At 68.1% G+C, this 111136-nt stretch carries 117 protein-coding genes (2 of these 117 running past the window's edge); 62 read left to right on the forward strand and 55 right to left on the reverse strand.

Annotated features, from left to right (window positions below):
- Positions 1–118, forward strand: partial view of a methyltransferase gene (locus tag AB0E63_RS06640; protein WP_360362425.1) — the final stretch only. The gene continues 887 nt to the left of window position 1, outside the view; only the last 118 of its 1005 coding nucleotides appear in the window; its start codon lies off the left edge, out of view; the stop codon is at positions 116–118.
- A 76-nt stretch (positions 119–194) separates the two neighbouring features.
- Positions 195–320, forward strand: coding sequence for a hypothetical protein (locus AB0E63_RS06645; protein WP_360362428.1), 126 nt, complete (start codon positions 195–197; stop codon positions 318–320).
- Positions 321–391: 71 nt separating this feature from the next.
- Here AB0E63_RS06645 and AB0E63_RS06650 read toward each other — a convergent pair whose 3' ends face one another.
- Positions 392–547: a hypothetical protein gene (locus tag AB0E63_RS06650; RefSeq protein ID WP_360362431.1), complete on the reverse strand. Its 156-nt coding sequence runs from the start codon at positions 545–547 to the stop codon at positions 392–394.
- A 47-nt stretch (positions 548–594) separates the two neighbouring features.
- Between AB0E63_RS06650 and AB0E63_RS06655 the strand changes: the two genes are divergently transcribed.
- A complete protein-coding gene (locus AB0E63_RS06655) occupies positions 595–765 on the forward strand; it encodes a hypothetical protein (protein WP_360362434.1) in 171 nt (56 codons plus the stop codon).
- A 97-nt stretch (positions 766–862) separates the two neighbouring features.
- Here the strand turns inward: AB0E63_RS06655 and AB0E63_RS06660 are convergent, their stop codons facing one another.
- Both AB0E63_RS06660 and AB0E63_RS06665 read right to left on the reverse strand, forming a co-directional pair.
- Positions 863–2296 carry a SpaA isopeptide-forming pilin-related protein gene (locus AB0E63_RS06660; protein ID WP_360362437.1) on the reverse strand — a complete coding sequence of 478 codons (1434 nt, stop codon included), beginning with the start codon at positions 2294–2296 and terminating at the stop codon, positions 863–865.
- Positions 2297–3092: 796 nt separating this feature from the next.
- Complete coding sequence (locus tag AB0E63_RS06665) at positions 3093–3548, reverse strand: hypothetical protein (RefSeq protein WP_360362440.1); 456 nt, start codon at positions 3546–3548, stop codon at positions 3093–3095.
- A 692-nt stretch (positions 3549–4240) separates the two neighbouring features.
- Between AB0E63_RS06665 and AB0E63_RS06670 the strand changes: the two genes are divergently transcribed.
- Both AB0E63_RS06670 and AB0E63_RS06675 read left to right on the forward strand, forming a co-directional pair.
- Positions 4241–4465, forward strand: a complete 225-nt coding sequence (locus AB0E63_RS06670) for a hypothetical protein (RefSeq protein ID WP_360362443.1) — start codon at positions 4241–4243, stop codon at positions 4463–4465.
- 29 nt (positions 4466–4494) lie between these two features.
- Positions 4495–4920: a low molecular weight phosphatase family protein gene (locus AB0E63_RS06675; protein WP_360362446.1), complete on the forward strand. Its 426-nt coding sequence runs from the start codon at positions 4495–4497 to the stop codon at positions 4918–4920.
- A gap of 418 nt (positions 4921–5338) precedes the next feature.
- On the opposite strand, the gene AB0E63_RS06680 is transcribed toward AB0E63_RS06675, so the two are convergent.
- Entirely contained in the window at positions 5339–6580 is a 1242-nt protein-coding gene (locus AB0E63_RS06680; RefSeq protein ID WP_360362449.1) for an amidohydrolase family protein, read from the reverse strand.
- 975 nt (positions 6581–7555) lie between these two features.
- Positions 7556–8257 carry a class I SAM-dependent methyltransferase gene (locus tag AB0E63_RS06685; RefSeq protein ID WP_360362452.1) on the reverse strand — a complete coding sequence of 234 codons (702 nt, stop codon included), beginning with the start codon at positions 8255–8257 and terminating at the stop codon, positions 7556–7558.
- A 327-nt stretch (positions 8258–8584) separates the two neighbouring features.
- On the opposite strand from AB0E63_RS06685, the gene AB0E63_RS06690 reads away from it, so the two are divergent.
- Both AB0E63_RS06690 and AB0E63_RS06695 read left to right on the forward strand, forming a co-directional pair.
- Positions 8585–8848 (forward strand): DUF4331 family protein, encoded by a 264-nt coding sequence (locus AB0E63_RS06690; RefSeq protein WP_360362455.1) that lies wholly within the window; start codon positions 8585–8587, stop codon positions 8846–8848.
- Between the two features lie 323 nt (positions 8849–9171).
- A complete protein-coding gene (locus tag AB0E63_RS06695; protein ID WP_360362458.1) occupies positions 9172–9900 on the forward strand; it encodes a hypothetical protein in 729 nt (242 codons plus the stop codon).
- A 2-nt stretch (positions 9901–9902) separates the two neighbouring features.
- Here AB0E63_RS06695 and AB0E63_RS06700 read toward each other — a convergent pair whose 3' ends face one another.
- Complete coding sequence (locus AB0E63_RS06700; RefSeq protein ID WP_360362460.1) at positions 9903–11141, reverse strand: bifunctional GNAT family N-acetyltransferase/class I SAM-dependent methyltransferase; 1239 nt, start codon at positions 11139–11141, stop codon at positions 9903–9905.
- Between the two features lie 46 nt (positions 11142–11187).
- Complete coding sequence (locus AB0E63_RS06705; protein ID WP_360362463.1) at positions 11188–11688, reverse strand: DinB family protein; 501 nt, start codon at positions 11686–11688, stop codon at positions 11188–11190.
- A gap of 72 nt (positions 11689–11760) precedes the next feature.
- On the opposite strand from AB0E63_RS06705, the gene AB0E63_RS06710 reads away from it, so the two are divergent.
- The 3 genes from AB0E63_RS06710 (at position 11761) to AB0E63_RS06720 (ending at position 15175) form a co-directional block, all read left to right on the forward strand.
- Complete coding sequence (locus AB0E63_RS06710; RefSeq protein WP_360362466.1) at positions 11761–12510, forward strand: DUF4118 domain-containing protein; 750 nt, start codon at positions 11761–11763, stop codon at positions 12508–12510.
- A gap of 277 nt (positions 12511–12787) precedes the next feature.
- Positions 12788–13609 carry a Bax inhibitor-1/YccA family protein gene (locus tag AB0E63_RS06715; RefSeq protein WP_360362469.1) on the forward strand — a complete coding sequence of 274 codons (822 nt, stop codon included), beginning with the start codon at positions 12788–12790 and terminating at the stop codon, positions 13607–13609.
- A 321-nt stretch (positions 13610–13930) separates the two neighbouring features.
- Positions 13931–15175 (forward strand): VOC family protein, encoded by a 1245-nt coding sequence (locus AB0E63_RS06720; RefSeq protein WP_360362472.1) that lies wholly within the window; start codon positions 13931–13933, stop codon positions 15173–15175.
- Between the two features lie 57 nt (positions 15176–15232).
- Here the strand turns inward: AB0E63_RS06720 and AB0E63_RS06725 are convergent, their stop codons facing one another.
- Positions 15233–15463: a DUF4287 domain-containing protein gene (locus AB0E63_RS06725; RefSeq protein WP_360362475.1), complete on the reverse strand. Its 231-nt coding sequence runs from the start codon at positions 15461–15463 to the stop codon at positions 15233–15235.
- A gap of 166 nt (positions 15464–15629) precedes the next feature.
- Positions 15630–16658, reverse strand: a complete 1029-nt coding sequence (locus AB0E63_RS06730) for an SGNH/GDSL hydrolase family protein (protein ID WP_360362478.1) — start codon at positions 16656–16658, stop codon at positions 15630–15632.
- 92 nt (positions 16659–16750) lie between these two features.
- On the opposite strand from AB0E63_RS06730, the gene AB0E63_RS06735 reads away from it, so the two are divergent.
- Positions 16751–18124 carry a cystathionine beta-synthase gene (locus AB0E63_RS06735; protein ID WP_360362481.1) on the forward strand — a complete coding sequence of 458 codons (1374 nt, stop codon included), beginning with the start codon at positions 16751–16753 and terminating at the stop codon, positions 18122–18124.
- 248 nt (positions 18125–18372) lie between these two features.
- Here AB0E63_RS06735 and AB0E63_RS06740 read toward each other — a convergent pair whose 3' ends face one another.
- Together AB0E63_RS06740 and AB0E63_RS06745 are read right to left on the reverse strand one after the other, a co-directional pair.
- Positions 18373–19824: an NAD(P)/FAD-dependent oxidoreductase gene (locus tag AB0E63_RS06740; protein WP_360362484.1), complete on the reverse strand. Its 1452-nt coding sequence runs from the start codon at positions 19822–19824 to the stop codon at positions 18373–18375.
- A gap of 35 nt (positions 19825–19859) precedes the next feature.
- The gene (locus AB0E63_RS06745; RefSeq protein WP_360362487.1) at positions 19860–21092 is read right to left on the reverse strand and encodes a lactate racemase domain-containing protein; all 1233 of its coding nucleotides are present in this window, start codon (positions 21090–21092) and stop codon (positions 19860–19862) included.
- Positions 21093–21344: 252 nt separating this feature from the next.
- Here AB0E63_RS06745 and AB0E63_RS06750 point away from each other — a divergent pair, with 252 nt between their 5' ends.
- Positions 21345–22724, forward strand: coding sequence for an FAD-binding oxidoreductase (locus AB0E63_RS06750; RefSeq protein WP_360362490.1), 1380 nt, complete (start codon positions 21345–21347; stop codon positions 22722–22724).
- Here AB0E63_RS06750 and AB0E63_RS06755 read toward each other — a convergent pair.
- Complete coding sequence (locus AB0E63_RS06755; protein WP_360362493.1) at positions 22690–23454, reverse strand: hypothetical protein; 765 nt, start codon at positions 23452–23454, stop codon at positions 22690–22692. The two genes, AB0E63_RS06750 and AB0E63_RS06755, sit on opposite strands and share 35 nt — an antisense overlap.
- Before the next feature lie 18 nt (positions 23455–23472).
- Here AB0E63_RS06755 and AB0E63_RS06760 point away from each other — a divergent pair, with 18 nt between their 5' ends.
- On the forward strand, positions 23473–23961 hold the full coding sequence (locus AB0E63_RS06760) for an NUDIX domain-containing protein (RefSeq protein ID WP_360362496.1): 489 nt from the start codon (positions 23473–23475) through the stop codon (positions 23959–23961).
- Here AB0E63_RS06760 and AB0E63_RS06765 read toward each other — a convergent pair.
- Positions 23949–24668, reverse strand: coding sequence for a class I SAM-dependent methyltransferase (locus AB0E63_RS06765; RefSeq protein WP_360362499.1), 720 nt, complete (start codon positions 24666–24668; stop codon positions 23949–23951). The genes AB0E63_RS06760 and AB0E63_RS06765 overlap by 13 nt on opposite strands.
- 58 nt (positions 24669–24726) lie before the next feature.
- On the reverse strand, positions 24727–25608 hold the full coding sequence (locus tag AB0E63_RS06770; RefSeq protein WP_360362502.1) for an NAD(P)H-binding protein: 882 nt from the start codon (positions 25606–25608) through the stop codon (positions 24727–24729).
- A gap of 220 nt (positions 25609–25828) precedes the next feature.
- Between AB0E63_RS06770 and AB0E63_RS06775 the strand changes: the two genes are divergently transcribed.
- Both AB0E63_RS06775 and AB0E63_RS06780 read left to right on the forward strand, forming a co-directional pair.
- Positions 25829–26581 carry an AAC(3) family N-acetyltransferase gene (locus AB0E63_RS06775; RefSeq protein WP_360362505.1) on the forward strand — a complete coding sequence of 251 codons (753 nt, stop codon included), beginning with the start codon at positions 25829–25831 and terminating at the stop codon, positions 26579–26581.
- 130 nt (positions 26582–26711) lie between these two features.
- Positions 26712–28187 (forward strand): M28 family peptidase, encoded by a 1476-nt coding sequence (locus AB0E63_RS06780; protein ID WP_360362508.1) that lies wholly within the window; start codon positions 26712–26714, stop codon positions 28185–28187.
- A gap of 35 nt (positions 28188–28222) precedes the next feature.
- On the opposite strand, the gene AB0E63_RS06785 is transcribed toward AB0E63_RS06780, so the two are convergent.
- The 3 genes from AB0E63_RS06785 to AB0E63_RS06795 form a co-directional block, all read right to left on the reverse strand.
- Positions 28223–29248 carry an NADPH:quinone reductase gene (locus tag AB0E63_RS06785; protein ID WP_360362511.1) on the reverse strand — a complete coding sequence of 342 codons (1026 nt, stop codon included), beginning with the start codon at positions 29246–29248 and terminating at the stop codon, positions 28223–28225.
- Between the two features lie 69 nt (positions 29249–29317).
- Entirely contained in the window at positions 29318–30133 is an 816-nt protein-coding gene (locus AB0E63_RS06790) for an alpha/beta hydrolase (RefSeq protein WP_360362514.1), read from the reverse strand.
- Positions 30134–30204: 71 nt separating this feature from the next.
- Positions 30205–31029, reverse strand: a complete 825-nt coding sequence (locus tag AB0E63_RS06795) for an alpha/beta hydrolase (protein ID WP_360362517.1) — start codon at positions 31027–31029, stop codon at positions 30205–30207.
- 262 nt (positions 31030–31291) lie between these two features.
- On the opposite strand from AB0E63_RS06795, the gene AB0E63_RS06800 reads away from it, so the two are divergent.
- The 3 genes from AB0E63_RS06800 to AB0E63_RS06810 all read left to right on the forward strand — a co-directional run bounded on the left by AB0E63_RS06800 (position 31292) and on the right by AB0E63_RS06810 (position 33274).
- A complete protein-coding gene (locus AB0E63_RS06800; RefSeq protein ID WP_360362520.1) occupies positions 31292–32113 on the forward strand; it encodes a class I SAM-dependent methyltransferase in 822 nt (273 codons plus the stop codon).
- A 43-nt stretch (positions 32114–32156) separates the two neighbouring features.
- Positions 32157–32693, forward strand: a complete 537-nt coding sequence (locus AB0E63_RS06805; RefSeq protein ID WP_360362523.1) for a DinB family protein — start codon at positions 32157–32159, stop codon at positions 32691–32693.
- Between the two features lie 74 nt (positions 32694–32767).
- Positions 32768–33274 (forward strand): GNAT family N-acetyltransferase, encoded by a 507-nt coding sequence (locus tag AB0E63_RS06810; protein ID WP_360362526.1) that lies wholly within the window; start codon positions 32768–32770, stop codon positions 33272–33274.
- 15 nt (positions 33275–33289) lie between these two features.
- On the opposite strand, the gene AB0E63_RS06815 is transcribed toward AB0E63_RS06810, so the two are convergent.
- The 6 genes from AB0E63_RS06815 to AB0E63_RS06840 all read right to left on the reverse strand — a co-directional run bounded on the left by AB0E63_RS06815 (position 33290) and on the right by AB0E63_RS06840 (position 36539).
- Positions 33290–33556, reverse strand: coding sequence for a hypothetical protein (locus AB0E63_RS06815; protein ID WP_360362529.1), 267 nt, complete (start codon positions 33554–33556; stop codon positions 33290–33292).
- Positions 33537–33737, reverse strand: a complete 201-nt coding sequence (locus AB0E63_RS06820; RefSeq protein ID WP_360362532.1) for a hypothetical protein — start codon at positions 33735–33737, stop codon at positions 33537–33539. Before AB0E63_RS06820 ends, AB0E63_RS06815 begins: the two co-directional genes overlap by 20 nt.
- Entirely contained in the window at positions 33734–33913 is a 180-nt protein-coding gene (locus AB0E63_RS06825; protein WP_360362535.1) for a hypothetical protein, read from the reverse strand. Before AB0E63_RS06825 ends, AB0E63_RS06820 begins: the two co-directional genes overlap by 4 nt.
- Before the next feature lie 18 nt (positions 33914–33931).
- Positions 33932–34858, reverse strand: coding sequence for a hypothetical protein (locus tag AB0E63_RS06830; protein WP_360362538.1), 927 nt, complete (start codon positions 34856–34858; stop codon positions 33932–33934).
- Positions 34859–35196: 338 nt separating this feature from the next.
- Positions 35197–36111, reverse strand: a complete 915-nt coding sequence (locus AB0E63_RS06835; RefSeq protein WP_360362540.1) for an alpha/beta fold hydrolase — start codon at positions 36109–36111, stop codon at positions 35197–35199.
- Between the two features lie 143 nt (positions 36112–36254).
- Positions 36255–36539, reverse strand: coding sequence for a DUF6653 family protein (locus tag AB0E63_RS06840; protein WP_360362543.1), 285 nt, complete (start codon positions 36537–36539; stop codon positions 36255–36257).
- Positions 36540–36704: 165 nt separating this feature from the next.
- Here AB0E63_RS06840 and AB0E63_RS06845 point away from each other — a divergent pair, with 165 nt between their 5' ends.
- The 3 genes from AB0E63_RS06845 to bfr all read left to right on the forward strand — a co-directional run bounded on the left by AB0E63_RS06845 (position 36705) and on the right by bfr (position 40344).
- A complete protein-coding gene (locus AB0E63_RS06845) occupies positions 36705–39587 on the forward strand; it encodes a BTAD domain-containing putative transcriptional regulator (protein WP_360362546.1) in 2883 nt (960 codons plus the stop codon).
- Positions 39588–39659: 72 nt separating this feature from the next.
- The gene (locus tag AB0E63_RS06850) at positions 39660–39869 is read left to right on the forward strand and encodes a (2Fe-2S)-binding protein (RefSeq protein WP_360362548.1); all 210 of its coding nucleotides are present in this window, start codon (positions 39660–39662) and stop codon (positions 39867–39869) included.
- Positions 39856–40344, forward strand: coding sequence for a bacterioferritin (bfr, locus tag AB0E63_RS06855; RefSeq protein ID WP_360362551.1), 489 nt, complete (start codon positions 39856–39858; stop codon positions 40342–40344). The genes AB0E63_RS06850 and bfr overlap by 14 nt, the downstream gene beginning before the upstream one ends.
- On the opposite strand, the gene AB0E63_RS06860 is transcribed toward bfr, so the two are convergent.
- Positions 40341–41351, reverse strand: a complete 1011-nt coding sequence (locus AB0E63_RS06860) for an aminoglycoside phosphotransferase family protein (RefSeq protein ID WP_360362553.1) — start codon at positions 41349–41351, stop codon at positions 40341–40343. The genes bfr and AB0E63_RS06860 overlap by 4 nt on opposite strands.
- Before the next feature lie 148 nt (positions 41352–41499).
- On the opposite strand from AB0E63_RS06860, the gene AB0E63_RS06865 reads away from it, so the two are divergent.
- Positions 41500–41700 (forward strand): hypothetical protein, encoded by a 201-nt coding sequence (locus AB0E63_RS06865; RefSeq protein WP_360362556.1) that lies wholly within the window; start codon positions 41500–41502, stop codon positions 41698–41700.
- A gap of 4 nt (positions 41701–41704) precedes the next feature.
- On the opposite strand, the gene AB0E63_RS06870 is transcribed toward AB0E63_RS06865, so the two are convergent.
- Positions 41705–43072 (reverse strand): FAD-binding oxidoreductase, encoded by a 1368-nt coding sequence (locus AB0E63_RS06870; RefSeq protein WP_360362559.1) that lies wholly within the window; start codon positions 43070–43072, stop codon positions 41705–41707.
- A gap of 139 nt (positions 43073–43211) precedes the next feature.
- Here AB0E63_RS06870 and AB0E63_RS06875 point away from each other — a divergent pair, with 139 nt between their 5' ends.
- Complete coding sequence (locus AB0E63_RS06875) at positions 43212–43910, forward strand: helix-turn-helix domain-containing protein (protein ID WP_360362562.1); 699 nt, start codon at positions 43212–43214, stop codon at positions 43908–43910.
- 72 nt (positions 43911–43982) lie between these two features.
- Here the strand turns inward: AB0E63_RS06875 and AB0E63_RS06880 are convergent, their stop codons facing one another.
- Entirely contained in the window at positions 43983–44537 is a 555-nt protein-coding gene (locus AB0E63_RS06880) for a hypothetical protein (RefSeq protein WP_360362565.1), read from the reverse strand.
- Between the two features lie 352 nt (positions 44538–44889).
- On the opposite strand from AB0E63_RS06880, the gene AB0E63_RS06885 reads away from it, so the two are divergent.
- Entirely contained in the window at positions 44890–46743 is a 1854-nt protein-coding gene (locus AB0E63_RS06885) for a sialidase family protein (RefSeq protein WP_360362567.1), read from the forward strand.
- Between the two features lie 619 nt (positions 46744–47362).
- Here the strand turns inward: AB0E63_RS06885 and AB0E63_RS06890 are convergent.
- A complete protein-coding gene (locus tag AB0E63_RS06890) occupies positions 47363–49660 on the reverse strand; it encodes a CDP-alcohol phosphatidyltransferase family protein (RefSeq protein ID WP_360362570.1) in 2298 nt (765 codons plus the stop codon).
- A gap of 131 nt (positions 49661–49791) precedes the next feature.
- Here AB0E63_RS06890 and AB0E63_RS06895 point away from each other — a divergent pair, with 131 nt between their 5' ends.
- Both AB0E63_RS06895 and AB0E63_RS06900 read left to right on the forward strand, forming a co-directional pair.
- Positions 49792–50061, forward strand: coding sequence for a hypothetical protein (locus AB0E63_RS06895; protein WP_360362573.1), 270 nt, complete (start codon positions 49792–49794; stop codon positions 50059–50061).
- Complete coding sequence (locus AB0E63_RS06900) at positions 50058–51056, forward strand: lysylphosphatidylglycerol synthase transmembrane domain-containing protein (RefSeq protein ID WP_360362576.1); 999 nt, start codon at positions 50058–50060, stop codon at positions 51054–51056. Before AB0E63_RS06895 ends, AB0E63_RS06900 begins: the two co-directional genes overlap by 4 nt.
- Before the next feature lie 5 nt (positions 51057–51061).
- Here the strand turns inward: AB0E63_RS06900 and msrA are convergent, their stop codons facing one another.
- Positions 51062–51706, reverse strand: coding sequence for a peptide-methionine (S)-S-oxide reductase MsrA (gene msrA / locus AB0E63_RS06905; protein WP_360362579.1), 645 nt, complete (start codon positions 51704–51706; stop codon positions 51062–51064).
- 83 nt (positions 51707–51789) lie between these two features.
- Positions 51790–53232 carry a PLP-dependent aminotransferase family protein gene (locus AB0E63_RS06910; protein WP_360362581.1) on the reverse strand — a complete coding sequence of 481 codons (1443 nt, stop codon included), beginning with the start codon at positions 53230–53232 and terminating at the stop codon, positions 51790–51792.
- 104 nt (positions 53233–53336) lie between these two features.
- On the opposite strand from AB0E63_RS06910, the gene AB0E63_RS06915 reads away from it, so the two are divergent.
- Entirely contained in the window at positions 53337–53975 is a 639-nt protein-coding gene (locus AB0E63_RS06915; RefSeq protein ID WP_360362584.1) for a hypothetical protein, read from the forward strand.
- Here the strand turns inward: AB0E63_RS06915 and AB0E63_RS06920 are convergent.
- A complete protein-coding gene (locus AB0E63_RS06920; protein ID WP_360362587.1) occupies positions 53954–56113 on the reverse strand; it encodes an MMPL family transporter in 2160 nt (719 codons plus the stop codon). The genes AB0E63_RS06915 and AB0E63_RS06920 overlap by 22 nt on opposite strands.
- Positions 56114–56211: 98 nt before the next feature.
- Between AB0E63_RS06920 and AB0E63_RS06925 the strand changes: the two genes are divergently transcribed.
- Together AB0E63_RS06925 and AB0E63_RS06930 are read left to right on the forward strand one after the other, a co-directional pair.
- A complete protein-coding gene (locus AB0E63_RS06925; protein ID WP_360362590.1) occupies positions 56212–56802 on the forward strand; it encodes a helix-turn-helix domain-containing protein in 591 nt (196 codons plus the stop codon).
- Complete coding sequence (locus AB0E63_RS06930) at positions 56799–57095, forward strand: DUF1905 domain-containing protein (RefSeq protein WP_360362592.1); 297 nt, start codon at positions 56799–56801, stop codon at positions 57093–57095. Before AB0E63_RS06925 ends, AB0E63_RS06930 begins: the two co-directional genes overlap by 4 nt.
- A gap of 66 nt (positions 57096–57161) precedes the next feature.
- Here the strand turns inward: AB0E63_RS06930 and AB0E63_RS06935 are convergent, their stop codons facing one another.
- The 4 genes from AB0E63_RS06935 to AB0E63_RS06950 all read right to left on the reverse strand — a co-directional run bounded on the left by AB0E63_RS06935 (position 57162) and on the right by AB0E63_RS06950 (position 60994).
- Positions 57162–58295, reverse strand: a complete 1134-nt coding sequence (locus tag AB0E63_RS06935; protein ID WP_360362595.1) for a hypothetical protein — start codon at positions 58293–58295, stop codon at positions 57162–57164.
- A gap of 10 nt (positions 58296–58305) precedes the next feature.
- Positions 58306–58887 (reverse strand): hypothetical protein, encoded by a 582-nt coding sequence (locus AB0E63_RS06940; protein WP_360362598.1) that lies wholly within the window; start codon positions 58885–58887, stop codon positions 58306–58308.
- Positions 58888–58997: 110 nt separating this feature from the next.
- A complete protein-coding gene (locus AB0E63_RS06945; protein ID WP_360362601.1) occupies positions 58998–60404 on the reverse strand; it encodes a hypothetical protein in 1407 nt (468 codons plus the stop codon).
- 8 nt (positions 60405–60412) lie between these two features.
- On the reverse strand, positions 60413–60994 hold the full coding sequence (locus AB0E63_RS06950) for a hypothetical protein (RefSeq protein WP_360362604.1): 582 nt from the start codon (positions 60992–60994) through the stop codon (positions 60413–60415).
- Positions 60995–61172: 178 nt separating this feature from the next.
- Here AB0E63_RS06950 and AB0E63_RS06955 point away from each other — a divergent pair, with 178 nt between their 5' ends.
- From AB0E63_RS06955 to AB0E63_RS06965, 3 genes are read left to right on the forward strand one after another with little or no spacing between them, the layout of a single operon-like run.
- Positions 61173–62327 (forward strand): cystathionine gamma-synthase, encoded by a 1155-nt coding sequence (locus AB0E63_RS06955; RefSeq protein WP_360362606.1) that lies wholly within the window; start codon positions 61173–61175, stop codon positions 62325–62327.
- A gap of 3 nt (positions 62328–62330) precedes the next feature.
- Positions 62331–63701 carry a glutamate mutase L gene (locus tag AB0E63_RS06960; RefSeq protein ID WP_360362609.1) on the forward strand — a complete coding sequence of 457 codons (1371 nt, stop codon included), beginning with the start codon at positions 62331–62333 and terminating at the stop codon, positions 63699–63701.
- Between the two features lie 30 nt (positions 63702–63731).
- Entirely contained in the window at positions 63732–64973 is a 1242-nt protein-coding gene (locus tag AB0E63_RS06965; RefSeq protein ID WP_360362612.1) for an AI-2E family transporter, read from the forward strand.
- Here AB0E63_RS06965 and AB0E63_RS06970 read toward each other — a convergent pair.
- The 7 genes from AB0E63_RS06970 to AB0E63_RS07000 all read right to left on the reverse strand — a co-directional run bounded on the left by AB0E63_RS06970 (position 64970) and on the right by AB0E63_RS07000 (position 70014).
- A complete protein-coding gene (locus tag AB0E63_RS06970) occupies positions 64970–65755 on the reverse strand; it encodes a nucleotidyl transferase AbiEii/AbiGii toxin family protein (protein WP_360362615.1) in 786 nt (261 codons plus the stop codon). The two genes, AB0E63_RS06965 and AB0E63_RS06970, sit on opposite strands and share 4 nt — an antisense overlap.
- Positions 65755–66111, reverse strand: coding sequence for a hypothetical protein (locus AB0E63_RS06975; RefSeq protein WP_360362618.1), 357 nt, complete (start codon positions 66109–66111; stop codon positions 65755–65757). Before AB0E63_RS06975 ends, AB0E63_RS06970 begins: the two co-directional genes overlap by 1 nt.
- Positions 66108–66785 carry a nucleotidyl transferase AbiEii/AbiGii toxin family protein gene (locus AB0E63_RS06980; RefSeq protein WP_360362621.1) on the reverse strand — a complete coding sequence of 226 codons (678 nt, stop codon included), beginning with the start codon at positions 66783–66785 and terminating at the stop codon, positions 66108–66110. The genes AB0E63_RS06975 and AB0E63_RS06980 overlap by 4 nt, the downstream gene beginning before the upstream one ends.
- 30 nt (positions 66786–66815) lie before the next feature.
- Positions 66816–67118 carry a hypothetical protein gene (locus tag AB0E63_RS06985; RefSeq protein ID WP_360362624.1) on the reverse strand — a complete coding sequence of 101 codons (303 nt, stop codon included), beginning with the start codon at positions 67116–67118 and terminating at the stop codon, positions 66816–66818.
- Positions 67115–67708, reverse strand: coding sequence for a hypothetical protein (locus AB0E63_RS06990; RefSeq protein WP_360362627.1), 594 nt, complete (start codon positions 67706–67708; stop codon positions 67115–67117). Before AB0E63_RS06990 ends, AB0E63_RS06985 begins: the two co-directional genes overlap by 4 nt.
- 93 nt (positions 67709–67801) lie before the next feature.
- A complete protein-coding gene (locus tag AB0E63_RS06995; protein WP_360362630.1) occupies positions 67802–69412 on the reverse strand; it encodes an MDR family MFS transporter in 1611 nt (536 codons plus the stop codon).
- Complete coding sequence (locus AB0E63_RS07000) at positions 69409–70014, reverse strand: MarR family transcriptional regulator (protein WP_360362633.1); 606 nt, start codon at positions 70012–70014, stop codon at positions 69409–69411. Before AB0E63_RS07000 ends, AB0E63_RS06995 begins: the two co-directional genes overlap by 4 nt.
- Positions 70015–70169: 155 nt before the next feature.
- On the opposite strand from AB0E63_RS07000, the gene AB0E63_RS07005 reads away from it, so the two are divergent.
- From AB0E63_RS07005 to AB0E63_RS07025, 5 genes are all read left to right on the forward strand, one after another.
- Positions 70170–70898 carry an SDR family oxidoreductase gene (locus AB0E63_RS07005; protein WP_360362635.1) on the forward strand — a complete coding sequence of 243 codons (729 nt, stop codon included), beginning with the start codon at positions 70170–70172 and terminating at the stop codon, positions 70896–70898.
- Between the two features lie 90 nt (positions 70899–70988).
- Entirely contained in the window at positions 70989–71936 is a 948-nt protein-coding gene (locus tag AB0E63_RS07010) for an ATP-binding cassette domain-containing protein (RefSeq protein ID WP_360362638.1), read from the forward strand.
- Entirely contained in the window at positions 71936–72718 is a 783-nt protein-coding gene (locus tag AB0E63_RS07015; protein ID WP_360362641.1) for an ABC transporter permease, read from the forward strand. Before AB0E63_RS07010 ends, AB0E63_RS07015 begins: the two co-directional genes overlap by 1 nt.
- A 121-nt stretch (positions 72719–72839) precedes the next feature.
- Positions 72840–73643 (forward strand): ABC transporter permease, encoded by an 804-nt coding sequence (locus AB0E63_RS07020; protein WP_360362643.1) that lies wholly within the window; start codon positions 72840–72842, stop codon positions 73641–73643.
- 65 nt (positions 73644–73708) lie between these two features.
- Positions 73709–74479 (forward strand): hypothetical protein, encoded by a 771-nt coding sequence (locus AB0E63_RS07025; RefSeq protein ID WP_360362645.1) that lies wholly within the window; start codon positions 73709–73711, stop codon positions 74477–74479.
- Between the two features lies 1 nt (position 74480).
- Here the strand turns inward: AB0E63_RS07025 and AB0E63_RS07030 are convergent, their stop codons facing one another.
- Entirely contained in the window at positions 74481–75716 is a 1236-nt protein-coding gene (locus AB0E63_RS07030; protein ID WP_360362648.1) for an aminoglycoside phosphotransferase family protein, read from the reverse strand.
- 48 nt (positions 75717–75764) lie between these two features.
- Here AB0E63_RS07030 and ilvA point away from each other — a divergent pair, with 48 nt between their 5' ends.
- The gene (gene ilvA, locus AB0E63_RS07035) at positions 75765–76973 is read left to right on the forward strand and encodes a threonine ammonia-lyase (RefSeq protein ID WP_360362651.1); all 1209 of its coding nucleotides are present in this window, start codon (positions 75765–75767) and stop codon (positions 76971–76973) included.
- Here ilvA and AB0E63_RS07040 read toward each other — a convergent pair whose 3' ends face one another.
- Entirely contained in the window at positions 76974–77417 is a 444-nt protein-coding gene (locus AB0E63_RS07040; RefSeq protein WP_360362654.1) for a MarR family transcriptional regulator, read from the reverse strand.
- 88 nt (positions 77418–77505) lie between these two features.
- On the opposite strand from AB0E63_RS07040, the gene AB0E63_RS07045 reads away from it, so the two are divergent.
- Both AB0E63_RS07045 and AB0E63_RS07050 read left to right on the forward strand, forming a co-directional pair.
- Positions 77506–79005: an MFS transporter gene (locus AB0E63_RS07045; RefSeq protein WP_360362657.1), complete on the forward strand. Its 1500-nt coding sequence runs from the start codon at positions 77506–77508 to the stop codon at positions 79003–79005.
- 152 nt (positions 79006–79157) lie between these two features.
- Positions 79158–80231, forward strand: coding sequence for a hypothetical protein (locus AB0E63_RS07050; RefSeq protein WP_360362660.1), 1074 nt, complete (start codon positions 79158–79160; stop codon positions 80229–80231).
- On the opposite strand, the gene AB0E63_RS07055 is transcribed toward AB0E63_RS07050, so the two are convergent.
- Complete coding sequence (locus tag AB0E63_RS07055; protein WP_360362663.1) at positions 80213–81451, reverse strand: MFS transporter; 1239 nt, start codon at positions 81449–81451, stop codon at positions 80213–80215. The two genes, AB0E63_RS07050 and AB0E63_RS07055, sit on opposite strands and share 19 nt — an antisense overlap.
- 149 nt (positions 81452–81600) lie before the next feature.
- Between AB0E63_RS07055 and AB0E63_RS07060 the strand changes: the two genes are divergently transcribed.
- From AB0E63_RS07060 to AB0E63_RS07075, 4 genes are read left to right on the forward strand one after another with little or no spacing between them, the layout of a single operon-like run.
- Entirely contained in the window at positions 81601–82578 is a 978-nt protein-coding gene (locus AB0E63_RS07060; protein WP_360362666.1) for an ATP-binding cassette domain-containing protein, read from the forward strand.
- Positions 82575–83411 carry an ABC transporter permease gene (locus AB0E63_RS07065; protein WP_360362669.1) on the forward strand — a complete coding sequence of 279 codons (837 nt, stop codon included), beginning with the start codon at positions 82575–82577 and terminating at the stop codon, positions 83409–83411. Before AB0E63_RS07060 ends, AB0E63_RS07065 begins: the two co-directional genes overlap by 4 nt.
- A 33-nt stretch (positions 83412–83444) precedes the next feature.
- A complete protein-coding gene (locus AB0E63_RS07070) occupies positions 83445–84041 on the forward strand; it encodes a TetR/AcrR family transcriptional regulator (RefSeq protein WP_360362671.1) in 597 nt (198 codons plus the stop codon).
- A gap of 17 nt (positions 84042–84058) precedes the next feature.
- Positions 84059–84493 carry a VOC family protein gene (locus tag AB0E63_RS07075; RefSeq protein WP_360362674.1) on the forward strand — a complete coding sequence of 145 codons (435 nt, stop codon included), beginning with the start codon at positions 84059–84061 and terminating at the stop codon, positions 84491–84493.
- A gap of 57 nt (positions 84494–84550) precedes the next feature.
- Here the strand turns inward: AB0E63_RS07075 and greA are convergent, their stop codons facing one another.
- Both greA and AB0E63_RS07085 read right to left on the reverse strand, forming a co-directional pair.
- Positions 84551–85063 (reverse strand): transcription elongation factor GreA, encoded by a 513-nt coding sequence (greA, locus tag AB0E63_RS07080; protein WP_360362677.1) that lies wholly within the window; start codon positions 85061–85063, stop codon positions 84551–84553.
- Between the two features lie 302 nt (positions 85064–85365).
- On the reverse strand, positions 85366–85794 hold the full coding sequence (locus AB0E63_RS07085; protein ID WP_360362680.1) for a DUF4307 domain-containing protein: 429 nt from the start codon (positions 85792–85794) through the stop codon (positions 85366–85368).
- Between the two features lie 57 nt (positions 85795–85851).
- Between AB0E63_RS07085 and mca the strand changes: the two genes are divergently transcribed.
- The 3 genes from mca (at position 85852) to AB0E63_RS07100 (ending at position 88204) form a co-directional block, all read left to right on the forward strand.
- Positions 85852–86715 (forward strand): mycothiol conjugate amidase Mca, encoded by an 864-nt coding sequence (gene mca, locus AB0E63_RS07090; RefSeq protein ID WP_360362682.1) that lies wholly within the window; start codon positions 85852–85854, stop codon positions 86713–86715.
- A gap of 31 nt (positions 86716–86746) precedes the next feature.
- Positions 86747–87037, forward strand: coding sequence for a hypothetical protein (locus AB0E63_RS07095; RefSeq protein WP_360362684.1), 291 nt, complete (start codon positions 86747–86749; stop codon positions 87035–87037).
- A gap of 141 nt (positions 87038–87178) precedes the next feature.
- Positions 87179–88204, forward strand: a complete 1026-nt coding sequence (locus tag AB0E63_RS07100) for a CopD family protein (RefSeq protein ID WP_360362687.1) — start codon at positions 87179–87181, stop codon at positions 88202–88204.
- Here the strand turns inward: AB0E63_RS07100 and AB0E63_RS07105 are convergent.
- Positions 88190–88726, reverse strand: a complete 537-nt coding sequence (locus AB0E63_RS07105) for a nitroreductase family protein (protein WP_360362690.1) — start codon at positions 88724–88726, stop codon at positions 88190–88192. The two genes, AB0E63_RS07100 and AB0E63_RS07105, sit on opposite strands and share 15 nt — an antisense overlap.
- Before the next feature lie 63 nt (positions 88727–88789).
- Here AB0E63_RS07105 and AB0E63_RS07110 point away from each other — a divergent pair, with 63 nt between their 5' ends.
- The 3 genes from AB0E63_RS07110 to AB0E63_RS07120 all read left to right on the forward strand — a co-directional run bounded on the left by AB0E63_RS07110 (position 88790) and on the right by AB0E63_RS07120 (position 94589).
- Positions 88790–90769 carry a thioredoxin domain-containing protein gene (locus tag AB0E63_RS07110; protein ID WP_360362692.1) on the forward strand — a complete coding sequence of 660 codons (1980 nt, stop codon included), beginning with the start codon at positions 88790–88792 and terminating at the stop codon, positions 90767–90769.
- 252 nt (positions 90770–91021) lie between these two features.
- Complete coding sequence (locus AB0E63_RS07115; protein WP_360362693.1) at positions 91022–93070, forward strand: M4 family metallopeptidase; 2049 nt, start codon at positions 91022–91024, stop codon at positions 93068–93070.
- 97 nt (positions 93071–93167) lie between these two features.
- Positions 93168–94589 carry a M28 family peptidase gene (locus tag AB0E63_RS07120; protein WP_360362696.1) on the forward strand — a complete coding sequence of 474 codons (1422 nt, stop codon included), beginning with the start codon at positions 93168–93170 and terminating at the stop codon, positions 94587–94589.
- Here AB0E63_RS07120 and AB0E63_RS07125 read toward each other — a convergent pair.
- Both AB0E63_RS07125 and AB0E63_RS07130 read right to left on the reverse strand, forming a co-directional pair.
- The gene (locus tag AB0E63_RS07125; protein WP_360362699.1) at positions 94586–95095 is read right to left on the reverse strand and encodes a hypothetical protein; all 510 of its coding nucleotides are present in this window, start codon (positions 95093–95095) and stop codon (positions 94586–94588) included. The genes AB0E63_RS07120 and AB0E63_RS07125 overlap by 4 nt on opposite strands.
- A 62-nt stretch (positions 95096–95157) precedes the next feature.
- Positions 95158–96330 (reverse strand): phosphotransferase, encoded by a 1173-nt coding sequence (locus AB0E63_RS07130; RefSeq protein ID WP_360362702.1) that lies wholly within the window; start codon positions 96328–96330, stop codon positions 95158–95160.
- A 117-nt stretch (positions 96331–96447) separates the two neighbouring features.
- Here AB0E63_RS07130 and AB0E63_RS07135 point away from each other — a divergent pair, with 117 nt between their 5' ends.
- Entirely contained in the window at positions 96448–96897 is a 450-nt protein-coding gene (locus AB0E63_RS07135; RefSeq protein WP_360362705.1) for a MarR family winged helix-turn-helix transcriptional regulator, read from the forward strand.
- On the opposite strand, the gene AB0E63_RS07140 is transcribed toward AB0E63_RS07135, so the two are convergent.
- A complete protein-coding gene (locus tag AB0E63_RS07140) occupies positions 96894–97589 on the reverse strand; it encodes a hemolysin III family protein (RefSeq protein WP_360362708.1) in 696 nt (231 codons plus the stop codon). The two genes, AB0E63_RS07135 and AB0E63_RS07140, sit on opposite strands and share 4 nt — an antisense overlap.
- Positions 97590–97858: 269 nt before the next feature.
- Between AB0E63_RS07140 and AB0E63_RS07145 the strand changes: the two genes are divergently transcribed.
- The 8 genes from AB0E63_RS07145 (at position 97859) to AB0E63_RS07180 (ending at position 106051) form a co-directional block, all read left to right on the forward strand.
- Positions 97859–98638 carry an isoprenyl transferase gene (locus AB0E63_RS07145; protein WP_360362711.1) on the forward strand — a complete coding sequence of 260 codons (780 nt, stop codon included), beginning with the start codon at positions 97859–97861 and terminating at the stop codon, positions 98636–98638.
- Positions 98639–100079: 1441 nt separating this feature from the next.
- Complete coding sequence (locus tag AB0E63_RS07150) at positions 100080–101414, forward strand: PhoH family protein (RefSeq protein WP_360362714.1); 1335 nt, start codon at positions 100080–100082, stop codon at positions 101412–101414.
- A gap of 216 nt (positions 101415–101630) precedes the next feature.
- Positions 101631–102329, forward strand: coding sequence for a hypothetical protein (locus AB0E63_RS07155; RefSeq protein WP_360362716.1), 699 nt, complete (start codon positions 101631–101633; stop codon positions 102327–102329).
- Between the two features lie 99 nt (positions 102330–102428).
- Entirely contained in the window at positions 102429–103001 is a 573-nt protein-coding gene (locus tag AB0E63_RS07160; protein WP_360362718.1) for a dihydrofolate reductase family protein, read from the forward strand.
- A gap of 19 nt (positions 103002–103020) precedes the next feature.
- Entirely contained in the window at positions 103021–103677 is a 657-nt protein-coding gene (locus tag AB0E63_RS07165) for a hypothetical protein (protein ID WP_360362720.1), read from the forward strand.
- A 44-nt stretch (positions 103678–103721) separates the two neighbouring features.
- The gene (locus AB0E63_RS07170) at positions 103722–105125 is read left to right on the forward strand and encodes a class II fumarate hydratase (RefSeq protein ID WP_360362722.1); all 1404 of its coding nucleotides are present in this window, start codon (positions 103722–103724) and stop codon (positions 105123–105125) included.
- The gene (locus tag AB0E63_RS07175; RefSeq protein ID WP_360362724.1) at positions 105122–105802 is read left to right on the forward strand and encodes a DUF402 domain-containing protein; all 681 of its coding nucleotides are present in this window, start codon (positions 105122–105124) and stop codon (positions 105800–105802) included. The genes AB0E63_RS07170 and AB0E63_RS07175 overlap by 4 nt, the downstream gene beginning before the upstream one ends.
- A 90-nt stretch (positions 105803–105892) precedes the next feature.
- Positions 105893–106051, forward strand: coding sequence for a hypothetical protein (locus AB0E63_RS07180; RefSeq protein WP_360362726.1), 159 nt, complete (start codon positions 105893–105895; stop codon positions 106049–106051).
- 3 nt (positions 106052–106054) lie between these two features.
- Here the strand turns inward: AB0E63_RS07180 and AB0E63_RS07185 are convergent, their stop codons facing one another.
- The 3 genes from AB0E63_RS07185 to AB0E63_RS07195 all read right to left on the reverse strand — a co-directional run bounded on the left by AB0E63_RS07185 (position 106055) and on the right by AB0E63_RS07195 (position 108644).
- Positions 106055–106480 (reverse strand): nitroreductase/quinone reductase family protein, encoded by a 426-nt coding sequence (locus AB0E63_RS07185; protein ID WP_360362728.1) that lies wholly within the window; start codon positions 106478–106480, stop codon positions 106055–106057.
- A 120-nt stretch (positions 106481–106600) separates the two neighbouring features.
- Positions 106601–108271, reverse strand: a complete 1671-nt coding sequence (locus AB0E63_RS07190; RefSeq protein ID WP_360362730.1) for a fumarate hydratase — start codon at positions 108269–108271, stop codon at positions 106601–106603.
- A 34-nt stretch (positions 108272–108305) separates the two neighbouring features.
- Positions 108306–108644, reverse strand: a complete 339-nt coding sequence (locus AB0E63_RS07195; RefSeq protein WP_360362732.1) for a hypothetical protein — start codon at positions 108642–108644, stop codon at positions 108306–108308.
- Between the two features lie 97 nt (positions 108645–108741).
- On the opposite strand from AB0E63_RS07195, the gene AB0E63_RS07200 reads away from it, so the two are divergent.
- The 3 genes from AB0E63_RS07200 to AB0E63_RS07210 are packed head-to-tail and all read left to right on the forward strand — an operon-like array spanning position 108742 to position 110149.
- Positions 108742–109437: a DUF1707 domain-containing protein gene (locus AB0E63_RS07200; RefSeq protein ID WP_360362734.1), complete on the forward strand. Its 696-nt coding sequence runs from the start codon at positions 108742–108744 to the stop codon at positions 109435–109437.
- Between the two features lie 57 nt (positions 109438–109494).
- Positions 109495–109848 carry a type II toxin-antitoxin system RelE/ParE family toxin gene (locus AB0E63_RS07205; RefSeq protein ID WP_360362736.1) on the forward strand — a complete coding sequence of 118 codons (354 nt, stop codon included), beginning with the start codon at positions 109495–109497 and terminating at the stop codon, positions 109846–109848.
- A gap of 43 nt (positions 109849–109891) precedes the next feature.
- Positions 109892–110149: a helix-turn-helix transcriptional regulator gene (locus AB0E63_RS07210; protein WP_360362738.1), complete on the forward strand. Its 258-nt coding sequence runs from the start codon at positions 109892–109894 to the stop codon at positions 110147–110149.
- On the opposite strand, the gene AB0E63_RS07215 is transcribed toward AB0E63_RS07210, so the two are convergent.
- Entirely contained in the window at positions 110146–110643 is a 498-nt protein-coding gene (locus AB0E63_RS07215) for a hypothetical protein (protein WP_360362740.1), read from the reverse strand. The two genes, AB0E63_RS07210 and AB0E63_RS07215, sit on opposite strands and share 4 nt — an antisense overlap.
- A protein-coding gene (locus AB0E63_RS07220; protein ID WP_360362742.1) for a hypothetical protein crosses the window boundary here: on the reverse strand, positions 110634–111136 show its 3' portion. It continues 16 nt past the right edge of the window; 503 of the gene's 519 nt are visible here — the last part of the coding sequence; its start codon lies beyond the right edge, outside the window — the gene reads right to left on this strand; its stop codon occupies positions 110634–110636. The genes AB0E63_RS07215 and AB0E63_RS07220 overlap by 10 nt, the downstream gene beginning before the upstream one ends.

Consider the following 111136-nt stretch of genomic DNA (forward strand, 5'->3'; position numbering starts at 1 on the left):
CCAGGAACGTACGACGGACGAGTACCGCTCGTTGCTTGCGGCGGCCGGCTTCGACCTCATCCGTACGGTGCCGACCGGGAGCGATGTATTCGTGCTCGAGGCAGCGCCAGCTCAGTAGACGCCGTCCGTCTGTTCCGGGATTCCCATCGTCGGCGCACCCCCAGCTGCTCGGTGCTCCGCACACGAGGTCGAGTATGAACACAGTCGCATGCCGTGTTCAGGCGACGAATCTCGGATCGTCGCAGCCCATGTCGCGCATCTTCGCGGCCGAGAAGACGATCATGAATCTCGTCGCCCGCAGTGCCGACACCCTCCGTTGACGGACCGTACGGGATCGCGGCCGCGGACCGCGATCAGCAGTCGGATCAATAGAAGACCGCCGGAGATCGGTCTAGTCGACCATTAGAGCGGGACGGCACCACGCAAGCTCGGGCGGCAGGCCACCATCTTCAATGCGAGCGTTGGCGAGGAGCCGCATCTTCTCGTTGGCGAAGTGCTGGGCGATGAGTGCTTCGGCGAGGTGCTGTCGTGCGTCGGCACTGGTCATGTTTCCTTTGCACAGCTACACCAAGACAGGGGACCGCGACCTGCGGCGTGCTGCCGAGGGCAACCGTCTCACCGACGTACGGCGAGTCGTCGCAGGCGGCCTTGTTGTTCACCGTCACGTTCTTCGTGGCGTCGCCATCGGCCGCGTGGTTCGCCGGCACTGTCTCGATGACGGCGTACGTGCCGACCAGCAGACTGTCGACGCACGGTTCTCCGTGAGTGCATACACAGAGCCCAAGGCGTGGGCCTTGGGCTCTGTGCTGTTGCTGTTTTGTTGGTTGCGGCCGAGTGAACCTAACCGCCGATCAAGCGTCGATCACGGGTCGATCACGATCGTGCAGTGGACGGTCGTTGGTGCCTCCACTCCGGTGACGGTCCGGGAGGTGTCCCAACCCGTCGCGGGAGTGTCGCTGCCGGTACCCGTCGTGTTGTCACAGGTGATCGTGGCCGATGTCTCTCCGGAGCCACCGTCCCGGAAGTTCACCTGGATGTCGGACAGCGGCGGATCCGTGAACGTCACGACAGCCGCCCCTGTTGGCGGGGTGTCGGTGCAGTTGGTCCCTGTGACCACGGTGACCGTCTCCGGTCCGGGGTCCGTGGGGAGCCCGTAGCCGGGCGGCGCCGACGTCTCGGTGACGTCGTAGTCGCCGGGCAGCAGCCCGGAGACACACACCTCACCGATGGTCGGGTCCTCGTCGCCTGCGCCGTTGTCCGTGACGCTGGAGCCGTCATACGAGAAGACGGCACCCGCCGCAGACACTGGTCCGCCCTTGGTGCTGTTCTTCACGATCGCCAAGGCACCGACCTGCAACGTGTTGGTGTACGTGCAGTCCACGGTGTCGCTCGCCGCGAGGTTGAAGCTGACCGTTCGACCGCTGATGGTGATCGTCGTACCGTCCCCTGTCTCAGAGGCCGAGCAGTTGAGGTTGGTAAACGCGAACGTCGGGGCCGGATCCGTCTCCGTGACGCTGTAGCTTCCCGCCTGGACCGCGCCGCCGTAGTCACGGGACTCGCCGTTCTTCAGGCCGAAGGTCGCCGGGACCAGGCCACCGGTTGTCGTGTAGTTGAAGGTGGTGTCCGTCGGATCCGGGCTCGGGTCGGTCACCTTGCGGATGATGACCCGGCCACAGTTGGCGATGTTGACGTTGCCCGGGCCGACCAGATCCTTCATCTGCGCGGTTCCGGAGTTACCGGACGACCGGCTCACGGCGTAGGTCTTGCCGAAGGCCGTGCAGACACCCGGCGTGAACACACCGGCGTCGGTCAGGTTGATGATCGCCTCACCGAACTCATTGATCCCAGACGTCGACGACACCGACGTCTGCGCCGGTGGAGTCGGCGGCGTGTTGGTGTCCAGGACCGACGCCGTGGTGTTCACCCTGCCCTCGGCGAAGCCGCCTGCGGTCAGGTTGGTCGCCGTTCCCCAGCACGGCGGGCTGACGGAGCCCACCTCGCAGGCTCCGGAGGTCACCCAGCGTCGCAGCGTGAGCACAGGGGCGTCCCCGGCGCCGCCCTCGAAGTCGTACACGATCAGCATGTCACCGGCGGTACGTTGCACCAGGCCGTCCGAGCCGGCCGGACACGCGGTGGAGCTCTGGTTGAACTCGAAGCCGATGTGAGCAGACGGCGACGTGGTGTTCTGCGGGATGCGCGTCCAGGCCAGGCCCAGGAATACGTCACCGTTCACCGTTTTGCTGGTCACGTAGACCCGTTCCAGGTCGTCCTTGTTCGGCGCCTTCCCGGTATTCACTGTCGGACAGTTGTTGTCCTGCTTCGTCCCGCCAGCGAACGCGGAGTCACTGTTCGTGGCTTGTGCGTCCTCCAGACCGGTGAACGCCCAACCCGCAACAGTCTTGACGGCCGTTCGGCTCGGTGCGGTGCCCGTCCAGGTAGTCGGAGCGAAACTGTTCCAATCGAAGTTGATCGGTGCCTGCGGCGCCAGGTTGCCGTCGTCGCCCTCGAATTGCGCCGCATCCGAGACGGGACCCGCAAACGCCGGCGACGAGGTCGCTACCAGACCGAGTGTTACCAGGGACACGGCCGCCAGCCCGATGATTCCGCGCCTGTGCCGTAGCCCCCGACGGTGAGCGTGCTCACCGCTCTTACGTAGTCGAATCATGCTGATGCTTCCCTTCGATTCGTCGATTCCCCGAGTCGAGGCGGCCGCTCCGCGAACCGTCTTGTCACACGTGTCGACCTGTGCACAGCGAGACTCAACCGGTCGAGCCGGCTATGCCGCACGCGCGTCGGCGGCGACCGTGGCGGTCCCGGTCCGGCGCGCAGGACTGCGGGCGAGCGGTTACTCCACCGTTCGCCGAAATGTTCGAAATCCCCCACTGCATCCCCCACAACAGAACGAGTCACCCATACACATCAAGCAACTAGGGGCGCTGACTGAATCGACCTATGCACGCCGCCCCGGTAGCGGCGGCCCTGGAACGCCGGGTGCCACCAGAGCGGAGATCGGCGTGGGCGGCGGGATCGTTGACAGTCCCGCCGCCGTCGCGGGACGCGATGCTGCTCGTCGAGCACCGAGACGTGTCATGTCAGCTGGTCAGGTGGACCGGAGGCAGGTCGTCACCGGTCAGCGTCAGATCGAACGCGGCCGACAAGATGCGGACCTGCTGGTTGCCTGTGCACGTGAGCGTGGAGATCGGCGCGATCGTGAGCGAGCCGGTCGTTTGCCCGTTACGCACGGGGAAGGTGCCTGTCGCGTTGACGTTGATCGTCTCGGTCTTGGGTACTCCGTTCACGGGGTTGCCGCTCTTGGTGAAGCATTGCGACGTTGTGGTGACGGTGCCGGTGAGGTTGAAGTCGACAGACGTCACGGTGTTACCGAGTCCGGCCGCCTTCCACTCCACGACGAGACTGTTGCCTTGTACGGTGGCCGTCGGGCCCTTGACGTAGTGTGGGCTGTCCGCGAGGGCCGGAGAGGCCCCGACCGCGATCACGGTCAACGCCGCGAACAGCGTACCCACCAGTGTGATCAGCTTTCTGCGCATGAATCCCCCTAGGACGTTCTGATACCTTGTCGGACTTCCAGCCCGGTTCCAGCCCGTGCTGATGTTGGTCAGACAAACATTGGTTCTACCAACAGTGGTCAGACCAACATTGGTCCGGCCGATGGTCGATGACTGGGCGCAGGCCGCCTCCCCGTTCACGTTCGCGGGGTGCGTTGCTCATGGGACGGCATCGCAGTGCGCAGGGTCTCTACGCGGCTCGCAGCGATGGCACCGCATTGGGTGCATGGTTGAGCGCGCCTGCAGTGTGGGCACGCTTACGCGTGTCGATCACTCCCCGGGCACACTTGGTAGGCTGTGAGCTACCCTCTCGTGCGGGCGGGTAGTGGGCATCATGAAGTGGCGCTTCGTGAGATCGCAAAACGCACGCGCGGGAGGGCCACGCGCACGCCGCAGCGCCGGACCCGACCAGTATGTCCGCCCGGTCGGCCGCGCCGAAGCACGAAGAAATAGGTCCACATCGACCCCCATGCCGACACCCGATGGTGCCGACCGACTCTGCGCGCCCCCTCGCGCCGACTCGATTTGACGTTAACAAATCGTGACCCGCCCGTCTAGCAAGTACCTGCAGACACTTGCCGATACGAGTCAGCTCAACGAGCATTGACTCAGCTCACACTGACTGAGAAATAGCTGAGTGATGGGGATAGGGGCTGATTAGGTCGGCCAGCCGCATGGATGTTTCGAAGCGGGCGCGGGTCCACGCTGCGCTCGGTGACCCCGGTCGGCTGGCGATCGTCGACCTACTGACCGCCGGCGATGCCGCGCCCGGCGAACTTGGCGCCGCGCTCGGGCTGCCCACCAACCTGATCGCCCACCACGTCACGTGCTCGAGCAGGCCGGTCTGGTCAGGCGGAACCGTTCCGACGCCGATCGGCGCAGAACCTACATCCAGCTGATACCTGAAACCCCGGCCGCCGCCGCGCCGGTGCTTGCGGCGGCACGGCGGATCGTGTTCGTCTGCACCCACAACTCCGCCCGCTCCCAGCTTGCCGCGGCGATCTGGCCCCAGCACAGCCCGATCCCCGCCGCATCGGCCGGCACCGACCCCGCCGACCACCTCCACCCCCGCACCATCCGCATCGCACGACGCCACGGCCTACACCTCGACCGTGCCGCCACCGCCCACATCCGCGATACCGTCCGCCGCGGCGACCTGGTAGTCGCGGTCTGCGACGCCGCCCACGAACTACTCACCCGCGACCCGCCCCGGCCCAAGCCCCGGCGCCGGCTGCACTGGTCCGTGCCCGACCCTGCAGCCGTCAACACCGACCGCGCGTTCGAAACCGCCTACGCCGACCTGCTCAGTCGCATCACCCGGCTCGCCCCCGCCCTCACCCCGTCCACACACTGACCGACCACAACCCCACACCAGACCGATCGCGCTCGAGCCTCCACGAGGGGCGCCGACGCGTGCCGACGTGCGGGTCGGCGGCGTGCGCAAGGTGGCGAACCGTCCGGCCGACGCTGGCGGGTCATGCGAACCGCATCCCAATGCGCACAGACGGGCCGTCCGCGTCCGCTCCTTGAGACCTCGAGCTCCCGTCGCGCGACAACGCTGGATCGCCGCACAATTGCCGGTCACGGCGCACGGTGTAGACACGCGTCCAGGCTTCGCGCGGCGAGCGGCGACGATGGCCGGCAGGTACCCGCGTGATCGGGCGCACGGCGCACGGCTGCTCTCCAAGATTGACGCGCGGTCCGCCGGTACCGCACGGCCCTTCTCACCGGTCGGGACCGCCGACATGCGCCCGATCGACTTGCTGTGCTGATCAGCCGACAGGCTGGCCGCGCACGACGACCTTGCGCACCTCCCGCAGCCCTGTCAGGTCCCGGGCCAGGTCACCGGCGACCACGATCAGGTCCGCGTCGTAGCCGGGGGCAAGTTTCCCCTTGCGCTCGCCCAGCCCGCACACCTGCGCAGCGATGCTGGTGGAAGCAGCCAGTGAGTCCACCACACCGGCCACGGCGGCGAGCTCAACTATCGACTCGACGTACAGCCCGTGGGCCTTGTTGGGCGCGATCCCGGCGTCGGCGCCGCCGACCAGCCGGACCCCTGCTCCATGCATCCGCCTGACCAGGCCCTGGCGTTTCTCGATCAGCTCCTCGGGGGTGACTCCGGCCTCGCGCATCCGCTGCTGTAGCGCCTCCGGCGCGCGGCGCAGCGCCTCGACGGTGAACCCTCCGACGGTGGGACACACGGCCATCCCGCTCGCGGCCAGCGCCTGAAGTTGCGCGTCGGAGGCACTGATATCACGCAGCGCGGCCAGCCCCGGCGCGGCGGCGTCTTCCGACCGCGTCAGAAAGCCGGCGTGCTCGAGCCCGTCGGTGCCGACGGTGACCGCCTGGTCGATCGCCAGGGCCGCGTGCGCGTGCGCGGTCACCGCCAGCCCGGCGGCGTGGGCCGCGTCCACGAGCCGCCGCAGGTCGTCGAGGGCGAACTGGGGCGCATAGATGTCGCTGTCTGGTGTGTTGATGCCTCCGCTGGCCATCACCTTGACCACGTTGACCCGCCGCTCGACCCGCTGCCGGACCGCGGCCTGCAGCGCGTCGGCCCCGGCTGCCTCCCCGCCGAGGTACCAGCAATGCCCGTGGGGCGTCGTGATCGGCGGGCCCGAGGCTACGATCCACGGCAACCCGTCGTCGCGGGCGCGTTGCGCGTCGCGCCGGTTGACGACGTTGAAGTTCCGGTCGCCCAGGTCGCGCACCATGGTCACCCCCGCGGCCAGGTGCCGGCGCAGCGCCTCGGTCACCACGGCCTCGATCTCCTCGTCGCTGTAACCGGCCACCCGGTCCAGCGCCATCGACCCGCTGTCGGCAACTAGGTGCACGTGAGTGTCGATCAGGCCGGGCAACACAGTCGCGTCGCCGAGGTCGTGCAGCGGGCAGTCGGCGGGAAGGTCGTACGCCGCGGCCTCGACCCCGAGGATGCGGCGGCCGTCGACCAGCACGGTGGCGCCTCCCGCGACGAATCGCTCACCATCGAAGCAGGCAGCCGCCCGGACCGCGTACATAGGACTCACCTACACCCATGGGCCGGAGCCTGACAAGCAACGGCTGGGGACACGGCCGGGCGAGGGATGACCGCGGTTATGCCGCCGCGCGGTGAGTGATGATCTGCCCGGGCCACCAGGCCTGGCGGCCACATTTCCTGGCTGGATGCCCCCCAGGGGGCTCCGGCCGTCGGTAGGCTCACCGACGGCCGGGCCCACCGGGGACTGGACCCAAAGGTCGGGCAGCGGGGTCCTCGGACGTAGTGCTGGTCGTGGTGCGAAATCCTCGGCACCGAGGAGGAAATTCGCGTGTGGTGCGGCGAAAGCTGTACGCAAATCTGCTGGTAGAGGTCCAATCGCAAGCTGTAGGTCCTTCTCGTAATGAGAAGGTCGTCAGTCCGACGTCGACACGTGGCCCAACCGGAAGCGCGTGGCGCGGAGGCAGCACCCGGCCGCGGACGTTCGCGGCTTCAATCTTCTCGCCTCGGTGCGGCCGGACACCGCCGGCTGTGATCCGCAAACTAGTCCCGCAACTCTTGTCGGCTAACTGATGCGCGACAGGCTGGTGTGCCGACCACCTGACCCGCCGACAACGAACGGATCTGCCGAATTCAGGACGTTCCTCAGGGAGTCCGTCGACCTCCGCTCAGCGGACGGCTGTGAGGTCGAGGCCAGTCCCGGTGGGGGCATCAGGGCAGACGGTTGTGGTCGATGGTGTAGATGACCTCGGCCCTGAGGGTGGTCAGGATCGCGGTCTCGACCTCGGCGGACTCACCTGTGCTGGCGCGGTCGCTGGTGGTGACGTCGGGTGAAGCCCGGCTCTGCCCTGGTGCGGTCGACGGCGCGGCTGAGTTCGTTGCAACCGGTCCGGCCGGTCAACCAGTCGGCGTTAAGGTGACCCACGCCCGCTCGGCATGATGGCGGTATGGCAGCGGCGGATGGATGACAGATCGTCCTCGGCTGAGGCTGTGCGTGGCTTCGGCTGGGGTTGGCGAGTTAGTCAGCGGGCGTACAAACGAGTTCGCCGCCGAACTGCCCGGACTGCTCAATGATCCGGAAGCCGTGGCGCTCCAGTTCGAGGCGCAGGGCCTCGGCCGTCAGGTGACGGCGGTGCGGGATGTACCAGGAGCTGCCGAATCGGACCGAATCGGTGACCTGGGTTGGCACTGGGGTCCAGACGATGCCGGTCCTCGGGTCGTAGTGGTCATCGTCGTCGTGGACGCGGCCGGGTTCATACATCGCGGTGCTGATCAGATACCGGCCATCAGGTTGGAGCCGACGGTGCACGCCCGCCAGGACGTTGCCGCGGTCGACGTCTGTGACTATGGACTGGAGGCAGAAGATGTCGATCACATAGTCGAAGCGGGCATCGGCATCCGGCCACTTACAGATGTCTTGCACGGCGAATCGGATCTCCAGGCCGCGCGCCTCGGCGAACTGGCGGGCTACCGCGATGGCGTCCGGCACAAGGTCAACAGCGTCGACCTGGAAGCCGCGCTGAGCAAGGAAGCAGGCGGCCGCGCCTGTGCCGCAGCCGTACTCAAGCACCCGACGACCGTGGGCCTGCTCGCCGGTCGGCAGCACGCGATCCAGGAAATCACGGGCCTGGAAGTCCTCGTATGCCACGCCTGTATCGCGTGTGTGCAGGTCGTTCCATAGGTTCAGGCCTTCGCGACGAAGGCGCTCGTACGCGGCCATATGTTCCGCTTCGTAGTATCGACCGGACATCCGTGCAGTGTATGACCGGACGCCAGCCACCACGCCCTAAGCAGTCGACGCCGGGATACGGACTTCGCTGACGGGCTCATGACCAGAGCGCGCGCAACCGCTCGTCCCAGATCTGGTGTTCGAACGTACGGACATGCCGCCGAGAGTGAACCGCGCGGCGCCGGCTCGGATCTGGCGCACAGGGCAGATCTGGGCGATCTGATTGTGGGTCTGCTCCGAATTGCTGGCGCAATGGGTGTTCGGCTGTCCGCGATGTTGCGGTCGGGTGAGTGCTGACAGGTCTGTGAGGAGGACGCGATGGTCACGAAGTACGCGGTGTTGGGGGTGGCGGCGGTCGCGCTTGCCGCCGTGACCGCTGCCACGACGTTAGGCACGGCCGGCGTCTTCAACGTGTCTGACCGTGAAGCGCCACGGATCATGCTCGACCCTGCGGCGGACAACACAGACGTCTTCGCGCTCCCCGCGCAGGAAGGGCCTGGCAAGCTGATCGCCGCTACCAACTGGGTGCCGCTCGAGAGCCCGGCCGGCGGCCCGTACTTCGGCAAACTCGACGTGGTCTGAACGACATTCGACCGGTCAGCGGTCGGGTCGCGTGCACGAAGTACGCCGGGCAAGCGGCTCGCGGTTGCCACCCGTCGACGGGCACGGGCCGCGGCACGATGATCGCCGTCGAGCCGGTCAACGGGTCGGTGAGCCCGATCCGGTCGCGACCGGCGAACTCGCGAAAGCCTGTCACACCGAGGAATGGGCGGGAGCCTACGTCAACGTACTCCGCTTCCTGCTGGCGAAGGTCTTCGACGCCACTGACGCGCTGTTCGGCACGAGTGCTGCACATCACGCCGGCGCAGGACATCACCGGCCCTGCCGAGTGGAATAGTCCGAACGTGGGGATCCTGGACAAAACAATCACGACAATATTCGCTCTCCTGGGCGGCGTTGCCATGGTCGGTGTCGCCACCGACCTCGGCACAGTGGTGGCGACGGACAACGTCCGCGAGCTACATGCCTACGAGGCTGCGCCGCGCTGCTCGGCCGCGCCGTCCACACCGGCCGAATGCCGGTGGACGGAGGAGTTCACCGTGTCCGATATTCACGTCGTCCGGAGCTACCAGACGGGCGACCGCAACGCTGTCCTGACCAGCGCGTCCGGCGCCAGGTGGAACACGGGGTTCCCCAACAGCGGCCCCATCCTCGATCAACTCGACGAGGGCGACCGGGTGACCGGCACGATCTGGCGCGGGCGGCTGACCGAGATCACAGCCAACGGGGACCGCCAGGAGACCGGAAGGGCCCCGGCCGGCGGGAGCGGGCCTGACATCCTGGCGCTGGTCCTGACCTCCAGCGGCCTGCTCGTGATTGTCGTCTGCGCTTGGCGGCTGCAACGCCGCCGCGCGACCCCGGCCATGGAAGCCACCCTCGGCCTGAGCATAGGGCTGCTCTTCGTGGGCCTCTTCTCCGCGGTCGTGCTCTTTGTCCTCGCCGATTTCCTGGCGCCGAGCGTGGCCGACAACTTCTGGCTGTTCGCGGCCATCTTCTGCGCCGGCGCCGCCTGGATGACGTTCATGGAACGCCGGAGCCTCAAGGCACCGCGCACCCCGGGCATTCCGATCTAGGGTCAGGTCTCGAGGGTGGTGGTGATGGTCGCGACCGCGGGCAAGCGGTAGACGGAGATGTGGGAGGGGGAGTCGGCGGTGAAGGGGGTGCCGGTCCAGTCGGCGTGGCGGGATTCGAGGGTCAGGCCGGCTAGTTGGGCCATGAGGTCCAGTTCGGGCGGCCAGATGTAGCGGTGGGGGCTTCGGAAGAGTTGGGCTGAGCTGCCTTCGCCGAAGTGGAAGTGGTGGGAGACGACGTGCTGGTTCAGTACGTCGTACGTGTCCAAGAGAATGTAGCCGGGATCGGCCACGCCGACGGTGGCGGGGATGCCGGGTGGGAGGCGGCGGAGCTCGGGGACCCAGAGTTCGATGACGAAGCGGCCGCCGGGGGAGAGGTGGCGGGCCGCGTTCCGGAAGCAGGCGACCTGCTCTTCCTGGGTCAGCAGGTTCGAGATCGTGTTGTAGACCAGGTAGACAAGGGAGAACTCGCCGGGGACGCGCACCGCGGACATGTCGCCGACGGCGACGGGGATCGTGGCCTCGTCGGCCTTCGTGCGCAGCTGGGCGAGCATCGCGGTGGCCATCTCGATCCCGCTGACCGGTACGCCGCGTTCGGCCAGCGGTACGGCGACCCGCCCGGTGCCGATCGCGAACTCGAGCGCCCGCCCGCCACCCGCGAGCTCGGCCAATCGGTCGATCGTCGGTCCCAGCACTTCCGGGGCGAACATGCCGGCACCCGGGGTGTCGTAACGGCCAGCGGCGTCGGCGTTCCAGATCTCGTTCTGCCGCGCCGCGGCCGGTGCGAGCCAGCGGAGCTTGTCCTCGCCGCCGTCCTCGCCGATCTTGCGGAAGCCGAGGCGGTCGTACAGCCGGCGGGCATTCGGGTTGTCCTGTTCCACTCCGAGATCCAGCGGTACGCCGGTACGAGCGGCTTCGGACTGCAGCTCGGTGATGATCGCCGTACCGATCCCGCGGTTCTGGATCGTGGGGTGGAGCTGGATCCCGTTCAGCTGGATGGATTCCGCGGTGCGGCTGACCCGGAGGCGTCCGACCGGGCGACCGTCGAGCTCGACCACACTCAGGCTGGACGACTCGTCCTCGAGCAGGTCGCGGCGGTGCCACTCGGCGAACCCGGCGCGCCACGCATCCTCTTCGAAGTCGGCGTGCAGCCTGCCCTGGGCGCGGGTCGCTTCGAGCGTGACGTCGGTGAGGAAGTCGACATCGGCCGACGTGGCCGGGCGAAGACGGTATGGCTCTGTCATGGCACCCCAACCTAGGCGCGCGGGTCCGCGCCAGGCCACGGCTTTTCTACTCGCCGACCAACCCGTCGGTGGACTCGCGAAGCAGGTCGAGATGGCCGAGATGACGGGCCGTTTCCTCGATCAGGTGGGCGATGGCGTACCGAAGGGTGAAGGTCATCTCGTCCGAGCGGGCGCGGTCATCGAGCGACGCTGCCGCGACGATCTCGCGCGAGCGGGCGCATTCGGCCCGGTACGACGCCAGTACGCCGTCGACCGTGTCGCCGGGAGCGATCGGGAACCCGCCGTGGGGGTCCTCCTCGGTCCACGGCCACTCCACATCGAGCCCCGCGAAGTCGATCGCGAACCAGAACCGCTCCACCGCCGTCAGGTGCTTGACGATGCCTGCCGGCGTCAGCGCGGACGGGTGGACCGGGCGGGCGAACGCCTGGGCCTCGGTCAGGCCGGTGAGCTTGAGCTCGATGGTCGAGCGGAGAAAGTCGAGCAGGCCGGTGAGCGTACTGCGTTCGTCGGCGTCCTCGGCGGGTCGGATGCGGGCGATTTCGGGCACTCGATCACGGTAGGCCCGTAGACCTCTGTGAGAAACGTTGATTGCCGGCGTCGGGTGAGGATCAATAGGAGTGTGGAGACCTACCGCAATCCGGTCCTGGCGGGTTCGCTGCTCGTACCCCCGGCCGTGTGTGCGCTGCTGACGCCGTTCCGCGACAACTTCGACAACGCGAACGCGGCGCTGCTGCTCGTCGTGGTGATCGTCGGCGTCGCGGCGTTCGGGATCCGGCTGGCCGGTGTACTGGCGGCGGTGTCGAGCGCGGTGTGGTTCGACTTCTTCCTGACCGTGCCGTACAACACGTTCACGATCAACAGCAGTGACGACGTCGAGCTGACGATCCTGCTGGTGCTGATCGGGGCCGCGGTCACGGAGATCGCGATCTGGGGCCGGAGGCAACAAGCCAAGGCGTCCCGGCATCGCGGGTACCTGGACGGGGTGATCACCACCTCGCAGGCGGTCGCGGCCGGCGGGTCCACCGATGACCTGATCGAGCAGGTCCGCGCGGAGCTGACCGCCGTACTGGGGATCGATGCGGTCAAGTTCGTTGCCGGGGACAAGCAAACGCAGGCGCCGCGGCTGAACGCGGACGGATCCGTGACCCGCGGCGGCCACATCCTCAAGGTCGAACGCGACGGCCTGCCGACGAACTCCGAGATCGAGCTGGCCGTCCAGCACGCCGGCGAGACCCGCGGCCGCTTCCTGCTGATCGCCGCCGCCCACATCGCCCGCCCCGACCTCGAGCAACGCCTCGTCGCCGTCGCCCTGGCCGACCAGGTCGGCGCCGCCCTCTCCTCCCGCGAGGCTCTGCACCCGCACCTCTGACCCATCCCTCCGATCCGGCCTGCGGGAGCACCACGTCCTGGGTGGCCGCCGGTCCCGGCGTCGTGCCTGCCCATACAGGCACGACGCCGCCAGACCGTGATTTCCTTGCGTCCAAACGCCCGTACGACGTACTCGCATCGGCAAGCGATTGAGTTGTGCAACCGTTTGCCCAGCGGGGGTTTCGGTTGGGGAACATCGGGTTGATTCTCAGATGTTGTTAAGGGTGGGACCGTAGTATCTCGATACGGCCCCGGATGTGGGTCACCAGGAGGATGACATGCAGAGCAGTAACCCGGTCCTGAACCGGTCGAGTGCGTTCGCGCCTGGCCAAGGCCAGGCGTATCCGGGCGCCGCTCCATACGGCCAGCCTGGACCGTACGGCTCCGGCGGTGTGCCGCCGCAGCAGTACCAAGGTGCTCCGGCCGGCAGCCGCCCGATGACGATGGACGACGTGATCGTCCGGACCGCCGCGACCCTGGCCGTCGTCACGGTTGTCGCCGCGATCGCCTGGAACACGATCCCCGACTCGGTCGTCACCCCCGCTTTCCTGGCCGGTGCCCTGCTGGCCTTCGTGCTCGGCCTGGTGCTGTCGTTCTCCCGCAAGGTGAACCCGGCGCTCGTGATGGTGTACGCCGCGGCCGAGGGTGTGTTCCTCGGGATCGGCAGCAAGTTCATCGCCAACTGGGTCGGTGACTCCGGCATCATCGTGCAGGCGGTGCTCGCCACGCTGGTGACGGCCGGTCTGACGCTGGCGACGTACAAGTACTTCGCGATCAAGGTGACGCCGCGATTCACCAAGATGGTGATCATCGCGACGATGGGCTTCGCCGGCGTGATCCTGATCAACTTCATCGCCAGCCTCTTCGGCTTCAACACCGGGATCGGCGGGTTCGGCGCGATGGGCCTGGTGTTCGCCGCGCTCGGTGCCGGCCTGGCGGTCTTCAACCTGATCCTCGACTTCGACATGATCGAGCGGGGCGTCGCGCACGGTGCCCCGCAGAACGAGGCCTGGCGGGCCGCCTTCGGCCTGACCGTCACCCTCGTCTGGCTGTACTGGAACATCCTGCGCATCCTCGCCATCCTTCGCGGCGGCGACTGATCCCGCAGTAACCCGAAGGGCCGGCCCACCAGGGCCGGCCCTTCGGCATTTCGTGCGCTGTCCGAGCTGCCAGGCGGCGGCGCGGGGGCGTCGACTTGCGTGGGTTGGGACACCTTCAGGCGGCCTTGAACAAGCAATAACCTGTCCAAGCCCGCCAGTTCCCACCCCAACCCACCACTTCTTGTCCCAGGCCCCCGGTTGCTGTTCAGCCCACCGGTTCCTGTCGCAGCCCCCGGTCGTTGTCCGGGTCGCCAGTTCTGGTTGCGGCATGTACAGAGAATCCGGACGGGAAATGTCCGGATGTGGTTCTACGCTGACGGCATGACGCGACTGGCGGCGGGTGAGTTCGAGCAGGCAGATGGTGTGGGGGACTGGCGGGTGCTCGGGGGTGGGCTGAGTGCATGGTTCACGGCTAGGTCGCTGAGCGCTGGGGCGGAGCTGATCACGCGCGTCGCGGAGCTGACGGGTGGGAAATGGCTGCCGGATGTGGATCTGCGCGCCAGTGGCGTGCACGTCCGGATTGGCGCGTCAGAGCCGGCGGGGTTCGCCGAGGATGATGTCGAGCTGGCCCGCACGGTCTCGGCGGCGGCGCGGGAGCTGGGTTTGGTGGCGGATCCGGCCGCGCTGCAGATCCTGCGGCTGGCGATCGATGTCGTCGACCGGCCCGACGTGATGTCCTTCTGGCGTACGACGTTCGCCTACGAGCCGATCGGTGACAACGCGCTCGCAGACCCGTTGCACCGGGATCCGGCGATCTCCTTCCACCCCACGGATCAGCTACGGCCATTGCGGAATCGGATCCATGTTGATGTGAGCCGGGGCGCCGAAACGGTGGACGAGGTCAAGGCCGCCCTCTCCCAAGAGCCGTACGGCGCCTACGGCCTCACGCTCGCCGATGCCGAAGGAAACGAGATCGATCTGGTCCCGGGGGATGGGCTGCCGGACGCGGCGGACTGGCAGACGCAGTTCGGAGCGATGACGTTCTACCCGACGGCATCGCCCGTACAGGCGAGCGGACTCGCCGCAGCCGTGGCCAGGTTGGCCGACGACGCGGACGAGCCCGTCCTGGTGGATCTGCGGCCGGACGGCGTCACGATCGACGGCGGGAAGGACCAGTGGGAGGTCGACGGCGAGGCCCGGCCGGAATTCGTGGAGCTCGCCGGTCGGATCCAGGCGGCAGCCCACAACCTTGGCCTGACGGCGGACCCCACGCGGCTGAGGTTCGTGCAGCTCGGCATCGACGCTGTCGATGTCCCCACGGTACGAGCGTTCTGGAAAACGTTGCTCGGCTACGAGCCCGACCCGCGCACCGACCTGACCGACATCTACGACCCGCGCCGGCTCAACCCGGTCATCATGTTCCAGGAGATGGACGCCTCGGACGAGGACCGCCGCAAGCAGCGCAACCGGATCCACGTCGACCTCGACGTACCGCACGACCAACTGAAGGCCCGCATCGACACCGCGCTCGCAGCCGGCGGTCGACTCGTGACCGAGACCCCGCAGCAGTGTCTGCTCACCGACCCGGAGGGCCTCGAGATCAGGCTCATCACCCAGGACACATGAAGACCTGCCCCTCCACCTGAAAGGGCAGGTCTTCTGAGAGTTCGCTCCTGTTCGGGATCAGCCCATTCGCCGGTGCGCTCTGACCAGGTCGTACTCGTGAACGATGGCGGTTGCGTGCCCGTGCGCGAGGGCGTACTCGCTGGAAAGCCATCTCACTCTGTCGTCGAAGCGCAGGAACGACGGTCCGTCGTTCATCAGCTGGAACCACTCGGTCATCTCACGTCCGGTGCACCTGGGCACCCTCTCCACCAGACGCTGATGCGTCTCCTCGGAGTGGCTCAAGCCCATCTTCGCCTCCCGTCATCGGGGTAATGCGTAGTTATCGACTGTGCACCACAAAGATGCCCACAATCAAGACTTTCGTCATGAATGTCCCCGCTCAGCGGACGCACGAAAACGTCGCGACCCGACCAGAGCCGTCACCGTACGGCGGAACGCCGCGAAGGTGACGTTGTCAGTTGCCGACCGGGACGGCGTCGGTGGTCTCGGTGCTCTCCTCGTCGACCCGCTCGACATCGACCTCCGGATGCCGGCGGCGGTGCCGCAGGGCGGCCCAGCGACCGCGTGGCCCGCGCTCACGGCCGGCGACCTCGGTGGCCGCGACCTCGGTCCCGGCGGTCCGGGCGGCCTGGACGGCGGCCTCCGCGATCGGCAGGATCGCCTCACCCCGGAACGACTCCGGGTGCACGAACGACTCCGGTCCGACCCCCATCGCGGCCGCTACCGAGGGCAGCAGTGCGGCGGAGGCCGCGGCGTACCCGGTGGCGGACGGGTGGAAGTTGTCCCGGCCCCACATCGTCGGATCGGTCCGGAACACCTTGCCGAGCAGCGACCCGAGCGACACAGATCGGCCGCCTGCCTCGACCACTGCGATGGTCTGAGCGGCGGCCAGCCGCTGGCTCCAGGACCGGGCGACCTGCCGCAGCGGCGGCATGATCGACCGAACCGCGCCGAGGTCCGGGCAGGTCCCCACCACCACCTCACAGTGCGCGGCCCGCAACCTGCGGACCGCGGCCGACAGCAGCCGGACCGAGGTCGAGGGCGGCATCTTGGCCTTCACGTCGTTGACGCCGATCAGGATCACCGCGACATGTGGCCCCGCCTGCAGCGCGGCGTCCACCTGCGCGGCGAGGTCGGTCGACTTCGCGCCCGTCTTCGCCACATCGACCAGCCGCACCGGCCGTCTGGCCAGCTCAGCCAGCCCGGAGGCGAGCAGCGCCCCGGGTGTCTCGTCCGGTGACTCGGTGCCGTACCCGGCGGCACTGGAGTCGCCGAGCATGGCGAACGTGATCGGATGTCCTGGATACCGGCCGTACAGGCCGTCGCCCGGAGTCGGGTAGTAGCGCGTCGGTCCGATCACGCGCTTCGCATACTCGGCCTCAGCGGTGAGCACGCCGTACAACGTGGCACCGATGAGTCCGAGTCCCCCGCCCCCCAAAGCTGCGGCCTGGGCCAGTCGCTTCGCGGCCCTGGCTCTACTCATGAGTCAAGGATTACACGCTGTGACGACAACGCAAGTGAAATAGGGATAGGACGCGCCTGAAGTTCCAGAGAACCGAGCACTACAGTAAAGATGTGCGCTACGCAGACTCTCTCCTGGACCTGGTCGGCAACACCCCGCTCGTGAAGCTGGGCAGGACGACCGACGGTGCCAAGCCGCTCGTGCTCGCCAAGGTCGAGTACTTCAACCCCGGCGGCTCGGTGAAGGACCGGATCGCGGTCCGGATGATCGAGGCCGCGGAGGCCTCCGGCGAGCTCAAGCCCGGCGGCACGATCGTCGAGCCGACGTCCGGCAACACCGGCGTCGGGCTGGCGATGGTGGCCCAGCAGAAGGGCTACAAGTGCGTCTTCGTCTGCCCGGACAAGGTCAGCGAGGACAAGCGCAACGTGCTCAAGGCGTACGGCGCCGAGGTCGTGGTCTGCCCGACCGCGGTGGCCCCCGAGCACCCCGACTCGTACTACAACGTCTCCGACCGCCTGGTCCGTGAGATCGAGGGCGCCTGGAAGCCGAACCAGTACGCCAACCAGAACAACCCCCGTTCCCACTACGAGACCACCGGTCCGGAGCTGTGGGAGCAGACCGAGGGCAAGATCACCCACTTCGTCGCGGGCGTCGGTACGGGCGGCACGATCAGCGGCACCGGCAAGTACCTCAAAGAGGTCTCCGGCGGGAAGGTGCAGATCATCGGCGCCGACCCCGAGGGCTCGGTGTACTCCGGCGGCACCGGCCGGCCGTACCTGGTCGAGGGCGTCGGTGAGGACTTCTGGCCGGAGACCTACGACAAGGACATCTGCGACCGCGTCATCGAGGTCTCGGACGCGGACTCGTTCGCGCTGACCCGGCGGCTCGCCCGTGAAGAGGCCATGCTGGTCGGTGGTTCGGCCGGGATGGCAGCCGCGGCCGCGATCCGTTTGGCGCACGAGCTCAATGACCCCGAAGCCGTCATCGTCGTACTGCTGCCGGACGGCGGCCGCGGCTACCTGACCAAGGTCTTCAACGACGACTGGCTGGCGCAGTACGGCTTCCTCGCGCACGCCCGGCAGGGCGCGACGCTCGGTGACATCCTGGCCGGCAAGGACGGCAGCCTGCCGCCGCTGGTGCACACCCACCCGCACGAAACGGTCGCCGAGGCGGTCGCGATCCTGCGCGAGTACGGCGTCTCTCAGATGCCTGTCGTCCGGGCCGAGCCGCCGGTGATGGCGGCCGAGGTGGCCGGCGCGGTGTCGGAGCGGACGTTGATGGACGCCCTGTACTCCGGCAAGGCGCGGCTGGCCGACATGGTCGAGCAGCACATGGACCCGGCGCTGCCGTCCCTGGGCGCCGGCGAACCGGTCACCAAGGCGGTCGAGCTGCTCGAGGGTCGCGACGCCCTGATGGTGCTGGACGACGGCAAGCCGGTGGGCGTTCTGACCCGGCAGGACCTGTTGGTCCATCTGTCCGCCGACTGACTTCCCCAGTGGGAAGACTTATCGGTCGACGACCGAGGGCACGATGGCGAGCAGGACCATGACCACGATGCCGATCACGATGGCTGCCGCTCCAGCGATCTGAAGGATTTCCATACCTCAAGAATCCTTCAGCGCGGGCCTGTGGACATCGGCCCGAGGACCGGTCTTGCCTTCATCCCAAGGTCGTACGCCGCCATCCCCGCACTCCTACTTCGGGAGTGCGGGCCATCCCCTAAGGGACGCTGTCCCTAATGGACCAGCACGAAGTCCGACGGATCCAGTCGTCGCGTACGGCGCCAGTACGAGAGCGTCCACTCCGGCCAGATCGTCGAGTTGCGACCGGACGCGTCCATGTACCAGCTGCTGCAGCCCGACTGCCAGACAGTGTCTCCGAGCTCACCCTGGATCCCGTCCACGAACCGCTCCTGGGAGTCCGCGCGGACCTCGACGTACGACGCTCCGCGCCGCCGCAGCAGATGTAGCGCCTGCATCACGTAGCGGACCTGGGCCTCGATCATGAACACCATCGACGAGTGGCCGAGGACCGTGTTCGGGCCGACCAGCAGGAACAGGTTCGGGTAGCCGGCGACCGTGATGCCGAGGTGGGCGCCGATACCGGTGCGCTTCCAGTGGTCGGCCAGATCCACGCCGTCCTTGCCCAGGATCGGCATCCGGGTCAGGTTGGCCGACACCTCGAACCCGGTGCCCAGTACGAGCGTGTCGCACGCCCGCTCGGTGCCGTCCGTGGTGACCACGCCGGTCGGCGTGACCCGCGCGATCGGGGTGGTCACGACGTCCACGTTCGGCCGGGCGAGCGCGGGATAGTAGTCGTTCGAGAGCAGGATCCGCTTGCAGCCGATCTGGTAGTCCGGGGTCAGCTTGGCGCGCAGTTCGGGATCGGTGACCTGTTTGCGTAGATGGTGTTTCGCCTGGACCTCGAGGCCTTTCATCAACTTCGGGTTGCCCGCGAAGCCCGCGCCGCGGCCCTCGAGCCCCCAGTAGATGACGTTGCGGATCGCCCGCTGACCCGCCGGGAATCGCTCGTGCAACCGGCGTTCCCAGGGGCCGATCGAGCGGTCCGGCTTCGGCGTGATCCACGGTGGCGTCCGCTGGTACACGTCGAGCTGCGCGACCTCCGGGGCGATCGCCGGGACGAACTGGATCGCCGACGCCCCGGTCCCGATCACCGCGACGTTCCGCCCGCGCAGGTCCTGGGAGTGATCCCACTGTGCGGAGTGGAACGTCGTACCGGCGAAGGAGTCCAGGCCCGGGAGATTCGGCAACTTGGGTTGGTGCAGGCTGCCGACTCCGGCGACGAGAGCCTGCGTCTCGATCGTCTCGGTGTCGTTCACGGTCACGGTCCACTGACCGGTCGCCTCGTCGAACACCGCCTCGGTGACCTCGGCGCCGTACCGGATCTTGTCCGCGATCCCGTACTTGTCCGCGCAGTGCCGCAGGTAGGCGAGGATCTCGTCCCACGGCGCGAACATCCGCTTCCAGTGCGGGTTCGGCTCGAACGAGAACGAGTAGAGGTACGACGGGATGTCGCATGCGCAGCCTGGATAGGTGTTGTCCCGCCAGGTGCCGCCGAGGTCGTCCGCCTTCTCCAGGATGACGAAGTCCTCACAGCCGGCCTGCCGCAGCTTGATGCCCATGCACAACCCGGCGAACCCGGATCCGATGATCACGACCTCACTCATGTCTGCCGAGGTTACCGGCGGGTCACTCTGTGAGGCTAGTGCTTCAGGCGGTGCAGGATCTCGCCGGCGTTCGGCACCACCAGCGTGTCGGGGTCTTTCTCGTACTGCTCCAGGTCGACGTCGGCCGGATCCAGGTAGCCGAGGTTGGCCGCGCGTACGACGTCCTCCGGGATGCCGGTCGCGAGCGTGACCTGGACGCGGAGGTGCTCGCCGGTCGCGGGATCCCAGGTACCGGCGCCGCGGAGATGGGTCGAGTGCGCGAGGACACCCCAGTGCAGGTCGCGGAACCGCTCCCACTGGCCGATGAAGTAGTCGCGGCAGTGGTAGCCGATCTCCTCGATCTCCGGATGCATCGCGGCCAGTTGGGTGACGTGTGGCGCGTAGAGGATCACCTCGCCGCCGTCCGCGACGATCGGCTCGACCTTGTAGAACCCCTTGGCCGCGGTCCAGATGTCGGCGTACCTGGGCGGCATCACCGAGACCACGCGCTGGACCGGGTGGTCGACGTACCGGACGTGGGTCTGGGCGGAGATCCCGGCGGCAGCCTCCCACGACGAGATCGTGTCGCCGAACGCGATCGCGTGCAGGGCGTCGGTGCCCGATTGAGCGACGACCGACAGTGCGAGCTTCTCGGCCGGGATCATCGCCGCGGCCTCGTCGATCAGCGCTCGGACCGGGGTGGTGCCCGGCGTACCGATGATGTTCGCGCTGGTGATCAGGGCGCCGAGCCAGTGGCTCAGGTCGATGACCTCCTGGCCGGCGACACCGGGGAAGAAGTACTTGTTGCCGCCGGAGAAGCCGACCACCTCGTGCGGGAACACCGGGCCGACGACGAGCGCGACGTCGTGCTCGACCACGGCCCGGTTGAGCCGGACCGGGACCTCGTCGCGGAGCATCTCGTCGGAGATCTCGCCGACCCGGTCCGGGCTGATCGTGCCGAGGTCGGCGAAGGTGTCCGGCTTCCACCACTCGTGGTTGATCACGTTCGGGTAGTCGCCACCCAGGTGGGCGCTGAGCTGCTCGGGGGTCATCTCGGCATGGGTGCCTAGGGCAACCAGGATGGTGAGCCGGGAGACGCGCCCGTCGAGCGCGGTGTGGACCGCCTTCAGCAGCAGGGGCAGCGGGCAGCTGCGGGTGGCGTCCGGGACGATCACGCACACGCTGCGTCCCTCGAGCCCCGCGCCGGCCAGGGAGTCGGCGACGAAGCCGATCACCTGGTCCTCGGTCAGTACCTGTCCCGCCCCACCGATCACCGCCGTACTGGTCACGCTCCGACCCTACCGAGCAACGATCCGCGATCCCACCCCGCGACCCGATCCACCTTGGGCACGGGTCAACCAGATCCCGTCAGGGTTCATGGTTGAACCGTGCTCAAGGATGCCGGGGGTGACCGGGTGGGAACCGTTGGTAGAGCAGGGGATTGCGTCATCGGGGGGTAAGGGGCGAGGCGTTGACCGGGTGGGGGCGGCAGTAGACCATCGGTGGATCACCTGGGGGAGTGAGCAAGGGGGAGATCCACCATGGCCGAGACAATCGAGTGGTCGAGACCACAGGGTTTCGGGGGCGTGCTGCTGCGGCAAGGGGACGAGGGGTACGACGACGCCCGAACAGTCTTCAACGGGATGATCGACAAACGGCCGGCGATGATCGCGCAGTGCGAGTCCGCGGCAGACGTCCAGGCGGCTGTGCGGCACGGCGTGGCCCAGGGACTCGAGATCGCGGTCCGGGGCGGCGGTCACGGGGTGGCCGGGACGGCGGTGACCGACGGCGGTCTGGTCGTGGACCTGCGCCGGATGAACAGCGTCCAGGTCGACCCGTTCGCCAAGATCGCCCGGGTCGGCGGCGGTGCGACCTGGGGTGATTTCGACCGGGCCTGTCAGAAGTACCTGATGGCGACGACCGGCGGACGGGCATCCACAACGGGGGTCGCCGGTCTGACACTCGGTGGCGGATCGGGCTGGCTGGAGCGGAAGTTCGGGCTCGCCTGTGACGCGCTGATCTCGGTCGAGCTCGTCACCGCGGACGGGCGGTTGCTGATCGCGGACGAGACGAAGAACACCGAGTTGTTCTGGGCCTTGCACGGTGGTGGCGGGAACTTCGGTGTCGCGACCTCAATGACCTTCCACCTCGAGCAGTTGCCGACGACAACGTTGGCGTTGCTGATGTGGCCGGCAGCGATGGGTCCCGACGTACTCCGCGCGTACCGGGATCTGATCGAGGCCGGCGCGCCCGAGGATCTCGGGGGCGGCGTGATCTACCTGACCGGGCCGCCGGAGGAGTTCGTGCCCGCGCACCTGCAGGGGCAGCTGATCATCGGTGCGGCCGCGATCTTTGCCGGGAGCGAGGCGGACCTGCGCGAGGTGTTCGCGCCGCTGTTCGCGCTGGCCCCGGAGGCCGAGATGGTCGCCGAGATGCCGTACGCCGACATCCAGTCGGCGCTCGATGATCCGCCGGGGTTCCGCAACTACTGGTCGGCGGAGCACCTGTCGTCGTTCCCCGATCCGGCGATCCAGGCGTTCAGTGACCGGTCGAAGGACATGATCACGCCGTCACCGTCACAGCAGATCGCGGTGCCGTGGGGTGGTGCGGTCCTGCGTGGAGCTGACACGTGGCCGCTCCCGCACCGGCAGGCGGCATGGGTGATCCATCCGTTCGGGCTGTGGTCCGATCCGGCGGATGACGCGCGTGGGCGGCAGTGGTCGCGGGATGTGTGCATGGACCTCGAGGAGTGGGCGACCGGGTTCGTGTACCTGAACTTCATCGGCAACGAGGGGCAGAACCGGGTGATCGCCGGGTTCGGTGAGCAGAACTACCAGCGGTTGTCGCGGGTCAAGTGCGAGTACGACCCCGAGAACGTCTTCCACCTCAATCAGAATATTGAGCCGGGCTGGCCTTGCTAGCCGGCTGACGCGACCACTGCACGGCGACGACCGCCGCATAGGCGATCGCGCCCACCGGGACGCACCACAGCCGGAAGAACGGCAGCTGGCCGGTGAGCGCGGTCGCCGCGAAGATCACGCCGAACACGGTGGCTCCGGCGACGGCACCACGTCGCCTGCTGTCGAGCGTCGTACTGGGGAGTGGACCCAGGTGCCTGTCCAGGACGACGCCGAGCGCGCTCAGGCCGGCGATCGACGCGATCGCGAAGAGGATCCCGCCGGGGAGTCCGCCGAAGATGATCGCGGCGGCGTTGAAGAACGTGAGTACGGCGACGACTACGCCCACATCTAGGGCGCCGAAGGTCAGCTGGTTGATCATTCGGCGGCGCAGATTCACACCGTCAGCTGTTGTGGTGACGCCGGGTTCGCCGGAGAACCTCTTGACTGTTTGCACTAGCCCGGTCACGAGCACGATCAGAATCAGTACGCCGACGATCGACAGCACCACGGATCGGGTCGTGGACATGTATTGGACGGGACCGTTCCCGAAGTCGCAGGTTGCCGATGGCGGGAACCATCCGGTGTGGACCTCGGCGCCGCTGGTGTTGTCGTATCCGCCGACCTTCCGCGTGCAGGCCTCACTCGGGTCGTACCAGTCCGGCATGGACAGGGTCACCGCTGCCGTCCATCCCAATCCCAGAACCAGGCCTGACCCCAGCAACAACCCGGCCCGCCGCTTCACCCACTCCACCCGCCTACCCTCTCATCGATGACATTTGAAGGCTCATACCTGTGGGAGCTCCGCCAGCGGGTGGGCCCGCGGCTGCTGCTGATGCCGGGCGCCCAGGTGCTGGTGGTGGACTCGGCCGATCGGATCCTCTTCCAGCGAAGCCGGGACTCCGGACTATGGGAGCTGCCTGCCGGTGCCGCCGAACCCGGCGACAGCTTCCGTACGGCGGCGGCACGGGAACTCTTCGAGGAGACCGGGCTTCGGGTGGAGGCCCAGGATCTGGTTCCGTTCGCCAGCCTGTCGGAGGCGGATCTGCATACGCTCACCTATCCCAACGGCGACGTGCTGCAGTGCTTCGCGTTGTGCTTCGAGGCCCGCGTTTGGACCGGCTCCCTGGTGGCGGATCCTGGAGAGGTCGTGGATCTGGGGTTCTTCGAGCGGCCGCCGGCTGAGCTCCATCCGCCGACGAAGGTGGTGCTGGAGTTGTACGCCGCCTATCGCGAATCGGGAGTGTTTCAGGCCCGGTAGGCCACGGTGACGATGTTCTCGCTGGTGGGAGTGAGGGGGCCTCGGGACCAGTCGCCGTACTGCGCCTCGACATCGAAGCCGGTCTTGATGAGTACGGCGTTCAGGGTGTCGACCCCGAGGAAGTTGAGGGTGGCGCGGTCGGTGCGGAGCGGGGTGTTGTCCCGGAGGGCGGTGGTCTCGGTGAAGGTGACGGCGTCGCCCTCGACCTGCTCGACGTGATAGATCATCCGGAGTTCGCGGCCGGCGTGGTCGACGACGTCGTACGGGTTGGACGGGTTCCAGCTCTCCCACTCGCGGACTTCCGGGTTGCGGGTGCCGAACACGAACCGTCCGCCGTCGACGAGCGCCGTACGGATCTTGACGAGTGATTCCTCCAGGTCCGCCACGAGGAACTGGAACGCGTTGCTCGCCATCACCGCGACGTCGAACTCACTAACCCACGCGATATCGGCGGCCTTCCCCTCGACCCACTCGGCGTCCGGCACCCGTTGCCGCGCCCGCTCCAGCATCGCCACATCCGGATCGATCCCCGCAAGCCGCCCGGTGTGTCCATCCTTCCGAGCTTTCGCAAGGAGCGAACCCGTCCCGCAGCCCACGTCGAGCACACTGCCCGCGCCCATCACGAAGGACAGGTAGAAGTCGTCGCTCTCGCCCCACCGGTTGAGCAGGTCGTAAAGCTCGGCCGCATCGGCGTCGGAGTACCCCATCCCCCCACCTTCTCCTACCCTGCAACCGATTTTGCTCCCTGGCCTACGCCTGGTGGATTCATGACGGCGGGCGGGTCGCCTGGTCGCGGAGGAAGTCGGTGGTCGACCGCGGGGTGATTCCCCTGCTGCGTAAGGGCTCGTCGGTCCAGCGGGCGTCGTGGAGTGATTGAAGCAGGCCGCCGCCGAAGGCCGAGGCGAGGCCGTCGTTGGTTTGGTTGAGCAGGCGGATCGCCAAGCGGGCGATGGGTTCGGGCATGCGTTGCACCTTCATCCGCCGCTGGGTGAGTTCGGTGGCGAGCGCGATCGCCTCGTTCCGGCTGAGGGCCTCGGGGCCGCCGAACTCGATCAGCGCGGGCGGATCGGGTTCGACCGCCACCGCCACGACCAGGGCCGCGACGTCGTCGGTGCTCACCCAGCGCTGCTTGGCGTCGCCCTTTCCGATCACGCCGACCTTGCCCTGGGCAATGTCGAAGCGTCCCAGCGGCCCGAGGTGAATTTCCTGGAACGCGTCCGGTCGCACAACGACAACGCGCGGTGCCGACCGCGCGAGCCGCTGTTCAACCGCGAGCTTGGCCCGCTCGAGCGGTGTCCCGAGGCCGGCGTCGACTCCGGCGTACGAGAGGTACACAAACCGCCGTACGCCGGCCTCCTCAGCCGCGTCGACCAGCGCCCCCATCCCGATCTCGTCAACCTCCCGGATCGACGCCCCACCCCGACCAGCCAGCCGCCGCCCAATCGCCGTAGCCGTCGCCACAACAGTCTCGACCCCACGACACGCCACCCGCAGACTCGCGGCATCCGTCAGATCCCCGCGAACCACCTCAACACCCTCGATCCCACTCCCCGCCCGCACCAAACACCGCACGCTAACCCCACGCCCCAGCAGTCCCCGAACAACCCGCCCACCCAACTCACCCGTCCCACCCACCACCAAGATCATCAAACCCACCCCCACCCCGACGGTCGCTCCTCATCACCCCGCCCGCAAGAGTCCGAGTACGTCGAGCAGTTCCGTCACAATGCGATGCGGGTATCGGGTGGAAAATGGTAGGCGAATTCACTGGTTGGGGTGAGATATTTTCGGGATGCGCGCGGTCACGGGACACGACATTGTGGACGGGTTGTACAGGCTTGGTCTGGATCGGTCGTCGAGTGTGATTGTGCATTCGTCGCTCAGTTCGTTCGGGTACGTCGATGGCGGCGCCGAGGCGGTGTGTCACGCGCTGACGTCGGTGTGCGGGACGCTGCTGCTGCCAGGCGGGACCTGGGATCTCACCGGCGTCCCGGCACCTCCCGGTCTTGTACGACCGGACAATGCCTACCCGATGGCCGAGAGCTGGCCGGAGTTCGACGAGAAGTTGTCCAAGGCAACCAGCTTCCGGATGGATCTGCCGGTCGATCGCTGGTTGGGGCGGATCCCCGACACGTTCCGGCTAGCGCACTCGCCGTTGCGCACCTCGCACCCGCTCTTCTCCTATCTCGCGGCCGGGCCGGACGCCGAGCGGTTGCTCGCCGCGCAACGCCTGGACTGGCCGCTCGGCCCGATCGAGGCGCTCGACGGCGACGTACTGCTGATCGGCGTCGACCACACGACCAACACGACGATGCACCTCGCCGAGCAATTCCTCGGCCGCTCGCGCTTCTACCGCTACGCGAAGACCGCCGAGGGCGTGTGCACGGAGCTCCCCAACATCCCCGGTGACAGTCACCGCTTCGACGCCATCGAGCCCGAACTGCGCTCCGCGACGAAGGAGGTCCGGATCGGACGCGCGCGAATACGTCGCATCCCGAAGGACGCCGTACTCGCGGTCACCACGCGCCTGATCCTGGACGACCCGGCGGCCCTGCTCTGCACCGACGATCCCGCCTGCCGCTGCGCCGCCGCGCTGAACCAGCGGCTACGCGTCGCCTGAATTCGATTAGAAACCAATGCAAACATTTCTCTTTCGGAAAGGCTGAGGTCTGGCCGGGTGTCATTCGCCCGGTTAGATTGCCAGCAGCGTGCGACCTGGGGGACTGGTCAATTCGCTTTGTGGGGGAACCATGCGTGTTTTCCGTCGTCGTGGCGCCGCCGGCGCCGTCACTCTCACTCTGGCCGTGGCCTTGGTGGCCGTACAGCAGGCACCGGCCAGTGCCGTTCCGAAGGACGAGCAGTACGCCGAACTGCTGGTCAAGAAGGTGGACGGCAAGAACGTCAAGGAACACCTGGTCGCCTTACAGGCGATCGCCAGTGCCAACGGCAACACCCGCGCCGCCGGGACGAAGGGCTACGACCTGTCGGCTGCCTACGTCGCGCAGCGGCTGAAGGCCGCCGGGTACAAGGTCACGCTCGACCCGATCAACTTCGTCGAGGCCTGGGTGGAGAACAGTCCACCGGTGCTGCAGCAGACGGCCCCGGTCAACAAGACGTACGTGCCGAACCAGGAGTTCTTCACGTTCCAGCCGTCGCCGCCCGGTGACGTGACGGCGCAGGTCCAAGCTGTCGACCTGACGCTGCCGCCGACACCGGCTCCGTCATCGACCAGCGGGTGCGAGACGTCCGACTTCGCCGGTTTCGTGAGCGGCCGGATCGCGCTCATCCAGCGCGGGACGTGCCCGTTCGCGACCAAGGTACGCAACGCGGGCTTCGCGGGCGCGTCCGGCATCATCATCTTCACCGAAGGCCAGCCGGGCCGGACCGACGCGTTCCCGCTTGACATCGGCGAATGGCGAGCCGGGATCCCGATGGTGTTCGCCAGTTTCGCCATCGGTAACGAGCTCGCCGCCAGCCCCGGGACCACGGTCCGGCTGAAGGTCGATTCCACCTTGACCCTCGGCACCGACACCAACGTGATCGCCGAGACCAAGAAGGGCGACCCGGACAACGTCGTCATGGTCGGAGCACACCTCGACAGCGTCCCGGCGGGACCGGGGATCAACGACAACGGCTCGGGTACCGCCGCGATCCTCGAGACCGCGCTGCAGATCGGGAACTTCCCGGTGAAGAACAAGGTCCGGTTCGGGTTCTGGGCGGCCGAGGAGATCGGGCTGCTGGGCTCCGACCAGTACGTCGAGGGCCTGTCCGCCGCGGAGCGCGACCGGATCCGGCTCTACCTCAACTTCGACATGGTCGCGTCACCGAACTACGCCTACAAGGTGTACGACGGGGACGACTCCGACGCGACCGGTGCACCGGCCGGACCGCCCGGCTCAGCCCAGATCGAGAACCAGCTGACGTCGTTCTTCGACAGCCGCGGCCTCGGTCACGTCGGCACCGACTTCGACGGCCGCTCCGACTACGGCCCGTTCATCGCGGCCGGCATCCCCGCCGGCGGCATCTTCACCGGCGCCGAGGGCATCAAGACTGCCGCGGAAGCCGCGCTCTTCGGCGGTACGGCGGGTGTCGCGTACGACGTCTGCTACCACCAGGCGTGCGACACCATCGCCAACGTCAACTCCACCGCGCTGGACGTCAACTCCGACGCCATCGCCGACTCCACCGCCCGCTTCGCCTTCAACCTCAGCAGCATCCCCAACTAACTCTGGCGAGAGCTGACCGGGGGCACGTCCCCCGGTCAGTCGCTGAGGTCGATGAGGACCTTGCCGACGATGCTTTGCTGCACGGCTGCGTGGGCATCGGCGGCCTGCTCGAGGGTGTAGTGGTGCAGCGGGAGCCCAGCCTCAGGCCCGACGCGTACGGCGCCGGCCTGGACCGCGGCGGTGAGATCACCCAGGGCACGTGGGCGCCAGGAGTCCGGGGCGTTGTAGAGCAGAACGAATTGCCACCGCACGTTCGGCACCATCGACGGCCGAACCGGCAACTCCATGGTGTTGCCTCCGTCGGTGGCGTAGACCGCGACGGATCCATGCAACGCGACCACCTCGGCGTCGATGGCCGCGTTCGCCGCGGGAGACACCTCGACGATCGTGTTCACGCCGTGCGGCGCGATCGCGCGTACTTCCTCGACGACGTTCTGCTGTTTGTAGTTGATGACGTGGTCGGCGCCCGCCAGCGCGGCCAGGTTGCCCTTCTCCGGGCTGCTCACCGTCGTGATCACGGTGGCGTCCGACCACCGCGCCAGCTGGATCGCGGCGTTGCCGACCGCGCCCGCGCCGCCGGCCACCAGGACGGTACGACCGGACAGCCTCCCTGGCCCGAGACGTTCAGGCCCGTCCTCGGTCACCGTCAGACAGCGGTGGGCCGTCAAGAACGGCACACCGAGACTGGCACCGAGGTCGTACGACGCTTCGTCCGGCAGCTGCACCACATGCCGCACCGGGACCACGGCGTACTCCTGCGCCGTACCTCCGGAGGGACGCAGATGGGCCGCCTCCCAGATCCAGACGCGGCGACCCTCGAGCCCCACGTCGACACCTTCACCGACGGCGTCCACGGCACCGGAGCCGTCCTGATTCGGCACCTGCGGCGGGTCGACCGGCGTACCGGCTTCACTGCCCTGGCGCGACTTCCAGTCGGTCGGGTTGACCCCGGACCGGTGGATGCGCACCCGCACCTCGCCCGGCCCGGGCTCAGGCATCGCCCTGTCGACGAGCTTCAGAACACTGGGATCACCGGTCATCGAGTACTCGATCGCACGCACCCCACGACGCTACCTCGCGGCCCACTCGGCGACGAGAGGGCGCCGCTGCCGAGCGGCGCCCTCCTGGAGTCACCGGGTGGCTCGGGCGGCTTGTTCGATGACCTTGGTGATGGGGGCCGGGTTGGAGATCAGGCCGAGGTGGCCGGCCTTGATTCGGGTGATCTTGGAGTTGGCCCGGGTCGCCATGAAGAGCTGGGCCTCCGGGGTGATGATCAGGTCACGGGTGCCGAGGACGTACCAGGACGGGATCGTGTCGTACGCCGGCGTACCGGACGGCTCGAAACCTGCGCTGAGCGTCAGGGGGCGCTGGGACGGGTAGAGGTTCTCGGCCTCGCGGCGGGGGACACCGGACGCGAACGACGTCAGGAAGGTGTCGCGCTTGAGGTAGAGGTCCACGTCACCGGCGGGCGCGCCGGGGTAGGGGACGAAGTCGAAGACGTTCTCGGGCGGGACGGCCAGGGCGGAGTCCGCGCCGGCCAGCGGGAAGATCGGTTCTCCCGCCGCGGGGGCGAAGGCGTCGACGTACACCAGCGCCTTGACGTTCGGGTTGCCGGTCGCCGCGTTGGTGATGACGGCACCGCCGTACGAGTGGCCGACCAGGACGATCGGGCCGGACAAGGTGGACAGGAAGTCCCTGATGGTTGCGGCGTCGGTGCTGAGCAGGCGCAGCGGGTTCGGTGGCACGCGGACGGTGTAGCCGTCGTCCAGTAGGCGACTGGTGACCTTGGCCCAGCTGGATCCGTCCGCCCAGGCGCCGTGAACCAGCACGATCGTCGGTTTGGGTTTGTCCGGGTGTGACGCCGCCGCAGGAGAGGCCGCGGCCAGCACCACGGCCAGTACTGCGACCAGCACGGTCAGCAAGCGTTTGAGATGCGAGCGGTGCATCGAAAAATCCTTTCGTCAAACGACTGTCGCCATGGGAGGGCGCTGATGCATGACGAACTGAAGGGGCCGAGCTATGACTGCAGGAACTCCAGCAGGTCGGCGTTGACCACATCGGCGTGCGTGGTCGGCATACCGTGCGGGAAGTCCTTGTAGGTCTTGAGGACGCCGTTCTGCAGGAGCGCGGCGGACTTGGGGCCGGAAGCGACGTACGGAACGATCTGGTCGTCCTCGCTGTGCATCACCAGCACCGGGATCGTGATCTGCCGCAGGTCCTCGGTGAAGTCGGTCTGGGAGAAGGCGACGATGCCGTCGTAGTGGGCCTTCGCCCCGCCCATCATGCCCTGCCGCCACCAGTTGGCGATGACCGCTTCGGACGACTCCACGCCCGGCCGGTTGAACCCGTAGAACGGGCCGGAGGGCAGCGCCCGGTAGAACTCCGACCGGTTGGCCGCGAGCTGGGCCTGCAGGTCGTCGAAGACGTCCTTGGGCAGACCTTCGGGGTTGGCGTCGGTCTTGACCATCAGCGGCGGCACCGCGCAGAGCAGTGCGGCCTTGGCGGCCCGTCCTTCGCCGTGCCGAGCCAGGTAGTGCGTGACCTCACCGCCACCGGTCGAGTGGCCGACGTGGATGGCGTCGTGCAGGTCGAGATGTTCGACGACCGCGGCGAGGTCGTCGGCGTAGTGGTCCATGTCGTGACCGCCGCCGGTCTGCGTGGACCGGCCGTGGCCGCGGCGGTCGTGCGCGATGACGCGATAACCGTGCTGCAGGAAGAACAGCATCTGGTTGTCCCAGTCGTCGGCCGACAACGGCCATCCGTGACTGAAGACGATCGGCTGCCCCTCGCCCCAGTCCTTGTAGAAGATTTCGGTACCGTCGCTGGTCGTGATCGTTCCCACTGTGGTGCCCCTTAGAAGGTCATCCAGGCATGACTCAATCAGACCGAACAGGCTCCCCACGGCCCCAGGCCCTCGGTCTCGGCGATCAGCACGAAACCCTTTGTCCACAACAAGTTCGGTGGCCTCGCCACCCCCACGACACCTTAACCCTCGCCCGCCGATCTGAGGAGCCCCGAAATCATGCGGTGGGGGTGATGCCGGCCGGCGGGGTGGCGGGCAGGGTAGGCGCGAAGTCCACCCGTCAATCGGAGGGAGGATCCCGATGGGGATCACACTTCCGGCCTTCACGCCGCTCGAGGACAGCCTGTGGTTGACGCTGTGCTGCCGCGCACTCGACTATCGCTCGCCACGACCGGTCCTCGGTGACGCCATGGCCGACCAGATCGTCCGTACGGTCGACTACGACTACAAGCGGCTCAACATCGGCACCAACCTGATGCTCAACGCGACCATCCGGGCGAAGAAGATGGATGAGGTGGCGTCGAGGTACCTGACCCGGAACCCGAATGCCATCGGGCTCGACCTGGGCGCCGGCCTCGACACCCGCCGGCAGCGGCTCGCCCCGCCGGACACCGTCGACTGGTACGACGTCGACTTCCCGGTCGTCGCCACCGCGCGCCGGGAGCTGATCCCGGAGCGCCCGCACTCGCACGTCATCGGTGCCGACGTGACCGAGAAGGGCTGGCTGGACGGCGTACCCAGCGACCGGCCGGCGATCATCGTGGCCGACGGCCTGATGGGGTTCCTCAGCCAGGAAGAGCTGGCGGGACTGTTCGACCAGCTGCTCACCCATTTCCCCAGCGGCGAGATGGTGTTCAACAGCTACACCAAGTTCGCGGTCTTCGCGGCGCGGCACTCGCGCGGCACCGCGTCGGTCGCGGAGCTGATCAAGTTCCCCGGTGTCGACGATCCGCGCGACTTCGAGAAGTGGAACCCGAAGCTGCAACTGATCAAGGAGATCCTGATCAGCCGCGAACCCGAGGTCGCCAGCTTCCCGAACCCGCTGCGCCTCTACTACCGGGCCCAGGCCCGCAGCACCTCGTGGTCCCGCAAGGGAACCATCATTCTGCACTACCGCTTCTGAGTAGAGGTCACAAACTGACCGCTATGTCTTCTAGGGTCGGAGTATGACGACGAACGAGCAGACCGTGACCGGGGAACGTGCCGACATCCTCGACTTCCTCGCCAAGCACCGCTACTTCCTGCGCCACACGGCGCAGGGGCTGACCGACGAGCAGGCGAACACCCGCAGCACCGTCAGCGCGCTGACCGTCGGCGGCCTGATCAAGCACGTCACCGCGGTCGAGCGGTCGTGGGCCGAATTCGCGCAGCAGGGCGGCGGTGGCGGCAAGGAGGTCGCCGAGGAGATCGAGTACACCCCGGAGATGATCGCCGAGTGGGAGAACCAGTTCCGCCTCGCCGACGGGGAGACGCTGGCCGGCGTACTCGCGGAGTACGAGAAGGTCGCCGCCGCCACCGACGACCTGGTCCGCACGCTCGACCTCGACACCAGCTACGAGCTCCCGGCCGCCCCTTGGCAGCCGCCAGGCGTCTTCTGGACGGTCCGCCGCGTCTTCCTCCACATAACAGCCGAAACCGCACAGCACGCCGGCCACGCCGACATCATCCGGGAAACCATCGACGGCCAGAAAACCATGGGCTAGAAAACCTCGTGACCTTGTCGACGGCGCCGGGCTAGCCTGCGGACGTCTGGATGCCGGGACTCGGAGGATCTCTCGTGGGCGAGTTGGCGATCAGGGCGTTGCGCGACGACGACCCGGTGGTGATCTCGGCGGCGTTCACCGCAATCGGCTGGGACAAGCCGGTGACGCAGTACGAGAAGTACCTGGCGGACCAACGGTCCGGCTTGCGTAACGTGCTGGTGGCGACCGTCGACGACGAGTTCGCCGGGTACGTCACCGTCTGGTGGGAGTCGACGTACGAGCCGTTCAACGGGATCCCGGAGATCTCGGACTTCAACGTCCTGCCGACGTTCCGGCGCCGCGGCATCGGCAGCGCCCTCATGGACGCCGCCGAGACCCTGGTCGCCGAGCGTTCCGACACCGTCGGCATCGGCGTCGGCCTCTACGCCGACTACGGCACAGCCCAACGAATGTACGTACGCCGCGGCTACCTCCCCGACGGCCGAGGCCTCGTCTACAACGGCAAACAAGTCCCCCCAGGCGAAACAATCCGCAACGACGACGCCGCCAACCTCATGTTCACCAAACCCCTCCACACCTGACTCCGATCCGCGCGCTCAGTGGTCCAGCGCCCGCAGATCGTCGATGCTTTCGTCGATCAAGCGCGCGGTCGGAGCGAGCCTTGCCCCGATCCCCTTGGGCGGAGTCTTGGCGCCCTCGTCGGCCGGTGCGCGGGCACCATGCGCAGGCGGGTCGAGGAACGAGACCGGTGACAGCAGAACCGTCCCCTCGACGGTCAGAAGCCGCAATCCAAGCAGCCGTGCGACCAGCGAGGTGCGTACGACGGCTCCGCCGGCCAGGGTGCTAGTTCCGGCTGGTCTCATCCAGATAGCTGTCGAGCCCGTTGCTCCCCGCTCGGGACGGCTTGCCGCGTTGACGGCGAGCCTCGTCGAACCGCTGCGACGACCTCTGGACCGCCTCGACAATCTGAACATAGCGTTCACGTCCCGCCTTGGCCCCGAGCACATACCCAACGCCGAACAGCGCCAGACTGCGCAGCTTCATTTCTTGTCCTTCTGGCGCCGCGAGCTGACCACAGCGCTGGCCGCGCTCACACCGATGGCCGCGGCAGTTGCGGCGAGGCTATTGCGCACAGCACCACGGCGCATGGCCTTCGTCGTGCCGGTCGCGATCTGATCGACGATTCGCTCCGTCCGGCTCTTCCTGTGCAACAGTCCCATGATCGTCTCCACTCCTGGCTAGCGCCGCTTCGATCCGGTCGAGCGTTTGAGGGCGGTCACCAGTTCGGTCTTGCTCATCGCCGACCTGCCCTTGACCTCCTCGGTCGTCGCCAGGTTCAGCAGGTCCGTTCTGGTCATCTCAGTGAGGTCGGCCTTGGCGTGAATCGGTCCGTTGGGCTTGCGCTGTACGGCGGCGCGAGATCGGACCTGTTCGGCCTCGCGGACCCGTTCATCGGCGCTCTTGGCCTCGCGATCGGCGTTCGCGGCAAGCTGCGCGGCCTGCCGGTGTGCCTCCTCGGCCGCAGCCTTCGTCGCCTCGGTGGCCTCGTCGGCCAGCCGCCTGGCCTCTGCGAGGCTGGCGGTCGCGTCGGCCATCGCCTGCTTCGCCTTCGACTGCGCCGCCTCGGCCTCCTCGCGGGCCTTCGCGACCCGGTCGTCCGCCTCCGCCTTCGCCTTCTGAACCATGCGGTCGGCGTCTGCCTGCGCGGAGGCCCGAGCCCGCTCGACCCGCGCATCCGCCTCCCGGCGGGCTTCGCCGACCTTGTCGTTGACTTCCTGGGCCTGCTCCCGCTCGACGTCACGCACGTACGCTCGGCACCGTTCGGCGACGTGACGTGCCTCGTCGCTGTGCGCCTTCGCCTCCTCGGCCTCGCGTACTGCCTCTTCCTCCGCCTGCTGGGCCTCGTCGGCCGCGGCTCTGGCTCGCTGAAGCCTCAGCTCGATCGAGTCGCCCACGGGTAGCACGTCCATGACGGATGCCCCCGCGTGGCGAGCGATGTCCACCAGGCCGCTTCCTGCCGACTGAGTCGCGCTACCCGCCGCGTCCTTCGTCGCTTCCAACGGCGTCAACGCCTTCGACAGCAGCCAAGTCGTGTTCCGAGGTAAGTCCTTCACCCCGCTACCCCAGGCCTTCACCAACCTGCCCGCACCGCCTGTTCCGGCCATATCGCTGCCTCCCTGATCCTGATCCGCACGACCACATACCAGGCCCCCAGCCACTCCGCAGGTACCCGGCCCCCGCCGGCACAAACTCCTGCCCGTCTTGCTTTTCGCAGCAGTAGCCGTCGAATCGAGACGGTGCGTTGCTGGTCGGCGGCCGCGGGACGTTCCGTTCTCCAGCGTTCATCACGGTTCGCTTCCGCAGGCGGCGCAGACTGCACGGCTGGTCAAGGAGCAGCTCACAAAGGAAGTCCCACTGGAAGTCCCACTGGAGCTTTTCGGAAGGTACGGCTTGCGGGCAGACGAGGAGGGCGCCACCCTCGGGTGACGCCCTCTCTGTGTGGTCAGGTGAGCAATGCTTTGGTGAGGCGGTCGGGCATTGAGGCGAAGGGGGAGTGGCTGGAGGGGAGGGTGCGGACGGCGAACTTGTTGCGGGGGGTTGCGGCGTCGGCCTCGCGGATCATCCGGTCTTGTAGCGGCAGCGGGACGGTGTGGTCCTCGGTGTTGCGGATGAAGAGGCGTGGGACCTTGCCCCAGCGTTGCGCGGTGCCGCGGGCGTCCTCGATCCCAACCCGCACGGGGAGATCCGGGTTGAAGGCGACGGCGAACTTGAGGTACTCCTCGGTGCTCAGGTCGTTGTACAACGCCAGCCGGCCGCGTTCGAGGTACTCCGGATCGCCGTTGCGCGGGTTGATCCGCACCGCACCGGTGGCCACCGGATCGGCCACCACGATCGCGCCCGAGATCCCGGTCTGGTTCTCCGGGAGTTGGGCGTAGTCGTTGGCAGACGCGAAGTTCACCGGCACGTAGGCACTGAGGTACACCAGCCGCCGCAGCAGGTGGGGGACAGCCTCGGCCACTCGGGTGATCGTGAGGCCGCCCATGCTGTGACCGACCAGGGTGACCTTGCCGTGTTCGGCCATCTTCTCGACCTGGGCGACGACGGCGTTCGTGTAGTCCGTGAGGCCGATGTTCGCCACCGGTGACGGCTCCGTCGCGAACGCGGCGAAGTCGTTGCGCAGGTAGGACTGCGGGTACGCCGCGTTGAGTCCGCTACCGGGAAGGTCGATGGCGAAAGCACGGTGCCCCATCGCCACCAGGCGTTCGGTGATCTCGTTCCAGTGCGTCGAGGAATGCCAGGCCCCGTGCACGAAGAGGAAATTCTGCTTGTCGTCGGTGGCGGCGACGGCCTGGGTGGCCGTGCCCGCGGCACCCGCGAGCGTTGCGCCCGTACCGGCGATGAAGGTTCGTCTGTTCATGGTTTCGGTCCGTTCTTTGAGTAGATGTAGATGTAGGCGTGGATGTCAGAACTCCCAGCGGGAGTACTCCGCGTTGTGCGCCTTCAGGTGTTCGAAGAGGAGCACCATGCGGTCCAGGCACCAGGCCTTCGCGCACTGCACGATCACGAGGCCCGAGACCGCTGCGACCGCGCCGATCGGTCCGAGGACGACGAGTCCGTCAGCCCGATCGGGATCAGCGACCACCAACCGATCCAGTCCCGGCTCCAGATCGAGATCGCGAGCAGCGGCAGGACACTGAACCGGGTCCAGACGCTGGCCGGATTCGCGTGGCGCATCCAGTTGTCGCCTTCGAGGCCGAACTTCCGCGCGAGCTTGGTCTCACGAGTGGGCGTCGTCTCACGGGTGGGTGTGGTCGGATCGGCTGACGGTGCCGATTGGGTGCTCATCTTTGCCTCCAGGGGATTGTCGATGTGAGCTCTTTCGATCGCAGATTGCGCCGGGGCACTGCCACCGGACTCCCGTCGCAGGGCAGTGCGCCGCCGCGGCGCTGCCATGGCGCTGCCGTGGGCGGGATTGACGAGGCAGCGGGGTCCGTAGCAGCGTGAAATGTCGTGAGGGTGAAGATGCTCGGCCCGATCGAGGTCGAGGACGCCGACGGGAAAGCTGTCGCGATCGCTGGGGCGAAGCAGCGTGCCGTGCTCGCCATCCTGGCGCTGAACGCGGCCCGGCCGGTGCCAGTGGAGACGCTGGTCGACGCTGTTTGGGGTTCCGATCCGGCCACCGACGCGCGCAACACGCTGCAGCACCAGGTGTCACGCCTGCGCAAGGCACTCGGCCGGGAGACGGTCACCAGTCAGGGTCCGGCGTACGTGCTGGACGTCTCGCCGGAGGACGTGGACGCCGTACGGTTCGAGCGGCTAGCTACCGAGGGTCGGGCCGAGTTGCGGCTGGGTGACCTCCGCGCGGCTTCCAGCGTTCTCCGCCGGGCCGAACAGCTGTGGCGTGGTCCGGCCTTGGAGGAGTTCGACGGAGACTGGGCGCGCGCCGATGCCGTCCGGCTCGAACAGTTGCGGCTCGACGTACTCGAGGACCGCGTCGACGCCGATCTACGGCTTGGCCACCACCGCGAGGTCGTCGGCGAACTCGAGTCGTCCGTGCGGGAGCACCCGTACCGGGAGACGCTCTGGGCGCACCTGATCGTGGCGCTCTACCGCTGCGGGCGGCAGGCCGACGCGCTGGCGGCGTACCAGCAGGCCAGGACGTTGCTGGCAGCGGAACTGGGGATAGAGCCCGGGCCTGAACTGCGTGACCTGGAGGCAGCGGTACTGCGGCACGACCCGGCGCTGAACTGGTCGCCGGTGGACGGCTCACCGCCCCCAGCTGGACCGGCCGTCCATGGAAGCCTGCCGATCCCGCTCACGAGCTTCGTCGGACGAGAAACCCAGCTGACGCAGGTACGGCGGGCAGTCGGCGAACATCGCCTGGTCACGCTGACCGGCGCCGCCGGCTCCGGCAAGACCCGCCTCGCGATCGAGGCCGCCGCCGGGCTCCGCGACGACTTCACCGACGGCGTGTGGATGGTCGAGCTGGAGCCACTCGCCGACGCAACCGCCGTACCGCAGGCCATCGCCTCCGCACTCGCCGGAGGTACGGCCGGGCGGCTGTCGGCCAGCGCGGACGACGGACCGGCTTCGGCCGGCGCTGGACTCCTCGAGTACCTGCGCCCTCGCCAGCTGCTGCTGGTTCTGGACAACTGTGAGCACCTGCTTCCGGGCGTGACCGAGTGGGCGCAGCTGGTGTTGTCGGCGTGCCCGCGGCTCCACGTCCTGGCCACCAGCCGCGAACCGCTCGGCATCGTGGGGGAGATCCACTGGCTCGTGCCACCGCTCACGGTTCCCAACGGAAGCGTCGACGATGCCGCAACGGAATCCGTCCGGCTGTTCGTGGAGCGGGCCCAGCGGGTGAGTACGTTCGAGCTCACCGCCGACAACGCGGAAACCGTGGCCGACCTGTGCCGTCACCTCGACGGACTCCCGCTCGCTATCGAGCTGGCCGCCGCCCGGACCAAGGCACTGCCGGTGAGCTACATCGCCACCGAGCTCAGGAACCGTTTCACGCTGCTCGTGTCGCCCGGCCGGACGTTGCCGGCGCGTCATCATTCGCTCCGGGCGACGATCGACTGGAGCTACGAGCTCTTGGACGAGCAGGAGCGAACGCTGTTCGACCTGCTCTCGGTCTTCGAGGGCGGCTGCTCGATCGAGGCCGCGATGGCGCTGGCTCGCGTCGGCGGCATCGATCCGGCCGCGACCCTCGATCTCCTCAGCCTGCTCGTCGACAAGTCACTGATCGTTCCCGAAGTGGCGGGGCAGCTGAGTGGGCGTTACGACATGCTCGAGACCCTGCGTGAGTACGGCCGCGAACAGCTTCAGAAGGCCGGTCTGCTGGCGGAGGCCGACCGGGCGCATCGCAAGTACTTCGTCGCGCTTGCCGAAGACGCCGAGGCCGGACTGATGTCGAAGGACTACCGGATGTGGCAGCTCCGGTTGGAGTCGGAGTTCGGCAACCTTCAGGCCGCGCAACGAAGTGCTGTGTCGAGCGAGGACTCCCTGCGGATCGCCTGCGCACTGTGGTGGTTCTGGTCGAGCAGCGACCGCCATGCAGTCGGACGGGAATGGATCGATGCCGCGCTCCGCGGATCTCAGGTACGCCCTTTGCTGCGCGCCCGCGCTCTGACCGTGATCAGCTATCTGGCCGGCCAGCAGTTCGATCTGGAGAGCGCCGTCGCAGCGGGGGAGGAGGCCGTCACGGAGACCGCTGACCTGTGGACGACCGCTTGGTCCCAGCAGGCGCTCGGGCTGGCGCTGGAGGTCGCGGGTGATCATCAGCGAGCTGCCGTCTTGCTCACCGAAGCGAGGGCGGTGATGGATGCGAAGGGCAGTCACTGGTACGTCGCCGCGAACGACCTCATCACCTGTCTTCGATCACTCCGCACCGGCGACTTGGACGAGCTCGACACGGCGAGTCACGAAGTACTCAGCCGGGCTGCCTTGATCGGCTATGAACCGTTCCGCTGCTGGGCGTATCTGTTGTGCAGCCGGGTCGCGGAGCTTCGTGGCGAGAACGCGACAGCCCGTGCAGAGGCCGAACGAGCAGTCCACGCGGCCCGGCGTACCCAACTGAACCACTACGTGTCGTTCGCCTTGGTCCAGCTCGGTCGGACCGCTCTCCTCGACGACGACCAGGCCGCGGCCGAGGGCGCCTGCCGCGAAGCGGTGATGGCTGCCGAGTCAGGCGGCGCAGGCTGGTTCGCAGCCCTGGCCCGCGTCGGCCTCGCGGCCGCCCTGCGCTCAAAGGGCGACGAGCAGGGCGCTACCTCTGTGCTTCAGGAGGTCGTCGCCTGGGGCGCCAGTACCAAGGCAACCGGTCGCCAGTTCTTCTACCTCGCCCTCGCCGGAGACCCCCGAACCCTGGCCGCCGCGGCGCTCAGCGGATGAAGTGGTCCCTCTTGGTCCGATATCCGTGGCCGGTCGTGACTGGCCGGCGATGGTTAGGGTAGCCTTTCCTGCGTGATCGTCTGCCACTGCGAGGTCGTCAGCGACCGCGACGTCGTCGAGAGCATCGAGGACGGCGCTCGTACGGTCGCGCAGGTGTGCGGGGCGACCGGGGCCGGGCGGAACTGTGGTGGCTGCGTCTTCTCGTTGAAGCGGTTGTTGTGCCAGCATGGGAGGTCGGTCTCGGCAGCCTCATTCACGGAGGTGGCAGGTGCAGCCGGTTAGCCCACGCGTCGTCGTACTGCTCAACGAGGCGCTCACACTCGAGTTGACGGTGATCAACGGGTACTTCCTGGAAGCCAGGATGCTCGACAACTGGGGATTCGGCCGGCTCGGCAGGGTCTTCTACGACCTGTCCATCGACGAGATGAAGGACGCCGACGAGCTCATCAACCGCATCCTGTTGTTCGACGGTCACCCGAACCTGCAGAAGCTCGGTGCCGTGACGGTCGGTGAGGACGCCCAGGAGATGCTCCGCCTGGGTCTCGAGAGCGAGCACTCCGCGGTCGCGAAGTTCAACGCCTCCGCCAAGGAGTGCCACGACCTCGGCGACCACGGCACCGCCGCGGTCTTCGAGGACATGGTCCGCGACGAGGAGAAACACGTCGACTGGTTCGAATCCCAACTCGACGCCATCGAACGAGTCGGCGCCCAGCAATACCTCGCCCAACAAATCGACCCCGGCAGCTCACCCGGCTAGAGCAACGGCGGCTTGCTGGTCAGGGTCGTGCGGCCGTCGAGGAGGTCGATGGCCGCTAGCGATGTGCGGTACCACCTCACGCTGCGCTGGAAGACCGACTGGAACAGATTGCTGATCACGGAGAACCGGAAGTCCCAGTAGCAGAGGTCCCAGCTGTAATCGTTCACACCGGCTTTGCGCAACGCCTCCCAGTAGCGCCGCAAGAGTTCGCGGTCCCGGCTGAGTCGATTGTTGGACGGTACGACGGTCAGGCAGTAAGCCAGGTCGTGTGGCGCCAGGCCGGGCTTCAGCTCGGACCAGTCGATCACCTTCGGGCGCGGGTCGCCCGTGGTGAAGAAGATGTTGCCGAGGAAGTGGAAGTCGCCGTGGACGAGCGTGATCGCACGGCCGTCGGCGACGCGGGCCCGGAACTGGCGCTCCCACGCGTCGACGACCTCCGCGAGGACCGAGCGCTCCGCGGGCTCGAGTTCGGGCGTCGTGGCGAAGAATCGCTCGGCCTCACCGCGCACCGCGTCGGCGTTGCGTGTGATCACGTCGGGCGGCCACGCTTGCGCCGTACTGGTCACCGACGGCTCCGACGCGCCGCTCAGGTAGTCCGGCACGTCGTTCCAGAACTGGGCGTGGAAGTCGGCGAGCACGTCGATCGTTCCGTGTAGTTGTGCGTCCGAAACCTCAGTACCGACGACGTGATAGCGCATTGCGCCCAGGTCCTCGGACAGCAGCAGTACGTCGTCGCCGTGATTCTGGAATCCAAGCAGCCGCGGCGCGGGATGGTTCCACTGCGGTGCCAGTTGCTGGAAGAAGCGGATCTCCTGGCGGGCCGCCGTGGCCCCGGCACCGGTCGCTCGCTTACCGATGACGGTGGTACTGGAGCCGTCCGTACGTCGCAATCGCAGCCGGACAACCTCCGCCTCCGACGCCACGAACGTATCGAGCACCTCTATCGCGGCCACCGGCGTACCCAGGGCGGCGCTGACATCGGTCACGGAGAACGCTGTACGGGTCATCGAGCACCATCCCACCACAGAAGCACGCCCGCCGACTGATCCGTTGCCAGTGCAGCGGGGCGCACGGTCTTCGTGGTCGCTGTTGCGGTGATTACTGCGCACGTTGTCGACGACTCGTTCGTGAATCCGCAGCCGGGGACGAAGGCCGGTGACCATCTCGTCAGCGGGCTGGTTCCGCTGGCCGGGCTGGCTCGTACTGATCGGGCTCGCCCTCGTGCTGCTGTGGCGGTCGAGAAAAGGTGGACGCCGTACCTGGCGATACACCCGACGGGCGTCCTTCGCGGCCACGGCATTCCTCGTACTCCGCAGCCCAGCACCCGAACCCCAGGTAGGCCTGGGCACGCCCTGATGCCTCAAGTGGGGTGGATGTTCTTGTTGTGGTGGAAGGTGTTGTCGGGGTCGTACTTGGCCTTGACCTCGGCGAGCCGCCGGTAGGTGTGATCGCCGTATGCCTCTCGGATACGACTGCTGTCGTCGGCGTCAAGGAAGTTGATGTAGACGCCGGCGGCTCGGTGTGGCTGGAGGGCTTGCAGGAACTGCCGCGCCCACGCGGTCTCGGCGGCGGCCAGTTCGCCGGCCTGGTCAGGCAACCACACTCCTTCGATGACGATGGTGTGGGCCACATCGCGACCGGCGTATGCGGTGGCGTCGTGGGGGATTCGGGCGACGGCGCCACCCATGTGGAACATCGCCGCGTACGACCTGGGCGAGCCGGCGGTGTAGGCGTGCTCGGCGATGACAGCGATGGCGTCGTCGGAGAGTCCGGCGAGGTTCGTGGACTTCCAGTAGTAGTGCCAGCCATGAGGAACGGTGTCGTCGATGGCGCTCTGGTGCGCGACGTACGGCGTGGGTGCGAGCAGGTCCGCGAGCGGCGTCCCGAACCGCCGCAGGCTCCGCACCGCACGCTCGCCGTCTTCCACGGCGCCGGCGTAGCAGCAGGCAACGGCGATCGCCGGCCGCCAGTGCAGGTCATCGGGGATGTCAGGCCAGGGAGGGATCGTGCCGAGCCTGACTACGCTGCCGAGCTCGTCGGGGGCATCGGCAACGAAGTCCCGGTAGAAGCGCAGTACCTCCGCGGTGTCCTCGGCCGCCCAGAAGACGGCACCGGCGACGACGTCGGGGCCGACGGAGTGCAGCGCGAACTGGAACGAGGTGACGATGCCGAAGTTTCCGCCGCCGCCTCGTAGGGCCCAGAACAGGTCGGGGTGTTCGTCGGTGGACGCCCGAACGATGCTGCCCTCGGCGGTGACCACCTCGGCGGCCAGCAAGTTGTCCACGGCGAGCCCGTGTTTGCGCATGAGCCAGCCGAGGCCGCCACCGAGGGTGAGCCCGGCGACGCCGGTGTGGCTCACGATGCCGCCAGTGGTGGCCAGACCGTGGGCCTGCGTCTCGTGGTCGACGTCGCTCCAGAGGGCACCTCCCTGGACCCAGGCGGTGCGGCCGGCGGGGTCGACCCACACGGCCCGCATCGCCGAGAGGTCGATGACGATCCCGTCGTCGCATACCGCCGTACCGGCCACGTTGTGACCCCCGCCTCGTACGGCGATCTCCAGGTCATGGTCGTGGGCGAAGCGCAGGGCCGCGACCACGTCGGCGGTCCCACTGCAGCGAGCGATCAGCCGGGGGTGCCGGTCGATGACGCCGTTCCACACCGCTCGGGCGGCGTCGTAGTCGGTGTGGTCGGCGGTGATCAGCCGGCCCAGGAACCCGTCGATCTCCATGGCGGTCACCTTCTCGCTCGGGTGGCCGACCTCGCCGGCCGTTTCGCTGTCGACGGCACCATCGCATCGCGGTCGACCCCGGCCGTGAAGTCAAGAATCTGGACTTCACACGCGAAGGCCGCGGCAAGACACTGGCGTCGTGAGGACATACGGCCAGTACTGCCCCATCTCGCGCGGCGCCGAGATCTTCGCCGAGCGCTGGACGCCGCTGATCGTCCGCAACCTGTATCTGGGGTGCGGCACCTTCAGCGAGATCCTGGAGGGCGCGCCCGGGCTCTCTCGCACCCTGCTCTCGCAGCGGCTCAAGCAGCTGGAACGGTTCGGCATCGTCAGCTCGGCACTTAAGCCCGGCGGGCGCGGGCGCCACTACGAGCTCGCACCCGCGGGTCAGGACCTGTTCAAGGTCTGCGTGTCGCTCGGCGAGTGGGGTGCCGCCTGGCTCGAGATCGCCCCCGAGCACCTCGATCCCTTTGTGGCCTTGTGGTCGATGTGCAACCTGCTGCGCCGAGACCGGCTCCCGGGCGGGCGCGTCGTCGTCCGCTTCGACTTCACCGGCCGCCAACGCCCCGAGCGGTACTGGCTGCTGATCGAGCACGGCGACACCGAGCTGTGCAAGACGTACCCCGGCCTCGATGAGGATCTCTACATGACGGCGGAAGCCGAAGCCTTCGTCAAATGGCACGCCGGCCAGCTCAGCTGGGCCGAGGCCACCCGCAACCGCCGCATCCAGCTCCACGGCCCGTCGTCGCTCGTACGAGCCTTCCCCACCTGGAACGCCCGCAGCGCCTTCGCCCACATCAAGCCGATCCCCCGCACTACGGCGACCTCAGCAGCCTGACCGGACGGCTACACGCCCTGACCGGTGGCCATCTCGAACTTCACGCGGTCGGCAATGCCCACAGCCGTCGTCTCATCGATGTACTGCGTCGTCGACCAGGTGAGGAATCCGCGAGGGACGGTGGAACGATGCTCTCGAGTCGGAGATCGGCGTTCTCGATCTCCCGGTACGCCGCCGGCGTTGCGCCGGTGCGGTCGGCCGCACCTCCGTCACGGATCCAGTCGGCCACGGCGACGCCTTGGTCCCGGACGGAGTTCCACCGCCGCGGGTCATCGGCCCCATGCCCGCCTCGATCGTCGCAACCACCTGTGGTGACGTCTCCGGCCAAGAGCACCAGTCACTCACCACTTCGACCAGGTTCAGCGTGAGCGCGTGGTCGAGATTCGCACCGGGCTCGTCGTCGAGATCGGCACCCGCCAGCGCCTCTTCGGCGATGGCAAGGGCGGTCACCACTGGAGCCGCGTCACCCTGCTCAATCGCTGGACACAGCCGATGCTGAGCGAGGTGCCCGAGTTGCAAGTACGGCGTGGGAGCATCGGCGAGGGCCGGCCGGAACCACCGCAGCCTCTTGGACAGTCGTCGGAGTACCTCTTCGGTGGGGTCAGTCGGGCGGCGAAAGATACTCACCACCCAACCTTATGGCGCAACACTCGGATTCCGGTGCGCCGGTGGGTGGCACCTGTAGCCGTTCGGGACCTTGTGCAGGTACTGCTGGTGGTAGCGATACCAGCAAGGCGATAGAAACGTCGCGCTGCGCAGTCGGTCAACCCCTCCGCGTCTCAGATCGCCGGACCGGCGCGCGCCACGCGAGGCCGGTCCGAGCCTGATTTCGGCTGCCGACCCGGTTCGCTTCTGAGTGGGCTCTGTGCGGCGCCGGCTCTCGCGTCCCGTCCGGTCGGCGAGTAGCTTCATGTCGGAGAGGATTCCTCTTGGGCGAGGAGTGCGCCTCGCTTCTCGCTCTTGGGCGAAAGGGGGAGGCATGCGCAAGCGGTTGTGGGTTGTGCTCATCGGTGCCGTGTCGGCGCTGCTCGTGATTACGGCAGGGAGCGCCAACGCGCTGAACCCGGACACGCTGGTCACCGTTGGCAGCCCCAGCTCGCCGTTCTCGGCGAACAAGCAGAACGAGCCGGCGGTGGCGATCGATGCCAACCACCCGAGCGTGCTGGCGGCAGGCGCGAACGACAACATCGACATGGAGGCCTGTAACGCAGGTCCAGACAACGACTGTCCGTTCACCGAGGGGGTCGGCGGGTCGGGGGTCTACTTCTCGTTCGACAGCGGTACCACCTGGACCCAGCCCACCTTCACGGGCTGGAGCGCACGCAACTGCGTGGGCGTGCCCGGCGACAGCGACCCAGTGTGTGCGCCGCAGGTCGGTCCGATCGGCACGTTGCCCGGGTACTTCGAGGCGGGCCTGGTGTCCGACGGTGACCCGGCGGTGGCGTTCGGTCCCGTGTTCAGGAACGGCAGCTTCTCGTGGGCGAACGGTTCCCGGTTGTACTACGCGAACCTGACGTCGAACTTCCCGGGCCGCTCGGCGTTCAATGGCTTCGAGGCGCTCGCGGTGTCACGGATCGACGGTCCGGCCTCGACTGGACTGACGAACTCCATCGTTTCGAACCAGGCCAACTGGAAGCCACCGGTGATCATCAGCAAGCAGAACTCGGCCCTGTTCTCCGACAAGGAGCAGGTCTGGGCGGACAATGCTTCCTCGAGCCCGTTCTTCGGGTACACCTACGTCTGCTCCGCGGCCTTCCGCGGTGTCCCGAGCAGGTCTCAGCCGCTGGTGGTCGCGACGTCGACCGACGGTGGTGACAACTGGACCACGCACCAGATCACACCGGCGACCAACAATCCCAACAGCCCGAACGGATTCGGCAGGTCGGGCTGCACCGTACGGACCGACAGCCACGGTGTGGCGTACGTGTTCGCCTACCAGTTCGCGGCCGGTACGCCGGGCAACGGCCTCCAGATCATGTCCAAGTCCGTCGACGGTGGCCGGCACTGGACCCAGGCGCAACCGATCTTCCCGGCGACCGACCTGTGCAACGCCTTCGAACCGTCCATCGGACGGTGCGTCGAAGACGGCATCGGAGGCGCTCGTGACGACCTCGGCCCGTCTCCGAGCGTGGACATCGCCAACGGTGCCCCGACCGGCACCGACGCGACGAACCAGATCGTCGACTCGTGGGCCGATGGCCGCAACGGCCTCAACCACGAGCGCGTGATGTTCTCCACCTCGACCAACGGCGGCACCAGCTGGACCAGCGCCCGGACGATCGAGACGGCCGGCGACCGCGGCTACTACGCCGCGCCGGCGATCTCGCCGAACGGGACCGACGTCTGGGTGGTGTACAACGCGTTCACCACGCCGTTCCGCAATGACACGACGTCGCCGCGGAATCTGGTCGGCGTGGTCAAGCACGCCGACGTCGGCCAAGGTGGCACCGTGGGTGCCTTCACCGAAACACACCGCAGCCCTGGCGGTGACCCGAGAGGCAGCAGCCAGAACAACCTGGCGGCGGAGTTCCTGGGCGACTACGTCTACGCGGCGGCCACCCGGACGTACGGAGCGGCTGTCTGGAACGACACCCGCGCGGCCGCCGTCTGCACGGCGATCAACACCTACCGCCAAGCTCTGCACAACGAGGCACTGGCGCTCGGAGCCCCGGTAGCGGACCCCGAGGAGCCACGCGGTGAAGAGGAAGCCGTCCACCAGGCGTTCAAGACTCAAGAACCGGATGCCGTAGCCCCGCCGGTGCAGCAGGTGTGCGCCGGCACGTTCGGCAACTCCGACATCTTCGGCGGGACCTACGCCGACCCGACCCCGTAGATGAGTGCAAGCCCGCGCCGGATGAGCGGGCGTTGATCAGTTCCGCAGCACGAGATGAACGAGGGCGCCACCCGTGTGGGTGACGCCCTCGCATGTCTGTTCGTCAGCCGGCCGACGGGAAGGCACACCGGTGTTGCTGTGGCAGCGGTAGCCGTTGGGGTTCTTGTGGAGGTGAAAGGTACTGCTGGTGGTAGCGATGCCGAGCAGGCGATAGAAGTCGCTCGGCGATGCTTCAGGTCAGGGGCGGGACGTCGCCCTCCCGGAGGGAGCCGAGGTCTGATGAGTTCGGTCAGGTCGTTGCGCCGATCCCGTTGATCGTCCCAGCGAGGGAGAGAGTCGTAGCCCTCGACCAGCCGGTGCGTCGCGAGTGTGGGCAGATCCGCGTCTGGAACGGCTCGACCGCGGCTCGCCTGTTCAGGGGTCACGTCGACACGTTCATGAACGCGATCCTGGCACAGCGTCCGGTCCTCGCGTGTCCAGGTCAAGCGAGGGACGGAGAGGATGATTGGTGTTTCAGTCCTGCCTCGCTCTGAGTCTTAGCCACTGCGACTGCCATCGGTCACTCCTCCGTCCTGGTACTCAGGCGTCAGCTCGACGCACAGATGTCGAGGAGGCGGGGCTAGTCGGCGTAGGCGGTGAGGAAGCGGTCCCGGAAGGTGTCCATCGGCCAGACCGGTGCGTCGGCGTCCGGCCGCAGCCCGGTCCGCCAGCCCCAGTCCGCTACCCGATCCGTCACGGCTGGGTCGGCGGCGATGATGCTGACCGGTACGTCGTGGCTCGCTCCGTTGCCAGACACGATGCTGGCCGGCTGATGGTCGCCGAGGACGACGAGCACCAGGTTGCGGTCGTGGAGCTGCTGTACGAACGAGGTCAGCGCGTCGAGCGAGTAGGCGATGGACTGTGCGTACGCCGCCTTCACCCGGTCCGGCTGCCGCCATACGTCTTCCGGCGAGTCGCCCTCGGCCGGCATCGGGTCGAAGACCGAGCCGTCACCCACCCGGCTCCAGTCGACCAGCCGGGGGAGCGGTGCCCAGGGTGTGTGGCTGGAAACCAGGTCGAGCTCGGCCATGACGGGAGCCCGGTTCGGCTTTTGAAACTCCAGCCGCTGGAATGCGGCCAGGGTGTACTGGTCAGGCATCGAGGCATAGCTGAACGACGGCCCGGCGTACCCCACGTTCCGGCGGTCGTAGACCATGTCGTAGTGGTAGTACGTCTTCGCCACCGACCAGTCCTCGTTGTTGGACGGTACGTCGGCGACTGTCCGCCAGCCCGCGCGACCGAACGCATCGGTGAGAGTGACCCGGTCGAGGGTGACGAGGTGGTCGTACCGCTGCTGGTTGTTCACCCACAGCCCGGACTGCAGGGTGGAGTGCGCCAGCCAGCTGATGCCGCCGAAGGTCGGCGAGGTGAGGAAGCCGCTGCGCGAGGAGAAGCCGGCCTGCTGCAGCCGCCGGTCCCCGGCCTCGAGCGCCGACCCGACCACAGGAGAGCCCAGCGCCGTGCGTCCGTAGCTCTCGACGAAGACCAGGAGCACGTCCTTACCTCTCAGACCGGTCAGCAAGTCGTTGCCCGGGGTGTCGCGGAACGGATCCTGCTTGAGCGCCCGTTCGAACTCCCGCTCGTCGCGGAGGTCGTCAGTGACTTGCGTGGCGAGCCGAGCTGCAGAGGTAGAGACGACCTGTCGTACGGGCTCCGGCCCGGCGCCGGTCAGCGCCGGCACGATCGAGATCACGGCCAGGACGGCAACGATCCGGATCGTCGGCCTCCGGTGTCTCGCTACGAGCCGGGTCACCCGCACGGCCGACAGCGGCAGCAGCGCGAGCAGGGCCGCGCACAGTACTCCGGCTCCGATGAAGACTGCGATGGCGCCGACGCGGCCGATCGAGTCGCCGAGCAGGCCCAGCGCGGAGCCGGCGTACGCCGCGTCGTACACGGGGTGGAACCCGCGGTCGAAGGCGAAGTAGAAGCCTCTGTCGAGCAGCCGCAGAATCAGCAGCACCCCGACGAGCAGACCGCCGACGAGTGCGAGGATCCGCGCGAGTCTCGACGGCAGTACGCAGACCAGTACGACGAACACCAGGCCCTCGAGCGGGATCCGGAGGAAGGCGGCCGACGACAGGCTTCCTGTGTGGTCCGGCACGAGAAGCGCAGCCCAGAGCAGGAGCACTGCCAGCGCCGACGTCACGGCGGTGCGAGTGCCGGGCGGACTCCCGGCCTGGCGCCACAGCCCCCAGATCTGACGGCCGAACGACTCGGCCAGCAGTCCCAGCGCGATCAGCAGCACCACCGTCGTCACGGCATCGGGCAGGATGCCGGCCACCGCGGCGGTCAGGGTGATGCCCTGGATCGCGGCGACCACCTTGGCCCAGTAGCGAGGCGGGAGCGAGCCGCGCAGCCACGGCAACGCCCAGCCGGCGGCCACGAACAGATAGCGGGCCGCACCGATCGCAAGCACCCACCAGCCCGTCGTACGGGCGACGTACACGCTCAGGACCAGGACCAGGAATGCGTCGACCTCCATGTCGAAGCGCGCGCCGAACGCCGAAACGGTGCCGGTACGCCGGGCGACCTGCCCGTCCACCCCGTCGAGGACCAGCCCGATCGTCGCGAGCGCCACGAGGATCGCCACCGGCGCCCGGCCGCCGAACGAGTCCGCCGTGAGCGCCGCGACCCCGCAGGCGAGGATCACGCGAGCCAGTGTCACTCTGTCCGCAGGCCCCAGCCTGTCACGACGGTGATGCGCCATCGCGCGGGCGAGCAGCGCGGCAAGGCCGGCTCCGGAGACGACGCCGGTCACCCAGCCGGCGATGTCGAGGCCGGTGACCGCTGCGAGTACACCGAGGAGCACGAGCAGACAGGCGAAGCCGGCGAGCGGGCCGGTCAGGATGCTGCGTGCTCGACCCTGAACCAGGCGCACGGTGCCTCCGTCTCTAGGGGTACGAGAGTCATACGAGAACAGCCTCGCACCGGTTCAGCCGGCCTGGAGAAGGAGACTGAGGTGCCGATAGAAGCAGGCGCGTTCTGGAGCCGCGGCTACGAGCGCTTGTTGTGAGAGAGGTGCACTTCCTGGTCCCGGCTGGGATCGACGACCCGCAGCGGCCGAGCGGTGGCAACGTCTACGACCGACGGCAGCCGGCCGGCCTGCTGGTTGCGCCGGGCGACCCACGGGCTCTCGCGCAGGCGCTGCGTCGGTGGCTGGGTGACCCGCGAGAGCGCGCGCGGCTGCGCGTGGCGGCCAGGTCCCGGCGCCTGACGCTGTCCGACTGGTTACAGACCTCACGCGAACTGTCGGCCGTGCTGTCGGAAGTCGCCGGATGAACCAGCGGCAGGTGACAGCCGTGCTACTGGCACGAGGCACTACTACGAGATCGGAGCCCGCCATCAGCCGAAGCATCTGGACCTGGGCGCGCCTGGCGGGCGGCGCCGCGATCCTTGCCGTTCTCGTTTGGCGGGTAGGCACGGGCCCATTGGTGGACGGTCTCCGGCTGACGACCGGTTGGTCGCTCGCCGCCGCGCTCGCAATCACCTCGCTGACCACGTTGTGCTGTGCATGGCGGTGGCGGATCATCGCCGGCCGGCTCGGCGTCGAGATGCCGCTGAGGACCGCGGTGGCGGCGTACTACCGATCCCAGTTCCTCAACGCCACGCTGCCCGGCGGGGTGATCGGCGACGTACACCGCGCCGTGCGCCACGGACGCGAGGTCGGCGACCTGGGCCGCAGCCTGCGGGCCGTCGCGTGGGAGCGGGCGTCGGGATTCACGGTACAGATCGTGCTGACGGTGGGCGTGCTGTTCCTGCTGTCGTGGCCCGCCTTTGTTCCCCCGGCCGCCGTGACGGTCGTCGCCGGCGTGGCGCTCATCGCCGTACTTCTTTATCTCAAGGGACGTCGCCTCTCCTCGCGGATCGGACGCGCCCTCACCAGCGACCTCCGCGATGCGGTCCTCGCGCCCCGGGTCTGGCCCGGCATCCTGCTCGCCTCCACCGTCGCCGTACTCGGCCACGCCGCTGTGTTCCTGATCGCAGTGCGAGCAACCGGCGCGGACGTGTCCCCGGCTCGCCTGCTGCCTCTGGCACTGCTCGTCCTGACGGCCTCCGCAGCGCCCACGAACATCGCCGGCTGGGGACCCCGCGAGGGCGCGGCCGCCTGGGCGTTCAGCTCGCTCGGGCTAGGCGCGACGCTGGGCGTCACCGTCGCGGTCGTGTACGGCATGCTCGCCCTGGTTGCAACGCTCCCTGGAGCCGTCGTCCTGCTGGTCGCGCGTCAAACACGCCAGATGCCCCCGAACTCAGAGAGTCCAGGGGCATCGCAGTAGATCTGTCAGACGTCAGCCGGGAACTTCGCGCCGGTGTTGCTGTGGCAGCGGTAGCCATTGGGGTTTTTGTGGAGGTACTGCTGGTGGTAGGCCTCGGCGTAGTAGAAGGTGGTGGCGGGGGCGATTTCGGTGGTGATGTCGCCGTAGCCGAGGGGCTTGATGACCGGGGCGTAGAGGTCGCGGGTGCGCTCGGCCTCGGCGCGCTGGGCGTCGGTGGTGTAGTAGATGGCCGAGCGGTACTGGGAGCCCAGGTCGTTGCCCTGGCGCATGCCCTGGGTCGGGTCGTGCGTCTCCCAGAAGACCTTCAGCAGATTGGTGAAGGTGGTCTTGGTCGGGTCGTAGACGACCCGGACCGCCTCGGTCTGACCGGTGCGGCCGCTGCAGACCTCGTCGTACGTCGGGTTGGGGGTGTATCCGCCCGCGTAGCCGACGGCCGTGGTGTAGACCCCGGGCTGCTGCCAGAAGATCTCCTCGGTACCCCAGAAGCACCCGGTGCCGAACCAGACCTCTTCGAACCCCTCGGGAGCCGCCGCGGTCTGCGGCGTACCGAGCACGATGTTGTCCGCCGGTACGGCGAAGCCGGGCTCCGGCCGGCCGGGCAGCGCGGCCTCGGGCTCGACCAGGGCTGTGTTGCGCTTGAAGAACGACATTCTCACGCCTCTCGCAGTGTGACTTTCATAGTGTCTCAACGCGACGGGTGAGACGAACCTTCCGCCGGCCGATTACGGCACGCTCACGCGATCATGGCCGCCGTACGCCGGGTCGGCGCGGGCCTGCTGGTCAAAGCGGCGTACGACGACGCCAGCCGGCGAACCCCGTCACGCAGCGCATCCGCGGGCAGCGTGTACGGCAACCGGATGAACGACTCCAGCCCGCCATCCGGCGAGAACCGCGCCCCCGCCACCAGCAGGACGCCGTTCCGCTGCGCGACCCCGACCAGACTCGACCCCACCGGCTCCGGGAGCTCACACCACAGCGACAGGCCGCCACCCGGCAGCCGGAACCGCCAGGACGGCAACTCCGCCGAGACCACCTCCGCCAGCGCGTCCCGCTGGCGGGCAAGGGTCACTCGCCGCTCCGGCAGCAGTGCCGCCCGCTGCCGCAACAGACGCGCGACAACCAACTGCTCCAGCACCGGTGCCCCCAGATCGAGCGAGGCCCGCGCGTCGAGCACCTGGGCGACCAGGGATTCCGGCACCCGCATCCACCCGATCCGCAGCCCGCCCCAGAACAGCTTGCTCGCCGAGCCGACCGTGATCACCCCCTCGGGGTGGTACGACGCGAACGGCGGCGGCATCTCCTGACCGTCCAGCGACAGCCCGAACAGCGTCTCGTCGATGATCGCCGTCGTCCGGCTCCGCGCGAACGCGGTCGCCAGCTGCTGCCGATCCGCCGCCGACATCAGCCAGCCGGTCGGGTTCTGGAAGTCCACCACCAGCCAGGCGGCCCGCGGCGCGGTCTGCCGGATGGTTGCCTCCAGCAAGGGAAGGTCCCAGCCGCTCGGGCCCATCGGCACTGCCACCAGCCGGCAGCCGCTGCGCCGGATCGCGTCGACCGAGTTCGGGTGGGTCGGGCTCTCGGTCAGCACCCGGTCGCCGATCTGGGTCATCGCCCGGATCGCGATCGACGTCGCGGCCAGCGCGCCGGCGGTGATGATGATCTGCTCCGACGAGGTCGGCAGCCCGCGTTCGGTGTAGACGGCCGCGACCTCGGCACGCAGTTCCGGCAGGCCCTGCGGGTGGTACCCGGGGGTGGCGAGGTGGGCCGGGAGATCGGGGGTCGCCGCGGCGACCGCGGCACTGATCCCCGGGATCGCGGCCGGCGCCGCGGCGGTGAAGTCGTAGTGCGCGTCGGTGTCGAACGTGGGGGCGTGGTGCCGGCCGAGCTCGGGCTCGAGCCGGCCGGGGAGGGCGGTGACACTGCCGGAGCCGCGACGGCTCATCAGGTACCCGCCGTCGCGCAACTCCCGGTACGCCGAGGCCACCGTCGTACGGCTGACTCCGAGTGCGTCGGTCAGCTCGCGCTCACTCGGCAGCCGCGAGCCGGGCATGATCCGGCCGTCCGCGATCAGCAGCCGGAGCCGCTCGGCGAGGACCCGGTACGCCGGGCCGGTCCCGTCGGCCCAGGCGCCGAGCAGGCCGGAGAGCGTACTGGCGGGAAGATACTGACCTTTCATGCAGTCCACTATCGCGTAATTGGCTATCGATTACCAGGCCACTTACTCCGCAAACTGGAGAAGTGAATGCCACTTCCGAGGCCCCTCCTCGTCAACTAGCGCCCTTGAACCCGATCCAGCAGCTGAAAGCAGGCCACCTGCCGCGCCGCCTGGTCCAGCTGTACGTCGGCCTCACCCTGTACGGCGCCTCGATGGGACTGATGATCCAGGGCAACCTCGGCCTGGACCCGTGGGACGTGTTCCACTCCGGCATCACCAAGCACCTGTCGCTGAGCTTCGGCACCGTGGTGATCGCGGTGAGCTTCGTCGTACTGCTGGCGTGGATCCCGCTGCGGCAGTGGCCCGGTCTCGGCACGATCAGCAACGCGATCGTGATCGGTCTGGTGACGGACCTGACGCTGGCGACGGTCGACCGGCCGGACGCGCTCTGGCTGCGGATCGTCTTCATGGTCGCGGGAGTCGTGGTGAACGCGTTGGCCGGTGCGCTCTACATCGGTGCCCAGTTCGGCCCCGGTCCCCGGGACGGTCTGATGACCGGCCTGGTACGCCGTACCGGCCTGAGCGTCCGCCTGGTCCGGACCACGCTCGAGCTCACCGTCCTCGCGACCGGGTTCCTGCTCGGCGGCGCGGTGGGAGTGGGCACGATCGTCTACGCACTGTCGATCGGCCCACTCGTCCACTTCCTCCTCCCGATCTTCACCGTCCGGCTGAAGACCGTGCGTCAGCCGACGGTTTCCAGCTGACGTTCCTCGGGCGCTGTCGACCCCGACTCGATCCGACGCGGCCACCACGCGCGGCGGCCGAGCAGGGCGATGACGCTCGGGACCAGGAAGATCGACATCACGAACGCTGAGATCACGATGCCGGCGGCGACCGAGAAGCCCATCTCGGTCAGCAATGCCATCCCGGCCAGCATCAGCGACGAGAAGGTGCCGGCCAGGATCAGCCCGGCGGCCGCGACCGACGGGCCGCCGTGCTCGATCGCGAGGTCGGCAGCCGCCCGCGGTTCGGTCCCGCGCTCGGCCTCCTCCCGCAACCGCGCGATCATCAGGATGTTGTAATCGGTGCCGATGGCAACGACAAACAGGTAGAGCATGATCGGCAGCGAGAACGTCACCCCGGCATGTCCGGCGGCGCCCTGGAACACGAACACCGTCGCCCCGATCGAGCTGAAGAAGCTCAGTACGACGGCGAGCATCAGCACCAGCGGAGCCAGCAGCGACCGCAGCAGCAGCGCGAGGATGATCGCGATCAGCCCGCCCGCGACCGGGAAGATCACCGAGAGATCCCGGCTGTTCGCGTCCCGGATGTCGGTGTAGCTCGCGGTCACCCCGCCGAGCAGCGCGGTCGTTCCGGCCGGCGCCTCGGCATGCGCCACGTCACGGAGCTTCCCGTCGACCAGATCCAGCGACGAGGTCGCGTACGGCGGATCATTGAGTACGACGTTGAGCTGGGCAACCGTCTTGTCCGCGTTGAGCAGCGCCAGACTGCCGTCCGCGGCAGCCGGGAGCACGGCACCGACCCCGTCGACCTTCGCGAGCTTCCCGGCGTACGTCGTGAGCTCTGTCGGACTGAGCGTCGTACCGTCGGAGCTGCGCACGTAGACCGTGGTCGGGTTGAGTGCACCGGCAGGGAAGCCGGCCTGCAGGTCCTTGATCGCGCGGGCGGACTCGGTGCCGTCGGGAAGTTGGCTGAAGGCGTCGTAGTCGACCTTCATCCCGAGCGCGCCGAGGGCGAGCGCGACCATCACGCCGCCCGACGCCAGGGCGACCACGGCCGGACGCCGCGCGGTGAACCGGCCGAAGCGCTTGAACATCGCGCCCTTCGGCGTCTTCTGCCACGACTTCGACGGCCAGAACACCTTCGGGCCGAGCAGTGACACGACCGCCGGGATCAGCGTGATCGCGGCGAGGGCCATCACCGCCACCGCGATCGCGAGCCCCGGGCCGAGGCTCTTGAACCCACCGAACACGGCCAGCAGCAGAGCGCTGAAGGCGACGATGATCGCGCCCGCCGCCGACACGATCACCTCGGACACCCGGGTGGCCGCGTTGACCAGGGCCTCCTTCGGCTGCTCGCCGGCGCGCAAGCGTTCGCGGTAGCGGAACAGCAGGAACAGGATGTAGTCCGTCCCGACGCCGTACAGCACGACGGTCAGGATGGTCTGCAGGTCCTGCGTCACCTGTAGGTCGAACGCCTTCGCGGCCAGCGCGATCAGGCCAGGCGCGATCGCGGCGACCAGGCCGACGGTCAGGATCGGCAGGAACGCGGCCACCGGACTGCGGTAGATGACCAGCAGCAGGCCGATGATCAGTACGACGGTCGCGATCCCGACCACCACGAACGCGTTCTCGAACGCGTCCTGGTTGTCGAGGTAGAGCGCGGCGTCGCCGGTCACGCCGTACTCGAGGTCGGCGCCGGTCAGGGCCGGGCCGGTCACGTCGCGGACCTTCTGGACCGCGTCGAGCACGGCCTGGTCGTCCGGCAGGCCCTTCAGGCCGACGCTGACGATCTGGACCTGCTTGTTCGGCGAGACCGCCTGCGGCCCGGTGATCGCGCCGGTGACGCGATCGATCTTCGCCGCGGTGATCTCCGTCGCCAGTTCGGTCACCTTGGCCTGGTCGCCGGCGGTCAGTTCGCCGCCGGCCGCGCGCTTGACCACGATGCTGGCGGTCGCGTCGTTGGTCTGCCCGAACGCGTCGGCGGCCAGCTTCTGCGCCTGCACGGACTCGTAGGTGTCCGGGAGGAACGCGGCCTGGTCCTTGTTGGTGACGTCCGCGAGCGTCGGCGCGAACGCGAGCACGGCCACCGCCGCGACCACCCACGCGGCGATCACCTTCCACGGGTTGTGGACGACGAATCGTCCGAGTCTGCTGAACACCCCGAACCCCTCCTGCGGGTTGTTTCTGCTGTCTACCTGCCGGTCGGTAGGTAGACTACCTGCCGCCCGGTAGGCAGGTGAAGTGAGAAGGTGGTGACGTGCAGCACGCGACCAGTTCCCGCGATACCAAGGCGGCCATCCACCGGGCGGCGCTCGAGCTGTTCTCCACCCAGGGGTACGAGAAGACGAGCCTCCGAGAGATCGCCGAGCAGGTCGGCATCACCAAGGCGTCGCTGTACTACCACTACTCGTCCAAGCAGGAGCTGCTCCGCGCGATCGTCGGCACGTTCCTGGACGACATGCAGCGGGTGCTGGCGCTCAGCGACGAGCTGGCCTGGTCCCCGGAGGCCGAGCGCGAGCTGCTCGGCGCGTACGTCGACGTCGTCATCCACCACCGGTCGACCGGGCCTACGCTGCTCCGCGACATCGCCGCCGTACTCGCGGCTTTCGGTGACGACCTGGATCAGTTGATCGCGCGGAGCCGCCGGTTCCAGCTCTGGCTCGCGGGGCCCGATCCGACGCCCGCCGACCGGCTGCGGGCTGCCGCCGCGGTCGAGTCGATCGGGGCCGCGATGGCGATCGAGCTCGACGTCGAGGTCACCGATGCGGAGATCCGCGCCACGCTGCTCGACGCCGCCACCGCGATCCTCGCCCGCCGCAGCCGTGCGGTCGCGGACGTGTCGCCGTGAGCAGTTTCCAGTTCTCGGCGCCGCTGTGGCAGTACCCGGGCGAGGGCAGTTGGTACTTCGTCACCGTGCCGGAGGAGATCAGTGACGACATCGCCGACCTGACCGCCGGCTTGCGCAAAGGCTTCGGCTCGGTTCGCGTCACCGCCACGATCGGCAGCACCACCTGGCAGACCTCGGTCTTCCCCAGCAAGTCCGGTACCTACCTGCTCCCGGTCAAGAAGCCGGTCCGCACCGCCGAACACCTCACCGAAGGCGTTCCCGTCGAAACCCAGCTACAACTAGCGGACCTGTAGTCCAGGCGGGGAAAGGCGAACGCCGCCGGGTGGCCGGCGGCGTTCGGGGTTGCTTGGTGGTGCGAGTTACTTGGTGAGGTCGGGGCCCTTCTGGCCCTGAGGCTGGCCACCGGTCCGCTGGGCTTCGCCTTGGCTGGCCTGCTCCTGCCCCTGCCCGGCAGCTCCCTGCGGGCCGTGCTGGGCCGGGATCTGGCTGGCGGGCGCCTGGCCGGCGTTGACGAACTGAGCGAGGTTGCCCTCGGGGCCGGCGCGGTGCTGGCCCGGGTCCTGCTGGGCGTACTGGTAGCTCGAGGCCTGCATGGCCGTGGCGGCAGCGGCCAGGCGCTGGGCGGCAGCCGCCTGAGCCGCGGGGCCTTGCTCCGCCGCTGCTACCAGCTGGTGGGCGTGAGCGGTCAGGGTCTGCAGATCCTTCTGCCCCGGGTCCAGCGCGACGAGGTTCCGGTCGTTCCTGAACTGCTGGTACGCGCGCATCGCGGACTGGCCACGTTCGGTCGCGTACGACCGCGTGCCCTGGTACCAGCGGGACACCTTACCCGCGGTCTGCCGAGTGGCGTCGGCCACCTGCCGTCCGGCGCCGGCGACGGCCTGAGCGCCCGCGGTGGCCGCTCCGCCGACTGCCCGGCCGGCTCCGCGGAACGCCTCGCCGGCTCGCTGCGCGGCCAGGTCGGCCCGTGCGGCGGTGTTCTGGCCGAACTGAACGGCGCCGTCCCGCATCTCACCGACCCGCGCCGCGGCATCGCTGCCGAGCTGGCGAGCCTGAGCCGCGGTGTCACGGCCGAACTGCACGGCGCCATCACGGATCTCGCCGGCCCGGGCCGCGGTGGCCTGCCCGAACTCGGTCGCGCGGTTGACAGCGCCGTCCCGGATCTCGCCGGCGCGGGCGGCGGTAGCCTGGCCGAACTCGGTCACGCGGTTGACGGTGTTGTCGCGGATCTCACCGGCCCGCGCGATGGCGTCACGACCGTACTGGCGGGTCTGGCTGGCAAGTGCCTGCGCGCCCTCGCTGATGCGCTGCCCGGTCGCGATGGCGGTCTGCTGGACCCGCTGGGCCGTTTCCATGAGCCGGGTGAGCACCGGCTTGTGGTTCACCGCGCGGCGCAGATTCTCCTGCTGGGTCGCGTCGAGGCTCGCGAGCCACTCGAGCGCCCCGAAAGCATCGCCCTGTCGCCACATCCCAGGGCCTTCGTGTGGGGTGGTCATATCCGAACTCCTAGTCGATGAAGACCGCGTAGTTGACGCCCACGGCCCTGGTCAGCGGGTCGCTGGTCGGTTTGTCGCTGAAGAGGTGGATCTCGGCGCCCGGGCGTACCCAGACAGCCAGATGCCGCCGGTCCGCGCCCGCGCCCGGGCCCCACTCGTCGAGGAAGGTCGGGCTGCTTTCGTCACCGACGTAGTCGGGGTCGCCGAAGTGCTTGCGCGCCAGCTCGAGCTGAGCCGGCCAGTGCTCGTCCAGGCCGGCCTCGGCGGCCGGGATATCGCCCGGGCCGATCTCGTACGCCGACCAGCCCGAGTTCCGGCAGTCGGAGAAGGCGAGTCCGTCGAACACGATCATCGTCGTACCGCGTCGGGTGGTGAATCCCCACGACGCGACCGCGGGGTCGATCTGTTCGCCGGCCTCGAGGGGCCACGGCTGCCAGTCGGTGGCGCTGGTCACGCGCTGCACCAGCGCGCGTACCACCGCCGGCCCGGACGCGTCGCTGTCCGGTCCGGCCACCCTGGTCCAGTCCGCTACGTCGGCGAGGTCGGCCATCGCCAGGTCGTCCTCATCGAGCGGCCTGTCCTGCGTCTTCATCCGGGCTTGTTCCTTCCGTCTGTGTCAAGCCTTTCGACCGCAACCGTAGGCCTGGGCCGGGGTCACGCCCGGCCGAGCGGCGATGCGGTCAGGTCGTGGAGTTCGGGAGGTCAGCGTTTGACCCCTGTGTCGCTCTTCCGCTCGGCGCCTTGCCCTGTCGTCCGGTGCTGTCCGCTCCCGTCCGATTCGGCGGCAGTCACCCGGGCTTGCTCGCCGCTGGAGACTCGCGGCGGCGTCATGCCGCCGAGTGCGGCGTGGTGGTTCTGAATGTCCGCCGGAGTCAGCTCTCCCGGGCTCGTCGCTGCTTCGCCCTGTGCGGTGTCCAGCTGACCAGGTCGTTGCCCGTCGGCTTCCTGGTTTGCCGTAGTCGGCAGGGGTTGGACGGGTGCCTCGCCGGCGGCGACGTCGACCCAGTTCGACGCGTTGCTGGGGTCGGGACCCTGCTGGAACGTCTCTTCGGTCTGGATGATCGGGTGGAAGCCGACGTGGTGCTGGTTCTCGGGGTCCTGCTGAGCGACCTCAGACTCCGGCTGCCCACCCTCGGCAACCCGCTCCGGCGCGCCCTCGGCAACCTGCTCCGGCGTGCCTTCGGCAACCTGCTCCGGCGTGCCTTCGGCAACCTGCTCCGGCGTGCCTTCGGCGGGCAGCTGTTGAGCTGCTTCGGGCTGTTGCCTGGGACCGGGTTGTTGCTGCTGGCCCGCTTCCGGCTGCAGCATCTGGGCGACCTGGGCCTGCTGCGCCATCTGGGCTTGGTACATCGCCGCCAGCTGCGCGGTCTCGGCCTGGAGCTGCGCGATCCGGGTCTGGAGCAGCTGGGCCGCCTGCGCCTGGAGTTGGTTGTACTCGGCAAGCAACTGCGTCATCCGGTCCTGCTGCGGCTGCATCGCCTGTTGAGGCACCTGCTGCTGCATCTGCTGCGGCTGAACCATCTGCTGCTGATCCGGCGCCGCCACCTGCTGCGATTGCTGCGGCATCGCACCGTTGCGGCCCTCAGGCAGGAAGGTCTGCTTCATGTGCTCTTGCGAGAACGCCTGCAGATCCGCCGCGGTGAGCGTCGACCGCCCGATCGCTTCGCGAACGGCCGGATCCATCCGTTGCACGTCCCGCGCGGCTTGGATGTACGCCGCCTCGAGCGCCTTCGTGCCCTGCCGGGTATTTCGCCACCGGGAGACGCTGTTGGCCAGCCGCCGGAACGGATTGCTGGTCGGCGCCGCGGACGTCCCGGCTTGCTGCACCCGGGCGGCCGCGGAGCTCTCGAGGCCCTGCGCGGCCTGGCCGTACAGCTCCGGACGCCACCGGCGGCCGATGTTCGTTTCAGCGAGCATCTGCAGGTCGGCCGCGGTCATCTTGGCGCGCCCGATCCGCTCGCGCACGACCGGGTCGATCTGCTTCACGTCGCGGGCGGCCTGGGCGTACGCGGCCTTCAGCGTCTTCGTGCCTCGCCGCGTGGTGCGCCACCGCGAGACCCCGGCGCGCATGCGGCTCATCCGGGAGGGTTCCTGGGAGGGCTCGCTCATCGGGTCTCCTAGTCGATGTACACGGCGTAGTTGACGCCGACGGCAGTCGTCAGCGGATCCTTGCTGGGCTTGGTGCTGTACAGATGAATCTGCGCCCCCGGCCGCAACCAGACCGCGAGGTGCCGCCGGCCGGTCCCCGCGCCGGGCTCCCACTCGTCGGCGAACGTCGGGCTGCGGTCGTCACCGACGTAGTCCGGCTGTCCCCAGTGCTTGGTGGCGAGCGTCAGGTGGTCGGGCCAATGAGCGTCCAGGCCGCTCTCGGCGGCCGCGATGTCGTCCGGACCGATCTCGTACGCCGACCAGCCGCTGTCCGGGCAGTCGGGGAACGCCAGTCCGTCGAACACGATCATCGTCGTACCGCGGGGAGTGGTGAATCCCCACGAGACCATCTCGGCGCCGATGACCTCGCCCTGCTCCAGCGGCCAGGGCTGCCAGCGGGTCTGCGACATCACCCGGTGGACGAGCGCGCGAACGACCTCGGGACCGGACTCGTCGCCGTCCGGGCCGGCGATGACGGTCCAGTCCGGAATCTCGGCGAGGTCCGCCATCGCCAGGTCGTCCTGGTCGAGCGGCCTGTCCTGCGTCTTCATCCGGCGACGTGTCCTTCCGTTTTGCGGTCCGGTGGCAACCACTGAGCGCAACCGTAGGCTGCCGTACGGGTCAGGTGCCAGGGGGTTCGACGCGTCTGTGGACAACTCGGATCCGCCGAATCGTCCCGGCTGCGGACGGCGTGCGTACGCCGATCAGACCAGGCCGTACGCTGGTCCGGTGAACACGGAACACCGCTACGGCTTCGAGACGCTCGCCATCCACGCCGGGAACGAGCCCGACCCCACGACCGGCGCGGTAGTGCCGCCGATCTACGCGACCAGTACCTACAAGCAGGACGGCGTCGGCGGGCTGCGCAACGGCTACGAGTACTCCCGGTCGGCGAACCCGACCCGGACGGCGCTGGAGGAGTGTCTGGCCGCGATCGAGGCGGGCAGCCGCGGGTTCGCGTTCGCCAGCGGCCTGGCCGCCGAGGACACCCTGATCCGCTCGCTGTGCGTGCCCGGTGACCACGTGGTCTTCCCCGACGACGCGTACGGCGGCACGTTCCGCCTGTTCGCCCGCGTGCTGGGCACCTGGGGTGTCGAGATGACGCCCGCCGCGGTGACTCACCCGGCGGCGATCCGGGACGCGATCCGCCCCGGCAAGACCAAGGTGGTCTGGCTGGAGACGCCGACCAACCCGCTGCTGAACGTCGCGGACATCGCGATCGTCGCGCAGATCGCCCACGACGCCGGTGCACTGCTGGTGGTCGACAACACCTTCGCCTCGCCGTACCTGCAGCAGCCGCTGGAGCTCGGTGCGGACGTGGTCGTCCACTCGACGACGAAGTACATGGGCGGTCACTCCGACGTCGTCGGCGGCGCACTGATCGTCCGCGACGCCGAGCTGGCCGACAAGATCGCCTTCCACCAGAACGCGATCGGCGCGGTCGCCGGCCCGTTCGACTCGTGGCTGGTGCTGCGCGGTATCAAGACCCTCGGCGTCCGGATGGACCGGCACAGCGACAACGCGGAGAAGGTCGTCGAGTTCCTGCAGCGGCACAAGTCCGTCAGCAAGGTGCTGTACCCGGGCGTCGACGGCCACCCCGGCCACGAGACCGCCGCCAAGCAGATGAAGCGGTACGGCGGGATCGTGTCGTTCCGGGTCACCGGCGGCGAGCCGCACGCGCTGGACATCTGCAACAAGGCCGAGGTCTTCACGCTGGGCGAGTCGCTCGGCGGCGTGGAGTCGCTGATCGAGCACCCGGGCAAGATGACCCACGCCTCGGTCGCCGGTACGCCGCTCGAGGTCCCGGCCGACCTGATCCGTCTCAGCGTGGGCATCGAGACCGTCGACGACCTGCTGCAGGACCTCGACCGCGCGATGTCCTGATCCGTGGGCCTGCTGGTCGCGGTCGACTTCGGATCGACCTTTACCAAGGCGATCGCGGTGGACTCCGGCTCGGGCGACCTGGTCGCCCGAGCCGAGCACCGCACCACGATCGACACCGACGTGATGGACGGCTGGCACGCCTGCCGGGCAGTGCTGGCCGAAGCTGATCGCGGCGTCGAGAACGCCGAGGTCCTCGCCTGCTCGAGTGCGGGTGGTGGTCTGCGGATAGGTGTCGTGGGCAACGAGGAGCTCGTCACCGCGGAGGCCGGCCGGCGAGTCGCACTGTCCAGCGGTGGCCGGGTCGTTGCCGTGGTCAACGGTGGGCTCACGGCAACCAGTCAGAAGGAGCTTCGCAAGGATCGCCCTGACGTCGTGCTGCTGCTGGGTGGCACTGACGGTGGCAACTCGGCGGTGTTGCTCAAGGCGACCGAGACGCTGGCGAAGTACAGGTGGCGGCGTCCGGTCGTTGTCGCGGGCAACGTCGACGTCCAGGTCGAGGTCGGTGAGATCCTGGCGGCGGGCGGCGTACCGCATGTGCTTGCGGACAACGTCGTACCGGAGATCGGGGTGTTCGCGCCGGACAGTGCGCGGGCCGCGATCCGGGAGATGTTCCTGAAGCACGTGATCGGCGGGAAGCACCTGTCCCGCGATCCGGGCTTCACGCAGATGGTTCGGGCCGCGACACCCGACGTCGTACTGCGCGGTGTCGAGGTGCTGGCCGGGTTGCAGGGTGACGTGGCTGTGGTCGACATCGGTGGCGCGACGACCGACGTGCACTCGGTGATCGAGCTCGACCCCGAGGACGCGAACCTCGGCCGTGAGGTGGTTGCCACGCACCCCGTGACCCGGACCGTCGAAGGCGACCTCGGCATGCGATGGAGCGCCGTACCGGTGGTCGCCGCCGGTGTCGAGGCCGGTCTCGTGGCGGACGACGACACGATCCGTACGGCGGCCGCCCGCCGGCACCGCGATCCGTCGTACCTCCCGGACAGTGCGATCGAGGCGTCGTACGACGAGACGCTGGCGACCGTAGCCGCGACGGTAGCGCTCAGACGGCACGCCGGGCGGCAGCGGATCGTGTTCGGGCCCGGGGGACGGGTGATCGAGCGGTCCGGGAAGGATCTGCGTGAGGTGGATCTGCTGGTCGGATCCGGGGGAGTGCTGCGGCACAACGGGCCGGACGTGGCGGCGCGGATCCTGGGTGCGGTCGGCGCGAACGCACAGGAGGAAGGCTGGCTCGTCCCTGAGCGAGCCGAGGTCTGTGTGGACAAGGACTACGTGCTCGCCGGTGTCGGCCTGCTGGCCGACGAGAACCCGAAGGCCGCCGAGGGGCTGGCTGCGCACATTCATGGAACCGGCGGCTCCGGGCACTAGTCTCAGCACCAGGCGAGACGCGGAGGCGTGATGAGCGAGGCGGGGCGGGAAGAGGACGATAGTCCGGTCGCGGACGACCAGATGCTGGAGGAGTCCAGGGAGAGCGCGCCGGCCGACGATGCCGAGCGTGACGTTGCCGCTACAGCTGAACACAAGGTGGATGCGGCTGACCGAGGACCGTACGACGCCGGGGTGACGCGCGGGATGCACATCGCCAGTGCCTGGGCCTGGCGGTTCCTGGTGATCGTCGGCGCCGTCTTCGTGATCGGCTACGGGATGCGGTACCTGTCCGAGGTGGTCGTTCCGGTCACTGTCGGCGTACTGCTCACCGCACTGCTCGTTCCGGTGACGAACGGTCTCCAACGACTGCGTCTGCCGCGCGGTGCCGCCGCCGGTATCACGGTGATCGCCACTCTCGTCCTGGTCGCCGGTCTGCTCACCTTGGTCGGTACGCAGATCGCGGGTCAGTTCGACAGCCTGTCCACGCAGGTCGGCGAGGGCGTGCAGAAGCTCCGCGAGCTGGGCCGGATCAACTTCGGGCTCACCGATGAGGATGTCACCAACGCCATCAAGAGCCTGCGCGAGCAGATCACGTCCGGCGGCGCGCTCGGTCAGCAGGCGGCGGCGGTCGGTACGACGGCCACCCACGTCGTCGCCGGGCTCTTCATCTCGTTGTTCTGCCTGTTCTTCTTCCTCTACCAGGGCGACCGGATCTGGGCCTGGGTGGTCCGGCTGTTCCCGCGGCGGGCGCGGGACAAGGCGGACTCGTCCGGCCGCAAGGCGTGGGTCTCGCTGACCGCGTTCGTGCGGGCCACCATCATCGTCGCCGCGGTCGACTCGATCGGGATCTCCCTGGGGGCGGCGATTCTCGGCCTGCCTTTGGTGAGTGCGATCGGCATCCTGGTGTTCGTCGGCGCGTTCGTACCCGTCGTCGGTGCGCTGGTCAGCGGCATCGTCGCCGTCCTCGTCGCCTTGGTTGCCAAGGGCCCGATCGTCGCGATCATCATGCTGGGCGTGGTGATCGGCGTGCAGCAGCTGGAAGCCCACGTCCTGCAGCCGTTCCTGCTCGGCCGCGCGGTCAGCGTGCACCCCCTCGCCGTCATCCTCGCGATCGCCACCGGCGTAGTCATCGCCGGCATCGTCGGCGCCCTGGTCGCCGTCCCCACCGCAGCCGTCCTCAACACCATCGTCAACCACCTGGCCGGCAACGACGTAGACCCAGAACCCCCCAGATCCCTGCCCAGACGCCGCCCCCACCCAACCCCCGACTAACTCCCCCGCTCACCCATCCCACGCCCTTGCTCGTACGGCGAACGCCGCTGAGCAGCCTCACCGTTCGAGCTCGCGGACTGGCCCTGCCCAGGCATGGCGTGGCCGGTCTGCAACAGCCTCATGGACTGGTCGATGTCGGGGTTCGCCTCGCGGGTTCGAATTTCGTTCGCCCAGGCGGTCATCCGCGACTTCAGTCCGGCGGTCTCCTCGGGATTGAGCCCGCACTTGGCGTACTCCTCGTCCGGAATGTGCTTCGCGGAGTCCAGCAGTTGCGCGAACATCGGGCGGTCCATCGGACTCGCCTCGCGCGCGTCAGCCAGTTGCATCAGTTGATCGGTGGAGTACCCCGCCTGCAGGGCCGCGTTGGTATCCACGAAGTCCTTGGCCTCGCCGCGCGTGTAGATCGAACCAACCTTCGAACCGACGGCGTCGTCGACGTGCAGCACCGGACCGAGCTCGGTCTCCACCGGCGGCTTGCTGCGGTAGTCCTTGCCGAGGTCGATATCGACCTTGTCGTCTCCGCGCTCGACGTGGATCCGGGCGTGGGCGGGGTACTGCCGCTTGATCGTCGTGCTGTAGCCCTGCTCCTCGAAGGCGGACTGGAGCTGCTCGACCGTCTCGCCGACGTTGTCGTTCATCCGATTCGTGAAGAGATCGATGTCGTCTGACTCGCGGGCGCCGATGCCATGTGCGGAAAGGGCGTTACCTCCGGCCAGTGCGAACCCTCGGTCTCCGAGGGCGGACAACGCGATCTTGGTGGCGCGTTCGTGTTCGGGCTTCATCACCTGGGGCTGGTGCCCGGCGCCGCGTCGGCGAGTTGCGGGAAGGCACTGTTCCACAGCTCGGCGCACCGCCGCGGGAGGCGGAGACGCGACCAGAGCCTGACCAGGACGTCTCGGTTGAGGAACTGGGTCAGCTCGTCGAGGTTCGACGCTTCGCTGATCACCTTGGTGTAGAAGGTGGTCGCGTCTTCGATGTTCGCCAGGTCATACCGGCTGGTCGGTCCCCAGTCGAGGTGGGTCGGCAACTCGATCGTCCCCGTCGCCGGACCGGTGAGGATGTCCAGGGACTCCGGCACGATGTACGGAATCATCGACGCGTACGTGTCTCCGGGCTTGGCCAGTTCCTCGTCACTCATGCGCCCATTCTCCCTGAAGACCGGCCCATCTCGCCGTCCATCAGGTGTTCGGCCCAGGTTCGGGCCGTCTCGCGGATCCGCGCGATCACTTCGGGCGGAGCGCCGTACCGTTGGAAGCCCGAGTCTGGTAGCCGGCCGGCGGCGCGCAGTTGACCGGCGAACATCGGCCGATCCAGTGGAGTCGCCTCTCGCCGGTCAGCGAGTGTCAGGAGCGTGTCGGGGTCGTACCTTCCGCTGTCCAGGACCGTCTGTACGTCGATCAGGTCGCGGGGCTCGAGGCGTGAGAACAGCGCGCCGACCTTGCTGCCGATGGAGTCCAGCTCGGAGAGCACGGGGCCAACGTCCAGTGACACGGGCGGGAACTGGCGGTGGTCGACGCCGAGGTCTGCTTTGGCTTGTGCTCCGTGGTTGTCGGTGACGACGATTCGGGCGAAGGCTGGTGCTTGCCTAACGACCTCGGCCTGCAGACCGTCTTCGCGGTAGGCGGCGAGCAGGCGGTCGACTGCCGATGCGAAGTGGTCGGGGTCCAGGATGTTGGTGAAGAGGTCGATGTCGTCGGACTCGCGGATGCCGAAGCCGTGTGCGCGGAGGGCGTAGCCGCCGGCCAGCACGAAGCCGTCGTCAGCGATTGCACGAAGCCCAACGGTCGCCATCCGAGTCTGCAACGGATCCATGAGCACAGTCTGCCGGGTCGACGAGGTTGGCTAGCGGGTGTGGCCGTCTTTGCCGGGGGTGCGTTGGGTGGTGGGTTGGGTGCGTTCGCCGGCAGTGGCGCCGCCGCGGGTCTGGGTCGGGGTGACCGGGGGCAGGGCTGCGGCTCTGACGGAGTTTGCGAGGTCGCCGGACAAGGCTGGGCGGGCGCTTTGGGCGGCGGCCGCACGGGCGACTGTGGTGAGGGCGTCGGGGGAGACGGTGCTGTTTGGCCCGGTGCCGGGCCGGACGTCGCCGTGTGCCATGGCGTCGCGTTGGGCGGTTCGGAACGCTCGCCTGTCCGCTGCTGTCGTCATGTTCCCTCCTCGTCGAGGTAGACCACGTAGTTGATTCCGACGGAGACCGACAGAGGTTTCCTGGCCGGCTTGTTGCTGTACAGGTGGATCTCCGCACCCGGTGGGGTCCACACCGCCAGGTGACGGCGGTCGGTGCCCGCGCAGGGTGACCACTCATCGACGAAGCCGGGACCGGTGTCGGTTCCGACGTACGCCGGTTGTCCCCAGTGCCGGCGGGCGAGGTCGAACTTCGCCGGCCAGTGCTCGTCCAGGCCGGCCGCCGCCGCGTCGAGGTCCGAAGGCCCGATCGCGAACGCGACCCAGCCACTGAAGGGGCTGTGCGGGAGGATCTGGTCGTCGTACACGGCCAGCTCGGTGTTGCGCCGGGTGAGGAAGCCCCAGCCGTCGAGCTGGTCGTCGATCACCGTCTTGCGGCCGACCGGCCACGGCCGCCACTTGGTCGCGGACTTGACCCGCCGGATCAGCGCGCGGACGGGAACCGGACCTGTCTCGCCGGCATGCGGACCACCGAGCCGGCGCCAATCGCGGACCTCGGCAAGGTCCGCCATCGCACGGTCGTCGTCGTCCAACGGCCGATCCAGTGTCTTCATCCCTGCGAAAGTTAGTGGCCCGCGGGGTCAGACCGACAGCAAAACAGCCGCCCCGGGGAAACTCCCCGGGGCGGCTGTGCAGTCGGATCGCGGTCAGTGCATCGCGGCGGCCGCGGAAGCCTCGACGGACTCCTCGCCGCCCTCCGGCTTGGGGCCGTCGGAGCGACCGGCCAGGCGCTGCTCCGGGGTGATGATCGCCAGGATCAGCGCGATCGCCAGGAACGGGAGCGAGACCAGGAACACGTCGTCCATCGCATCGACGAGCCCGTGCAAGGCGAAGCCCTTCAGCGGCTCCTTCAGCGCATGCAGTGCCTGGACGCTGTTGGCCGCCTTGGCCAGTCCGTCGACCATCGACTGCGTGGCGTTCGGCACGATGTCGGTCAGGTGGGTCTTCAGCCGAGTGGTCAGAACGGCGCCGTAGACCGCGGTGCCGATCGCGCCACCCATCGAGCGGAAGAAGGTCATCGTCGAGGTCGCCGTGCCCATGTGCTGCCGGGGCACGCTGTTCTGCGCGGCGGTGACGGTGATCTGCATCGACAGACCCAGACCGGCGCCCATCACGAACATGTAGATCGCCAGCTGCCAGTACGGCGTGGTCAGGCTCAGCGTGGACAGCAGCACCATCGCGCTGCTGACCAGGACCGCGGAGATGATCGGGAAGTGCTTGTACCGGCCGCTCTTGCTCATCATCTGGCCACTCGGGATCGACGCGGCGAAGATACCGACGATCATCGGCAGCAACGCCAGACCGGAGCGCGTCGGCGACAGGTCCTTGACCGCCTGCAGGTACAGCGGCAGGAAGATCAGTGCGCCGAACATCGCGAACCCGAGCAGGAACGCGTACCCGGCGTACCCGGAGAAGATCCGGCCCTTGAACAGGTCCATCGGGATGATCGGCTCGGCCACCCGCAGCTCGATCAGGACGAAGGCGACGGCCAGTACGACGGAAGCGGCCAGCAGGGCGACCGTGGTGCCGTTGCCCCAGCCGTTGCTCGGGCCGCTCCAGGAGATCGCCAGCAGCAGCGTGGTGACCGCGGCGGCGACCGTCGAGGCGCCCAGGTAGTCGATCTTGTGCGAACGCCTCACGTGCGGGAGCTTGAGCACGGCGGCGACGATGCCCAGGGCAACGAGTCCGATCGGCAGGTTGATCCAGAAGATCCAGCGCCAGCCGGGACCGTCGGTGAGCAGACCGCCGAGCAGCGGGCCGGCCACCGAGGACAGGCCGAAGACGGCACCGAAGTACCCCATGTACTTACCGCGCTCGCGCGGCGGGATCACGTCGCCGATGGTGGCGAAGGCCAACGACATCAGACCGCCGGCGCCCAGACCCTGGACGGCGCGGAAGCCGATCAGCTGCTCGATGTTCTGCGACATCGCGGACAGCACGGAACCGGCGAGGAAGGTGACGATCGCCGCGATGAACAGCGGGCGGCGGCCGTACAGGTCGGAGATCTTGCCCCACAGCGGGGTGGAGGCGGTCGAGGTCAGCAGGTACGCCGTGACCACCCAGGACAGCTTGTCCAGGCTGTTGAACTCGCTGACGATCCGCGGCAGCGCCGTACCGACGATGCTCTGGTCGAGCGCGGCCAGGAACATGCCGGCCATCAGGCCGCCGAGGATGACCAGGATCTGCTTGTGGGACAGGTAGCTCGGACCGCTATCGGGCGCAGCGCCCCCGGCGGTGGCGGGCTCAGTGGTGCTCATCTGGTGCTCTCCAGGTTGTTGTCGGTGTTCTCGCGGGGGGCGGGATCGCTGCCGGCCGCAAAGTCTTCGTCGGTACGGCGCTCTGCCGGCGAGGCGGGACGCAGTCGCGGAGCGACCGCTGCCCAGCCCTTGTCGGCCCAAGCGCTACCGGAGGGGGTGTCGGTGAGGGCGGTGACGCCGTCGGCGAACCGGGTCATCAGTCGCTCGAAGGTCTCCACGTCGTCCTCGGACCAGCCCTCCATCGCCGCGCTGAGGAGCTCCATCCGGCGGCGGGCGCTTTCCTCCCACTGCTCGATGCCCTGCTCGGTCAGCTCGACCCGGAAGGCGCGGCCGTCATCGGGATCGGGGGAGCGGCGGACCAGGCCCAGCTGCTCCAGTGCCCGGATGTGCCGGCTGGCGGTCGAGGCGTCCAGCTCCATCCGCGCGGCCAGGTCGGACAACCGCAGTGCGCCACTGCACCGCAGCACGAACAGCGCCACGTGCGCGCTGTGATCGATCGTGTCGCCGGGCTGCTTGGCCTTCAGCCGGCGGCCGACCCGGGTAAACGCGTGCATGACGCCCTCGATGGGCGTCTGCGGGGTGTACGGGTCGTTTACTTGCATGCTGCAAGCATATACATGCTTGCGTGATACACGCAAATGAGTTTCCAGGGTTCCTGAGTGAGTCGCCACCCATTTACTCTCGGTCGCCAGGCGATCACTGACCGCAGTGGGGGAGAATCGGTCCACGAACATCAGACGGCGAAGGGTTGCGTTCTGTGACGCGGACAGCGGTAGTGACCGGTGGCGGATCCGGGCTGGGGCGGGAGATGGCGCTGGCCCTGGCGGCGGCCGGGTTCGAGGTGACTGTGACCGGCCGGACGGAGGAGACGTTGCGCGAGACCGTGGCCGACGGCGGTGGGCGGGTGCGGCTCGCGGTGCTGGACGTGGCCGACGGGGACGCCGTACGGGCGTTCTTCGATGGGCTCGAGCGGATCGACGTACTGGTCAACAACGCGGGGACCGGGGCGTCGGCCGCACCGGTGGAGAAGGTCTCGGAGGAGGACTGGCGGCGGGTCGTCGACACCAACCTGACCGGCTCGTTCCTGTGCGCGCAGGCCGCGTTCGCGCTGATGCTGCGGCAGGATCCGAAGGGTGGCCGGATCATCAACAACGGGTCGATCTCGGCGCACGTGCCGCGGCCGCAGGGCATCGCCTACACCGCGAGCAAGCACGCGATCAGCGGTCTCACCAAAGGTCTCGAACTGGAGGGCCGGGAGCACGGGATCACCGCGTGCCAGATCGACATCGGCAACGCCGCCACCCCGATGACCGAGCGGATGGGGCAAGGGGTGCTGCAACCCGACGGGTCGATCGCCGTCGAGCCGACGTTCGATCCGCGGATCGTCGCGGACTTCGTGGTCCGGATCGCGCAGTTGCCGACCTCGGTCGCGGTGCCGACGCTGACCGTGATGGCGGCCGGGATGCCGTACGTCGGCCGGGGTTGACCTCCAGCGCTGTTGAGGTTCTACCGTCACGGGATGGAACCGCCCAAAACGACAAGAAAAGTGTCGGGAGATCCGTCTAGGGTCGGGCCCGTGGATGAGCAGCGGGAGTCCTTGGTGCACGTCCGCGGGCTGCGGAAGTCGTACGGCGACTTCGAGGCGGTGCGCGGGATCGACCTGGACGTGTGGAAGGGCGAGGCGTTCGGCTTCCTCGGGCCGAACGGCGCGGGCAAGTCGTCGACGATGCGGATGATCGGCGCGGTCTCGCCGACCAGCGCCGGGACCCTGCGGATCCTCGGCCTGGACCCGGCCACCGACGGCCCGTCGATCCGCGCCCGGCTCGGCGTCTGCCCGCAGGACGACACCCTCGACACCGAGCTGACCGTCCGGGAGAACCTGACGATCTACGGGCGGTACTTCGGTCTCAGCCGGGCCGAGGCCCGTAGCCGATCGGACGAGCTGCTCGAGTTCGTCGCGCTCACCGAGAAGGCGAACGTCAAGGTCGACGAGCTCTCCGGCGGGATGAAGCGGCGGCTGACGATCGCCCGGTCGCTGGTCAGCAAGCCGGACCTGCTGCTGCTCGACGAGCCGACGACCGGCCTCGACCCGCAGGCCCGGCACCTGCTGTGGGACAAGCTGTTCCGGCTCAAGCAGGCCGGCGTGACACTCATCATCACCACGCACTACATGGACGAGGCCGAGCAGTTGTGCGACCGGCTCGTCGTGATGGACGGCGGCCTGATCGCGGCCGAGGGGTCGCCGGCCGACCTGATCCGGGACTACTCGACACGCGAGGTGACCGAGCTGCGGTTCGGTCCGGACGTGATGCTGTCCGACCACGATGCGCTGGAGGACAAGGTGGCCGACCTGGCCCAGCGCATCGAGGTGCTGCCGGATCGCCTGCTGCTCTACACCGATGACGGCGAGCGCGCGGTCGCCGCCGTCCACGAGCGCGGTCTGGAGCCGGCCGCAGTGCTGGTCCGGCGCTCGACGCTGGAGGACGTGTTCCTCCGGCTGACCGGACGGACGCTGGTGGACTGATGGCGCTCGCACTGGAGAACGGGCGTCGCCAGTTCGACTACTGGCTGACCGTCTACAAACGGACCTGGAAGGGCACACTGGTCACCAGCTTCGTGTTGCCCCTGCTCTACCTGGCCTCGATGGGCATCGGGCTCGGCTCGTTCGTGGACAGCAACGGGACCGGTGCGCTCGGTGGCGTGAGCTACCTGCAATACATCGCGCCGGGCCTGCTGGCTTCCACCGCGTTGCAGATCGCTGTCGGCGAGGCGACGTACCCGGTGATGAGCGGGCTGAAGTGGCAGAAGTTCTACCACTCGATGATCGCGACGCCGCTGCGGGCGGCCGATGTCGTCTACGGGCAGTTGGGGTTCATCGCCTTCCGGGTGTTCAGCTCGTGTGCGGTGTTCATGGTGGTGATCACATTGTTCGGCGGGCTGAAGTCGCCGCTCGGGGTGCTCGGACTGCCGGTCGCGCTGCTCGTCGGGATGGCGGCTGCCGGTCCGGTCGCGGCGTACGCGAGCACGCTGGAGAACGACGCGGGCTTCGCGATGATCTTCCGGTTCGGCGTGGTCCCGGCGTTCCTGTTCTCCGGCGCGTTCTTTCCCGTCTCGCAGTTGCCCAACTGGATCGAGTGGCTGGCCTACGTCAGCCCGCTGTGGCACGGGGTCGAGCTGGCTCGCGCGCTGAGCCTGGGCACGGTCAACCCATGGCTGGCTCTCGTCAACATCGTCTACCTGCTGGCCTGGTTCGTAGGCGGCACCTGGCTAGCCGTCCGCGGCTTCTCGAAGAGGTTGATCGGCTGATGGCTGTATTGATGGCCGGGCCTCCGGCGCCGGCGCGGTCATGGGGCCTTGGCTCCCGGCCTTCCCTCGTCGCTCCAGTCGCTTCGCTCCCTCCGCTCCTCAGTCCAGGCCGGGAGGCCCCATGACCACGATCGCAGCCCGGGTTGTCCCGGTTCCGGTTCGCCTTGGCGGCGGGCGGCATATCGTCGAGCGGAACTTCCTGTTGTACCGGCGGTCGTGGGTCGTGTTCCTGTCCGGCTTCGTCGAGCCGGTCTTCTACCTGCTCTCGATCGGCATCGGGGTCGCGCACTTGGTCGGCGACTTCACGCTGTCCGACGGCACCACGATCGCGTACGCCGCGTTCGTCGCGCCGGCGATGCTGGCGAGTTCGGCGATGAACGGTGCGATCTTCGACTCGACGTACAACATCTTCTTCCGGATGAAGTACGCCAAGCTCTACGACTCGATGCTGGCCACGCCACTGCGGCCGTGGGACATCGCCACCGGCGAGGTGACCTGGGCGCTGCTGCGGGGTGCCTGCTACGCGGCGATGTTCGTCGTGGTGATGCTGATCATGGGTCTGGTGTCGTCGTGGTGGGCGCTGCTCGCGCTGCCGGCCGCGGTGCTGATCGGGTTCGCGTTCGCGGGTGCGGGGATGGCGCTGACCACGTTCATGCGCAGCTGGCAGGACTTCGAGTTCGTGCAGCTGGCGATCATCCCGATGTTCCTGTTCTCGGCCACCTTCTACCCGGTCGAGACCTACCCGGCCGCGATCCGCTGGCTCGTCGAGATCACCCCGCTCTACCAAGGCGTAGTCCTCGAGCGTGCCTTCACCACCGGCACCGTCAGCTGGTCGCTCCTGATCAACGCCATCTACCTCGCCGCCATGGGCACCATCGGCATGTACGTCGCCTCCCGCCGCCTCGGCAAGCTGCTGTTGAAGTAGTCACTGAGTGCGATCTGGTGGAACCGGAGGGTTTACGGGGCCGTCGGAAAGGCATGATCCGGCGGGTGAGGAATCCGATCGGGGCGTTGCGGCGCAGTCAGCAGGTGCGGGCCGAGCTGAAAGCTCCCCGGGAGCGGCTGCCAGGTGGGCGGCGGCGCTGGATCCGGTCGTCGATGGACTGGCTGATCGCCGAGTTCGGGCGGGAGGTCCTGCTCCGGCCGATCGTGCTGCCGGCCGACCTGATCCCGGCCGGGTACGACGGCAGCATCGCGGCCGCGGAGCAGTTGTGCGAGCGCGTCGCCGAGCGGATGGGTCTCGAGCCGGGGCAGTGCGGACTCAGCTTCGAGTTGGTGGGCGAAGGCATCCGCAGGCCGGCGTATCGCAAGTCGGCCCTGAAGGCGTCGGTCGTGAAGGAGCCATCGGGCCGGTGGATCCGTGGTGCCGACGGCAACCAGATCCACCTCGCGCCCACGCTCGCCGCCGACCCGGTGGCCTTAATCGCGATCTACGCCCACGAGGTTGGGCACGAGCTGCTGCTCGGCAGCGGCCGCATCTCGTTGGCGCGCCGACCCGACCACGAGCCGTTGACCGACCTGCTGACCGTCTTCTACGGACTCGGGATCTTCACCGCCAACGCGGCGTACGAGCGTCGCCCGCGACCGAACGGCCGTGGCAAGCAGCCGCTGGCGCGCGGGTACCTGCGCGAGGCGGCCCTGGCCGATGCGCTCGCCCACTACGCCCTCCTGCGTGGCGAACGCCGCCCGGACTGGGATCGCTTTCTCGACGCACCGGTCCGCCGCGGAATGCGGAACCATTCGGCCGTCCTGCACCGCTGAGCTACTGCTTGAGGAGCTGCCGCAGCCACCACACGGCGCCGCGGAACATGGACTCGCGGCTCGGCCCGGACAGGTGGTCCGGCAGGTGCAGCGAGGTCATCGTCTGATGGAGTGCACCGAGTTCGTTGGCCAACTCGAGAGCCCGGCGCAGGTCGGCCGGCGACGCGAACTCCTCCCACTCGGCCAGATAGGCGTCCGTCAACCGCTTGTCCTGCGAGATCGGTGAGCGCTCCTCGGCGAAGGTCACCAGGTCCAGGAACGGGTGGGACACCGACCCGTCGGTCCAGTCGAACGACAGCGCCCGGCCGTCGCGGACGGCGACGTTCCGCGGGTGCAGGTCACCGTGCAGCAGGGTCTCCGGTACGCCGATCGCCGCCAGCTCGGTGATTGCCTCGCGCAACTGTTCGGCCCGGCGCGGCAGCAGCGCGCGCTCGGCGGGCTCGAGCCGATCGGTCGCTGGGTTCGGCCCGAGGAGGCGGTCGAGCTCGGCCTCCAGAACCGCGAGCCGACGGTCGACACAGCTGAACTCGAACAGTCGATCCATCTGATCCACATAGCTGCGCTGCAACCTGGCGTGCCCCTGCAGTGCGTCGATCCACACCGCGATGTCGGCCTCGCCGGCCAACGGCGGTCCCAGGTCGGGGAGAAGCATCCAGGCCCGCTTCTCGTCGATCGCCAGGGGCTCCGGCACCGACCCGGGCCGATCCTCCGACAGCTTGTGCAGCAGCAAAGGCTCATGGGCGAACAACAATGGCAGTGCGTCCGGTCCAGCCGGCCGGATCGTGCTGGAGTGTGCAAGCGCCTTGAAGTAGACGTCCCCGTTGATGCGCAGTACGTTCGACAACCCCCACGAGCGCACCTGTGTCCACGAGCCCGCAACGTGCTCGGCGATCCAGGGCAGGGCTTCGTCGTACCAGTCCGGCATCGTCCACGCCGGGGTGACGGGGGAGTCCGCCGGCAGGGCGAGGTGTTGCCGTGCGGCGACGACCGCCGGGTCGTCGACGTCGTGCACCCAGCGAGCGTCGTCCGGTACTGCGCCGGTCGAGACCATCAGGTAGGTCATCGGCTCTTCGCTGAGGCAGGTCAGCACAGCGGCCTCGATACCGGCCAGGGCGTTCAGCACCGGCTCGACGTCCGGGAACCAGACCTTCTCGGTGAACTCCACCCGCGGCAGACCCGACGGCAGCATCAGGACAGCCTGGTCGGAAGCCCGCACCACGACGGCTGTGATCTCCATGAGCTGCAGCGTATGTGGCCGGTGCAACGGCTTTTCCTGCGTAGGGTGATGAGCGTGATCGATGCCAAGGACATCGCGCGGGCGGCGGACCTGCTGCATGACGTGGTCGCGCCGACGCCGCTGGAGTACTCGCGGTGGCTGAGTGAACTCGTCGGCGGAGACGTGTTCCTGAAGTGCGAGAACCTGCAGCGGACCGGGTCGTTCAAGCTGCGTGGTGCGTACGTGCGGATGGCTCGGCTGACCAAGGCCGAACGCAGGCGCGGCGTGGTCGCGGCCAGTGCCGGCAACCACGCCCAAGGCGTCGCGCTGGCGGCGCAGCTGCTCGGGATCAAGTCGACCGTGTTCATGCCGCACGGCGCCCCGATCCCGAAGGAGAAGGCGACCCGCGCGTACGGCGCCGAGATCCGTTTCGTCGGCACGTCGATCGACGAGTGCCTACGGGCGGCCCGGGAGTTCGAGGCCGAGACCGGGGCGGTGCTGATCCACCCGTTCGACCATCCCGACATCGTGGCCGGTCAGGCGACCACCGGGCTCGAGATCGTCGAGCAGTGCCCGCAGGTGCGGACGGTCGTCGTACCGACCGGTGGCGGTGGACTCGTCGCCGGGATCGCGTCCGCGATGCAGCGTGACGGGGTGCCGATCGAGGTTATCGGCGTACAGGCCGCGGGTGCGGCGGCGTATCCGGCCTCGCTGGAAGCCGGCGAGCCGGTGCAGCTCGACCACATGGCGACGATGGCGGACGGGATCGCGGTCGGGCTGCCGGGCAAGGTGCCCTTCGAGACGGTCCAGCGGTACGTCGGGGAGATGCGCACGGTCGGCGAGGATTCGTTGTCCAAGGCCCTCTTGATGGTACTCGAGCGCGCGAAGCTCGTGGTCGAGCCGGCCGGTGCGGCTGCGGTGGCCGCCCTACTCGACGAGCCGACGCGGTTCAAGCCGCCGGTCGTGGTGGTGCTGTCCGGTGGCAACATCGACCCGCTGCTACTGATGCGGGTCATCCGGCACGGCATGGCGGCAGCCGGCCGCTACCTGTCCTTGCGGGTGCGGATCCCGGACACGCCGGGCGGTTTGGCCAGGCTGCTCACCCAGCTCGCGGACCTGGACGTCAACATCATCGAGGTGCTGCACGAACGCATCTCGGAGACGCTGCACCTGGATGAGGTCGAGGTCGCCTTGCAGCTCGAACTGCGCGGCGAGGATCACCGTGGGCGGGTGCTGAGCACGCTGACGAGCAACGACTACACCTACACGCTCAACTGATCAGTCGAGCGGTGCGCAGCTCTTCACCAGCGGGGCGTGCAGCCGCTCGGCAAGGACCTGGCGCTGGGTGGGCTTGGCCTCGGTCTGGCGCCGCAGGCCGTCCTCGGTCAGCCGGACGTTGACTGCGCGACGGTCTTCCGGGCACATGTGGCGTTCGACCAGGCCGGCCACCTCGAGGCGGCCGATCACGCGGGACAGGGCGCTCTGGCTCAGGTGCACGGACTTGGCGATCGTCGCGACCTTCGCGGACTGCTCGGGGAGCTCGGCGAGACGCTCGAGCACCTCGTACTCACTCATGCCGAGCGAGTGACCGGTCTGTAGGGCCCGGTCGAGGGCGCAGGTCAGGTCGGCATGGCGGGCGAGCAGCTCGCGCCATTCCCTGACATCAGCACTGACATCGGCGCTGGTCTCACCAGTCCCAACGCTGACCTTCGTAGCGGCCATGCGGGCAACGTTATCATGCATGCGCAATCAATGCAAGCGCATTTAATGCCTAGACATTAGATGCATGTGCATGGAATAGTCTCCCCTTGTGACACAGACAACGCACACCACATCACCGGCTCGCATGACCTGGGACGCGCGCCTCTGGGGCGCCCTCCTGGTGGTCTGCGGCGTGATCTTCCTCGACGGCCTGGACGTCTCCATGGTCGGCATGTCCCTGCCGTCCATCGGCTCTGACCTGAACGTCTCGCTCTCCTCCCTGCAGTGGGTCGTGACCGGCTACGTGCTCGGGTACGGCGGCCTGCTGTTGCTCGGCGGCCGGACCGCCGACCTGCTCGGCCGCCGCCGCGTCTTCCTGATCGCGCTGGCCGTGTTCGCCGCGGTCTCGATGCTGAGCTCGCTGGCCACCAATCCCGAACTGCTCATCGCCGCGCGGTTCGTCAAAGGCGTCGCCGCCGCGTTCACCGCGCCGGCCGCGCTCTCCATCATCACCACGACCTTCCACGAGGGCCCGGATCGCAACCGCGCCCTCAGCATCTTCACCACCTGCGCCGCCAGCGGCTTCTCGATGGGCCTGATCCTGGGCGGCGCGCTGACCGAGGTCGGCTGGCGCTGGACCTTCCTGATGCCCGGCCCGGTCGCTCTGATCGTGCTCCTGTTCGCGATCAAGCTGATCCCGAACAGCCCGCGGGACGAGGTCGCCGGCGGGTACGACGTACCCGGTGCGATCACCGTCACCGGCGGCATGCTGTCCCTGGTCTACGCCGTCGTCGGCGCCGAGCACGCCGGCTGGGTGTCGGTGCAGACCTTCGGGATGTTCGCCCTCGCGATCGTCCTGCTGGGCGGCTTCGTCGCGATCGAGTTGCGGTCCAAGCACCCGCTGGTCCGGCTCGGCATCCTGCGCAACGCCTCGCTCCGACGGGCGAACCTGGCCATCCTGACCGTGTTCGGTGCGTACGTCGCCTTCCAGCTGATCGGCACCTTGTATATGCAGAACCTGCTCGGCTGGTCGTCGTTCGAGACCGCGCTGGCGTTCCTGCCGGCCGGCCTGCTGGTCGCCACCCTGTCGCCGAACGCGGGCAAGCTGGCCGACCGGTTCGGGACCGAGACGATGATCATCACCTCGATGGCGCTGTTCGTCGCCGGATACGCCCTGTCGCTGCGGATCGGCCCGGAGGCGGCGTACTTCTCGACCGTCTTCCCGACGATCATGCTGCTCGGGCTCGGTTTCGCGATCGGGTTCCCGGCGCTGAACATCCAGGCGGTGTCGGGGGTCCCGGACCACGAGCAGGGGCTCGCGTCCGGACTGTTCAACACCTCCAACCAGGTCGGTGGCGCGGTGGTCCTCGCGATCGTGACCGCGGTGATCAGCAGCCAGTCGGCTGGTGTGACCACGCCGGCCGGGATGCTGTCGGCGTACAAGCCGGGGCTGGGTGTGGTGACCGGGATCGCGGCGCTCGGTCTGGTGATCGCACTCACCGGTCTGCGCGGTCTGAAGGCTCGCCGGGCCGCCGAGGACGCGGAGACCGCTGAGCTGGCCGCCGTACAGAAGGAACTGGCCGAGGAGGAGATGACCCCGGCCGCCTGACAACAACAACCAGCTCTTCCCGGAGCTGTGCGGTTGATAGAGACGCAGTTGCGGGTCCCGGGCTACTCCCCGGGGCCCGCACTGCTGCGTTCGGTGAGGTTTCGGGGCGATCCCGGATTGGTTTCGACCCGGCCGGGTGCTGGACTGGGGGCATGAGCAACCAGAGCTACGACCAGCGGGTCAAGGACATCCTCGACCGGGTCGCCAAGGGCCACCTTTCCCCGGAAGAAGCCACGACTCTGATCGCAGCCATCCAGCCGGCCGCCTCCGCGGCGTCCCCCGGTACGACGGATGCCGACGGACCGGTCGCTCAAGAGCCGGTTGCCGACGGCAAGCCGTCCGAGGGCAAGCCGCCGTGGCCGTGGCCGACGGGCGACGAAGTCCCGTCCACCTCCGTGTGGGCCGACGTGGTCGACTCGCCGGACGCAACTGATCAGCCCGAGGCCCGGCACGCTGCCGAACCCGCCGCGAACGGCGTTCAGGACAGTGTGGTCGACGAGGCGCCCGCTGAGACCGAGCAGACCTCGGAGCAGACCTTGGAGGAGGCTTCGGAGGAAGCTGAAGAGGTCGAGGAGGAGCACAGCAACGTGCCGATGCCGGCGGGAGTGCGGCGGGTGACGGTACGGGCGATCGGACGGCGGGTACGCCTGATCGGCGAGCCGGCGATCAACGGGGTCGCCGTGGACGGGCCGCATGTGATCAAGCGCGACGGCGACACCCTCGCGATCAGCAGTGAAGGCGACATGGGTGTCTCGATCGACGGGTTCAGCATGCTCCGCAACCCGACCAACCTGAAGTCGCACGTGAACGGCCTCGCCAGGGAGCTGTCCATCCGGGTCAACCCGAGCCTCCAGGTCGAGGTCGAGGTGACCGGCGGCAGTGTCTCGGCCGAGCGGCTGCCCGGGCTGAGCCGGGTCCGCGTCACCGCCGGTACGGCGAAGGTCACGGACGTGGACGGTCCGATCGACCTGCTCGTCCAGGCGGGTTCGGCCAACCTGGACGCCCAGATCACCAAGGGTCGCTCCCGCGTGCGGGTCGAGTCCGGCACGGCCAACGTGGCTCTACGCCGCGGCTCCGACGTTCGCGTGCACACCGAGGCCCAGCTCGGCCGCGTCACCTGGACCGGCGCGGTCTCCGGCCAGTCCAAGGACGTGGAGATCGGCCGCGGTCGCGCCGCCCTCGACGTCGAGGTCCTGGTCGGCACGGCTCAGATCGCCTCCGACTGATGTAGGGCCTGGACGCTGCGCAGGGTGCGGAACGGTGAGAAATAGAGGAAGGCTGTGCCTGCGAGGGTCGCCAGACCGGCGACCCACAAGGTCGCGTGCAGTCCGAACGCCGTACCGAGCGCACCGCCCAGGAGGCTGCCGAGGGGAGCGGCTCCCCAGCTCACGAAGCTCATGGTGGCGCTGACGCGTCCCTGTAGCTCCGCTGGGCACAGGCGCTGCCGCAGGCTCACTTGCACGATGTAGCTGACGATGATGCAGAATCCGGCGAGCAACATCGAGACGACGTACCAGCTCACCAGCCAGCCCGGTGCGGTCAGCGCCTGCAGGGTGAACGCGACGCCGATGCCCGTAGCTGACAGTAGTAGCGTGCGGGCGTCGCCGTACCTGTTGCTGATCTTCTCTGTGACCACCGACGCGACTATGGCTCCGCCGAGGCCGATCATGCTCAGTACGCCGATGGTGCCCGGCTGCAGGTGCACCTCGCGGACCAGATAAACGATCATGATCGCGCCGGCGGCCGCCTGGAACAGCATGGTCGTCGCAGTGTTCAGTGCGATCGGCCGCAGCAGTGGGTGCGTGAACACGTAGCGCATGCCGTCCGCGATCTCCCGGCGCAGGTTTGGCCGCTCTGGCTTCGCTGGCTGCGCTTCCAGCGTACGGATCGAGCGAAGCCACAGTGCGGACCATAGGAAGCTCAGAGCATCCAGTCCGATCGTCACAGCCGCACCGAGGAACTGGACGAGTACGCCGCCCGCACCGGCGCCGATCACCGCGCCGATGGAGTGGTTGGCGGCCAGCTTCGCGTTACCAGGCAACAGCTGGTCCGGCTCGAGTAGCCGGGGCGGATACGAGCTGTGTGCCACGTCGAACAGCACGGTGAGGATCCCGGTCAGCGCCAGTACGACGTACAGCTGCGTGAGACTCAGTACGCCGAACCACGCGGCCACTGGGATGGATGCGAAGAGGACTGCCCGGCCCAGGTCGGCGTACACGAGCACTGGGAGACATCGGACCCGGTCGACCCACGCACCGGCAAACAGACCGAGCAGCAGCCAGGCCGCCGTCTCGCATGTCCGGAGTAGCGACACCTGCAGGGTCGACGCGTCCAGCGTGAGTACGGCGAGCAGGGGGATCGCGATCATGCTCAAGCGCGAGCCGAGCTGGCTGAGCAGGTCTGCGATCCACAGACGGCGGAAATCCGGGTGGCGGAGGATGCTCATGCCGCGACCGTAAGCGCTGAGTTGAGCGGTGTCGACTCAACTGTCAACAAAGTTGAGTCGACCCGACTCAATTTAATTCCCGGATGAAATTGTCGGACCCCTCGGGCAGGATAGTGGCCTGCGTCACATCCAGAAGGGGGACGTGCGGAATGGCTGCTGTCGAGGCGACCGGCCTCGTGAAGACGTTCAAGACCAGGAAGAACACGGTCAAAGCACTCGATGGGATCGATCTGGAGATCCCGGAGGGGAGTGTGCTCGGCCTGCTCGGGCCGAACGGCGCCGGGAAGACCACGGCGGTCCGGGTGCTGACGACTCTGATGAAACCGGACGCGGGCTCGGCCCGGGTGCTCGGCCACGACGTGGTGAAGGACGCCGACGCGGTCCGCTCGCTGGTCGGCCTGTCCGGTCAGTACGCCGCGGTCGACGAGCTGCTCACCGCCCGGGAGAACCTATGGATGTTCGGCCGGCTGTACCGGCTGAGCAGTCAGCAGGCGAAACAACGGGCCGAAGAGCTGCTGGCGACGTTCGATCTGACCCACGCCGCCGACCGGATCCTGAAGACCTACTCGGGCGGCATGCGCCGGCGTCTCGACCTGGCCGGTTCGCTGATCGCCCACCCGCGGGTGCTGTTCCTCGACGAGCCGACGACGGGTCTCGATCCGCGCTCGCGCCTCGATCTGTGGAAGATCATCCGCGACCGGGTCAGTGAAGGCGTGACCATCCTGCTGACGACGCAGTACCTGGAGGAGGCCGACGAGCTCGCCGACAGCATCGTCGTGGTCGACCACGGCACGGTGATCGCCCGCGGTACGGCGGACGAGCTCAAGGCGAAGGTCGGTGGTGAGCGGATCGAGGTCATCGTCCACGACTCGGACGAGACGCACCGCGCGCTGGAGCTGCTCACGGACGCGCTCGGCATCGCCGACCCGGACACCACCACCCTCGAGGAGCACAGTCGCCGGATCACCGTGCCGGCGCCGGGCGGCTCGAGTGCGCTGGTCGACGTGATCCGGACCTTGGACACCGCCGGGATCAAGATCGCCGATGTCGGACTGCGGCGACCGACGCTGGATGACGTGTTCCTCACCCTCACCGGGCATGAGGCCGAGCAGAAGGAGTCGTTGTGAGTATCGAGCTGCCGGCCCGGGTGAACCCGTTGGGCCGGGCGCTGACCGATGCGGGAGTGCTGGCTTGGCGGAGTCTGAAGCGGATCCCGCGGACGCCGGACATGGTGATCTACGCGACCATCCAGCCGATCATGTTCGTGCTGTTGTTCGCGTACGTCTTCGGCAACGCGATCCCGATCCCGGGCTTTCCGGGGCCGCGGGCGTACCGGGAGTTCCTGATGGCCGGGATCTTCGCCCAGACGATGGCGTTCGCGGTCGCGTCGTCGAGCGTCGGGCTGGCCGACGACATGTCGAAGGGACTCATCGACCGGTTCCGATCGTTGCCGATGGCAAGGTCGGGGGTGATCGCCGGCCGGGTCGTCGGTGACCTCGTGTTCAACGCGTTCGTGATGGTGGTCATGGTGCTCTGCGGCCTGCTCGTGGGGTGGCGGTGGCACAACGGCTTCGGCCAGGCGCTGGCGGCGTTCGGGATCCTGCTGCTGTTCGCCTTCTCGATGTTGTGGGTCGGCGCGCTGATCGGCCTGTCGGTCGGCGGCCCCGAGGTCGCCGCGTCGGCCGGGCTGATCTGGCTGTTCCCGTTGACCTTCCTCTCGAACGCGTTCGTCCCGACGACGCAGCTGCCCAGCGGCTTGCAACCGATCGCCGTGTGGAACCCGATCTCATCGATCGTCGCTGCCTGCCGTCATCTCTTCGGCAATCCGTCCCCGTTCCCCAACCCGGACAGCTTCCCCGCCCAGCACCCCGTCTGGCTCTCGCTGATCTGGTGCTCCGTGATCATCGCCGTCTTCGCGCCGCTGGCCGTCCGCAAGTACCGGAGCGCCACTGGGCATTGACAAGACTTATACGGCGTGCAAATAATCCGAACTGTGTTAAAGAAACCGGCGGCGAACTGGCGTGAGGCGCGGCGGGAGAGCGCCCGGGCCAACGTGCTGGCGGCCGCGTGGGAGCTGGTGCGCGAGGACGGGCTGGGGGCCCTGTCCTTGCGCGAGCTCGCGCGTCGGGCGGGCATCACGACACCGACCCTGTACGCGTACTTCGAGTCCAAGAACGCGATCCTGGACGCGATGTTCGCCCAGGCGGCGCAGGCGTTCGTCGACCTGAAGGCCTCGCTGCCGGCGACCGGCGACCCACAAGAGGATCTGCTGACCGAGGCGCGGGCGTTCGTCGCGTTCTGCGTGTCCGACGTACCCCGGTATCAGCTGCTCTTCCAGCACTCGGTGCCCGGCTTCACGCCGTCGGCCGAGTCCTATGAGCTCGCGATCGGTGCCCTGGAGGTCACCCGCGAGCTCCTCGCACGCAACGGCGTGCACGATCCGCGGCACCTCGACATCTGGACCGCCATCACCGTCGGCCTGGTCGGCCAGCAGATCTCCAACGACCCGGGCGGCGACCGGTGGAGCGGACTCGTCGAGGACGTCACCCGGATGTTCCTCGCTCAGTTCGGTAGCGGGGGAGCCACGTAACCAAGGGGGAACCACTCATGACCACTGTTGCTCAGCCACAACTCCATCACCTGGCTCTGACCGTGACCGACCTCGAGTCGAGCGTCCAGTGGTACGGCGAAGTGTTCGGCGTCCACCCGGTCATGGACGTACCGCATCAAGGTGGTGTCGGCCGCATCCTGGCCGACCCCGATCATCAGCTGATGATCGCCCTGCATCGCCACGACACCAACGACGGCGGCCTCTGCAAGGAGACCACCACCGGCCTCGACCACGCCGGCTTCACGGTCGGCAGCCGCGCCGATCTCGAGCAGTGGCAGGACCACCTGGAGGCGCACGGCGTCGTTCGTGCCGACACCGCCGACAAGCCGCTCACGCAGTCCCCGATCGCCGACGAGCCCTATGCCTCGGTCCTCGTCTTCCGCGACCAGGACAACATCCAGCTCGAACTCTTCGCGCCCGCGACTCACTAGGCCGAAAAGCAAGCGCCCCGGTGGTTGTCCACCGGGGCGCCGAAGCTGGGTGGTGGGCTACCCGGTGAAGGGTTCCGCGCCGACGATCTCGACGGTCACGTCCTTGCCGTTGGGGGCCTCGTAGGTGGCCTTGTCGCCCTTCTTCTTGCCGAGGATCGCCGAGCCGAGCGGGGACTGCGGCGAGTACACGTCGATGTCGACCGACGCGTCGAGGGCGAGCAGTTCGCGGGAGCCGAGCAGGAACGTCTCGACGTCGTCGTCACCGGCGAACTTGATCGACACCTTCATCCCGGGCCCGATCTTGGCGCCGGCCTTCGGGGTCTCGCCGACCCGGGCGCGCCGCAGCATGTCCTCCAGCTGCCGGATCCGCAATTCGATCTTGCCCTGCTCGTCCTTGGCGGCGTGGTAGCCACCGTTCTCCTTGAGGTCGCCCTCGTCCCTGGCCTCGCTGATCCGCTGGGTGATCTCGGCACGGGCGGGGCCCTTGAGGTGCTCGAGCTCGGACTTCAGCTGGTCGTAACCGTCCTGCGTCAGCCAGACAACGCTGTCCTCTGCGATCCGCTGCGTCACGGGCTGCTCCTTGTGTCGGTGGGATGGGGCAGAAAAGCTCTTGGCCGCCGTCGTCGACGGCGACCAATCCACTGAGCGTAGCAAGTTACGGCGGAGAACCCCACAGTTCTTTGAACGCTCAAACGCTGGGATACCGGTTGCCCGGTGCTTTTTGCCACATCTCGCACCCTTCACCGGCAATCGGTTGCCATCGCACCGTCCAATATGCCTCCGACCAGCAGGTTTCCGGGTACGGCGCTTGCCCGCGAGCGACCCCGGGATTCCGTTGTCAGCCCGATTTTCGTACCGATCGGGGCAGTAATTCAGTGCGGGTGATGCGAGTCGGCGGTGGTGCAGCCGATGAGCACGACGGACGTCGCGGAGCGTTGCGTTGTGAGGGTGGCGGGGAGGGTCTGGTGGCGGGGGGAGTCGGCCGGGACGGTGAGGGTGAGCTCGCCGACGATGGAGAAGTCGGCGGCCTTGGCCTGCAGGCGGCAGTTCGCCTCGACGGACTTGGTGCGGTCGACCTGGATGGTCGCCTTCGCACTCGTCGCCGACGTCACCTCGAACCCCAGCAGACGCGACGTCACCTGCGGATTCGACCCGATGATCGCCGCCCAGGCCAGCCACGCCAGTCCGGCCAGCACCACCACTCCCACCACGCCGATGATCAACGGCCGCCGAGACCTCCTGTCCCGCCCGTACCGGGCGTCGAGATCTGTCGTCGGGGTGGTCGGAGATGGCTCGGTCAAGGTGGGTCCAGGGGGTCGGTGTGGGTATGGGGTGGGCTTGGAGGACCATTGTGTCTTGTGAGCGGAGATCTTCGGTTGTTGCATGTGCACGCCCATCCGGATGACGAGTCGAGTAAAGGAGCCGCTTCGACGGCTCGGTACGTGGCCGAAGGTGTCGAGGTCATGGTCGCCACGTGTACCGGTGGGGAGCGCGGGTCGATCCTGAATCCGAAGATGGATCGCCCGGAAGTGCTGGCGAACATCACCGAGATCCGCCGGCGGGAGATGGACTCGGCCCGGGAGATCCTCGGGATTCGGCAGGAGTGGCTCGGCTGGGTCGACTCGGGGTTCCCCGAGGGTGACCCGCTGCCACCGCTGCCGGAGGGCTGCTTCGGTGCGCTCAAGGTCGAGGACGCCGCGGCCCCGCTGGTGAAGCTGATCCGCGAGTTCCGTCCGCAGGTCGTCACGACGTACGACGAGAACGGCGGTTACCCGCACCCGGACCACGTCATGTGCCACACGATCACCGTGGCCGCGTTCGAGGCGGCCGGCGACAAGGACGCCTACCCCGAGCTCGGCGAGCCGTGGCAGCCGCTCAAGCTCTACTACCACCACACCTTCCACTACGAGCGGATGAAGGCGCTGCACGACGGGATGATCGCCCGCGGCCTGGAGTCGCCGTACGCCGAACGCCTGCAGGACTGGAAGCCGGACCCGGAGAACGAGCGCCGGATCACCACCAGGGTCGAGTGCGCCGAGTACTTCGCGGTCCGGGACAAGGCCCTGCTCGCCCACGCGACCCAGATCGACCCGGACGGCGCGTGGTTCGCCGTACCGCTGGAAGTGCACCAGGCGGCCTGGCCGACCGAGGACTACGAGCTCGCTCGGAGTCTGATCGAGTCGGAGCTGCCTGAGAATGATCTGTTCGCGGGGCTCCGCTGACGGCGGGCGTGGACAGTGAGAGACTGGTGGCGTGACAGCGACGACCTCCCTTCTGACGGCCGAGATCGATCCGAACTCGGTGCGCCCCGGCTGGGTCGCGCTGCTGATCGTGCTCGCCCTCGGTGCCGCCACGGTGCTGCTGTGGCGCAACATGGGCAAGCAGTTGAAGAAGATCGACTTCGACGGCGAGAACGACAGTGCGGGCGACCCAGCACCGTCCGGCGACCCAGTGAGCACGGACAACTCAGCGGCCCCGGCTGGCGATGCCGGGCCGACGGATACGAAGGCGACCCCGACGCCGACGCAGAGTGATTCCAAGTAACACTCTCAGCAGTAATGCGGGCCTGATTCCTGGCAGCTTGGCGACACGCTGATCACGAGATGGTGTCGGGCTGGGCTGCCCACCTCCGGCTGACCCTATAGTGAGCCGGGTGCTGAATGGTGTCGAGAGCGGGTCCGCTCTGTGACCGCAACCCGCTCCGCCCGGCATCGCATGCCCGGACGCCTGGTCGCGGGAGGTGTCGGTGCGATCCTCATCGCCACGATTGCGCTGGTCGTTGCCCTGTTCGCGGCCGACAGCGAGCCGCGCGACATCGGGGGGATCGGCGGCCCGAGCCTGTTCGTCTCCTGGCTACTGCCGTTCTTCCGGCTGATCGCCACACTCGCGACGGTCGGCTGCGCGGGCGCCCTGCTCGCCGCGGTCGTGCTGCTCCGGGTCGAAGGCGGTCCGCTCGGCGTCCAAGGCCGCCGGGCCGTCCGGGATGCCAGTAACTCGGCCATCATCTGGGCGGTCTGCGCCTTCGCCGGTGCCATCGTGACCGCGGCGATCCTGCTCGACACCCCGGTGGAGTTGCTCCGCTTCCGCCTCGACGACGCCCTCGGCGTCCCCGAGGTGAAGTCCTTGCTGATCACCGGCATCCTGGTACTCGCGCTCGCCATCGGGATCCGCCGGGTGCAGACCTCGTCGGCCGCCGGTCTCGGCGTACTGGTCGCGATCGCCGCACTCGTGCCGACCGCGGTCACGGCGTACCCACGCAACGAGTCGTACGTCGTCATCGCCGGCGCGGCCCTGGTCGTGCACGTCATCGCCGCGACCACCTGGATCGGCGGCCTCGCGGGTCTGGTCCGCTACGGCCGGGCCAGTCGCACCGGGTTGCCGATCGTGCTCGAGCGCTACCACCAGGTCGCGCTGATCTCGTCGATCGCCGTCCTCCTGAGCGGCCTGCTCAGCGCGGCCGGCCGACTGGCCGCGGCCGGCGGTGGCTGGGGCACGATCCCGGACGTCCTCACCTCGGACTCCTACGGCGCTCTCCTGATCGCCAAGGTCGCCGTCTTCTTCGTCCTCCTCCTGCTCGCCTGGCTCCACCGCCGCCGAGCCATCGGCGACCTCCTCGACGGCGGCCGCCCCTTCTGGCAGATCGTCGGCACCGAACTCTTCATCATGGCCCTGGCCCTAGGTCTCTCGGTCGCCCTGTCACAGACCGCCTGACCACGGCGCCGTTCGGAGGTCGGTCGTCGTACGGCGCTCTCGGTCGGGTGGGCGTTCTTCGGCGGCTTGGCCGACGGCGATCATGGAGATGATGTGCCAGCCTGGGCCCGGGGCCAGGTCGGTGGTGAGGGCGTCGAGGTCGAAGGCGCGGAACTGGCGGCAGGCTAGGCCCATCGCGTGTGCCTGGAGGGTCAGGTGGGCGACCGACTGGCCCAGGTCGTAGTCGGCGAAGTCCGAATACGCCCAGTCGGTGTCCTCGATGTAGCGATGCGCCATCGTCACGACGAGGAGTGCGGCGCTGGGTGCCCACCGGCCGGAGCTGGCCGCCAGGTGCTGGACGAGCCGCTTGTGGTCCGGCTCGTCGCGGCGGGCGGTGAAGTAGGCCCAAGGCTGGGAGTTGCCGGCCGACGGTGCCCAGCGCGCAGCCTCGAGCAGGAGATCCACGTCGTCATCCGTGAGCGTGCGCTGGGGATCGAAGCGCAGCGGGCTGAAGCGGGTGGCGAGTAGCGGATGTACGGGCATGCTTGGTTCAAGCGTCGTCCGGCCAGGTCCATTCCGTCCGGCCGGACCGCATACGGTGGGGGAATGGCGTCCGTCAACGAGCTCGGCCGAAGCACCAGCCCGTACCTGCGGCAGCACGCGGAGAATCCGGTGGCCTGGCGGGAGTGGTCCGACCGGGCCTTCGCCGAGGCACGCGAGCGCGACGTGCCGGTGTTCCTGTCGGTCGGGTACTCGGCCTGTCACTGGTGTCACGTAATGGCACATGAGTCATTCGAAGACGCGGAGACCGCCGCTTATCTGAACGAGCACTTCGTGAGTATCAAGGTGGATCGGGAAGAGCGGCCGGACGTCGACGCGATCTACATGTCCGCGACGGTGGCGATGGTCGGGCAGGGCGGCTGGCCGATGTCGGTGTTCCTGACGCCGGACGCGCAGCCGTTCTTCTGCGGGACGTACTTCCCGAACAACCCGCGTGGCGGGATGGCATCGTTCCGGCAGGTGCTCGAGTCACTCGTCGACGCGTGGCAGACCAAGCGCGACCAGATCGACGCGATCGGGCGCCGGGTGGTCGAGCAGCTGGGTGCCCGGCAGGCATCGGCCCAGGGCGAGATCGACACCGCGAAAGCGGCTCAACTCCTCAAGGCCGACTTCGATCCGGTGGACGCCGGCTTCGGACAGGCGCCGAAGTTCCCGCCGTCGATGGTGCTCGACTTCCTCCTCCGCCATCACCGGCGCACCGGGTCCGACGATGCGCTCGCGATGGTCGCGAAGACCTGCGAGCGAATGGCCCGCGGCGGCATGTACGACCAGCTCGCCGGCGGTTTCGCCCGGTATTCGGTCGACGGCCGATGGGTCGTGCCGCACTTCGAGAAGATGCTCTACGACAACGCGCTTCTGCTCGACGTCTACACGCAGTGGTGGACGGTCAGCGCCGATCCGCTCGCCCAGCGCATCGCCCAGGAGACCGCCGAGTTCCTCCTGACGGAACTGCGGACGAAGGAAGGCGGTTTCGCCTCCGCCCTCGACGCCGACACCGAGGGGGAGGAGGGCAAGTACTACGTCTGGACGCCGCAGCAACTCCACGAAGTCCTCGACACCGAGGACGCGACCTGGGTCATCGACCTCTGTGACGTCACCGGCACGTTCGAACAAGGATCCTCGGTTCTCCAGCTCCGCAAGGATCCCGACGACGCCGACCGCTGGCAGCGCATCCGGGCAATCCTCGCGGACGCCCGCAGCGACCGCACCTACCCCGGTCGCGACGACAAAGTGGTTGCCGCCTGGAACGGTCTCGCCATCACCGCCCTGACCCGCGCCGGCATCGTCTTCGCCAAACCCGAGTACGTCGAAGCCGCCGAGAACGCGGCCGGATTGGTCCGGGACGTACATCTCGACCACGAGACCGGTCGCCTCCACCGCACGTCTCGCGATGGCGTCCGTGGCACGGCTCACGGTGTCCTCGAGGACTACACGGCGTACGCCCAGGGCTGTCTGACGCTCTTGGGTGCCACCGGCAACATTGAGTGGTTCGAGACGGCCGAGGCGCTGCTCAGCCGGACACTGGAGCAGTTTGTTACTGATGGCTCCTACTTCGACACGGCCGCCGACGCCGAGGAACTGGTCTGGCGTCCGCAGGACCCGACCGACAACGCCAGCCCGGCCGGAGTGAGCCTTGCTGCCGAGGCGTTCACGACGCTGGCGAGCCTGACCGGATCGGTCCGCTACGAGACCGCCGCCGTGCAGGCGCTGCAGGCCTCGGCCACCATCGCCGCCCGCGCGCCGAGGTTCGCCGGCCGCGCCCTGGCCGTCGCCGAGACGATCGCCGCCGGCCCGCTCGAGATCGCCATCGTCGGCGATTCCGCGGAGCTGCGAAGGACCGCGCTGACCGCGGCACCCTGGGGTACGGCGATCGTTGCCGGAGGCCCCGGTCTCGCCGTACCGCTGATGGAGGGCCGCGACCTCGTCCGGCAGCAGCCGGCGGCGTACGTATGTCAGAAGTTCACCTGCCGGCTGCCGATCGTGTTGCCGGAAGACCTTCGACGGGAACTGAATCCGGCCGGCTGACATCGTCGGCAGTGCGGGTTTTCCCTGTCGTTTCGGCCAAATCCCTTGACTCCGGCCGCGTTCGCGACCAGAGTCCTCCCTCAGTCGGATGTAACAGAACTCGCACGTCCTGATACGTAGTGTCACAAATGAGGCAGTGGCACTGCTGCGTCAGTGCATCCGGCGTCCCCAACTGAATTCGGTCGCTGCGCCCAAACAGCGACCACACCGTGAGGAGATGTTGTCTTGAAACGACTGACATCAGCAGGGGCGGTGGCCATCGTCACGGCAGCGGGTCTTGCCGGGGCGTTCACCGGCTCACCCGCGGGTGCCGCGAACCGAGCGGCTCCGCTTCCGGCATCCGGCTTCAACCAGCCGGCCGCCGTCCAGGCCGAACAGGCGCTGACCGCGCAGACGGCCGCCGCGCTCGGATTGTCCGGTGGTGAAGAACTCAAGGTCCGCGACGTGGTCAAGGATGCGGACGGCACCGAGTACGTCCGCTACGACCGCACCTACAACGGCCTGAAGGTGGTGGGTGGCGACCTGATCGTCAAGCGCACCGGCCAGGCGGTCGGGCAGGTCACCTACAACCGCGGCGCCAAGTCCGTGGGGGTCGCGACCAAGCCGACTCTGTCCCAGTCGGCCGCGCTGACCAAGGCCGCGAAGTCGGCCAAGTTCAAGGCCACCGGCAACAAGGGCACGCTGGTCGTCTTCGTGACGCCGAGCAAGCCCGTGCTGGCCTACGAGGTCGTCACGACCGGTGTGAAGGCGGACCAGACCCCGTCCGTGCTGCACTCGTTCATCGACGCCAAGACCGGCGCCCTGCTGGACCAGGACGACGAGGTCAAGACCGGTACCGGCAACTCGATGTACTCCGGCACCGTCAGCATCGGTACGTCGGGCAGCTACAGCCTGACCGACCCGAGCCGCGGTGGGAACTTCACCACCGACCTCAACGGTGCGACCTCCGGCAACGGCACCACGTTCACCGACCCCGACGACACCTGGGGCAACGGCGCCACGTCGAACCGCCAGACCGCCGGTGTGGATGCGCACTACGGCGCCCAGCTGACCTGGGACTACTACAAGAACGTCCACGGCCGGAACGGCATCTTCAACAACGGCCAGGGCGCGCGGTCGCGGGTGCACTACGGCAACGCGTACGTGAACGCGTTCTGGGACGGTACCCAGATGACGTACGGCGACGGCTCGGGCAACGCCCGTCCGCTGACCGCGATCGATGTCGCCGGCCACGAGATGAGCCACGGTGTCACCGAGGCGACCGCCAACCTGAACTACTCCGGTGACGCGGGCGGCCTGAACGAGGCCACCTCCGACATCTTCGGTACCGCGGTGGAGTTCTCCGCCAACAACTCGTCCGACCCGGGTGACTACCTGATCGGCGAGAAGATCAACATCAACGGCAACGGCACCCCGCTGCGCTACATGGACAAGCCGTCGAAGGACGGAGCCAGCGTGGACTGCTGGTCGACCAGCACCGGTGGGCTCGACCCGCACTACTCCTCCGGCCCGCTGAACCACTGGTTCTACCTGGCCTCCGAGGGCACCGGCAGCAAGGTCATCGGCGGCGTCACGCACAGCAGCACCGCCTGCAACGGCGCCACCATCACCGGTGTCGGCCGCGACGTGGCCGCCAAGGTCTGGTACCGCACGCTGAGCACCAAGCTGAGCTCGGGCAGCACCTACAAGGACGCCCGTGAGGGTGCGATCAACTCCGCGAAGGAGCTGTACGGCGCCGACTCCACGCAGTGCAAGGGCATCGAGGCGGCGTTCAGCGGCATCTCGGTCCCGGCCGGTGCGGCCGCTTGCACTGGCGGTGGCGACCCGGAGCCGCCGACCGGCGACAACCTGCTGCTGAACCCGGGCTTCGAGTCCGGCGCGGTGAACTGGACCGGCACCTCGGGCCCGATCACCAACAACACCGGCCGCCCGGCACGGACCGGCACCTGGAAGCTCTGGCTGCAGGGCAACGGTCGCGCCACCACCGAGAACGTCGGCCAGTCGGTCGCGATCCCGGCCTCGGCGACCTCGGCCTCGCTCTCGTTCTGGATCCGGATCGACACGGCCGAGACCACGACTTCCACGGTCTACGACACGGCGAAGGTCCAGATCGTCGACGGGTCGACGACGACCACGCTGGCGACGTACTCGAACCTGAACAAGAGCACGTCGTACGTCCAGAAGACCCTGAACGTCACGGCGTACAAGGGCAAGACCGTCACGGTGAAGTTCGTCGGCCAGGAGGACTCCTCCCTGCAGACCAGCTTCGTCATCGACGACACGTCGCTCAGCGCGAGCTGATGCGGTAACTCGTCCGGGGCGTGCGGGCACTCCGCCCAGTTTGCCAGCGCGTCCCGGACTCTCTTCTTCTTTGCTTGAGGCCAAAGGAGATCCGCCCATGCACAAGTCCCTCGTCTCCGGACTCGGCGCCGTTCTGGTCGCCGGTGTGTTGCTTGCCCCCAGCAACAGTGCTACCGCCGCCGCGGTCGAGTCCCCGGACATCTCCGTCACCAACACCAAGGCCCACCTCGACCAGTTGCAGTCGATCGCGACGGCCAACGGTGGCAACCGGTACACCGGCCGGACCGGCTACAAGGCGTCGGCCGACTACGTGAAGGCCAAGCTCGACGCGGCCGGGTACACCACCACCCTGCAGTCGTTCAGCACCTCCGCGGGCACGTCGTACAACGTGATCGCGGAGTGGCCGCACGGCGACGCGAACCACGTGGTGATGACCGGTTCACACCTGGACAGCGTCAGCGCCGGTCCGGGGATCAACGACAACGGCTCAGGCAGCGCCGGCGTACTAGAAACCGCCCTCGCTTACGCTGCCGGCGGTCAAACGCCCAGGAACCGCTTGAGGTTCGGGTTCTGGGGTGCCGAGGAGCTCGGTCTGCTCGGCTCGAAGTACTACGTCAACAACCTGCCCGCGGCCGAGCGGGACAAGATCGAGCTGTACCTGAACTTCGACATGATCGCGTCACCGAACCCCGGCTACTTCGTGTACGACGACAACCCGGCCGGCGACGGTGCGCGCGACGATCTGGTCTCCTACTTCACGAGTAAGAGCGTCCAGACCGAGTTCATCGACGTCCAGGGCCGCTCCGACCACGCGGCGTTCCGGTCGCTCGGCATCCCGACCGCCGGAACGTTCTCCGGTGCGGAGGAGACGAAATCCTCCGCTCAGGCAACGAAGTGGGGAGGTACGGCGGGTCAGGCGTTCGACCCTTGTTACCACCGGTCCTGCGACACCATCAGCAACCTGGACCTGACCTCGCTGGACCGCCAGATCGATGCCATCGGCCACATGATCTGGAACTACGCCCAGAAGGACTACACCGGCGGCCCCCCGCCATCCGGCGACAACCTTCTGCAGAACCCCGGCTTCGAATCCGGTACGGCGAACTGGATCGGAACCACCGGCGTGATCACGAACAGCACGTCCCGGCCGGCCCACGGTGGTTCGTACAAGGCGTGGTTGCAGGGCAACGGCCGGAGCAGCACCGAGAACCTCGGCCAGTCGGTGGCGATCCCGGCCACGGCAACGGCGGCTTCGCTGTCGCTGTGGATCCGGATCGACTCTGCGGAGACCACCTCGTCGACGGTGTACGACACGGTGAAGGTGCAAGTCGTCGACGGCTCGACCACCACGACGCTGGCGACGTACTCGAACCTGAACAAGACCACGTCGTACGTGCAGAAGACGCTGAACGTCCTGGCCTACAAGGGGAAAACCGTCACCGTGCGGTTCCTCGGCCAGGAGGACTCGTCCCTGCAGACCAGCTTCGTCATCGACGATGTCGCGGTGACCACGAGCTAGATCTGCTTGCAGAGCTTGCCTGGTGGGATGGCGGCTTCGGTGAGCAGCTTGCTCACCGGGGCCGCCAGTACCTTGACCTTGGGATCCTCCAGCCGGGCCGTCTTCCCGTTCGCCGAGACCGCGAGGATCATGTCGTCGGGGTGTTTGACGGTCGGCTTGGTGGCGACCAGGCTCGCCCAGTCGACCTGCTGAGCGGCCGTGGTAATGGTCGCCAGCAGGCTCGGGTCGAGCTTGCAGCGGATCGTCTCCTTGCCGCGCGAGCTCACCGTGGCGACGCCGTCGGGAGTGATCAGCACCTGGTCGTCGAAGCCGGCGAACCCGCCGGTCCGGCTGACCGTCAGGGGCAACCCGGTGCCGACCGGCGTCGACTGGGTCACCGTCGGCACACTGCTCGGGGCTGAGGACGGCGGGGGGTTGCCGGTCCCACCGCCGGACTCGTTGCCGCACCCGCTCAGCACGAGTCCGGCGACCGCTGCGACCGCTGCGTATCTGCTCAGGTTCCTCACGCATCATGGATACCCGTAAGCACCCCGTTCGTTGCAGCTGTGACAGTACTGAAATGTGATCGTCAGACCACCGGTGACACCAGATCGACCAGTGCACGCGTGAGCAGGACGCGATCCTCGAACAGCGCCAGCGTGGCGCCATCCGTCATCTTGGTGATCTGCTCCAGCGGCAGCGCGGTGAAGGTCGCACGGGCGCACAGTGAGCCGAGGTAGCCGTAGAGCACCTGCTCCTCGGTCACCTCCATCCCCTCCTCGGCGAGACCCTTCACGAACGCCTTCACGATCACGTGGTGCACGCTCCGCAGCGCCTCGGGCGCCAGCTCACCGGCATGCGCGAGCCCGACGAGCAACTGCCCCAGGTCGAACCCGACCGCCTGCGGGCAGTCGAACCCCCAGTCGATCACCACGAACTCGTCCGGATTGTCCCGCGGGACCAGGAGATTCTGCGGACTAGCGTCCCCGTGCTGGTAGCACTGAGGCAGCGCGTCGAGCGCGTCCAGTACGTCGGGCAACCGCTCGGCCAGGTCCAGCAGATCGTCCCGCAGCCGGTGGTCACCGACGTTGCAGACCGCCGCTGCGAGCAGCGGATGCCGCCAGGTCTCCGGGTCGGCGATCGCCGGGATGGCGGCCCGCTGCACACGGCCGTCGGTGTAGTACCGCAGGCCGATGCCAGGGGTGGTGATGTCGCCGCGGGGGAGCAGGGGTTCGACCAGATGGGGCTGACGCCGGGCGGAGAGCCGGCCGAGCAGGTACGCCGCCCGTTCGAACCGCTCCATCGGCCACGGACCGGGCTCCTGGACGACGTTCTCCATCCACAGGGTGCCGCGATCGTCCTCGTAAACGTCGATCCGGTACGCCTTGGCCAGTCGCATGCCGTCGGGGAGCAGCTCGGCGATCCCACTGCGGTGGACCGCGATCTCGAGCTGCCACGGCAGGTTCTGGATGAACTCGGCCCGGAACTGCTCGGGCACCATGTCGAGGAACGGCCAGTGCCGCACCGACTGCAGCTTCTTCACGAAACACGACCAGTCGACCGTGTCGCCGGTTGCGGTGGTCGCCGTACCGAAGAGCCGGAGCAGTGCCTCGGTGCTCGGCGTGCCGATCGGGTAGTCGACCGGCTCGACCCGTACGTCGCCAGGGGTGGCGGCCGGGTCGCCGGTGATGGTCCGGACCAGTTCGGTGAAGTCGTCGTGGGTCAGGGCATCTCGGCCCAGCGGTTCGAGTGCGGTGATCATGCGTTCCCCCCAAAATGCGTCTGGCTGCCCATCGTGCGCCCGGATCTTCTGCCAGTCTTCAGAGCTGGCACGGAAAGAAGTAAAGCAGCCTTACTATCTGGATAGTAAAGTTGCCTTATGACTTCCGTCAACGACCTTTCGGGCACACCGACCGGCCCGTGGCCCGAGCACATCGCCGGGTTGCTCGGGCAGGCGCTGAGGCGGCTCCGGGAGGAGATCCTGGACGGGTCGGACGAGGACTTCCCGGGCCTGCGGGTCTCGCACTACCGGTTGCTCGAGCTGATTCCGCCCGAGGGGGCGCGGATCACCGATCTGGCCGAGGTCGCGCTGATGACGAAACAGGGCCTCGGCCAGCACGTGGACTACCTGCAGAAGCTCGGGTACACGGAATCCGACCGGCTGCGCGGCGACCGCCGGGTCCGGCTGGTACGCCGTACCGAGCGTGGGGAGGACGCGGTCGCGTACAGCCGGGCCGCGATCGAACGCGTCGAAGCGCTCTGGGCCGAACAGCTGGGCCCAGAGCGCTTCGAAGAGCTGCGAGAGATCCTGCGGGTGATCGGGGCCTAGCCGGCCCGGTACGTCGCGATGCTGACCGCGATGTAGTGGCAGATGAACGCGGCCACCGTGAACGCGTGGAAGATCTCGTGGAAGCCGAACCAGCGGGGTGACGGGTTCGGCCGCTTGGTGCCGTAGACGACCGCGCCGATCGAATACAGCCCGCCGCCGATCGCGATCAGCGTGACCACGGCGACGCCGCCCTGGTGGTAGATGTCGCCCATCCAGAAGATCGCCACCCAGCCGAGCGCCAGGTAGATCGGGGTGTAGAGCCAGCGCGGAGCGTGCACCCAGAAGATCCGGAACAGGATGCCGGCCAGCGCCCCACCCCAGACCAGGCTGAGCATCAGCACCCGGTCCTGGCCGTGCAGCAGCACCATCCCGAGCGGGGTGTAGGTGCCGGCGATCAGCAGGAAGATGTTGCTGTGGTCGAGCCGGCGCAGGATCGCCTCGCCGGTCGGGCCCCAGTAGAACCGGTGGTACAGCGCGGAGATGCCGAACAGCAGCATCGAACCGGCGGTGTAGACGGCGGCGGCCCAGCGGGCGTTCGCGTGCGGCGCGAGGCAGATCAGGACGATGCCGGCGGCGGTGGCGAACGGGAAGGTGCCGGCATGCAGCCAGCCACGAAGTTTGGGCTTGAGCGGTCCGAGCCGGCCGGAGAGCCGGTGCCCGACGTCCTGGGGCTGGGCGCTGGTAGCGGTCATCGCCGTCCTTTCGAGGGGTGCCGGGCGGTTCAGTCCCTGTCGTACCTACGCAACCGTAACCTACGGAACCGTAGGTTCGGTCGTCCATAAGCATGAAATGTAGGCGAGATCACCCGCGAGCACACCGCCGCCCGCGTGTCCGACGCACGAACTCCGGCGAAAGTTCGAACTTCCCGGCAGGTTGCTTCGACCTGTTCTGTGCCCTCTCATTCGGAGTTGAATCTGGGCTAGCCTCGTGACCGAGAGCATCCAAGGAGAGCACCCTTCCCATGCGGACACCTGGCAAGCAGAAGCTGCGCAACGCGGTGTACGGCCTGTACGAGCGCCGCCTGCGACGATCCCTGGCACCGGACCGGATCCCGCGGCACATCGGCGTCATCATCGACGGCAACCGGCGCTGGGCTCGGTCAGCCGGCAACCCGGTGTCACAAGGCCACGAGGCCGGGGCCAACAAGATCGTCGAGTTCCTCGACTGGTGCGACGACGTCGGCGTCAAGGTCGTCACGGTCTGGATGCTGTCCACCGACAATCTGACCCGGCCGGCCGACGAGCTGGAGCCCCTGCTGCGGATCATCGAGCAGACGGTCGAGGAACTGACCTCGATCGGCCGCTGGCGGATCCATCCGGTCGGCGCGCTCGACCTGTTGCCGGGCGCCACCGCCGAGGTGCTGAAGGGCGCCGAGGCGGCCACCCAGGGCGTCGAGGGGATGCTCGTCAACGTCGCCGTCGGGTACGGCGGCCGTCGCGAGCTGGCCGACGCGGTCCGCTCGCTGCTGCTCGAGGAAGCCGCCAAGGGCAGCTCGATCGAAGAGGTGGCCGAGCACGTCGACGTCGAGCACATCGCCGAGCACCTCTACACGAAGGGCCAGCCCGATCCGGACCTGGTCATCCGGACGTCGGGTGAGCAGCGCCTGGGCGGCTTCCTGCTGTGGCAGAGCGCGCTGAGCGAGTTCTACTTCTGCGAAGCCCTCTGGCCGGACTTCCGGCACGTCGACTTCCTCCGCGCCGTCCGGAGCTATGCCCAACGAGAGCGCCGCTTCGGCACCTAGGGCACGCCCTAACCCCGCGTCCACACCGGGCGCACGCCGTACGGCGGCGCAGGTAGTAGGCGTACGTCGCGGCACCGAGAGCGATGCCCCAGACGACCCAGAGCATGCCGGGCGCGTTGATGGCCCAGTTGTCGCCCATGAGCGGGAGCTGACTGTTCATCAGCCCGGCCGGTATCAGGACGACGGCGACCAGTGACGCCGGGATGATGGCGAGCGGCGGTGGAACTCGTTGGCCCGCCTTGAACCAGATCCAGCGCGGGTAGACCTCGCCCCAACGATGCACCAGGCCGTGGGTGAGGATGCCGCCGCCGATACCCATCACGGCCAGGCCGAGTCCCATCTCGAGCATCCCCGGTGTGTCCGCCATCATCCGGTGGAAGTCGTCGCTGATCCCTACCGGCCAGCCGAAGTACCAAGCGACTCGGCTGAACTCGTACGGAAGGTTCGCCACGACCGCGACGACGACCGCCACGCGTCCCCAGCGCAAGGCGGCGGCCGGTGTCGTCCAGGCCTTCTCCGCGCCTTCTCCACGACCACAGGAGACGCAGGTGTCGCGGCTCCGCCGGTGGTAGGCGATCGCGGTCGCGGCCCAGAGCAGGCCGCCGATGAACAGGACGATCAGGTTCACCCGGTGCCAGTACAGGATGTCGCCGACGCCGCCTTGCTCGCCCGGTATGCCGGTGAACGCGAAGACGACGATCGCCGGGGAGAGCGCGAGGACCGCGATCAGTGTGTAGTCAGGGATCACGAGCGCCAGGCCGACCGCGAGTACGGCGGCGATCGTCTGCAGCACCCAACCGCGGGCTCGCCGGCGTGTCATCACGATCGCGAGGACGGCGCCACCTAGGCCGAGCGCGGCCATGATCGGCGCTACCACGTGCACCGACGACCCTTCCAGGATCGAGCCGGTCGCACGATCATCGGCCACCTTCGCGAAGGGGTAGGCCGCTCCGCCGACCGCCCAGTACAGTCCCAGGGCGCCGTAGGCCAGGGACCACAATGACGTTGCGTATCCGGTCCACACCGGCCAGTTCTTCCGCATGACCCGAGGGTTTCGCGGCGGGCGTCGTACCGGATCACCCGCCGGAGGGAACGGCCTCCCTCGCGTGGGGGGAAGGTGTAACACGCCGTTAACCCCGTGGGCGGGCGTGTCGGGCTGCGCCGTTTGCGGGACCCTCCTACCCTGACTATGACGGTCGGAGGGGAAGCCGGCTGTCACGGGAGGCCCGATCAGTTTGAGAATCGTTCGCCAGCCGGTTGCCCCATGAGGGGCAGAACGGAGTGCCCGAGACCCTCGGTCTCGGTCTCACTGATTCCCGTCGTTGCCTTCGCGGAACGGCGGAGGGGATCTGCACCAGATTTCCGGCCCGACTCCCGGTCCAACACCTAACCACTGGTGGGCCGGGCGTGGTGCACGTCGCGGCCCGAGAGGACGTGCGACATGGCTGCCACCCACGCCAAGGCGTCAAGTACCTCATCCACACCGGCCCAGCGCGCTTTCGTGCTGGACACCTCGGTGCTTCTCTCCGACCCGCACGCGATGCTGCGGTTCGACGAGCACGAGGTGGTCGTCCCGGTGGTCGTCGTCACCGAATTGGAGGGCAAACGGCATCACCCGGAACTCGGCTACTTCGCTCGCACCGCCTTGCGGCTGCTCGACGAGCTCCGGATCCTGCACGGACGTCTGGACGCGCCCCTGCCAGTGGGGGAGAAGGGTGGAACCCTCCGGGTCGAACTGAACCATACGGACCCGGAGTCCCTGCCGGCCGGTTTCCGGCTCGGCGACAACGACAGCCGCATCCTGGCCGTGGCCTGCAACTTCAAGGCCGAGGGCAAGGACGTCACGCTGGTCTCGAAGGACCTGCCGATGCGGGTCAAGGCGTCGGCGTGCGGCCTGCAGGCCGAGGAGTACCGGGCCGAGCTGACCCTGGAGTCCGGCTGGACCGGGATGGCCGAGCTCGAGGTCGAGACCCACGCGATCGATGACCTGTACGAGAACGGCGTACTGGAGCTGCCGCAGGCCGGTGAGTTCCCGACCCACACCGGGCTGGTGCTGTTGTCCGATCGGGGCAGTGCGCTCGGCCGGGTGATGCCGGACAAGCGGATCCGGCTGGTCCGGGGCGACCGCGAGGCGTTCGGGATCCGCGGCCGGTCCGCGGAGCAGCGGGTCGCGCTCGACCTGTTGCTGGACCCCGACGTCGGGATCATCTCGCTCGGCGGCCGGGCCGGTACCGGTAAGTCCGCGCTCGCGCTCTGCGCCGGCCTGGAGTCGGTGATGGAACGGCGGCAGCACAAGAAGGTCGTCGTGTTCCGGCCGCTGTTCGCGGTCGGCGGCCAGGAGCTCGGGTACCTGCCGGGCAGCGAGTCCGAGAAGATGCAGCCGTGGGCGCAGGCTGTCTACGACACGCTCGGCGCGCTGACCAGCGGTGACGTGATCGACGAGGTGATGGACCGCGGCATGCTCGAGGTGCTGCCGCTGACCCACATCCGCGGCCGGTCGCTCCACGATGCGTTCGTGATCGTCGACGAGGCCCAGTCGCTCGAGCGCAATGTGCTCCTGACGGTGCTGTCCCGCGTCGGCGCGAACTCGCGGGTCGTGCTCACCCATGACGTGGCTCAGCGGGACAACCTCCGGGTCGGGCGGCATGACGGCGTGGTCGCGGTGGTCGAGCAGCTGAAGGGACACCCGCTGTTCGCCCACGTGACACTGACCCGGTCGGAGCGCTCGCCGATCGCGGCTTTGGTCACCGAGATGCTGGATGATCTGCAGTTGTGACTGGGGCGGTGGGGCGGGGAAGGTATTGGTAAGGAGTGTCTTTACTGTTGAGTAGTAACTTTCTGTAAAGCACTGGTAAGACTTCGGTACGACGGTGCGGTCGCCACGCAGGCGGCCGCACCGTTCGTTCGTGACCTGCTTGTGATCACGGTCCGTTTAGGCCAGAGTATGTTCTCGTTGCCAGCCGACGGGGGTCGGGTTTTCTCGGAAGGACAGATGAAAGCGAAGCGCTCCGTCGCGGCTCTCTCAGTGACTGGGATCGTCGTCGTCTCCGTTGTCGCCGGTATCGACCTCTTCAGCTCCCCCGGGAGCAGCAGTGCGTCGGAGCAGGTGTCCGGACGCGCCGAGATGGCAGTGCTGAACAGCGAGAAGGCCCACATCGCCAGCACGCCGTCGGCCACGCCGAAGACCGACGCTGAGCAGGCCCAGGAAGTCATCCGGCTGCGGAACCAGATCGAGGCCGTCGAGGCGGCCCGGAAGGCGATGCAGGACCAGGCCGCGATCAAGCGGGCCGCCAAGAACGCGGCGCTGGCGCGGTACAAGGCGCTGCAGAAGACCGACGACAAGTCGCGCGAGGAGCGGGCCAGCCGCGACGCCGAGCGGAAGAAGATCGAGGGCACGCCCAAGGAGGTCGCGATGAACCTCCTGCCCGACCACGGCTGGGGCCCGGGTCAGTTCACCTGCCTCGAGAAGCTGTGGAACAAGGAGTCCCGCTGGAAGGTCAGCGCCGACAACCCGACCTCGTCGGCGTACGGCATCCCGCAGGCCCTCCCGGGCAACCGGATGGCGGCCTACGGCTCCGACTGGCGCACCAACCCGGTCACCCAGATCAAGTGGGGCCTCGACTACATCGAGGACGCCTACGGCTCGCCCTGCTCCGCGTGGGCCCACTCCCAGGCCAAGGGCTGGTACTGAGTCTTTCCGTAGTGCTTCCGTGGTCGGCACGGATGTGGCCGTGATTGCTGCTGCGGCAGGCTTCGAAGGGTAAGGACAACCTCTTCGAAGGAGCGCATCATGGCACTCGTCATCGCCGGGATCTCGATGTCGCTGGACGGTTACGTGACCGGACCGGACGTCACCCGGGAACAACAGCTCGGAGCCGGCGGCGACGTACTGCACCGCTGGCTGTGGGAGCCGACCGCGGAGGACGCGGCGGTTCTCGACGGCATGGCCGCGTCGGTCGGCTCGATCCTGATGGGGCGGCGCTCGTACGACCTGGCCGGCGGTGAGGGCGGCTGGGGCGACGGCGGCCCGGCCGGCAAGACGCCGTGCTTCGTCCTCACGCACAACCCGCCGCGGCACGCGCCGGACGTGTTCACCTTCGTCACCGACGGCATCGGGTCGGCAGTCGAGCAGGCGAAGGCGGCGGCGGGCGACGACCGGGTCGTCGGCGTACACGGTGCGAGCGCTGCCCAGCAGTGTCTGGCGGCGGGGTTGCTCGACGAGATCCAGTTGCACCTGGCCCCGGTTCTGCTGGAGTCGGGGACGCGGTTGTTCGACAACATCGGCCGGCAGTTCCAGTTGGAGCGGACGGACGTCGTACCGACAGCCAACGCCACCCATCTCCGGTACAAGGTGCACTACTGAGGCCTGAGAGGATGTGCGGGTGCCGGAGATCGCGCGGGGGACCAGTGAGCGGGGTGAGCTGGTCCTGCGGCGTCGTGACGACGACGGGGCGCTCGAGTTGCGGGTCAACGGTGTGTTCGTGATGGACGACCGGGAGACTTCCAGTGAGGAGCTGCTGGCGTCGGCCGCGCTGGCCTCGGTACGACGTCCTGACCGGGTGCTCGTGGGTGGGCTGGGGCTCGGCTACACGGTCCGCGCGCTGCTGGCTGACGACCGCTTGGGGTCGGTGATCGTGGCCGAGATCGAGCCTGATCTGGTGGAGTGGATGCGGTCCGGGTTGGTGCCGTCGGTGCTCGACGACCCGCGGGTGTCGGTCGAGGTCGGCGACGTCCGCGCGGTGGTTGCCGCGTCACCGGATGCGTCGCTGGACGCCATCCTGCTGGACGTCGACAATGGGCCGGATTTCCTGGTGTACAACGAGAATTCGGCGATCTACTCGTCGTCGTTCCTGACCGTGTGCCGGTCCAAACTGCGCGACGGCGGCGTACTCACGGTGTGGTCATCGTCGGAGTCGTCCGCTCTGGAGGTTGCCGTTTCGGCGGTCTTCGGCGCCTGCGAGGTGACGCCGGTTCCGGTGACGCTGCAGGGACGCGACGAGACCTACTACGTGTACCAGGGTTCGTTTTCCACAGTCTGACGATTGGCCGCCGGCGACGACGCGGAGCGACGTACTCTGCAGGTATGGGTGATGACGTGGAATTCAGGATCGAGCACGACACGATGGGCGAGGTCAAGGTGCCTCGGGACGCGTTGTGGCGGGCGCAGACCCAGCGCGCGGTGGAGAACTTCCCGATCTCCGGGCGGCCGCTGGCGCCGGCGCTCGTGCACGCCCTCGCGCAGATCAAGGCCTCGGCCGCGGTCGTGAACGCCGAGCTCGGGGTGCTGGACGCGGAGCGGTCCGCCGCGATCGTGGCGGCCGCGGACCAGGTGACGGCGGGGGAGCACGACGCGGAGTTCCCGATCGACGTGTTCCAGACCGGCTCGGGGACGTCGACGAACATGAACGCCAACGAGGTGCTCGCCACGCTGGCCACCCGTTCGCACGGCGTCGACGTGCATCCGAACGACCACGTGAACGCGTCCCAGTCGAGCAACGACACCTTCCCGTCGGCGATCCACGTCGCTGCCACGGCAGGCGTCGTCCACGAGCTGTTGCCGGCGCTCGAACACCTGGCGGATTCCCTGTCCCGTAAGGGATCCGAGTTCGCCGAGGTGGTGAAGTCCGGGCGGACGCACCTGATGGACGCGACGCCGGTGACGCTCGGGCAGGAGTTCAACGGGTATGCGCAGCAGGTGGGTCGCGGCGCGGATCGGGTCCGGGGGACGTTGTCGCGGGTAGCCGAGCTCCCGCTCGGTGGGACGGCGGTCGGGACGGGCATCAACACGCCGCCCGGGTTCGCGGCGGCCGTGATCGCCGAGCTGAACCGGCGGACCGGGCTCCAGTTCAGCGAGGCCGAGGACCACTTCGAGGCGCAGGGTGCGCAGGACGGGCTGGTCGAGCTGTCCGGGCAACTGAAGACGGTCGCGGTCAGCCTGACGAAGATCTGCAACGACCTGCGCTGGATGGGATCCGGGCCGCGGGCCGGGCTGGGCGAGATCGCGCTGCCGGACCTGCAGCCGGGCTCGAGCATCATGCCCGGCAAGGTGAACCCGGTGATCTGCGAGGCGACGCTGATGGTCGCCGCCCAGGTGATCGGCAACGACACCGCGATCACCGTGGCCGGTGCCGGGGGCAACTTCGAGCTGAACGTGATGCTGCCGGTGATCGCGCGCAACCTGCTCGAGTCGATCACGCTGCTCGCCAACACGTCCCGCCTGCTGGCCGATCGCTGCGTCGACGGCATCACCGCGAACGTCGAGCATGCCCGCGCGCTGGCCGAGTCGTCACCGTCGATCGTGACGCCGCTGAACCGCTACATCGGGTACGAGAACGCTGCCGCCGTGGCCAAGAGTGCTTTGAAACAAGGAAAAACGATCCGCGAGGTCGTGATCGAGAACGGGCATGTCGAGAAGGGCGACCTGACCGAGGAGCAGTTGGACGCGGCTCTCGACGTACTGTCCATGACCCGTCCGGACCAGTCGTGACGTCGGCTCCGGAGTCGGGGTTCTGGGAGCCGGGGACGACGATCGAATGGGTGTACGAGGGGACCGGGCGGCACGCGGACATGCCCAACGTCCGGCCGATGACGGTGGTCCGTGACGACGCGGACGGACTCGTCGCCTGGCTCGCGCCGGGTACGCCGTTGATCAAGCCGGTGCTGGTGGACGGACGCGAGACCCGGTACGCCGGTCCGATCGGGATGTTCACCGAGGAGCGGGTGCTGAAGCTGGACATCTGGCGCGGCACCGGGATCCTCAAGGTGCTGCCGCCGGGGAAGCCGTGGTCGGTGTGGCACTTCTGGGGTGACGACGGCACGTTCCGCGGCTGGTACGTGAACCTCGAGGCACCGCACGTCCGGGAGGGCGACGCGCGCCGGACCCGCACCGTCGATCACGTCCTCGATCTGTGGATCAATCCGGACCGGACGATCGAGTGGAAGGACGAGGACGAGTTGGAAGGTGCCGTGACCGCCGGGCGCTTCACGGCCGCCGAGGCCGCGGCGATCGTCGCCGACGCCCATGCGGCCGTCCGCGAGATCGAGGCCTGGACCGCACCGTTCTCCGACGGCTGGCAGACCTGGGTGCCACCGTCCCACTGGCACCTCCCGGTAGCCCCGACCACCCACCAGCCGACCCTCATCGCCGAGGAGCTCCACAGTTGACCCCTCATGCGCTGCCAGGCCCCTGAGGCCACTCACAACGGGTAGGTCACGAGCGGTTGCCAACTCCAGGTTCGGACTTACCTTGGAAATATGTACACGATTGAGCTGGAAGCCGATGAGCTCCAACTGCTGCGCTCCGCCCTGAACTGCTACCTGCAGGCCTTCGGTCACAACGAAGCCGACCTCGTCCAAGCGAGCAGAGCGCTCCTCGTCAAACTTCCGGAGCAGGTCGACAGCCAGGCGAGTTGAGATTCACTCGGCTGTTTCAAGCAGTGCCACGGGGATCGTGCGGTGCGCCTTCACCGCGTACCGACCGATGCGCGGATCCGCCCGGAGGATGACGTCCGTCCACACGCGTGACCGCTCGGCGCCGGTCAGCTCCCGTGCGCGCATCTGAACGTGCGCCGCGCCGATCTGCACGTCGCTGATCTGCACCGCGCGCAGGTTGCGAAACCAGTCCGGGTCCTGGGGCGACCCCGATCCGGTACCCCAGACCAGCAGCCCATCCGCGGTCTCCAGGTAGCGCACGCAGGTCGAGCGCGGTACGCCGGTCCGCCGGCCGGGGGTGGTCAGCATCAGCACGTGGACGTCCTTGCTTCCGCTGGCCAGGCGCCCGTCGAGCGTGCGATACATCCACACCCCGATCCGGTTCCCGATCCGCATCATCCGCCGGCTCATGCCACCCCCAGCTCCGAGAGTGCTGCGATCACCCAGCCGCGGTCAAGGACTCCGGTCAGCTTCGCGGACGGACAGTCAGCGGCACCGGCTTGGCGGTGTCGCGCTCACCACCAACTGCTTTCAGCTCCGCGGACGAACCGTCAGGGGGACCGGCTTGGCAGTATCCGTGAAGAAGTCGTTGCCCTTGTCATCCACCACGATGAACGCCGGGAAGTCCTCGACCTCGATCTTCCAGACTGCTTCCATCCCGAGCTCGGCGTACTCGATCACGTCGACCGACTTGATGCAGTCCTGCGCCAGCCGCGCCGCCGGTCCGCCGATCGAGCCCAGGTAGAACCCGCCGTGCTCCTTGCACGCCGCCGTCACCTTCGCCGACCGGTTGCCCTTGGCAAGCATCACGAACGATCCACCGGCCGCCTGGAACTGGTCGACGTACGCGTCCATCCGCCCCGCCGTGGTCGGCCCGAACGACCCCGACGCGTACCCCTCGGGCGTCTTCGCGGGTCCGGCGTAGTACACAGCGTGATCGCGCAGGTACTGCGGCATCGGCTCGCCGGCGTCCAGCCGCTCCTTGATCTTCGCGTGCGCGATGTCGCGCGCGACGACCAGCGGCCCGCTCAGTGAGAGTCGCGTCTTCACCGGCAGCTTGGACAGCTCGGCGCGGATCTCGCTCATCGGCCGGTTCAGATCGATGCGTACGACGTTCGTGTCGTCGTCGAGATGCTCGTCCGTGGTGTCCGGCAGGAACCGGGCCGGATCGCGCTCGAGCTGCTCCAGGAACACCCCCTCGGGCGTGATCTTGGCCAGCGCCTGCCGATCCGCCGAGCACGACACCGCGATCGCGACCGGGCAGGACGCGCCGTGCCGCGGCAGCCGGATCACGCGGACGTCGTGGCAGAAGTACTTCCCGCCGAACTGCGCACCGATCCCGAACTGCTGCGTGAGCTTGAAGACCTCCTCCTCCAGCTCCAGGTCCCGGAACCCGTGCCCCACCGGTGATCCCGCCGTCGGCAGCGAGTCGAGGTAGTGCGCGGACGCGTACTTCGCGGTCTTCAGCGCGTACTCGGCGGAGGTGCCGCCGACCACGACCGCGAGGTGGTACGGCGGGCAGGCCGCGGTGCCGAGTGAGCGGATCTTCTCGTCCAGGAACTTCATCATCCCGGCCGGGTTGAGCACCGCCTTGGTCTCCTGGAACAGGAACGACTTGTTGGCCGAGCCGCCGCCCTTGGCCATGAACAGGAACTTGTAGCTCGGGTCGCCGTGCACCGGGGTCGAGTACAGCTCGATCTGGGCCGGCAGGTTGGAGCCGGTGTTCTTCTCGTCCCACATGTTCAGCGGGGCCATCTGCGAGTAGCGCAGGTTCAGCTTGGTGTAGGCGTCGTACACGCCGCGGCTGATCCACTCCTCGTCGACGGCGCCGGTGAGTACGCCCTCGGACTTCTTGCCCATCACGATCGCGGTGCCGGTGTCCTGGCACATCGGGAGGACGCCGCCGGCCGAGATGTTCGCGTTCTTCAGCAGGTCGAGCGCGACGAACCGGTCGTTGCCGGACGCCTCCGGGTCGTCGATGATCCGCCGCAACTGCGTGAGGTGCGCGGTCCGCAGGTAGTGCGAGATGTCGTGCATCGCCTCGGCCGTCAGCGCCTGCAGCACCTCGGGCTCCACCTGCAGGAACGTCCGATCGCCCGCCGTGAAGGTGCTGACACCCTCGGTCGTCAGCAGCCGGTACTCCGTCTCGTCAGCACCCAACGGCAGCAGATCGGAGTAGTTGAAGTCGGCGGACACCGTCATACCTCCAAGGCAGGTGGTCTAAGGCCCCCCAAGCCTAGTTCGGCTCGCCCGCAGCCGCGCGCTCACCCCTGACCACGCGCCAGGCCCGCCACAGCTCGAAGCCCAGCCCGAGCCGGAAATAGGCCAACTGGCTGCCGCGCATGTTCTTGGTCAGCTTGTTCCTCCGCTCGGGCACCCAGCGGCCGAGGACGAAGGACAGCCCGATGATCAGCAAGGCGCCGACCAGAAACAGGACAATCGCGGGGGTCTGCGGCGTACCGTCCCCGGTCAACTGGCCGATCAGCGTCCAGACGACGCCGACGTACAGCACCGGACACGCAACCAGGTACACGGCGGCCAAGGCCCGCCCCAGGACTCCCGCAGGCCAGTTCATGGTCGACAGTATGGACCCCTGGATCAGGGGTGTGTTCAGGGGTGAATCGGGGAAGAAACGGGCGACGGGTGGGCTGGGGCGCGCGTATCGTTTGGGCGTGGCTCAGGATGATGTTCCTCAGGAGAATCGACCGCAGGATGCCGTGCCTGCGCAGGCGCCGACGGGTGACGAGCTGGCGTTGCGGCGGCGGGTGTCCGACCTCGAGCGCGAGGAGGTCGCCGACGTACTGCGCGAGTCCGCGGCCGAGGGGCGCCTGTCGTACGCCGAACTCGAGGAACGCCTGGAGACGTTGTACGCCGCCAAGACGTACGGCGAACTCGTCGAGCTCACCGCCGACCTGCCGAACGGCCCGAGCGCACCCGGAGTGCCGGCCGTCGGACCGCAGTACGGCGGCGCGATGGTCGAGAACGGCCCGGTGATCAACGCGTTCATGTCGGAGACCAAGCGCCAGGGCGGCTGGCTGGTCCCGCAGCGCCAGGAGGTCAACGCGGTCCTCGGCGACGTCACGCTGGACTACACCGAGGCCCAGATCCCGTTCGACGAGGTCCACGTCGAGGTGAAGTCGATCCTCGCCGACGTGAAGATCCGCGTCCCCCAGAACGCGATCGTCCTGCTCGACAGCAACCCCATCCTCGGCTCCGTCTCCGAACAGGAAGCCGGCCTGGGCGCCGTCCCCGACCCCAACACCCCCGCCGCCCGCCCCACCACCTTCCACATCCGAGGCACCGCCATCCTCGGCGAAATCAAAATCAAACGAGGCCCCCGCCTCTCCAAACGCCTCCGCCTCACCTAACCGGCACGCAAGTACCCGAGCCACGGAGAGTAACCAAAGTGTTATAGCATCGCTGCTATGACCTGGGGTACCGTTGAGCTCGAAGCCGAGGTACGCACCTGGCTCGAAGACTTGCCCACCGACCTGTTCGCACGAGTCGCCTTCTACATAGACCTTCTCGCCGAGTACGTTGCATTGCTGGGCGAGCCGTACTCCAAACAGATCGATGGAAAGCTTCGTGAGTTGCGTTTCTGGCTCGATCGCGACGCGATGCGGATCAGCCACTGGATCGCCTCCGATCGACGGATCATCCTGCTGACCGTGTTCAGGAAGAGCCGAATGCGGGAGACGCGGGAGATCGACAGAGCGGTGAAGGCGTATCGCAAGTGTGTGGAGGAAGCGTACACGGTGTCGCTGAGGGAGGAGGGTTGAGGTGACCGGACGGTCGGGATGGGATGAGGTTCGCGGGCGGCGGATGGCTGAGCCTGGGGCGGCGGAGGCGTACGACGCGACGCGACGAGCGTTCGAGCTCGGTGCGATGGTGCGGCAGATGCGTGAGCAGCGCGGGTGGACGCAGACCAGGCTTGCCCAGGCTGCGGGCATGACTCAGTCGGCCCTGGCGCGCTTCGAAGCTGGTGGAACTGTGCCGACGCTCGCTCTGCTCGAGCGGATCGCTCAGGCGTTTCACGCGCAGCTCGTGGTCCGTTTCGACGAAGGTAACCCCGCGGCTTAGGTCGTTGCGGTTCGGCGCTGCTCTCGTAGTACGTCGGTGAGCCAGGTGGCGAGGGCGGGGATGTCGCGCACGTTGTCTTGGGTCAACGGGTGGTGTTTGGACCAGACGTTGGTCGGGATGATGGGGTCGAGCATGTGGAACTTCGGGCCGGTGGGGATGCCGATGGAGCCGATGTCGGTCCAGGGGAGGAACGTGCGGCCGGTACGGATGCCGTCGTGGTCGATGGTGACGGTGGGGCGTTGGATGATGAACTGCCAGGTGCTGAGGCCGACGACCGCCAGGACGAGTACGACGGAGAATAGGCCGAGGGCGAGGCGTTGGCCGCCGGCGTGGATCCACTCGGTGAACGACAGGGCCGGGTTGACGGCGAACAGCGCGGCGAAGCACGCTCGCTGGATCACCAGCCGCTTCCGCCGTACAGGAAATACCACCCGGCCCGTCCGCCGGAGCTCGTCCGCCCAGACCTCGGGCAACTCCTCGCCCATCACTGCCATGTGGTTGCGCCTGAGTTTGAGGCCCGGCGGTGCTCCTCGAGGAGGGTTTCGAGCCAGCGACGCAACGCCGGCATGTCTCGGACGTTCTGCTGGTGGAGCCTGAGGTCCTTCCCCCACGGGTCCTTCGCAATGATCGGCAGCGACCTGGCCCACACCGGCCCGGTCGCGATGCCGATGGCGCCGATCTCCGTCCACGGCACGAACTTCCTCCGGCCGCGCCGGATCCCGGCGCGGTCAACCGTCACAGCAGGCCGCTGCGTGACCAGCTGCCAGGCGCCGAACCCGAGGGCCATCACGTAGGCCACCCCGAGGACCTGGACGCTGACGCGCTCAGCTCCACCAGCCTCCAGTGCGTCCGGGACCCAGAAGACGGACATCAGCACGAGAGGCGGCAGCCCCTGCGCAAGTCCCCACAACACCGTCCGTCGCCGGAGCGGAAACACCACCCGGCCCGTACGCCGGAACTCGTCCGCCCACACCGCAGGCGGCGCTT

The sequence above is a fragment of the Kribbella sp. NPDC026596 genome (assembly GCF_040638415.1).
Classification (GTDB): Bacteria; Actinomycetota; Actinomycetes; order Propionibacteriales; family Kribbellaceae; genus Kribbella.

Bases quoted from the DNA above. Each gene is read 5' to 3' on its own strand.
- AB0E63_RS06840 (WP_360362543.1), bottom strand. From the start codon at position 36,539: ATGAGCACCCAATCGGCACCGTCAGCCGATCCGACCACACCCACCCGT.
- AB0E63_RS06935 (WP_360362595.1), bottom strand. From the start codon at position 58,295: ATGACCACCCCACACGAAGGCCCTGGGATGTGGCGACAGGGCGATGCT.
- AB0E63_RS07060 (WP_360362666.1), top strand. From the start codon at position 81,601: ATGGCTGCTGTCGAGGCGACCGGCCTCGTGAAGACGTTCAAGACCAGG.
- AB0E63_RS07000 (WP_360362633.1), bottom strand. From the start codon at position 70,014: ATGCAAGTAAACGACCCGTACACCCCGCAGACGCCCATCGAGGGCGTC.
- AB0E63_RS07015 (WP_360362641.1), top strand. From the start codon at position 71,936: ATGGCGCTCGCACTGGAGAACGGGCGTCGCCAGTTCGACTACTGGCTG.
- AB0E63_RS06945 (WP_360362601.1), bottom strand. From the start codon at position 60,404: ATGAGCGAGCCCTCCCAGGAACCCTCCCGGATGAGCCGCATGCGCGCC.
- AB0E63_RS07205 (WP_360362736.1), top strand. From the start codon at position 109,495: ATGACCTGGGGTACCGTTGAGCTCGAAGCCGAGGTACGCACCTGGCTC.
- AB0E63_RS07055 (WP_360362663.1), bottom strand. From the start codon at position 81,451: ATGAGCATCCTCCGCCACCCGGATTTCCGCCGTCTGTGGATCGCAGAC.
- AB0E63_RS06725 (WP_360362475.1), bottom strand. From the start codon at position 15,463: ATGGGCTTGAGCCACTCCGAGGAGACGCATCAGCGTCTGGTGGAGAGG.
- AB0E63_RS07130 (WP_360362702.1), bottom strand. From the start codon at position 96,330: ATGATCACCGCACTCGAACCGCTGGGCCGAGATGCCCTGACCCACGAC.
- AB0E63_RS06820 (WP_360362532.1), bottom strand. From the start codon at position 33,737: ATGAAGCTGCGCAGTCTGGCGCTGTTCGGCGTTGGGTATGTGCTCGGG.
- AB0E63_RS07030 (WP_360362648.1), bottom strand. From the start codon at position 75,716: ATGGAGATCACAGCCGTCGTGGTGCGGGCTTCCGACCAGGCTGTCCTG.
- AB0E63_RS06995 (WP_360362630.1), bottom strand. From the start codon at position 69,412: ATGAGCACCACTGAGCCCGCCACCGCCGGGGGCGCTGCGCCCGATAGC.
- AB0E63_RS06645 (WP_360362428.1), top strand. From the start codon at position 195: ATGAACACAGTCGCATGCCGTGTTCAGGCGACGAATCTCGGATCGTCG.
- AB0E63_RS06770 (WP_360362502.1), bottom strand. From the start codon at position 25,608: ATGATCTTGGTGGTGGGTGGGACGGGTGAGTTGGGTGGGCGGGTTGTT.
- AB0E63_RS07195 (WP_360362732.1), bottom strand. From the start codon at position 108,644: ATGAACTGGCCTGCGGGAGTCCTGGGGCGGGCCTTGGCCGCCGTGTAC.
- AB0E63_RS06780 (WP_360362508.1), top strand. From the start codon at position 26,712: ATGCGTGTTTTCCGTCGTCGTGGCGCCGCCGGCGCCGTCACTCTCACT.
- AB0E63_RS07215 (WP_360362740.1), bottom strand. From the start codon at position 110,643: ATGGCAGTGATGGGCGAGGAGTTGCCCGAGGTCTGGGCGGACGAGCTC.
- AB0E63_RS06750 (WP_360362490.1), top strand. From the start codon at position 21,345: ATGGCCGAGACAATCGAGTGGTCGAGACCACAGGGTTTCGGGGGCGTG.
- msrA (WP_360362579.1), bottom strand. From the start codon at position 51,706: ATGTCGTTCTTCAAGCGCAACACAGCCCTGGTCGAGCCCGAGGCCGCG.
- AB0E63_RS06740 (WP_360362484.1), bottom strand. From the start codon at position 19,824: ATGAGTGAGGTCGTGATCATCGGATCCGGGTTCGCCGGGTTGTGCATG.
- AB0E63_RS07120 (WP_360362696.1), top strand. From the start codon at position 93,168: ATGCACAAGTCCCTCGTCTCCGGACTCGGCGCCGTTCTGGTCGCCGGT.
- AB0E63_RS06730 (WP_360362478.1), bottom strand. From the start codon at position 16,658: ATGAGTAGAGCCAGGGCCGCGAAGCGACTGGCCCAGGCCGCAGCTTTG.
- AB0E63_RS06980 (WP_360362621.1), bottom strand. From the start codon at position 66,785: ATGGATCCGTTGCAGACTCGGATGGCGACCGTTGGGCTTCGTGCAATC.
- AB0E63_RS07040 (WP_360362654.1), bottom strand. From the start codon at position 77,417: ATGGCCGCTACGAAGGTCAGCGTTGGGACTGGTGAGACCAGCGCCGAT.
- AB0E63_RS07150 (WP_360362714.1), top strand. From the start codon at position 100,080: ATGGCTGCCACCCACGCCAAGGCGTCAAGTACCTCATCCACACCGGCC.
- AB0E63_RS07180 (WP_360362726.1), top strand. From the start codon at position 105,893: ATGTACACGATTGAGCTGGAAGCCGATGAGCTCCAACTGCTGCGCTCC.
- AB0E63_RS07135 (WP_360362705.1), top strand. From the start codon at position 96,448: ATGACTTCCGTCAACGACCTTTCGGGCACACCGACCGGCCCGTGGCCC.
- AB0E63_RS06970 (WP_360362615.1), bottom strand. From the start codon at position 65,755: ATGAAGCCCGAACACGAACGCGCCACCAAGATCGCGTTGTCCGCCCTC.
- AB0E63_RS07145 (WP_360362711.1), top strand. From the start codon at position 97,859: ATGCGGACACCTGGCAAGCAGAAGCTGCGCAACGCGGTGTACGGCCTG.
- AB0E63_RS06715 (WP_360362469.1), top strand. From the start codon at position 12,788: ATGCAGAGCAGTAACCCGGTCCTGAACCGGTCGAGTGCGTTCGCGCCT.
- ilvA (WP_360362651.1), top strand. From the start codon at position 75,765: ATGAGCGTGATCGATGCCAAGGACATCGCGCGGGCGGCGGACCTGCTG.
- AB0E63_RS07020 (WP_360362643.1), top strand. From the start codon at position 72,840: ATGACCACGATCGCAGCCCGGGTTGTCCCGGTTCCGGTTCGCCTTGGC.
- AB0E63_RS06790 (WP_360362514.1), bottom strand. From the start codon at position 30,133: ATGCACCGCTCGCATCTCAAACGCTTGCTGACCGTGCTGGTCGCAGTA.
- AB0E63_RS06975 (WP_360362618.1), bottom strand. From the start codon at position 66,111: ATGAGTGACGAGGAACTGGCCAAGCCCGGAGACACGTACGCGTCGATG.
- AB0E63_RS06815 (WP_360362529.1), bottom strand. From the start codon at position 33,556: ATGAGACCAGCCGGAACTAGCACCCTGGCCGGCGGAGCCGTCGTACGC.
- AB0E63_RS07160 (WP_360362718.1), top strand. From the start codon at position 102,429: ATGGCACTCGTCATCGCCGGGATCTCGATGTCGCTGGACGGTTACGTG.
- AB0E63_RS06990 (WP_360362627.1), bottom strand. From the start codon at position 67,708: ATGAAGACACTGGATCGGCCGTTGGACGACGACGACCGTGCGATGGCG.
- AB0E63_RS06965 (WP_360362612.1), top strand. From the start codon at position 63,732: ATGAGCGAGGCGGGGCGGGAAGAGGACGATAGTCCGGTCGCGGACGAC.
- AB0E63_RS06680 (WP_360362449.1), bottom strand. From the start codon at position 6,580: ATGTACGCGGTCCGGGCGGCTGCCTGCTTCGATGGTGAGCGATTCGTC.
- AB0E63_RS06870 (WP_360362559.1), bottom strand. From the start codon at position 43,072: ATGGAGATCGACGGGTTCCTGGGCCGGCTGATCACCGCCGACCACACC.
- AB0E63_RS07140 (WP_360362708.1), bottom strand. From the start codon at position 97,589: ATGACCGCTACCAGCGCCCAGCCCCAGGACGTCGGGCACCGGCTCTCC.
- AB0E63_RS07185 (WP_360362728.1), bottom strand. From the start codon at position 106,480: ATGAGCCGGCGGATGATGCGGATCGGGAACCGGATCGGGGTGTGGATG.
- AB0E63_RS06665 (WP_360362440.1), bottom strand. From the start codon at position 3,548: ATGCGCAGAAAGCTGATCACACTGGTGGGTACGCTGTTCGCGGCGTTG.
- AB0E63_RS06860 (WP_360362553.1), bottom strand. From the start codon at position 41,351: ATGACCCGTACAGCGTTCTCCGTGACCGATGTCAGCGCCGCCCTGGGT.
- AB0E63_RS06900 (WP_360362576.1), top strand. From the start codon at position 50,058: ATGAACCAGCGGCAGGTGACAGCCGTGCTACTGGCACGAGGCACTACT.
- AB0E63_RS07050 (WP_360362660.1), top strand. From the start codon at position 79,158: ATGAGCAACCAGAGCTACGACCAGCGGGTCAAGGACATCCTCGACCGG.
- AB0E63_RS06985 (WP_360362624.1), bottom strand. From the start codon at position 67,118: ATGACGACAGCAGCGGACAGGCGAGCGTTCCGAACCGCCCAACGCGAC.
- AB0E63_RS07110 (WP_360362692.1), top strand. From the start codon at position 88,790: ATGGCGTCCGTCAACGAGCTCGGCCGAAGCACCAGCCCGTACCTGCGG.
- AB0E63_RS07190 (WP_360362730.1), bottom strand. From the start codon at position 108,271: ATGACGGTGTCCGCCGACTTCAACTACTCCGATCTGCTGCCGTTGGGT.
- AB0E63_RS07210 (WP_360362738.1), top strand. From the start codon at position 109,892: ATGGCTGAGCCTGGGGCGGCGGAGGCGTACGACGCGACGCGACGAGCG.
- AB0E63_RS07170 (WP_360362722.1), top strand. From the start codon at position 103,722: ATGGGTGATGACGTGGAATTCAGGATCGAGCACGACACGATGGGCGAG.
- AB0E63_RS06670 (WP_360362443.1), top strand. From the start codon at position 4,241: ATGGATGTTTCGAAGCGGGCGCGGGTCCACGCTGCGCTCGGTGACCCC.
- AB0E63_RS06910 (WP_360362581.1), bottom strand. From the start codon at position 53,232: ATGAAAGGTCAGTATCTTCCCGCCAGTACGCTCTCCGGCCTGCTCGGC.
- AB0E63_RS06835 (WP_360362540.1), bottom strand. From the start codon at position 36,111: ATGAACAGACGAACCTTCATCGCCGGTACGGGCGCAACGCTCGCGGGT.
- AB0E63_RS06885 (WP_360362567.1), top strand. From the start codon at position 44,890: ATGCGCAAGCGGTTGTGGGTTGTGCTCATCGGTGCCGTGTCGGCGCTG.
- AB0E63_RS06650 (WP_360362431.1), bottom strand. From the start codon at position 547: ATGACCAGTGCCGACGCACGACAGCACCTCGCCGAAGCACTCATCGCC.
- AB0E63_RS06825 (WP_360362535.1), bottom strand. From the start codon at position 33,913: ATGGGACTGTTGCACAGGAAGAGCCGGACGGAGCGAATCGTCGATCAG.
- AB0E63_RS06685 (WP_360362452.1), bottom strand. From the start codon at position 8,257: ATGGCCGCGTACGAGCGCCTTCGTCGCGAAGGCCTGAACCTATGGAAC.
- AB0E63_RS06700 (WP_360362460.1), bottom strand. From the start codon at position 11,141: ATGACAGAGCCATACCGTCTTCGCCCGGCCACGTCGGCCGATGTCGAC.
- AB0E63_RS06720 (WP_360362472.1), top strand. From the start codon at position 13,931: ATGACGCGACTGGCGGCGGGTGAGTTCGAGCAGGCAGATGGTGTGGGG.
- AB0E63_RS06800 (WP_360362520.1), top strand. From the start codon at position 31,292: ATGGGGATCACACTTCCGGCCTTCACGCCGCTCGAGGACAGCCTGTGG.
- AB0E63_RS07155 (WP_360362716.1), top strand. From the start codon at position 101,631: ATGAAAGCGAAGCGCTCCGTCGCGGCTCTCTCAGTGACTGGGATCGTC.
- AB0E63_RS06690 (WP_360362455.1), top strand. From the start codon at position 8,585: ATGGTCACGAAGTACGCGGTGTTGGGGGTGGCGGCGGTCGCGCTTGCC.
- AB0E63_RS07075 (WP_360362674.1), top strand. From the start codon at position 84,059: ATGACCACTGTTGCTCAGCCACAACTCCATCACCTGGCTCTGACCGTG.
- AB0E63_RS06950 (WP_360362604.1), bottom strand. From the start codon at position 60,994: ATGAAGACGCAGGACAGGCCGCTCGACCAGGACGACCTGGCGATGGCG.
- AB0E63_RS06760 (WP_360362496.1), top strand. From the start codon at position 23,473: ATGACATTTGAAGGCTCATACCTGTGGGAGCTCCGCCAGCGGGTGGGC.
- AB0E63_RS06940 (WP_360362598.1), bottom strand. From the start codon at position 58,887: ATGAAGACGCAGGACAGGCCGCTCGATGAGGACGACCTGGCGATGGCC.
- AB0E63_RS06765 (WP_360362499.1), bottom strand. From the start codon at position 24,668: ATGGGGTACTCCGACGCCGATGCGGCCGAGCTTTACGACCTGCTCAAC.
- AB0E63_RS06805 (WP_360362523.1), top strand. From the start codon at position 32,157: ATGACGACGAACGAGCAGACCGTGACCGGGGAACGTGCCGACATCCTC.
- AB0E63_RS07105 (WP_360362690.1), bottom strand. From the start codon at position 88,726: ATGCCCGTACATCCGCTACTCGCCACCCGCTTCAGCCCGCTGCGCTTC.
- AB0E63_RS06830 (WP_360362538.1), bottom strand. From the start codon at position 34,858: ATGGCCGGAACAGGCGGTGCGGGCAGGTTGGTGAAGGCCTGGGGTAGC.